General features: G+C 70.5%; 114 protein-coding genes and 2 pseudogenes (2 of these 116 running past the window's edge). 83 read left to right on the top strand and 33 right to left on the bottom strand.

All coding sequences use genetic code 11. The features are described from left to right. Nucleotides 1–699, bottom strand: the 5' portion of a protein-coding gene (locus tag ACIBEI_RS03645) for a phosphocholine cytidylyltransferase family protein (protein WP_269649843.1). The gene continues 54 nt to the left of window position 1, outside the view; 699 of the gene's 753 nt are visible here — the first part of the coding sequence; it begins with the start codon at nt 697–699; its stop codon lies off the left edge, out of view. Next, nucleotides 696–2,492: a DUF5941 domain-containing protein gene (locus ACIBEI_RS03650; RefSeq protein ID WP_398885109.1), complete on the bottom strand. Its 1,797-nt coding sequence runs from the start codon at nt 2,490–2,492 to the stop codon at nt 696–698. The genes ACIBEI_RS03645 and ACIBEI_RS03650 overlap by 4 nt, the downstream gene beginning before the upstream one ends. A gap of 334 nt (nt 2,493–2,826) precedes the next feature. On the opposite strand from ACIBEI_RS03650, the gene galE reads away from it, so the two are divergent. The 3 genes from galE to idi all read left to right on the top strand — a co-directional run bounded on the left by galE (nt 2,827) and on the right by idi (nt 5,882). Further along, the gene (gene galE, locus ACIBEI_RS03655; protein WP_398884623.1) at nt 2,827–3,834 is read left to right on the top strand and encodes a UDP-glucose 4-epimerase GalE; all 1,008 of its coding nucleotides are present in this window, start codon (nt 2,827–2,829) and stop codon (nt 3,832–3,834) included. 170 nt (nt 3,835–4,004) lie between these two features. Continuing rightward, nucleotides 4,005–4,955, top strand: a complete 951-nt coding sequence (locus ACIBEI_RS03660) for a cation diffusion facilitator family transporter (RefSeq protein WP_398884624.1) — start codon at nt 4,005–4,007, stop codon at nt 4,953–4,955. A 333-nt stretch (nt 4,956–5,288) separates the two neighbouring features. Further along, entirely contained in the window at nt 5,289–5,882 is a 594-nt protein-coding gene (gene idi / locus ACIBEI_RS03665) for an isopentenyl-diphosphate Delta-isomerase (RefSeq protein ID WP_189839548.1), read from the top strand. Nucleotides 5,883–5,977: 95 nt separating this feature from the next. Here the strand turns inward: idi and ACIBEI_RS03670 are convergent, their stop codons facing one another. Further along, complete coding sequence (locus tag ACIBEI_RS03670; RefSeq protein WP_398885111.1) at nt 5,978–6,487, bottom strand: ATP-binding protein; 510 nt, start codon at nt 6,485–6,487, stop codon at nt 5,978–5,980. Nucleotides 6,488–6,732: 245 nt separating this feature from the next. Here ACIBEI_RS03670 and ACIBEI_RS03675 point away from each other — a divergent pair, with 245 nt between their 5' ends. Beyond that, a complete protein-coding gene (locus ACIBEI_RS03675) occupies nt 6,733–7,506 on the top strand; it encodes an enoyl-CoA hydratase/isomerase family protein (RefSeq protein WP_398884626.1) in 774 nt (257 codons plus the stop codon). On the opposite strand, the gene ACIBEI_RS03680 is transcribed toward ACIBEI_RS03675, so the two are convergent. Both ACIBEI_RS03680 and ACIBEI_RS03685 read right to left on the bottom strand, forming a co-directional pair. Beyond that, entirely contained in the window at nt 7,493–8,128 is a 636-nt protein-coding gene (locus tag ACIBEI_RS03680) for a DJ-1/PfpI family protein (RefSeq protein ID WP_398884628.1), read from the bottom strand. The genes ACIBEI_RS03675 and ACIBEI_RS03680 overlap by 14 nt on opposite strands. 118 nt (nt 8,129–8,246) lie before the next feature. After that, nucleotides 8,247–9,215 (bottom strand): GlxA family transcriptional regulator, encoded by a 969-nt coding sequence (locus ACIBEI_RS03685; protein WP_398884630.1) that lies wholly within the window; start codon nt 9,213–9,215, stop codon nt 8,247–8,249. 148 nt (nt 9,216–9,363) lie between these two features. On the opposite strand from ACIBEI_RS03685, the gene ACIBEI_RS03690 reads away from it, so the two are divergent. The 3 genes from ACIBEI_RS03690 to ACIBEI_RS03700 all read left to right on the top strand — a co-directional run bounded on the left by ACIBEI_RS03690 (nt 9,364) and on the right by ACIBEI_RS03700 (nt 13,101). Next, nucleotides 9,364–10,230 (top strand): hypothetical protein, encoded by an 867-nt coding sequence (locus ACIBEI_RS03690; protein WP_398884632.1) that lies wholly within the window; start codon nt 9,364–9,366, stop codon nt 10,228–10,230. A gap of 183 nt (nt 10,231–10,413) precedes the next feature. Next, the gene (locus ACIBEI_RS03695; RefSeq protein ID WP_186001070.1) at nt 10,414–10,557 is read left to right on the top strand and encodes an LPFR motif small protein; all 144 of its coding nucleotides are present in this window, start codon (nt 10,414–10,416) and stop codon (nt 10,555–10,557) included. A 159-nt stretch (nt 10,558–10,716) separates the two neighbouring features. Beyond that, nucleotides 10,717–13,101, top strand: a complete 2,385-nt coding sequence (locus ACIBEI_RS03700) for a Tex family protein (protein ID WP_398884634.1) — start codon at nt 10,717–10,719, stop codon at nt 13,099–13,101. A 91-nt stretch (nt 13,102–13,192) separates the two neighbouring features. Here ACIBEI_RS03700 and ACIBEI_RS03705 read toward each other — a convergent pair whose 3' ends face one another. Continuing rightward, entirely contained in the window at nt 13,193–14,833 is a 1,641-nt protein-coding gene (locus ACIBEI_RS03705; RefSeq protein ID WP_398884636.1) for an ABC-F family ATP-binding cassette domain-containing protein, read from the bottom strand. A 202-nt stretch (nt 14,834–15,035) separates the two neighbouring features. After that, on the bottom strand, nt 15,036–16,055 hold the full coding sequence (locus ACIBEI_RS03710; RefSeq protein WP_398884638.1) for an oxidoreductase: 1,020 nt from the start codon (nt 16,053–16,055) through the stop codon (nt 15,036–15,038). A 66-nt stretch (nt 16,056–16,121) separates the two neighbouring features. Here ACIBEI_RS03710 and ACIBEI_RS03715 point away from each other — a divergent pair, with 66 nt between their 5' ends. Further along, complete coding sequence (locus ACIBEI_RS03715; protein ID WP_398884640.1) at nt 16,122–17,081, top strand: FAD-dependent oxidoreductase; 960 nt, start codon at nt 16,122–16,124, stop codon at nt 17,079–17,081. 192 nt (nt 17,082–17,273) lie between these two features. Here ACIBEI_RS03715 and ACIBEI_RS03720 read toward each other — a convergent pair whose 3' ends face one another. The 3 genes from ACIBEI_RS03720 to ACIBEI_RS03730 all read right to left on the bottom strand — a co-directional run bounded on the left by ACIBEI_RS03720 (nt 17,274) and on the right by ACIBEI_RS03730 (nt 22,322). Further along, nucleotides 17,274–18,980: a BCCT family transporter gene (locus ACIBEI_RS03720; RefSeq protein ID WP_398884642.1), complete on the bottom strand. Its 1,707-nt coding sequence runs from the start codon at nt 18,978–18,980 to the stop codon at nt 17,274–17,276. 88 nt (nt 18,981–19,068) lie between these two features. After that, a complete protein-coding gene (locus tag ACIBEI_RS03725) occupies nt 19,069–20,346 on the bottom strand; it encodes a M14 family metallocarboxypeptidase (protein ID WP_398884644.1) in 1,278 nt (425 codons plus the stop codon). After that, a complete protein-coding gene (locus ACIBEI_RS03730; protein WP_398884646.1) occupies nt 20,346–22,322 on the bottom strand; it encodes a Xaa-Pro dipeptidyl-peptidase in 1,977 nt (658 codons plus the stop codon). Before ACIBEI_RS03730 ends, ACIBEI_RS03725 begins: the two co-directional genes overlap by 1 nt. Before the next feature lie 216 nt (nt 22,323–22,538). Here ACIBEI_RS03730 and ACIBEI_RS03735 point away from each other — a divergent pair. Continuing rightward, a pseudogene (locus tag ACIBEI_RS03735) lies at nt 22,539–23,378 on the top strand (M1 family peptidase); the annotation flags it as partial. 43 nt (nt 23,379–23,421) lie between these two features. Further along, nucleotides 23,422–24,906, top strand: a complete 1,485-nt coding sequence (locus tag ACIBEI_RS03740; protein ID WP_398884648.1) for a recombinase family protein — start codon at nt 23,422–23,424, stop codon at nt 24,904–24,906. A 20-nt stretch (nt 24,907–24,926) separates the two neighbouring features. Here ACIBEI_RS03740 and ACIBEI_RS03745 read toward each other — a convergent pair whose 3' ends face one another. Then, the gene (locus tag ACIBEI_RS03745; RefSeq protein ID WP_398884649.1) at nt 24,927–25,304 is read right to left on the bottom strand and encodes a hypothetical protein; all 378 of its coding nucleotides are present in this window, start codon (nt 25,302–25,304) and stop codon (nt 24,927–24,929) included. A 318-nt stretch (nt 25,305–25,622) separates the two neighbouring features. Continuing rightward, nucleotides 25,623–26,495 carry a helix-turn-helix transcriptional regulator gene (locus ACIBEI_RS03750; RefSeq protein WP_398884651.1) on the bottom strand — a complete coding sequence of 291 codons (873 nt, stop codon included), beginning with the start codon at nt 26,493–26,495 and terminating at the stop codon, nt 25,623–25,625. Nucleotides 26,496–26,623: 128 nt separating this feature from the next. Here ACIBEI_RS03750 and ACIBEI_RS03755 point away from each other — a divergent pair, with 128 nt between their 5' ends. The 21 genes from ACIBEI_RS03755 (at nt 26,624) to ACIBEI_RS03855 (ending at nt 37,807) form a co-directional block, all read left to right on the top strand. Beyond that, nucleotides 26,624–26,860, top strand: a complete 237-nt coding sequence (locus ACIBEI_RS03755; RefSeq protein ID WP_398884653.1) for a helix-turn-helix transcriptional regulator — start codon at nt 26,624–26,626, stop codon at nt 26,858–26,860. Next, complete coding sequence (locus ACIBEI_RS03760; protein ID WP_398884655.1) at nt 26,857–27,033, top strand: hypothetical protein; 177 nt, start codon at nt 26,857–26,859, stop codon at nt 27,031–27,033. Before ACIBEI_RS03755 ends, ACIBEI_RS03760 begins: the two co-directional genes overlap by 4 nt. 84 nt (nt 27,034–27,117) lie before the next feature. Further along, nucleotides 27,118–27,957 (top strand): hypothetical protein, encoded by an 840-nt coding sequence (locus tag ACIBEI_RS03765; RefSeq protein WP_398884657.1) that lies wholly within the window; start codon nt 27,118–27,120, stop codon nt 27,955–27,957. After that, a complete protein-coding gene (locus ACIBEI_RS03770; protein WP_398884659.1) occupies nt 27,954–28,382 on the top strand; it encodes a hypothetical protein in 429 nt (142 codons plus the stop codon). The genes ACIBEI_RS03765 and ACIBEI_RS03770 overlap by 4 nt, the downstream gene beginning before the upstream one ends. Before the next feature lie 17 nt (nt 28,383–28,399). After that, nucleotides 28,400–28,987: a LuxR C-terminal-related transcriptional regulator gene (locus ACIBEI_RS03775; protein ID WP_398884661.1), complete on the top strand. Its 588-nt coding sequence runs from the start codon at nt 28,400–28,402 to the stop codon at nt 28,985–28,987. Next, on the top strand, nt 28,984–29,328 hold the full coding sequence (locus tag ACIBEI_RS03780; protein WP_398884663.1) for a hypothetical protein: 345 nt from the start codon (nt 28,984–28,986) through the stop codon (nt 29,326–29,328). Before ACIBEI_RS03775 ends, ACIBEI_RS03780 begins: the two co-directional genes overlap by 4 nt. 83 nt (nt 29,329–29,411) lie before the next feature. Beyond that, nucleotides 29,412–30,665, top strand: coding sequence for a hypothetical protein (locus tag ACIBEI_RS03785; protein ID WP_398884665.1), 1,254 nt, complete (start codon nt 29,412–29,414; stop codon nt 30,663–30,665). Next, nucleotides 30,662–31,177, top strand: a complete 516-nt coding sequence (locus tag ACIBEI_RS03790) for an HTH domain-containing protein (protein WP_398884667.1) — start codon at nt 30,662–30,664, stop codon at nt 31,175–31,177. The genes ACIBEI_RS03785 and ACIBEI_RS03790 overlap by 4 nt, the downstream gene beginning before the upstream one ends. 226 nt (nt 31,178–31,403) lie before the next feature. After that, entirely contained in the window at nt 31,404–31,616 is a 213-nt protein-coding gene (locus ACIBEI_RS03795) for a hypothetical protein (RefSeq protein WP_398884669.1), read from the top strand. Nucleotides 31,617–31,655: 39 nt separating this feature from the next. Further along, nucleotides 31,656–32,042, top strand: coding sequence for a hypothetical protein (locus ACIBEI_RS03800; RefSeq protein WP_398884671.1), 387 nt, complete (start codon nt 31,656–31,658; stop codon nt 32,040–32,042). Continuing rightward, on the top strand, nt 32,039–32,278 hold the full coding sequence (locus ACIBEI_RS03805; RefSeq protein ID WP_398884672.1) for a hypothetical protein: 240 nt from the start codon (nt 32,039–32,041) through the stop codon (nt 32,276–32,278). The genes ACIBEI_RS03800 and ACIBEI_RS03805 overlap by 4 nt, the downstream gene beginning before the upstream one ends. A gap of 8 nt (nt 32,279–32,286) precedes the next feature. Continuing rightward, a complete protein-coding gene (locus tag ACIBEI_RS03810; protein WP_398884674.1) occupies nt 32,287–33,642 on the top strand; it encodes a hypothetical protein in 1,356 nt (451 codons plus the stop codon). Nucleotides 33,643–33,660: 18 nt separating this feature from the next. Continuing rightward, the gene (locus tag ACIBEI_RS03815; RefSeq protein WP_398884676.1) at nt 33,661–33,999 is read left to right on the top strand and encodes a hypothetical protein; all 339 of its coding nucleotides are present in this window, start codon (nt 33,661–33,663) and stop codon (nt 33,997–33,999) included. Continuing rightward, nucleotides 33,996–34,301: a helix-turn-helix domain-containing protein gene (locus ACIBEI_RS03820; protein ID WP_398884678.1), complete on the top strand. Its 306-nt coding sequence runs from the start codon at nt 33,996–33,998 to the stop codon at nt 34,299–34,301. Before ACIBEI_RS03815 ends, ACIBEI_RS03820 begins: the two co-directional genes overlap by 4 nt. Continuing rightward, a complete protein-coding gene (locus ACIBEI_RS03825; RefSeq protein WP_398884680.1) occupies nt 34,298–34,654 on the top strand; it encodes a hypothetical protein in 357 nt (118 codons plus the stop codon). Before ACIBEI_RS03820 ends, ACIBEI_RS03825 begins: the two co-directional genes overlap by 4 nt. Then, complete coding sequence (locus ACIBEI_RS03830) at nt 34,651–34,980, top strand: hypothetical protein (protein WP_398884682.1); 330 nt, start codon at nt 34,651–34,653, stop codon at nt 34,978–34,980. Before ACIBEI_RS03825 ends, ACIBEI_RS03830 begins: the two co-directional genes overlap by 4 nt. Before the next feature lie 3 nt (nt 34,981–34,983). Beyond that, entirely contained in the window at nt 34,984–35,451 is a 468-nt protein-coding gene (locus ACIBEI_RS03835) for a hypothetical protein (protein ID WP_398884684.1), read from the top strand. 110 nt (nt 35,452–35,561) lie between these two features. Next, entirely contained in the window at nt 35,562–36,251 is a 690-nt protein-coding gene (locus ACIBEI_RS03840; protein ID WP_398884686.1) for a hypothetical protein, read from the top strand. Next, the gene (locus ACIBEI_RS03845) at nt 36,248–36,601 is read left to right on the top strand and encodes a hypothetical protein (RefSeq protein WP_398884687.1); all 354 of its coding nucleotides are present in this window, start codon (nt 36,248–36,250) and stop codon (nt 36,599–36,601) included. The genes ACIBEI_RS03840 and ACIBEI_RS03845 overlap by 4 nt, the downstream gene beginning before the upstream one ends. After that, nucleotides 36,594–37,307, top strand: coding sequence for a hypothetical protein (locus tag ACIBEI_RS03850; RefSeq protein ID WP_398884689.1), 714 nt, complete (start codon nt 36,594–36,596; stop codon nt 37,305–37,307). Before ACIBEI_RS03845 ends, ACIBEI_RS03850 begins: the two co-directional genes overlap by 8 nt. Nucleotides 37,308–37,561: 254 nt before the next feature. After that, on the top strand, nt 37,562–37,807 hold the full coding sequence (locus tag ACIBEI_RS03855; protein ID WP_398884690.1) for a MerR family transcriptional regulator: 246 nt from the start codon (nt 37,562–37,564) through the stop codon (nt 37,805–37,807). 96 nt (nt 37,808–37,903) lie between these two features. Here the strand turns inward: ACIBEI_RS03855 and ACIBEI_RS03860 are convergent, their stop codons facing one another. Then, the gene (locus ACIBEI_RS03860) at nt 37,904–38,452 is read right to left on the bottom strand and encodes a PH domain-containing protein (RefSeq protein WP_398884692.1); all 549 of its coding nucleotides are present in this window, start codon (nt 38,450–38,452) and stop codon (nt 37,904–37,906) included. A gap of 195 nt (nt 38,453–38,647) precedes the next feature. On the opposite strand from ACIBEI_RS03860, the gene ACIBEI_RS03865 reads away from it, so the two are divergent. Next, nucleotides 38,648–38,938, top strand: a complete 291-nt coding sequence (locus tag ACIBEI_RS03865; RefSeq protein ID WP_398884694.1) for an HNH endonuclease — start codon at nt 38,648–38,650, stop codon at nt 38,936–38,938. 2 nt (nt 38,939–38,940) lie between these two features. On the opposite strand, the gene ACIBEI_RS03870 is transcribed toward ACIBEI_RS03865, so the two are convergent. Then, the gene (locus tag ACIBEI_RS03870) at nt 38,941–39,267 is read right to left on the bottom strand and encodes a hypothetical protein (RefSeq protein ID WP_398884696.1); all 327 of its coding nucleotides are present in this window, start codon (nt 39,265–39,267) and stop codon (nt 38,941–38,943) included. Between the two features lie 18 nt (nt 39,268–39,285). On the opposite strand from ACIBEI_RS03870, the gene ACIBEI_RS03875 reads away from it, so the two are divergent. The 34 genes from ACIBEI_RS03875 (at nt 39,286) to ACIBEI_RS04040 (ending at nt 65,461) form a co-directional block, all read left to right on the top strand. Continuing rightward, nucleotides 39,286–39,678: a hypothetical protein gene (locus ACIBEI_RS03875; protein ID WP_398884698.1), complete on the top strand. Its 393-nt coding sequence runs from the start codon at nt 39,286–39,288 to the stop codon at nt 39,676–39,678. Continuing rightward, nucleotides 39,675–40,004, top strand: coding sequence for a hypothetical protein (locus ACIBEI_RS03880; protein ID WP_398884699.1), 330 nt, complete (start codon nt 39,675–39,677; stop codon nt 40,002–40,004). The genes ACIBEI_RS03875 and ACIBEI_RS03880 overlap by 4 nt, the downstream gene beginning before the upstream one ends. Continuing rightward, nucleotides 39,997–40,401, top strand: a complete 405-nt coding sequence (locus tag ACIBEI_RS03885) for a hypothetical protein (RefSeq protein WP_398884701.1) — start codon at nt 39,997–39,999, stop codon at nt 40,399–40,401. The genes ACIBEI_RS03880 and ACIBEI_RS03885 overlap by 8 nt, the downstream gene beginning before the upstream one ends. Then, entirely contained in the window at nt 40,401–40,613 is a 213-nt protein-coding gene (locus ACIBEI_RS03890; protein ID WP_398884703.1) for a hypothetical protein, read from the top strand. Before ACIBEI_RS03885 ends, ACIBEI_RS03890 begins: the two co-directional genes overlap by 1 nt. 147 nt (nt 40,614–40,760) lie before the next feature. After that, nucleotides 40,761–41,306: a helix-turn-helix domain-containing protein gene (locus tag ACIBEI_RS03895; RefSeq protein ID WP_398884705.1), complete on the top strand. Its 546-nt coding sequence runs from the start codon at nt 40,761–40,763 to the stop codon at nt 41,304–41,306. Beyond that, a complete protein-coding gene (locus ACIBEI_RS03900) occupies nt 41,269–42,810 on the top strand; it encodes a terminase (protein ID WP_398884707.1) in 1,542 nt (513 codons plus the stop codon). The genes ACIBEI_RS03895 and ACIBEI_RS03900 overlap by 38 nt, the downstream gene beginning before the upstream one ends. A gap of 10 nt (nt 42,811–42,820) precedes the next feature. Beyond that, the gene (locus ACIBEI_RS03905) at nt 42,821–43,027 is read left to right on the top strand and encodes a hypothetical protein (RefSeq protein WP_398884709.1); all 207 of its coding nucleotides are present in this window, start codon (nt 42,821–42,823) and stop codon (nt 43,025–43,027) included. After that, nucleotides 43,024–44,232, top strand: coding sequence for a phage portal protein (locus tag ACIBEI_RS03910; RefSeq protein WP_398884711.1), 1,209 nt, complete (start codon nt 43,024–43,026; stop codon nt 44,230–44,232). Before ACIBEI_RS03905 ends, ACIBEI_RS03910 begins: the two co-directional genes overlap by 4 nt. 2 nt (nt 44,233–44,234) lie before the next feature. Next, complete coding sequence (locus ACIBEI_RS03915; protein ID WP_398884713.1) at nt 44,235–45,062, top strand: HK97 family phage prohead protease; 828 nt, start codon at nt 44,235–44,237, stop codon at nt 45,060–45,062. Nucleotides 45,063–45,067: 5 nt separating this feature from the next. Beyond that, nucleotides 45,068–46,528 (top strand): phage major capsid protein, encoded by a 1,461-nt coding sequence (locus ACIBEI_RS03920; protein WP_398884715.1) that lies wholly within the window; start codon nt 45,068–45,070, stop codon nt 46,526–46,528. 76 nt (nt 46,529–46,604) lie between these two features. Beyond that, complete coding sequence (locus ACIBEI_RS03925; protein ID WP_398884717.1) at nt 46,605–46,859, top strand: hypothetical protein; 255 nt, start codon at nt 46,605–46,607, stop codon at nt 46,857–46,859. After that, nucleotides 46,852–47,658, top strand: a complete 807-nt coding sequence (locus tag ACIBEI_RS03930; protein ID WP_398884719.1) for a hypothetical protein — start codon at nt 46,852–46,854, stop codon at nt 47,656–47,658. The genes ACIBEI_RS03925 and ACIBEI_RS03930 overlap by 8 nt, the downstream gene beginning before the upstream one ends. Further along, on the top strand, nt 47,651–48,415 hold the full coding sequence (locus ACIBEI_RS03935; protein WP_398884721.1) for a glycosyltransferase family 2 protein: 765 nt from the start codon (nt 47,651–47,653) through the stop codon (nt 48,413–48,415). The genes ACIBEI_RS03930 and ACIBEI_RS03935 overlap by 8 nt, the downstream gene beginning before the upstream one ends. Further along, a complete protein-coding gene (locus ACIBEI_RS03940) occupies nt 48,412–48,975 on the top strand; it encodes a hypothetical protein (RefSeq protein ID WP_398884723.1) in 564 nt (187 codons plus the stop codon). The genes ACIBEI_RS03935 and ACIBEI_RS03940 overlap by 4 nt, the downstream gene beginning before the upstream one ends. Next, the gene (locus ACIBEI_RS03945) at nt 48,968–49,603 is read left to right on the top strand and encodes a methyltransferase domain-containing protein (RefSeq protein WP_398884725.1); all 636 of its coding nucleotides are present in this window, start codon (nt 48,968–48,970) and stop codon (nt 49,601–49,603) included. Before ACIBEI_RS03940 ends, ACIBEI_RS03945 begins: the two co-directional genes overlap by 8 nt. After that, nucleotides 49,600–50,508, top strand: coding sequence for an NAD-dependent epimerase/dehydratase family protein (locus ACIBEI_RS03950; RefSeq protein WP_398884727.1), 909 nt, complete (start codon nt 49,600–49,602; stop codon nt 50,506–50,508). Before ACIBEI_RS03945 ends, ACIBEI_RS03950 begins: the two co-directional genes overlap by 4 nt. Next, nucleotides 50,505–51,368 (top strand): hypothetical protein, encoded by an 864-nt coding sequence (locus tag ACIBEI_RS03955; RefSeq protein WP_398884729.1) that lies wholly within the window; start codon nt 50,505–50,507, stop codon nt 51,366–51,368. Before ACIBEI_RS03950 ends, ACIBEI_RS03955 begins: the two co-directional genes overlap by 4 nt. Nucleotides 51,369–51,378: 10 nt before the next feature. Then, nucleotides 51,379–51,828, top strand: coding sequence for a hypothetical protein (locus ACIBEI_RS03960; RefSeq protein ID WP_398884731.1), 450 nt, complete (start codon nt 51,379–51,381; stop codon nt 51,826–51,828). Between the two features lies 1 nt (nt 51,829). Beyond that, on the top strand, nt 51,830–52,033 hold the full coding sequence (locus ACIBEI_RS03965) for a hypothetical protein (RefSeq protein WP_398884733.1): 204 nt from the start codon (nt 51,830–51,832) through the stop codon (nt 52,031–52,033). Between the two features lies 1 nt (nt 52,034). Beyond that, nucleotides 52,035–52,772: a hypothetical protein gene (locus ACIBEI_RS03970; RefSeq protein ID WP_398884735.1), complete on the top strand. Its 738-nt coding sequence runs from the start codon at nt 52,035–52,037 to the stop codon at nt 52,770–52,772. Between the two features lie 85 nt (nt 52,773–52,857). Further along, complete coding sequence (locus tag ACIBEI_RS03975) at nt 52,858–53,259, top strand: hypothetical protein (RefSeq protein WP_398885112.1); 402 nt, start codon at nt 52,858–52,860, stop codon at nt 53,257–53,259. Next, entirely contained in the window at nt 53,259–53,771 is a 513-nt protein-coding gene (locus ACIBEI_RS03980) for a hypothetical protein (protein ID WP_398884737.1), read from the top strand. The genes ACIBEI_RS03975 and ACIBEI_RS03980 overlap by 1 nt, the downstream gene beginning before the upstream one ends. 14 nt (nt 53,772–53,785) lie before the next feature. Next, entirely contained in the window at nt 53,786–54,196 is a 411-nt protein-coding gene (locus ACIBEI_RS03985; protein WP_398884738.1) for a hypothetical protein, read from the top strand. Beyond that, a complete protein-coding gene (locus ACIBEI_RS03990; protein ID WP_398884740.1) occupies nt 54,193–54,348 on the top strand; it encodes a hypothetical protein in 156 nt (51 codons plus the stop codon). The genes ACIBEI_RS03985 and ACIBEI_RS03990 overlap by 4 nt, the downstream gene beginning before the upstream one ends. Nucleotides 54,349–54,376: 28 nt before the next feature. Further along, nucleotides 54,377–56,572, top strand: a complete 2,196-nt coding sequence (locus ACIBEI_RS03995; RefSeq protein ID WP_398884742.1) for a phage tail tape measure protein — start codon at nt 54,377–54,379, stop codon at nt 56,570–56,572. Nucleotides 56,573–56,587: 15 nt separating this feature from the next. Further along, on the top strand, nt 56,588–60,436 hold the full coding sequence (locus ACIBEI_RS04000) for a hypothetical protein (RefSeq protein WP_398884744.1): 3,849 nt from the start codon (nt 56,588–56,590) through the stop codon (nt 60,434–60,436). Nucleotides 60,437–60,448: 12 nt separating this feature from the next. Then, complete coding sequence (locus ACIBEI_RS04005; protein ID WP_398884746.1) at nt 60,449–60,916, top strand: hypothetical protein; 468 nt, start codon at nt 60,449–60,451, stop codon at nt 60,914–60,916. Between the two features lie 76 nt (nt 60,917–60,992). Further along, entirely contained in the window at nt 60,993–61,901 is a 909-nt protein-coding gene (locus ACIBEI_RS04010) for an N-acetylmuramoyl-L-alanine amidase (protein ID WP_398884748.1), read from the top strand. After that, the gene (locus ACIBEI_RS04015) at nt 61,901–62,095 is read left to right on the top strand and encodes a hypothetical protein (protein ID WP_398884750.1); all 195 of its coding nucleotides are present in this window, start codon (nt 61,901–61,903) and stop codon (nt 62,093–62,095) included. The genes ACIBEI_RS04010 and ACIBEI_RS04015 overlap by 1 nt, the downstream gene beginning before the upstream one ends. A gap of 18 nt (nt 62,096–62,113) precedes the next feature. Next, nucleotides 62,114–62,401, top strand: coding sequence for a hypothetical protein (locus ACIBEI_RS04020; RefSeq protein ID WP_398884752.1), 288 nt, complete (start codon nt 62,114–62,116; stop codon nt 62,399–62,401). A gap of 83 nt (nt 62,402–62,484) precedes the next feature. Then, nucleotides 62,485–63,078 carry a collagen-like protein gene (locus tag ACIBEI_RS04025; protein WP_398884754.1) on the top strand — a complete coding sequence of 198 codons (594 nt, stop codon included), beginning with the start codon at nt 62,485–62,487 and terminating at the stop codon, nt 63,076–63,078. 154 nt (nt 63,079–63,232) lie between these two features. Next, on the top strand, nt 63,233–64,417 hold the full coding sequence (locus tag ACIBEI_RS04030; protein WP_398884756.1) for a helix-turn-helix domain-containing protein: 1,185 nt from the start codon (nt 63,233–63,235) through the stop codon (nt 64,415–64,417). 256 nt (nt 64,418–64,673) lie between these two features. Continuing rightward, nucleotides 64,674–65,243, top strand: coding sequence for a hypothetical protein (locus tag ACIBEI_RS04035; RefSeq protein ID WP_398884758.1), 570 nt, complete (start codon nt 64,674–64,676; stop codon nt 65,241–65,243). Further along, nucleotides 65,240–65,461: a hypothetical protein gene (locus ACIBEI_RS04040; RefSeq protein ID WP_398884760.1), complete on the top strand. Its 222-nt coding sequence runs from the start codon at nt 65,240–65,242 to the stop codon at nt 65,459–65,461. Before ACIBEI_RS04035 ends, ACIBEI_RS04040 begins: the two co-directional genes overlap by 4 nt. 138 nt (nt 65,462–65,599) lie before the next feature. Here ACIBEI_RS04040 and ACIBEI_RS04045 read toward each other — a convergent pair whose 3' ends face one another. Beyond that, entirely contained in the window at nt 65,600–65,785 is a 186-nt protein-coding gene (locus ACIBEI_RS04045) for a helix-turn-helix domain-containing protein (RefSeq protein WP_398884762.1), read from the bottom strand. A gap of 322 nt (nt 65,786–66,107) precedes the next feature. Between ACIBEI_RS04045 and ACIBEI_RS04050 the strand changes: the two are divergent. Continuing rightward, nucleotides 66,108–66,767, top strand: a pseudogene (locus tag ACIBEI_RS04050) (M1 family aminopeptidase); the annotation flags it as partial. A 355-nt stretch (nt 66,768–67,122) separates the two neighbouring features. Further along, nucleotides 67,123–67,833: a MerR family transcriptional regulator gene (locus tag ACIBEI_RS04055; RefSeq protein ID WP_398884764.1), complete on the top strand. Its 711-nt coding sequence runs from the start codon at nt 67,123–67,125 to the stop codon at nt 67,831–67,833. A gap of 39 nt (nt 67,834–67,872) precedes the next feature. On the opposite strand, the gene ACIBEI_RS04060 is transcribed toward ACIBEI_RS04055, so the two are convergent. Continuing rightward, a complete protein-coding gene (locus ACIBEI_RS04060; RefSeq protein ID WP_398884765.1) occupies nt 67,873–68,598 on the bottom strand; it encodes an SDR family NAD(P)-dependent oxidoreductase in 726 nt (241 codons plus the stop codon). A gap of 229 nt (nt 68,599–68,827) precedes the next feature. Between ACIBEI_RS04060 and ACIBEI_RS04065 the strand changes: the two genes are divergently transcribed. The 3 genes from ACIBEI_RS04065 to ACIBEI_RS04075 all read left to right on the top strand — a co-directional run bounded on the left by ACIBEI_RS04065 (nt 68,828) and on the right by ACIBEI_RS04075 (nt 72,534). Then, nucleotides 68,828–69,895: an ABC transporter permease gene (locus ACIBEI_RS04065; RefSeq protein ID WP_398884767.1), complete on the top strand. Its 1,068-nt coding sequence runs from the start codon at nt 68,828–68,830 to the stop codon at nt 69,893–69,895. A gap of 88 nt (nt 69,896–69,983) precedes the next feature. Next, nucleotides 69,984–71,054 (top strand): sugar ABC transporter substrate-binding protein, encoded by a 1,071-nt coding sequence (locus ACIBEI_RS04070; RefSeq protein WP_398884769.1) that lies wholly within the window; start codon nt 69,984–69,986, stop codon nt 71,052–71,054. Between the two features lies 1 nt (nt 71,055). After that, nucleotides 71,056–72,534, top strand: coding sequence for a sugar ABC transporter ATP-binding protein (locus ACIBEI_RS04075; protein WP_398884771.1), 1,479 nt, complete (start codon nt 71,056–71,058; stop codon nt 72,532–72,534). Between the two features lie 70 nt (nt 72,535–72,604). Here the strand turns inward: ACIBEI_RS04075 and ACIBEI_RS04080 are convergent, their stop codons facing one another. From ACIBEI_RS04080 to ACIBEI_RS04110, 7 genes are all read right to left on the bottom strand, one after another. After that, nucleotides 72,605–73,357, bottom strand: coding sequence for an IclR family transcriptional regulator (locus tag ACIBEI_RS04080; protein WP_398884773.1), 753 nt, complete (start codon nt 73,355–73,357; stop codon nt 72,605–72,607). A gap of 205 nt (nt 73,358–73,562) precedes the next feature. Then, on the bottom strand, nt 73,563–75,188 hold the full coding sequence (locus ACIBEI_RS04085) for a thiamine pyrophosphate-binding protein (RefSeq protein WP_398884775.1): 1,626 nt from the start codon (nt 75,186–75,188) through the stop codon (nt 73,563–73,565). Between the two features lie 353 nt (nt 75,189–75,541). Beyond that, nucleotides 75,542–77,737 carry a 3-hydroxyacyl-CoA dehydrogenase NAD-binding domain-containing protein gene (locus ACIBEI_RS04090; protein WP_398884777.1) on the bottom strand — a complete coding sequence of 732 codons (2,196 nt, stop codon included), beginning with the start codon at nt 77,735–77,737 and terminating at the stop codon, nt 75,542–75,544. A gap of 51 nt (nt 77,738–77,788) precedes the next feature. Continuing rightward, nucleotides 77,789–79,003 (bottom strand): acetyl-CoA C-acetyltransferase, encoded by a 1,215-nt coding sequence (locus ACIBEI_RS04095; protein WP_398884779.1) that lies wholly within the window; start codon nt 79,001–79,003, stop codon nt 77,789–77,791. 40 nt (nt 79,004–79,043) lie between these two features. Next, on the bottom strand, nt 79,044–80,186 hold the full coding sequence (locus ACIBEI_RS04100) for an acyl-CoA dehydrogenase family protein (protein ID WP_398884781.1): 1,143 nt from the start codon (nt 80,184–80,186) through the stop codon (nt 79,044–79,046). Next, entirely contained in the window at nt 80,183–81,448 is a 1,266-nt protein-coding gene (locus ACIBEI_RS04105; RefSeq protein WP_398884783.1) for a CaiB/BaiF CoA transferase family protein, read from the bottom strand. Before ACIBEI_RS04105 ends, ACIBEI_RS04100 begins: the two co-directional genes overlap by 4 nt. Nucleotides 81,449–81,566: 118 nt before the next feature. Further along, on the bottom strand, nt 81,567–81,947 hold the full coding sequence (locus ACIBEI_RS04110) for an MmcQ/YjbR family DNA-binding protein (RefSeq protein WP_398884785.1): 381 nt from the start codon (nt 81,945–81,947) through the stop codon (nt 81,567–81,569). Nucleotides 81,948–82,059: 112 nt separating this feature from the next. Between ACIBEI_RS04110 and ACIBEI_RS04115 the strand changes: the two genes are divergently transcribed. Both ACIBEI_RS04115 and ACIBEI_RS04120 read left to right on the top strand, forming a co-directional pair. Beyond that, a complete protein-coding gene (locus tag ACIBEI_RS04115) occupies nt 82,060–83,250 on the top strand; it encodes a saccharopine dehydrogenase family protein (protein WP_398884786.1) in 1,191 nt (396 codons plus the stop codon). A gap of 128 nt (nt 83,251–83,378) precedes the next feature. Beyond that, nucleotides 83,379–84,275, top strand: coding sequence for an adenosine kinase (locus ACIBEI_RS04120; RefSeq protein ID WP_398884790.1), 897 nt, complete (start codon nt 83,379–83,381; stop codon nt 84,273–84,275). Here ACIBEI_RS04120 and mmpA read toward each other — a convergent pair. The 3 genes from mmpA to ACIBEI_RS04135 all read right to left on the bottom strand — a co-directional run bounded on the left by mmpA (nt 84,256) and on the right by ACIBEI_RS04135 (nt 86,467). Then, complete coding sequence (gene mmpA, locus ACIBEI_RS04125; protein ID WP_169801948.1) at nt 84,256–84,402, bottom strand: morphogenic membrane protein MmpA; 147 nt, start codon at nt 84,400–84,402, stop codon at nt 84,256–84,258. The two genes, ACIBEI_RS04120 and mmpA, sit on opposite strands and share 20 nt — an antisense overlap. Before the next feature lie 180 nt (nt 84,403–84,582). Then, nucleotides 84,583–85,275, bottom strand: a complete 693-nt coding sequence (locus tag ACIBEI_RS04130) for an endonuclease V (protein WP_398884793.1) — start codon at nt 85,273–85,275, stop codon at nt 84,583–84,585. A 79-nt stretch (nt 85,276–85,354) separates the two neighbouring features. Further along, nucleotides 85,355–86,467, bottom strand: coding sequence for a WD40/YVTN/BNR-like repeat-containing protein (locus ACIBEI_RS04135; RefSeq protein WP_398884794.1), 1,113 nt, complete (start codon nt 86,465–86,467; stop codon nt 85,355–85,357). A 315-nt stretch (nt 86,468–86,782) separates the two neighbouring features. Here ACIBEI_RS04135 and ACIBEI_RS04140 point away from each other — a divergent pair, with 315 nt between their 5' ends. Then, complete coding sequence (locus tag ACIBEI_RS04140) at nt 86,783–87,199, top strand: SsgA family sporulation/cell division regulator (RefSeq protein WP_189839578.1); 417 nt, start codon at nt 86,783–86,785, stop codon at nt 87,197–87,199. Nucleotides 87,200–87,214: 15 nt separating this feature from the next. On the opposite strand, the gene ACIBEI_RS04145 is transcribed toward ACIBEI_RS04140, so the two are convergent. Both ACIBEI_RS04145 and ACIBEI_RS04150 read right to left on the bottom strand, forming a co-directional pair. Beyond that, a complete protein-coding gene (locus ACIBEI_RS04145; RefSeq protein ID WP_398884795.1) occupies nt 87,215–87,820 on the bottom strand; it encodes an isocitrate lyase/phosphoenolpyruvate mutase family protein in 606 nt (201 codons plus the stop codon). 201 nt (nt 87,821–88,021) lie between these two features. Then, nucleotides 88,022–88,690 (bottom strand): GPP34 family phosphoprotein, encoded by a 669-nt coding sequence (locus ACIBEI_RS04150; RefSeq protein WP_398884797.1) that lies wholly within the window; start codon nt 88,688–88,690, stop codon nt 88,022–88,024. Between the two features lie 321 nt (nt 88,691–89,011). On the opposite strand from ACIBEI_RS04150, the gene ACIBEI_RS04155 reads away from it, so the two are divergent. The 4 genes from ACIBEI_RS04155 to ACIBEI_RS04170 all read left to right on the top strand — a co-directional run bounded on the left by ACIBEI_RS04155 (nt 89,012) and on the right by ACIBEI_RS04170 (nt 95,190). Continuing rightward, nucleotides 89,012–90,643, top strand: coding sequence for an ABC-F family ATP-binding cassette domain-containing protein (locus tag ACIBEI_RS04155; protein WP_398884799.1), 1,632 nt, complete (start codon nt 89,012–89,014; stop codon nt 90,641–90,643). 10 nt (nt 90,644–90,653) lie between these two features. Beyond that, nucleotides 90,654–92,996: an ATP-binding cassette domain-containing protein gene (locus tag ACIBEI_RS04160; protein WP_398884801.1), complete on the top strand. Its 2,343-nt coding sequence runs from the start codon at nt 90,654–90,656 to the stop codon at nt 92,994–92,996. Nucleotides 92,997–93,217: 221 nt separating this feature from the next. After that, nucleotides 93,218–93,994 carry a dimethylargininase gene (ddaH, locus tag ACIBEI_RS04165; RefSeq protein WP_398884803.1) on the top strand — a complete coding sequence of 259 codons (777 nt, stop codon included), beginning with the start codon at nt 93,218–93,220 and terminating at the stop codon, nt 93,992–93,994. A gap of 215 nt (nt 93,995–94,209) precedes the next feature. Continuing rightward, on the top strand, nt 94,210–95,190 hold the full coding sequence (locus tag ACIBEI_RS04170) for an acyl-ACP desaturase (protein WP_398884805.1): 981 nt from the start codon (nt 94,210–94,212) through the stop codon (nt 95,188–95,190). Nucleotides 95,191–95,286: 96 nt separating this feature from the next. Here ACIBEI_RS04170 and ACIBEI_RS04175 read toward each other — a convergent pair whose 3' ends face one another. Further along, complete coding sequence (locus tag ACIBEI_RS04175; protein WP_398884806.1) at nt 95,287–98,691, bottom strand: hypothetical protein; 3,405 nt, start codon at nt 98,689–98,691, stop codon at nt 95,287–95,289. A 156-nt stretch (nt 98,692–98,847) separates the two neighbouring features. Between ACIBEI_RS04175 and ACIBEI_RS04180 the strand changes: the two genes are divergently transcribed. Then, nucleotides 98,848–101,319 (top strand): hypothetical protein, encoded by a 2,472-nt coding sequence (locus ACIBEI_RS04180; protein ID WP_398884808.1) that lies wholly within the window; start codon nt 98,848–98,850, stop codon nt 101,317–101,319. 12 nt (nt 101,320–101,331) lie between these two features. Here ACIBEI_RS04180 and ACIBEI_RS04185 read toward each other — a convergent pair whose 3' ends face one another. Then, nucleotides 101,332–101,619 (bottom strand): WhiB family transcriptional regulator, encoded by a 288-nt coding sequence (locus tag ACIBEI_RS04185; protein ID WP_398884810.1) that lies wholly within the window; start codon nt 101,617–101,619, stop codon nt 101,332–101,334. Nucleotides 101,620–101,968: 349 nt separating this feature from the next. Here ACIBEI_RS04185 and ACIBEI_RS04190 point away from each other — a divergent pair, with 349 nt between their 5' ends. Both ACIBEI_RS04190 and ACIBEI_RS04195 read left to right on the top strand, forming a co-directional pair. Beyond that, nucleotides 101,969–102,757 (top strand): VOC family protein, encoded by a 789-nt coding sequence (locus ACIBEI_RS04190; protein WP_398884812.1) that lies wholly within the window; start codon nt 101,969–101,971, stop codon nt 102,755–102,757. 327 nt (nt 102,758–103,084) lie between these two features. Then, nucleotides 103,085–104,311 carry a glycoside hydrolase family 64 protein gene (locus tag ACIBEI_RS04195; RefSeq protein ID WP_398884814.1) on the top strand — a complete coding sequence of 409 codons (1,227 nt, stop codon included), beginning with the start codon at nt 103,085–103,087 and terminating at the stop codon, nt 104,309–104,311. A gap of 182 nt (nt 104,312–104,493) precedes the next feature. Here the strand turns inward: ACIBEI_RS04195 and ACIBEI_RS04200 are convergent, their stop codons facing one another. After that, nucleotides 104,494–105,534 carry a LacI family DNA-binding transcriptional regulator gene (locus ACIBEI_RS04200; RefSeq protein ID WP_398884816.1) on the bottom strand — a complete coding sequence of 347 codons (1,041 nt, stop codon included), beginning with the start codon at nt 105,532–105,534 and terminating at the stop codon, nt 104,494–104,496. A 195-nt stretch (nt 105,535–105,729) separates the two neighbouring features. After that, the gene (locus ACIBEI_RS04205) at nt 105,730–106,698 is read right to left on the bottom strand and encodes a multicopper oxidase domain-containing protein (protein ID WP_398885114.1); all 969 of its coding nucleotides are present in this window, start codon (nt 106,696–106,698) and stop codon (nt 105,730–105,732) included. Nucleotides 106,699–107,023: 325 nt separating this feature from the next. On the opposite strand from ACIBEI_RS04205, the gene ACIBEI_RS04210 reads away from it, so the two are divergent. Both ACIBEI_RS04210 and ACIBEI_RS04215 read left to right on the top strand, forming a co-directional pair. Then, complete coding sequence (locus tag ACIBEI_RS04210; protein ID WP_398885116.1) at nt 107,024–109,453, top strand: ThuA domain-containing protein; 2,430 nt, start codon at nt 107,024–107,026, stop codon at nt 109,451–109,453. A 14-nt stretch (nt 109,454–109,467) separates the two neighbouring features. Next, nucleotides 109,468–111,684, top strand: a complete 2,217-nt coding sequence (locus ACIBEI_RS04215; RefSeq protein WP_398884818.1) for an OmpL47-type beta-barrel domain-containing protein — start codon at nt 109,468–109,470, stop codon at nt 111,682–111,684. Here ACIBEI_RS04215 and ligD read toward each other — a convergent pair. After that, nucleotides 111,671–112,688 carry the 3' portion of a non-homologous end-joining DNA ligase gene (gene ligD / locus ACIBEI_RS04220; RefSeq protein WP_398884820.1) on the bottom strand. Its footprint extends 11 nt past the window's final position, so the window shows 1,018 of its 1,029 coding nt (coding positions 12–1,029); the start codon falls outside the window, past its right edge — the gene reads right to left on this strand; the stop codon is at nt 111,671–111,673. The genes ACIBEI_RS04215 and ligD overlap by 14 nt on opposite strands.

Here is a 112,688-nt window from a genome sequence, read left to right on the forward strand (position 1 = left end):
CTCGACCCACTTGACGTCGCCGATGGGGGCCACGTCGATGCGGAAGCCGCGGTTCACGAGCTCCTGGTAGCCGTGCTCGTAGAACTGCTGCGGGTCGGTCTCGAAGACCGTCTTCAGCGCGTCGGCCAGCTCGTCGGCCGCGTCGCCCTCGATGAGGGTGACGCCGATGTACTCACCGGTCGCCTCGGCCGGGTCCATCAGCTTGGTGATCTTGGTCATGCCGCCCTCGGGGCCGACGACGACCTTCATCTCCTCGTCGGCGAGGGACTTCACCGTGTCGAGGGCGAGGATGATCTTCTTGCCGTCGCCGCGGGCGGCGAGCAGGGTCTTCTCGACGGAGACCGGGTGCACGGTGTCGCCGTTGGCGAGGATCACCGAGTGCTTGATGGCGTCACGGCCGCACCACAGGGAGTAGGCGTTGTTCCACTCCTCGGCCTTGTCGTTGTCGATCAGCGTGATCTTGACGCCGTACTTCTGCTCCAGCGCCTCGCGACGCTCGTAGACGGCTTCCTTGCGGTAACCGACGATGATCGCGACCTCGGTCAGGCCGATCTCGGCGAAGTTGCCGAGCGTGAGGTCGAGCACGGTGATGCTGTCCTCGTTGCCCTCGGGTCCCACCGGCACCAGTGCCTTGGGCAGGGTGTCGGTGTAGGGGCGCAGACGCCGTCCGGCGCCGGCAGCCAGCACGAGGCCGATCATGCGGGTTCTCCTTCATCGTGTACGGCGGGTGCGCCGAGTTTGTGGGCGGTCACCCAGAAGCGGATGCTCTCGACGAGCACCACGAGCGCCACGGCCACGGCGAGAGCCGTGAGCGCGACCTTGAAATCTGTGGCGGTGAGCAGCGCGGCCAGGACGGTGACCAGCAGCGTCCTGCCTTCGTGCCCGCCGATCGCCCGCACCAGCCAGTGCGGCGGCGCGCCGGCGTTGCCGCGGATGCGGTACACCGTGTCGTAGTGATGGTAGGCGACGGCCGCCACCAGCCCGAAAGCTGCCGGAAGGGCGCCGTTCACATCGGCTTTGGCCGCCAGTACCAGAACGGTCCCGTATTCGGCCGCCCGGTAGAACGGCGGAACCAGCCAGTCCAGGGCGCCCTTCAGTGGCCGCTGCAGGGCCACGGGCGACAGCAGGACGTACACGCCGGCGCCCAGGACGGGCCACCAACTGCCGTACGGGGAAAGCCAGGAGGCACCCACGAGGAGTGCACCGGCGACCAGGGCGACGGCGGCCGGGCCGCTGAGGCGCATGCCGCGCGTCAGGCGGGCCAGGAACTCGGCGAGCGGACCGGGGTCGGTGAGGTCGGCCAGGGCCTGGGCGGCCCGGTCCGTGCGCTGTGCCTTGCGGGTCAGGGACCTGAGCACCCGGCCCGCGGTCGTGTACGTCGCGGCGAAGGCGCAGCCGATCAGCAGCACGTAGAAGGTGATGCGGGGCGTCGTGACGGCCGTGAGGACGGCGATCATCGCCCAGCGCTCGCCGATGGGCAGCACGATCATGCGGCGCAGCCAGACCGTCCAGCCGACGCTGTCGAGCCGTCCCGAAAGGGCCGCGGTGGGGCTGGTGTTGGCGGTGGCGTCGTGGTTCGCCTCGTTGAAGGAGAAGTCGACGACGTGCCGGCAGGTCTGCAGGACCATCGCGCCGAGGGCGAGCGCCCATACGTCGTCACCGCCGCGGGCCGCACCGAGGGCGAGGCCCGCGTAGTAGGCGTACTCCTTGGCGCGGTCGAAGGTCGCGTCGAGCCAGGCGCCGAGCGTGGAGTACTGCAGGGAGTAGCGGGCGAGCTGGCCGTCCGTGCAGTCGAGGACGAAGGAGAAGAGGAGCAGCAGGCCGGCGGCGACGTAGCCGGCGCGGGTGCCGGTCGCCGCGCAGCCCGCCGCGATCAGCGCGGTGATCAGCGAGGCCGTGGTGACCTGGTTCGGCGTGAGGCCGCGGCGGGCGCACCAGCGGGCGATGTACCGGGAGTACGGGCTGATGCAGTACGTCGTGAAGAAGCCGTCGCGGGACTTCACGGCCGTACGCAGCCGGATCGCCTCGTCGTCCACGACGGTGACGGCCTGCCGGGCCTCGTTGCGGGCCTGCGGGTCCCTCGGAACCTCGGCGACGAGTTCGCCGAGTTCGGGGCGGTGCAGGTCGGTGTCGAGGACCTCCGCGATCCGCTCGGCGAGGATGCCGACCACCACCGAGCCGTTCGAGGCGTCGTCGGAGGCGGTGCGCAGCGCGCGGGTCAGCGCCGGACGGGCCGCGGGCCGGGCGGTGACGGCACCGGGGATCGCGGCGGCGTCGAAGCGCGGGTCTGTCAGGCCGAGCCGCAGCGCGTGGACGTGCCCCACGAAGCGGGCGTCGACGACGGCGACCCGCTGGTGCGCGGGGACGGCGGCGAGGAGTGTCTCGGCGTCGGCCGCGTCAGTGGCGACCCGCACGTCGAAGCCGAGCGACCGGAGATCGTTCTCGAGCGACGACCCGGGGACCGGCTGACCGGTGAGGATGGCGGTCGACAGACGAACTCACTCCTCTGGGTTCCGGCGTACGCCGACGCCGGGCATGTGCGTGGTGGGGGGCGCCCCAGGCCGGGGACGGCCGGGCAGCGTGTCGGCAGAGGCTATCGGATGATGGGAACGGACCGTTCACCGGCCGTTCACGGCCCGATCAACAGGGTCTGCTGTGCCGCGTCCGCCGCGATCATCATCGGGGATCCGGGCCCCGGCCCACAAACCACGGCTGATTCCACCGCAATTCACGGCATAGCCCCCGTCATGGTTCTTGTGGTCGCTTGCCCCTCCTCATGCCCGCGCACCGATCCGACCGCGCGGGACCGGCATAGGGTTGGCGTCCATGACATGGCTGATCACAGGCGGAGCTGGATACATCGGGGCACACGTGGTGCGTGCCATGACCGGGGCCGGGGAGCGCGTGATCGCGCTGGACGACCTCTCGGCCGGGGTCCCCGCGCGGCTGCCCGACGACATTCCTCTGGTCCAGGGATCGTCGCTGGACGGGGAACTGCTGAAGCGGGTGCTCGCCGAGCACGCGGTGACGGGTGTGGTGCACCTGGCCGCGCGCAAGCAGGTCGGCGAGTCCGTGACCCAGCCCACGCGCTACTACCAGGAGAACGTCGGAGGCCTCGCCACACTCCTGGAGGCGGTCGCGGGGGCGGGCATCGAGCGGTTCCTCTTCTCCTCCTCCGCCGCCGTCTACGGCAACCCGGATGTGGATCTCATCACGGAGGACACCCCCTGTGCCCCGGTGAACCCCTACGGCGAGACGAAGCTCGCCGGTGAGTGGCTGGTGCGGGCGGCGGGCCGCGCGCACGGCATCGCGACGGTCTGCCTGCGTTACTTCAACGTGGCGGGCGCGGCCACGCCCGAACTGGCGGACACCGGTGTCTTCAACGTGGTCCCGATGGTCTTCGACCGGCTCACCCGCGACGAGGCCCCGCGGATCTTCGGCGACGACTATCCGACGCCGGACGGCACCTGCGTACGCGACTACATCCACGTCGCCGACCTCGCCGAGGCACATCTCGCGGCGGCCCGGCGGCTGACCTCGGCGGGCGCCGGGAGCGAGACGGGTGGTCCGGGTGGTCCGGGTGGTCCGGGCGACCTGACGGTCAACATCGGCCGCGGCGAAGGGGTTTCGGTGCGCGAGCTCGTGACGCTCATCGGCGAGGTCACCGGTGACAGCCGCCCGGCGCTCGTCGAACCGCGTCGGCCTGGCGACGCCCCGCGCGCGGTGGCCTCGGCCGCGCTGGCCGCCGAGAGGCTGGAGTGGACCGCCCGCCGCGGGGTGCGCGAGATGGTCGAGTCGGCCTGGGAGGGCTGGCGGCTGCACCACCCCGGATGACCCGCCGGAGGCTCTACGGGACCGCCCGGCCCCCGCTCTGACCTGCGGGCCGTTTCCGCAGGTCAGAGCATATGACAACGGTGTTCAGTACCGCGTTGCGCATACCCCCCACCCGTAGTTCACTGGAGATCGCCGACAGGGCGTCGGGGCGATCTCGGAGGGTGGTTTTCATGGGGGCCGGTCACAGTCACGGGCATGCGCACGGCGCCGCCGACGGGGGTGGGAGCGGGGGCACGGCGGCAGCGGCGTATCGCGGAAGGCTGCGCGTCGCGCTGTGGATCACGCTCACCGTCATGGTGGTCGAGATAGTCGGCGGAATCGTCGCCAACTCGCTCGCGCTCGTCGCGGACGCGGCGCACATGGCGACGGACGCGCTCGGCCTCGCCATGGCGCTGCTCGCGATCCACTTCGCGGGCCGCCCGCCGAGTGGAAACCGCACCTTCGGCTACGCACGCGCCGAGATCCTCGCCGCGCTCGCGAACTGTCTGCTGCTGCTAGGGGTGGGCGGGTACGTCCTCTACGAGGCGATCCAGCGCTTCGTGACCCCGGCGGAGACCGAGGGCGGACTGACCGCCGTGTTCGGCCTGATCGGTCTCGTCGCGAACATGATCTCGCTCTCGCTGCTCATGCGCGGACAGAAGGAAAGCCTGAATGTGCGCGGTGCGTTCCTGGAGGTCGCCGCGGACGCGCTGGGCTCGCTGGCCGTGCTGGTCTCCGCCCTCCTGGTCCTGACCACGGGCTGGCAGGCCGCCGACCCGGCCGCCTCGATCGTCATCGGCCTGATGATCGTTCCTCGTACGTGGAAGCTGCTGCGGGAGACGCTGAACGTGCTCCTGGAGGCGGCGCCCGAGGACGTCGACATGGCGGCGGTGCGGTCGCACATACGTGCGCTGCCGGGTGTCGAGGGCGTCCACGATCTGCATGCCTGGACGATCACCTCGGGACTGCCGGTGCTCTCAGCGCACGTGGTCGTCGGAGCCGAGGCCCTCGACACCATCGGCCACGAGAAGATGCTCCATGAGCTGCGGACCTGCCTCGGCGACCACTTCGACGTCGAGCACTGCACCTTCCAGCTGGAGCCCGACGGGCACGCGGCGCACGAGCTGCGCGTCTGCCACTGAGCTGCGGGTACGGGCGGGATGTACGTCCGGTGACGGAGGCGACACGCGCGTGTGAGGGCGGTCGGGGAGCACGGCGTACCGACTTCGGGTTACGGCATCCGGCCCGGATTCCAGGTGCCGGCTGCAGCGGGGTCGGCACCCGGCCGGACGGTTCCGCCCCGGTGACGGCGGGCACGATCAGGTGTCCGGCCGCTATCGGCGTCCGACCGGCGCCGGCCGCGATGCCCGGTTCGGCCGAGGGGCGGAACCGGACATGCGGGACTCCGCGTGATGCCGGGAGTGCCGGTTTCGTACGGCAGACTTGAGGCTTGAAGACCGATGCGAAGGATGGGTATGCCGATCACACCTGCCACCGCGACGCACAGTTCGTCGAACGGCACCGCCGAAGCCATCTTGCTCGAACTGGTAGACGAGGACGGCACCACGATCGGCACGGCGGAGAAGCTCACGGCCCATCAGCCGCCCGGGCAGCTGCACCGGGCGTTCTCCGTGTTCCTCTTCGACGAGCGGGGGCGGCTGCTGCTCCAGCAGCGGGCTCTCGGCAAGTACCACTCCCCCGGTGTCTGGTCCAACACGTGCTGCGGTCACCCGTACCCCGGCGAGGCACCCTTCGCGGCTGCCGCGCGGCGGACGTACGAGGAGCTGGGGGTCTCGCCGTCGCTGCTCGCCGAGGCGGGGACGGTGCGGTACAACCACCCCGATCCGAAGTCGGGGTTGGTGGAGCAGGAGTTCAATCACCTGTTCGTGGGGATGGTGCAGTCCGTTGTGCGGCCGGATCCGGAGGAGGTGGGTTCCACGGCGTTCGTGACCGCGGGGGAGCTTGTGGAGCGGCATGCGGCGGATCCGTTCTCCGCGTGGTTCATGACCGTGCTGGATTCGGCTCGGCCGGCGATTCGGGAGTTGACCGGGGCTGCTGCGGGTTGGTGACCACCCGTATCTGACATGGCTGCGGCACCGTTGTGGCTGGTCGCGCAGTTCCCCGCGCCCCTGAAGGGGCGCGGCACGCCGTCCCCCGTGCCCTCTCACATGGCTCGTACAGGTGTGAGTGGGAGTGCCGACCAGATCACCTTGCCGCCTGTCGCCGTGTGTTCCACGTCGCAGACTCCGCCTGCCTCTCTTGTGACCTCGCGGACCAGGAGGAGGCCGCGGCCGCCGGTCTGGCCGTGGTCGGCCTCCAGGGCGGTCGGGCGGTAGGGGTGATTGTCCTCGACGGAGACCCGCACCCATTCGGCGCCGACGGCGATCTCCACGGCGAGCATCGGGGAGAGCAGTGCCGCGTGCCGGACCGCGTTGGTGACCAGCTCCGAGACGATCAGCAGAAGCCCCTGGACCAGGTCGTCCGAGACGGGTACGCCTTGACGGGCCAGCAGGTCACGGACGGCGTGCCGCGCCTGCGGTACCGAGGCGTCGACGGCGGGAGCGGTGAAGCGCCACACCCCCTCGTACGGCAGCGGGCCCGGCGGTCTGACGTCGAGGGGCCTCTCCCCGCCGCCATCAGGGCGTGGGCCGGACCCCCGCCCCTGGTCGTCCATCGTCCGGTCGCCGCCCTTGCGCTCGATTGTCACCACACGTCGAGTGTTGGTAACGCGCTGGTCCGTACCGGATAACTGAACAGAAGTCAGCGAGTATCGGCGATTTCTGATCGCCTGCGCATGACACCGTCAGCTGTGGGACTGGTCCTGTCCGTCTTGTGCCGAATCGGGAACTCTTCGGGTTGTACGGGTTAGCTCCGGGACCACATCACGACGCGCCGCCCACCGCGGATAGCATCCGGCGTATGGAGCCGCAGCTGCTGCACAGCGTCGCCGACGGGGTCGCCACCGTCGTCATCCACCATCCGGCGAAGCGCAACGCCATGACGGCGGACATGTGGCGGGCGCTGCCGCCCCTGCTCGACACTCTGGCCGCCGACCCCGCCGTACGCGTGCTCGTGCTGACCGGTGAGGGCGAGACGTTCTGTGCCGGGGCCGACATCTCCTCGCTGCGGGGTTCGTCCGGCGAGGCGCAGGGGCTGGCTGTACGGGCCGAAGAGGCGCTCGCCGCATTCCCCAAGCCGACGCTCGCCGTCGTACGCGGCTACTGCGTGGGCGGTGGGTGTCAGCTCGCGGCGGCGTGCGATCTGCGGTTCGCGGACGAAGAGGCGTCGTTCGGGATCACTCCGGCGAAGCTGGGGATCGTCTACGCGGCCTCCTCCACCCGGCGGTTGGTGTCCCTCGTGGGGCCCGCCACCGCCAAGTACCTGTTGTTCTCGGGCGAGTTGATCGACGCCGAGCGCGCGCTGCGCACCGGCCTGGTGGACGAGGTGCTCCCGGGCGGCGAACTCGACAAGCGGGTCGCGGAGTTCAGCCGGATCCTCGTCTCGCGTTCGCAGCTGACGCAGGCCGCGGCGAAGGAGTTCGCCGACGGGCGTACGGACCGGGACGACCACTGGGCACTGCAGGCGCGCGACGGCGGCGACACCGCGGAGGGGGTCGCCGCCTTCCTGGAGCGTCGGCGGCCCGACTTCACCTGGACCACGCCCGCGTCCGCGCCCCCGTCTACGCCACGTTGAAGCGGCTGTCCGAACGGAACCGCTCGACGAGGTGGGCCGGGGCCTTCTGCGGTGAGCCCGCGTCGTAGGGCGGCTGCGGGTCGTACTCCGTCAACAGCTGTACCACCTGGGCCTGTTCGTCGCCCGCGATCCTGCCGAGCAGCGTGAGCCCCATGTCGATGCCGGACGAGACACCGGCCGCCGTGACGTACTTGCCGTCGGTCACGACCCGCTCTCCGGTCGGCTCGACGCCGAAGTGCTTCAGGTGGTCGAGGGCCAGCCAGTGGGAGGTCGCGCGGCGGCCCTCCAGGAGACCGGCCGCGGCGAGCAGCAGTGAACCGGTGCACACGGATGTCGTCCACGTACTGGTCGCGTCCGCCGCGCGCAGCCAGTCGAGGAGCACCTCGTTGTCCATCTGCGGGGTCTGGCCCGGGCCTCCGGGGACCACGACGATGTCCGGCGTCGGGACCTCGGCGAGGGTCTTGTCGGCGGTGATGGCCAGGTTGCCGGTGTCCGTACGGATGGGTCCCGATTGCTCTGCGACGAAGACCGTCTCTGAGCCTGGGAGGCGGCCCAGGGTTTCGTAGGGGCCTACTGCGTCGAGGGCGGTGAAACGGTCGAAGAGGACGATGGCGATTTGCATGGCGAGCCTTTCGATCTCTTGGGGTGCGGAGGTCTGTTCGTTCCGTGCGGGTTGCGTGTGGCTGGTCGCGCAGTTCCCCGCGCCCCTTTCGGGGCGCGCCTGTGGACCGGCATCCACATCACTTAGCCGGTGTCGGTCGAAAACGGCGGCGGTACTCAGCCGGAGCCGAGCCGAGGGTTCTGATGAACGCCCGGCGCATGGCCTCCGGGGTGCCGTAGCCGCTTGACCTGGCGATCTGTTCGACTCCCTCCGTGGTGTCCTCCAGGAGGCGGCGGGCGTGTTCGAGGCGGACGGTGTCGACGTAGCGGCCGGGAGTCATGCCCGTCTCGGACTGGAAAGCGCGGGCGAAGTGGCGGGGCGACAGGCGGGCGCGGGCCGCGAGCGACTCGACGCACAGGTCCTCGCCGGGGTGCTCGGTGATCCAGTGCTGGACCTCGCGGAGCGGTTCGCGGCGGGCCGTCTGCGCGGAGAGCTGCGCGCTGAACTGGGCCTGGTTCCCGGGGCGCCGGAGGAAGACGACGAGGTACCGGGCGACGCTCAGCGCGGCGTCCCGGCCGAGGTCCTCCTCGACCAGCGCGAGGGCGAGGTCGATCCCGGCGGTGACACCGGCCGAGGTGGCCACATGGCCGTCGCGTACGTAGATGGGGTCCGGGTCGACCTCGATGGCCGGGTGGTCGCGGGCGAGCCGGTCGCAGTACGCCCAGTGGGTGGTCACGCGGCGGCCGTCCAGGAGGCCCGCCTCGGCCAGCAGGATCGCGCCGGTGCAGACGGAGACCAGGCGGTCGGCGCGCGGGCCGTGCTCGCGCAGCCAGTCGATCACACGCGGATCGGGATCGCGCGTGCCCCTGCCTCCCGGGACGAGCAGGCTGTGCGGCGCCGGGGCCTCGGCCAGGGCGTGGTCCGGGACGAGGGTAAGGCCGCTGGAGGTGCGTACGGGAGCGCCGTCCAGGGAGGCGGTCCGGATGCGGTACGTCTCTCCGGGTTCACCGGCCTGGATGTCGGCGCCGGTGAAGACCTCGACGGGGCCCGTGACGTCCAGGCTCTGGACGCCGTCGAAGAGGACCACGAGGACGGTTCGGTACGCCATGCCCTCGATTCTTCGCGGGCGGCGGGATGGCCGCAATGACGAACATCCCACCTTTCCTGCCATCGGCGCCCGGGTGGAGGGCTGGTCGACCGACCCGATCGTCGCCCCGCCATTCCGCACGTACCAACCAGTCGGTAACGTGCGTGGCATGACCACAGCCCTGCCGGAGCGTGCCGGACGCCGATGTCACAACGTCCTCAATCCCCTGCACTCGACCCATTACTTCTCGCCCGATCTCGCGGAGCAGCTGGCCGGGGTCGGTGTCACGGACCCCAGGGCCGCGTACTTCGCGGTACGGGCCGCGGCCATGGGTCCGGTGGGCGCGGGCACGGTGACGGCGACGTTCTACAACTTCCGCCACGACCTGGTCGCGCGGCATGTGCCCGAGGTGTGGCGGACCGCCTCTCCGGAGGTGGTGCTCGCGGCACGCGCGCGTGCCGCGGACGCGACGCTGCGGCGGCTGCTCGGGGACGAGATGCTCGCGTCCAAGGAGGTCGCCGAGGCGGCGGACCTCGCGCTGCGCGCTGCCGAGGCGTGCACCCGTACCGCACGCCCGCTGTACGCCGCGCACGCCGATCTGCCGGTCCCCGGTGAGCCGCACCTCGCGCTGTGGCACGCGGCCACGCTGCTCCGCGAGCACCGCGGCGACGGACATCTCGCGGCGCTGCTCGACGCGGAACTCGACCCCCTGGAGGCGCTGGTGAGCCACACCGCGACCGGCAAGGGGATGGCCCCGAGGTGGGTCCTCGCCACGCGCGGCTGGGCCCGCGAGGACTGGGACGCGGCGGTGGACCGGCTCAGGGGGCGCGGGCTCCTGAACGCCGAGGGCGAGTTGACGGAGGCGGGGGTCGCCCTGCGCAAGGAGGTCGAGGCGCGTACAGACCGGCTCGACGCGGCTCCGTACGAGCACCTGGGCGCCCCAGGCGTCGAGCGCCTCACCGAGCTGGCCACGGGGCTGCTCATGGCGGCGATGGCCGCGGGGGCGTTCCCGGAGGGCATGATCGGCAAGAAGTGAGGGCGGCGGGCCCCTGGCAGCCTCCGACGGAGGGGCCCGTCGTCGGGCACGCGCGCGTGGCTTCTCGTCGGGCACGCGCGCGTGGCTTCCGGGCGGCGCTCGCCCGGCGGGGATTCGGAACTCCGTAGCGAGGTACTCGGTCTTTCCCCGGCCGTGCCGGCCGGAAGAGGAAAGGGGAAACACGTGTTCCGTGCCATCGCAGACGTGCTGCGACAGATCGGTGGGGCCATCGCCACGGTTGTGACACTGCCGTTCCGAGCCCTGGCCCGGCTGTTCGGCGGCGCCTCCCAGTCGACGCGGCGCGGCGGGCGGGCCCGCAGGGCCTGACCGCGGACCGCCACCGGAGCCGGACACGCCACGGGTGTGTCCGGCTCCCCGCGTGTTCCGTTGCCGCGCCGGAGACCTGTTCGCCGCCCTGATCCCCCGTTGTCGGTGCCACCTGCCACAATTGCCGCGCAACCTCAGTCAAGAAGGCGGTACGGGATCGTGACGACACCCCTCGTAGGGTCCATCGAAGGCAGGATCGCCGAGGAACTCGGCGTACGGGAGCGGCAGGTCAAGGCCGCCGTCGACTTGCTCGACGGCGGGTCGACGGTGCCTTTCATCGCCCGCTACCGCAAGGAAGCGACCGAGATGCTCGACGACGCGCAGCTGCGCACACTCGAGGAGCGGCTGCGCTATCTGCGGGAGCTGGAGGAGCGGCGCACGGCGATCCTCGACTCGGTGCGCGAGCAGGGCAAGCTCACCGACGAGCTGGCGGCGCAGATCCGTGGCGCCGAGACCAAGGCGCGCCTGGAGGACATCTACCTGCCGTTCAAGCCGAAGCGGCGCACGAAGGCGCAGATCGCCCGTGAGGCCGGCCTGGAGCCGCTGGCCGAGGGGCTGCTCGGCGACCCGTCCGTCGACCCGCTCGCCGCGGCCACGGCCTTCGTGGACGCCGACAAGGGCGTCGCAGACCCGCAGGCCGCCCTGGACGGCGCCCGCGCGATCCTCACCGAGCGGTTCTCGGAGGACGCCGACCTGATCGGCGAGCTGCGCGAGCGCATGTGGGTGCGGGGCCGGCTGGCCGCCAAGGTGAAGGACGGCAAGGAGGAGGCGGGCGCCAAGTTCGCCGACTACTTCGACTTCGCCGAGCCGTTCACCGACCTGCCCTCGCACCGGATCCTCGCCATGCTGCGCGGTGAGAAGGAGGAGGTCCTGGACCTCGTCCTGGAGCCCGAGGAGCCCTCCGAACAGCCCGGCCCGTCCTCGTACGAGGGGATCGTCGCCCACCGTTTCGGGATCGCCGAGCGCGGCCGTCCCGCCGACAAGTGGCTGACGGACACGGTCCGTTGGGCCTGGCGCACCCGGCTGCTCGTGCACCTCGGCATCGACATGCGGATGCGGTTGCGGACGGCCGCCGAGGACGAGGCGGTCAACGTCTTCGCGGCGAACCTCCGCGACCTGCTGCTCGCCGCCCCGGCCGGCACGCGCGCGACACTGGGCCTCGACCCCGGTTTCCGTACGGGTGTGAAGGTCGCCGTGGTCGACGCGACCGGCAAGGTCGTCGCCACGGACGTCATCCACCCGCACGTCCCGGCGAACAAGTGGGACGAGGCCATCGCCAAGCTCGCCCGTCTCTCCAAGGAGCACGCGGTCGAGCTGATCTCCATCGGCAACGGCACGGCGTCCCGCGAGACGGACAAGCTCGCCGGTGAACTCATCGCCAAGCACCCGGAGTTGAACCTCACGAAGGTGATGGTGTCCGAGGCGGGCGCGTCCGTCTACTCGGCCTCGGCGTTCGCCTCGGCGGAGCTGCCCGGCATGGACGTGTCGCTGCGCGGCGCCGTCTCCATCGCCCGCCGCCTCCAGGACCCGCTCGCCGAGCTGGTGAAGATCGACCCGAAGTCGATCGGTGTCGGTCAGTACCAGCACGACCTGTCCGAGGTGAAGCTCTCCCGCTCCCTCGACGCGGTCGTGGAGGACTGTGTGAACGGCGTCGGCGTGGACGTGAACACGGCCTCGGCCCCGCTGCTCTCCCGGGTCTCCGGCATCACCTCCGGACTCGCCGAGAACATCGTGGCGCACCGCGACACGAACGGCCCCTTCACCTCGCGTACGGCGCTGAAGAACGTGGCCCGGCTCGGCCCCAAGGCGTACGAGCAGTGTGCGGGCTTCCTGCGGATCCGCGGCGGTGACGACCCGCTGGACGCGTCCAGCGTGCACCCCGAGGCGTATCCCGTGGTGCGGCGGATGGTGAAGACGGCGGGCAGCGAGGTCGCCTCGCTGGTCGGGAACACGAGTGTGCTGCGGTCGCTGAGGCCGGACGACTTCGTGGACGAGACGTTCGGTCTGCCGACCGTCACCGACATCCTGAAGGAGCTGGAGAAGCCGGGGCGCGACCCGCGGCCCGCCTTCAAGACGGCCACCTTCAAGGACGGCGTGGAGAAGATCTCCGACCTGGCCCCCGGGATGGTCCTCGAAGGGGTCGTGACGAACGTCGCCGCCTTCGGTGCGTTTGTGGACGTCGGCGTCCACCAGGACGGTCTGGTGCACGTCTCCGCGATGTCCAAGACGTTCGTCAAGGACCCGCGGGACGTGGTGAAGTCCGGTGACATCGTCAAGGTGAAGGTGCTGGAGGTCGACATCCCGCGCAAGCGGATCTCGCTGACGCTGCGGCTCGACGACGAGGCGGTGGCCTCCGGCGAGGGGCGGCAGGACCGGCCTCAGCGGGGTGGGCGGCCGCCTCAGCAGCGGGACCGGCAGCCGCGCCAGGGCGGCCGTGCCGGTGGTGACGGGGGTTCCCGTCAGGCACCTGCGCCCGCCAACAGTGCGATGGCTGACGCGCTGCGGCGCGCGGGGCTTGCCGACCCGAAGAAGGGCAAGCGCTGATCACTGGGGGCGTGTGGTGGAACTGCGGGTGGATCGTGGCTGGTCGCGCAGTTCCCCGCGCCCCTTTCGGGGCGCGCCTGCGCGGCGCCTGTTAGCGCTCTGTCACCTTGCCCGCCGCCACCTCCAGGCGGCGGGTCGTGTGGACCGCGTCCAGCATGCGGCGGTCGTGGGTGACCAGGAGGAGCGTGCCCTCGTACGAGTCGAGGGCGGACTCCAGCTGCTCGATGGCCGGCAGGTCGAGGTGGTTCGTCGGCTCGTCGAGGACGAGGAGGTTGACGCCTCGGCCCTGAAGGAGGGCGAGGGCTGAGCGGGTGCGTTCGCCCGGGGAGAGCGTGGCGGCCGGGCGCAGGACGTGCTCCGCCTTGAGGCCGAACTTGGCCAGCAGGGTGCGCAGTTCGGCGGGCTCGGTGTCGGGCACGGCCGCGGAGAACGCGTCGATCAGGGCCTCCGGGCCGTGGAACAGCTTGCGGGCCTGGTCGACCTCGCCGACGATCACGCCCGAGCCGAGGGTGGCGTGGCCGGAGTCCAGGGGCACCCGGCCGAGCAGCGCCCCGAGCAGGGTCGACTTGCCCGCGCCGTTCGCGCCGGTGACGGCGACCCGGTCCGCCCAGTCGATCTGGAGCGTGGCCGGGCCGAAGTTGAAGTCGCCCCGCCGGACCTCCGCGTCCCGCAGGGTGGCGACCACGGCACCGGACCGCGGGGCGGCCGCGATCTCCATCCTCAGTTCCCACTCCTTGCGCGGCTCCTCCACCACGTCCAGCCGCTCGATCATGCGCTGGGTCTGCCGGGCCTTCGCGGCCTGCTTCTCGCTGGCCTCGCTGCGGAACTTGCGGCCGATCTTGTCGTTGTCGTTGTTCGCCTTGCGCCGGGCGTTCTTGACGCCCTTGTCCATCCAGGAACGCTGCATCTGGGCCCGCCCTTCGAGCGCGGACCGCTTGTCGGCGTACTCCTCGAAGTCGTCGCGGGCGTGCCTGCGGGCGACGTCCCGCTCCTCCAGATAGGCCTCGTAGCCGCCGCCGTACAGCTTGATCTGCTGCTGGACGAGGTCGAGTTCGAGGACCTTGGTGACCGTGCGGGTGAGGAACTCGCGGTCGTGGCTGACGACGACCGTGCCCGCGCGCAGGCCGGAGACGAAGCGTTCGAGGCGCTCCAGGCCGTCCAGGTCGAGGTCGTTGGTCGGCTCGTCGAGCAGGAACACGTCGTAGCGGGAGAGGAGGAGCGAGGCGAGTCCGGCGCGGGCGGCCTGGCCGCCGGAGAGGGCGGTCATCGGGTGGTCCAGGCCGACGGCGAGGCCGAGCGAGTCGGCGACCTCCTCGGCCCGCTCGTCGAGGTCTGCACCGCCGAGGTCGAGCCAGCGCTCCAGGCTCGTCGAGTACGCGTCGTCCGCGCCCGGTGCCCCGTCGACGAGCGCCTGCGTGGCCTCGTCCATCAGTCGCTGGGCCTCGGTGACACCCGTACGGCGGGCCAGGAAGTCCCGTACGGTCTCGCCGGTCCTGCGCTCCGGCTCCTGCGGCAGATGGCCGACGGTCGCGGCCGGCGGGGAGAGCCGCAGCTCGCCCTCCTCGGGTGTGAGCAGCCCAGCGAGCATCCGCAGCAGGGTGGACTTGCCCGCGCCGTTGGCACCGACGAGACCGATCACGTCGCCGGGCGCGACGACGAGGTCGAGCCCGGAGAAGAGCGAGCGGTCGCCGTGGCCGGCGGCGAGGTTCTTGGCGACGAGGGTGGCAGTCATCAGAGGGCGATCCTAATCGCCCGGCCACCCGCGCCCGCCCTCGGTTTTCGCGCACGCCGACGCCCCGGCGCCGGTACGCCGTCGCCCCGGTCCCGGCGCGGCGACATCGCGGGCGCCCTCACGCCGTTGTCGGGGCTCCCGGCGCGCCGATGCCGGGCTCCCCGCGCACGGCCGTCGGCGGCTCCCGGCGCGCCCGGGCACCTCAGCGCACCATCGCCTCCACCAGCACGCCTCCCGATGTGCGCGCCACGATGAACGACTCCCCCTTCGTGGCCTTGGCGTCCAGGGCGAGCCGGTGGCGGCCCGCTTCCAGGACGCCGTCGAAGACCTCGTACATGTGCGTGCGGTAGAGGCGGTCGAGGCGGTACGCGGTCAGCTGGACCCGGCAGGTGGAGGTGACCTCGACGCCCGCCTCGCCGTCGGCGGCGACCAGCCGGGTCAGACGGCGCTGTTCCTGGGGGCTGCGGTCAAGGGCGTTCTCTATCTGGGCGACCAGGAGCGGGACGATCGGGGCCAGACCTTCGACGTACGCGACATCGACGCCCGCGTGCTCGAAGGACTGCCGTACGGCGGCACGTTCCTGCTCGGTGACCGCGCGGCCGAAGGCGACGGCCCCGTACGTGCGCAGTTCGTCGGCGGAGATGGCGGTGGCGTCCTGGGCGGTCTCGGCACCGATGCCGATGATGCGCAGGGCGGCGGCGAGTTTCGCCAGGACGGCGGCCCGGGCGCCGATGAGCAGGACCCTGCGGCGCTCGCCCGCGGTGCCGGTGAGCAGCGAGCCCAGGGCGGCGCGGTACTGCTCGCCGTGGAAGAGGAACGGGCCGATGCCGTGATAGCCGTTCCGCTCCAGATCGGCGTGCTCGTCGGTCTGCCAGGCGAAGTCGCGCCATACGTAGTCGTCGCCGTGCCGTTCGATCGCGGCGGTCACGGCGCCGCACCCGAGGTCCTCGCACTCGGGGCAGCCGTAGATGACGTACCGGCCGCCCTCCAGCGGGGCGTCGGCTTCCAGCAGGAGACTGCGTACCTGTGCGGTGAAGATCGCGGGCGGTACGTCGGAGGCGAGGGGGGACACGGCGTCGAGGTCGGAGAGCTGATACAGCAGCGGGCGTCCGTCGACGATGAAGTCGAGGAAATCCCGGTGCGCTTGGTAGTCACCGTTGGCAAGGACTCCACCGGCACGCATCGCCGGTGCCAGGCCGAAGGTCGCGTACTCGGCAGACATGCTGTGAGTATCCCCAGAGTGAGCGCTGTCTGAGCACGGCATGACACATTCCGCTACCGTCCCCGCGTGACGAGGGATCGAAGCGGTGACGTGATCGTGGTCGGCAGCGGGGTCATAGGGCTGACGACGGCCGTCGTTCTGGCCGAGAACGGCAGGCGGGTGCGGGTCTGGACGCGGGAGCCCGCCGAGGGAACCACCTCGGCGGTTGCGGGCGCGCTGTGGTGGCCGTACAGCGTCGAACCGCTGGAACTCGCCCGCGCGTGGGCCCTGGAGTCACTTTCCGTGTACGAGGAGTTGGCGACGCGGCCCGACGAGACGGGCGTACGCATGGTCGAGGGCGTACTGGGTGAGTCGAGGCTGGACGAACATGGGCCGTGGGCCGCCGCTCGGCTGCCGGGGCTTCGGGCGTCCACGCCCGAGGAGTACGCGGGAACCGGGTTGTGGGCCCGGCTGCCGTTGATCGACATGCCGGTGCAGCTGCGGTGGCTGCGCGAGCGGTTCCTGCGGGCGGGCGGGACCGTCGAGGCGCGTGCCGTGACGGATCTCGCCGAGGCGGAGGCGGCGGCGCCGGTGGTCGTCAACTGCACGGGGTTGGGTGCCCGGGAACTCGTTGCGGATCCTGCGGTTCGGCCCGTGCGGGGGCAGTTGGTGATCGTGGAGAACCCCGGCGTGCGTGGTTGGCTCGTCTCGACGGATGCCGCCGCCGGGACGACCACCTATCTGTTTCCGCAGCCCGACCGGTTGGTGCTGGGTGGGACGACCGAGGAGGACGAGTGGTCTCTTACGCCCGATCCGGCGGTGGCGGCGCGGATCGTGGAGCGGTGTGCGCGGTTTGCGCCCGCGGTGGCGCGGGCGCGGGTGTTGGGGCATCGGGTCGGGTTGCGGCCTGTGCGGGGTGTTGTGCGGCTTGAGCGGGAGGTTCGGGGTGGGGGTGGGGTGTTGGTGCACAACTATGGGCATGGTGGGGCGGGGGTGACGGTGGCTTGGGGGTGTGCGCGGGTGGCTGCGGGGCTTGCCTTCGGCTGAGCGCCCGGCTGAGCGCTCCTGTGGGGCGCCCTTCGCAGGGTGCCCCACAGGGAGAGTCGTATTTTGGCTGCGGGCCGGACGTGGCTGGTCGCGCAGTTCCCCGCGCCCCTGAAAGACGAAGGCCTCGGCCCTGCCTCCCGGCCGGCCTCGCTGAGCCCTCGGCCCGCAGCCGAGCCTGGCCCGAGCTGGGCCTCAGACGTGGTCGTGGCCCAGTGGGTCGCCCTCCGTTTCTGTGCCGGCGCCCGGGCCGACCCTGATCTCGAAGTCGCCGTCGTACTTCTTGTGGCCCTCGATCACGGCGAGCGAGACGGCCTCGGAGCCCATTTCGTGGCGCACGATGACGGGGTCCCTGCGCAGGTCGCGCATGAGGGAGATGCACATGCCGATCATCACGAGGACGAAGGGCGCGGCGGCCAGGATCGTGAGGTTCTGCAGGCCTCGGAGTGCGTTGCCCTCGGTGCCGACGAGCAGCATGATGGCGGCGACGGCTCCGGTGACCACGCCCCAGAACACCACGACGAAGCGGCCGGGTTCGAGGGCGCCCTTCTGGGAGAGCGTGCCCATCACGATGGACGCGGCGTCGGCGCCGGAGACGAAGAAGATGCCGACGAGGATCATCACGAGCAGGCTGGTCGCGGTCGCGATGGGGAACTCCTGCAGCACGCCGAAGAGCTGGCCCTCGGGGGTCGACTCGCCGCCGAGCGCGCCGCCCTCCTTCAGCTTCATCGCCGTACCGCCGAAGATCGCGAACCAGACGAGACTGACGGTGCTGGGGACGAGGATGACGCCTCCGACGAACTGCCGGATGGTGCGGCCGCGGCTGATGCGCGCGATGAACATGCCGACGAAGGGCGTCCAGGAGATCCACCACGCCCAGTAGAAGACGGTCCAGCTGCCGAGCCAGTCCGCGACGCCCTCGCCGGTGCTGGCCTCGGTGCGGCCGGCCAGCTGCGGCAGGTCACCGAGGTAGGAGAAGACCGAGGTGGGCAGCAGGTCGAGGACGATGACCGTCGGGCCCGCGATGAACACGAAGACGGCGAGCACCAGGGCGAGCACCATGTTGGTGTTGGACAGCCACTGGATGCCCTTCTCGATTCCGGAGATGGCCGAGGCGACGAACGCCACCGTGAGGACGGCGATGATCGCGACGAGCAGGCCGTCGCTCACCTTGTCCATCCAGTCCAACTCGGTGAACCCGGAACCGATCTGGAGGGCGCCGAGGCCCAGCGAGGCCGCGGAGCCGAAGACGGTGGCGATGATCGCGAGGACGTCGATGGCCCGGCCGACGCTGCCGTTCGCGTGCCTCTCCCCGATGAGCGGGGTGAAGACCGCGCTGATCGTCTGGCGGCGGCGCTTGCGGAAGGTGCTGTAGGCGATGGCCAGGCCGACGACCGCGTAGATCGCCCAGGGGTGCAGCGTCCAGTGGAAGAGGGTGGTGGCCATCGCCGTCTGCATGCGTTCCGCGGAGTCCGCGGGGTCGGTTCCCGGTGGCGGGGTCGTGTAGTGGGAGAGCGGCTCGCTCACGCCGTAGAACATGAGGCCGATGCCCATACCGGCGCTGAACATCATCGCGACCCAGGACACGGTCTTGAACTCGGGCTCCTCGCCCTCCGCGCCGAGGTGGATCCTGCCGTACCGGCTGATCGCGAGCCACAGTGCGAAGACCACGAAGCCCGAGGCGGCCAGCATGAAGGCCCAACCGCCGTTGTGGATCAGGCCGCTGAGCATCTTGTCGGAGGCGCTCTTCAGGGAATCGGTGCCGACCGATCCCCAGATCACGAAGGCCACGGTGATGGCGGCGGTGACACCGAACACCACCCAGTCGGTGTGCTGACCGGGGCCGCCGGGAATGTCCGATGGACCTTCCCGGCCTCCCCTCTTGTACAGGTCTTCAGTCATCTGCGGCACCTTCCCCTGTAAACCGTGGGTAAGCCATTTCCTCGCTATGCCCTACGACCTACCACAGGTGCTACAGATCTCACCCGCCTCAGCAGTCGGTGTCGGGCTCCCCGACCGTGAGGTGGTACGGAGCGCGCTCGTCGAGGAGCAGCGGTACGAGAGCGCGCAGGGACTGGCGCAGCGGGACGTGGGCGCCGTCCGCGTCCTGTCGCGCTCTGACCCCGTGCAGGGCGAGTTCGTCCTTTATGTCCGCGTACTGGTCGGCCGTCAGCCGGTAGGCGCAGGGCGGGTCCGCGATGGTCTCGGTCGGTTCGGCCGGGTCGTTGTCGGCGCCGCCGACATAGACCGGGCCGGTGTCCCGGTAGCCGGCCAGCCGTGCCGTCGTCGTGGCCGCCTCGATACGGGTGCGTCGTTCGCCCGTGAACTCGAACAACCCGTCCAGCGCGGCCAGTTGGGAGTGGACGCGGCGCCGGTTGTTGAGTGCCTCGTCGGCCTTCTCGGCGTCCGTGAGGGGGTCGACGCGGCTCTCGATGAGCAGCCCGACGCCGTGCTTGACGCCGGACATGTTCCGCAGGATCCGCTCCTGCCCGTCGCCCGCGACCTGTTGGATGGGGTCGCCGGTGACGGGGTCGGTCCAGATGCCGTACGTGCCGGTCGAGTACCCCTCCGCCTGGGCGGCGGGGCGTACGTACGCCTCCGACAGGGTCTGCCCCTCGTCGTGCACGGCCGCGTCGGTGTTGAGGTTGCGCGGCCAGAGGTCGAAGAGGTCCTTGTCGTAGTACGGGGGTGTGGCCCCGTACTCGTGCAGGTCGTAGATCACGTCGGGCTTGCGGTCACGGACGAGGGCGGCCATGGCGCGGCCCTCGGCCGTCCGGAGCGCGAGGTGGTCGCGGTTGATGTCGACGCCGTCGCTGTTGCCGCGGGTGTCGGCGGCCCGGCCGTCCGGGTTGGCGGTGGGCACGACGAGCAGCGCGGTGCGGTCCAGGAACTTCCGCGTGGCGGAGTCCTTCGCGTACGCGAGGTCGCGGACCGTCGTGAGACAGGCCTCGCGCCCGGACGGTTCGTCGCCGTGCTGGCTGCACACCAGCAGGACGGTGTTGGCCGCGTGGCTGTTGCCGATGCGTACGAGCCGGAGCGGGCGGTCCTGTTTGGTCGTGCCGATCCGGGTGATCGACACGCGGTCGCTCGCCCCGTCGACGGCGGCGAGGAAGTCCTGCTCCTCCGACTGTGTGGTCCAGCGTGCGCCGTCGGTCTGCTCGAATCCGGTACGGGGCGGGGTCTGGGCGGCGTGGGCGGGCACCGTCAGGAGGGGTGCGGTGAGCACCGCCACCGTCAGGGCGAGTATTCCTGTGCGGCGGGGTGTCATCAGTGGGTGCCTCCGGGGACGCGGTGCGTGGCGCGCGGCTCGCCTATGCCGTCGAGGGTGGCGTCGGGGGTGACGTACGAGGATCCCGAGGTGGCGCGGGCGAAGGCGGCGGCCCCGCCGACGAGCGGCACACTGGCCTTCGTGCGCGCGAGGTCGAGGGCGAGGGTCGGCGTGCTGGACGGCGGGTCGATGAGGCCCTCGTCGGTGCCGGCGACGATCAGCGCGAGGCGGTGTCCCGCCGGGACGACGTGGTCGCTCGCGTGCAGGTCGAGGGTGATGGTGTAGCGCTTGCCCGGGGTGAGCGGTTCGCCCTTGGCGTCGGAGCGGTGGTTGCCGAGGTCGGCCCAACCGCGGCTGAACACCGTGTAGTCGACGTCCGCGGTCTTGGCCCGCGTCTCCTTGAAGCAGGAGCTGTCGCCGGTGGTGCTCGGGCCCCAGCAGGTGCGGTCGGTGAGGGTGGTGATGCCCTCGCCCGTGGTGGCGTAGTCGCGGATCGTGTCCGGGCCGAGGTCGACCAGGACCGCGGAGAGATGGGCGCTCGACGTGGTCGGGGTGGCGGTGACGATCACCTTGGAGGAGCCGGACAGACGGACGTCGCGGGTGAGCGGCTTGGTGGTGAAGCCGGCCTTGGCGGAGGTGGACCGGTCGATCTGGGCGGCCCAGTCGGTCTCGTCCTGCTGGGGGTCGTCGGTGAAGGTCTCGGTGCCCGATCCGGTACGCAGTCCGAGGGTGCCGACGCCCGCCTGCGCGCCCTTGCCCGGGCGCAGGTTCACGGTGTCGGTGGCGCGCGGCGGCCAGACGTTCGAGGTGACCCACTGGTCGGGGGCGCGCTCGATGTCGGCCATCGGCTCGTCGTCGATGCCGTTGTCGTAGCCGAGGAGTTCGTGGTCGAACCAGCGGTGCAGCGTGTCGGCCCACTCGGCGCGGCGGAAGTCGAAGGGGTCGACGTGACCGGTCTGGGACAGCCAGATCTTGCGGTCGACGCCGTTCTCGGCGAGGCCGTCCCACCACTGGCCGAAGTGCTTGGGGCGGACGTTGAGGTCCTGCATGCCGTGGATGACGAAGACGCTGGCGTCGACCTTGCCGACGTCCTTCACGTAGTCGCGCTCGGTCCACAGCTTCGTCCAGTCGCCGGTGCGCGGGGCGCCGTCGACGAGTTTCTGCTGGACGGCGGCGCACCTGGCGCGGGCGTCGGGGCTCTCGACGTAGTTGGACAGCCACTCGGGGCCGGAGTCGTAGAGAGGAGCGCCCTTGGCGAAGTAGTAGTCGTACCAGGAGGAGATGGCGGCTATGGGGACGATCGTCTCCAGGCCCTCGACTCCGGTGGCGGCGACGCCGTTGGCGATCGTGCCGTCGTAGCTCTTGCCGATCATGCCGGTCCTGCCGTTGGTCCAGCCGGCCTTGGCCTTCGTGGTCCCCGTGCGGGAGGTGTAGCCCTTGGCCCGGCCGTTCAGCCAGTCGACGACGGCCTTCGCGGACTGGACGTCCGAACGTCCGCCGACGTCGACGCAGCCGTCGGAGCGGTTGGTCCCGGCCAGGTCGACGGCGACGAAGGCGTAGCCGCGCGGCACGAAGTAGTTGTCGTAGTAGAGCGGCATCTGCACGACGTTGCCATGGGCGTCGTACGTCTTCTTCTGGCTCTCGTTGCCGCGCCCACAGCAGGAGTAGTACGGGCTGGCATCCATGATCACGGGGATCTTGCGGCCCTGCTGGGCGGGTTCGCGCGGGCGGACGATGTCGACGGCGACGCGGTCGGTCTTCCCGTCGCTGTCGCCGTCCAGTTTGGTGTCCACCCAGACGGATTCGCGGATCGCGTTCTCGTACGAGTAGACGGGGGCGCTCGCCCGCGGGGCGCTGTCGGCGGTCGCGCTGTGAGCGGTGACCGGGGTGAGGAGCGTGGCCATCAGGGCGGCGGTGGCCGCCGTCGCGAGCGATCTCCAGTTGGTGAAGCGCTTGTAGCGCGCAGGTGTCCGCATGCGCGGAAGGTACTCCGGTCAACTCCTGTGCAAAAGAGGGCCGATTGGGGTGGGTGGGGGTTCGGCCGAGGTGTGGCTTGAAAGGTGCGTGGGGCGGGGTCGCTCATGTCGGCCGAATGGCGATCGTGTGACAGGAGCGGTCATGGACAGGGCTGTGCCCACAGGGACTCAATAGGCTCCGAACAGACTTCGTGCCCCTACGACTTGGAGCTTGACGTGCACCGCAGACTCATCGCCCCGGGCGCACTCGCGGCCTCCCTGCTGCTGGCGATCCCGGCATCGGCGGCCAGTTACTCGCCTGGAGCGCCGGGCATCGGCGACCCCTACTATCCGGCCTACGGCAACGGCGGATACGACGTCTCCCACTACGACCTCCGGCTCCAATACCAGCCGGAGACGGACAAGTTGGAGGGCACGGCGACACTCCTGGCGAGGACCACGCAGGATCTCTCGCGCTTCAACCTGGACTTACTTCTCGATGTGAGCGAGGTGCGGGTCAACGGCACGAAGGCCTCGTTCACCACCTCGGGCGAGCACGAGCTGGAGATCACGCCGAAGAACCCGCTGCCCAAGGGCACGGCCGTCACGGTCGTGGTGCGGTACAGCGGGGTGCCGTCCACGAAGAAGGCGTACGGGTTCACCAGTTGGCACCGCACCCCGGACGGCGGGGTCGGGGCGAACGAGCCCGAGGCCGCCTGGTGGTGGTTCCCCAGCAACGACCATCCGCTGGACAAGGCCACGTACGACGTGTCGGTCGCCGTGCCCGACGGGTCGCAGGCCATCTCCAACGGCACGCTCCAGTCGGTGAGTTCACGGGCCGGCTGGACGCGCTACAGCTGGCGGTCGAACAAGCCGCAGGCCACGTATCTCGCCACACTGGCGGTCGGGAAGTTCGACCTCACGACCGGCACGTCGGAGAGCGGCATCCCGATCGTCAACGCCTACAGCAAGGATCTGGGCGACAACTACGGGGCGGCGCGGGCGAGCGTGGAGCGGACCGGGGAGGTCGCGGACTGGTTGTCCGAGTATTTTGGGCCTTATCCGTTCAACGCCCTGAGACCTTGGAACAGGGGCCGATTCCACGGATACTGACGTTGTGATGCGACCAGTGAACCCCGAGCAGATACGGGCCCGCGAGTACCGACGGCTGTCGGACCCCAACGGCGGCACGAGTCTGCAGCGCCAGGGCTCGAACAATGAGGAGTCAGCAGCAGACAACGGATGGGAGCTTGGGGAGCCGTACATCGATGACGGCCTGAGCGCGAGCAAGTTCGCCCGCAAGAAGCGGGACGACTTCGAGAACCTTGTTGCCGACCTGGAGAGTGGCCCGTCCGGTCGCGAGAGTGACTTCGGCGCGGAAGTCCTCATACTCTGGGAGTCCTCCCGCGGTTCCCGGCAGGTCGGTGAATGGGTCAGATTCATCGAGTTGTGCGAGAAGAAGGCCGTCAAGATCTGGGTCACCACGCACGAACGGCTGTACGACCCGCGCAACGGGCGTGACCGTAAATCACTTCTCGAAGATGCGATCGACTCGGAATACGAGTCGTACAAGACGCACAAGCGAGTGAGCGGCACCGCGGCATTCCAGGCCACCCAGGGGCGCCCTCACGGGAGGGCACCAGACGGCCTCATGGCCGTTTACGACCCGAAGACGGGTGACCTCATCACGTGGACTGAGAACCCTGAGAGATCGGAAATCCCCAAGGAACTGTTCCGCCTCCTGGAGCTGGGATTCAACCTGAGCTCCATAGAGCAGCGGTTCGAAAAAGACGGTTACGTGAACGCCTCAGGGAGTCCCTACACCCGCGAACATCTCAGAGACATGGCCCTGCGGCACGCCTATGCAGGGCTGCGCGTCCACCACGGGAAAGTCTCTGAAGGAATCTGGGACGGCATCGTTTCCAAAGAGCGCTTCTGGACGGTGCAGCAGATCCTCAACGACCCCTCCCGGAAAACCAGCCCTCGCGGTGGCAAGGCGATTCATGAGCTGACGGCCGGCCTGCGGTGCGGTGTGTGCGGGAGCCTGCACGCCGTGAACGCGAAGCACGGGCACCCCACCTACCGTTGCCAGAACGGCTGTCTGCTGATCCGGAAGGCGCCCGTCGACGAACTCATCATCGGCACGGCCCAGGAGCCGGGCACGCTGCTCTCGTACCTGGCGCGCGACGATCTGCACCAGCTGCTCGCCACGCCGAGCAGCGACGACGAAACCGTGAGGGGGGTCCGGGCCAGGCTCACTCAGGCCCGCACCGAGCGCGACGAACTGAGGGAGGCCAAGGGCCGCACGCTCGCCGAGGTGCGCCTGCTGGCCAACTCTCTGTCAGCGCTTGAGGCAGAGGTCCAGGACCTGGAAGAGACAGAGCGTGAGCTGACCTTGCCCCCGGTCCTCCTGAAGCTGATCACGCCGGGGGCGAACGTCTGGGAGTCCTGGCAGGAGATGCCCGTAAGCGCCCGTCGTGACGTCGTACGGATCGTCCTGAGCCCGCGGCTCCTGGGACGCGTCTACATTCACCCCAGCCCCAGGACGGGCCGCAATCAGCCCATCCTGGAGCGCATCGAGTACCGCCACACCGACGACGCGTAGCCGTACGGCGGCGCGGCCGGCTACGCCGTGAGCAGCGGAGCGCGGGGCGACGCGAGCAGCGGGAGCGATCCGGGCGAGGCGGGTACGGGACGGCGGTGGAACCAGACCTGGATCCAGAGTCCGTCACCTGCGAGTCGCAGCAACTGGTCGTTCATCTCGTCGCGCAGCTGGCGCGTGCAGTAATCCTCGCTGACGAGCCAGATGCACGTGCCTCTCCAGGCGACGCCGAACACGACTTGGCCGTCGGGCAGGTCGTGGGCCGGGACGGTTTCCCAGCGTGAGACGGCCAGCATCAGCCCTTGGGCCGGCCGCTTCATCCGTCCGTCGTTCGTCCATCTCTGCCGCCACGATCCGTGGACGATCTGATGTCCGCTCAGGCTCGTGAACTGGTCACTCAAGAGCCTCCGCGTATGACGCGGGTCGAGCCGGATCTCGGTCTGCCCCCCAGGCCGATCCCGTATATCTACAAGCCGGCCGTCCGGGATCTCTCCCGGGGCCGCAACTCGATACCTCACCCTTATTCGTGGCGTGTCTAGCATTCCGCCCCCTGTAGACCGCGCTACAGCGGATGCCGTAGCGCGGAGCGAATGACTGTCCACCTGCCAGGCGGTGGTTCATTCATTCACAGGGCGGTCACTTTTGGCCATACCTTGACTACTGGCTGTTCGTGCCCGTCTCTCAACTGCGGTTATGCGCAGGCGAGTTGGGATCCGAGATTATTTCCGGCCATCCTTAGGTACCGGGCGGTAGGTGTTCATGAGTCTGAGGAGCTTCTTACGCGCCTCGTCACTCACCGGCCCGAGGGCAATCCCCTGGACCTCGCCGTCCTCCGACCACAGGGTGTCGACTCCCATGAACTGACGCCCAGCCGCCTCCTGGACCTCGGCGGGGTCCAGATGCAGCGCCTCGGTGAGTGCGTCCAGTTGCGGATACTGGGGAGTCTCTCCCTGGCCGAGCTCCGCGCGTTCCAGTCGGTCCAGCCAGTCGGCCTCGACCACGCGGTTGCCAGTGCCGGGGTCGACGGCCGCAGCCGCAACGTCCCGCAGGCTCATGCCTGATTCGAGGCGGCGCGCGCGCAGCATGTCGGACAGGTCGCGCCCATAGCCCTCTGGCGCCACCTCGTCAGCAGCCCGATCCAGGATTGACCGCTCCTGCGCATCGCGAGGCGCGGCCGGCGGGTGCGCGTCGTCCGGCCGCTCCCGTTCTAGGTCCTGCCGTGCGAGCCGCATGGCCTCATCCACGTCGTCCGGCGTCATGCCCAGTTCTCTTGCTGACGCCCGCACCATCCGTCGGAGTGCTTCGCGGGCCGGGAAGAGTGACTCGTCCGTCCCGTCGGAGGCTTCACCCAGCGCCTCGATCGGGGTCGGCTGACCGCCGGCCAAGACCGCGTAGACGCTGCCAGGTACCCACTGGAGGGCCGCGTCGATCGCTCGCGCGGTCAGTTCGGTGGGTTTGGAGTCGCCGCGCCGGATGGCTCTCAGCGCTTCGTACGTGACGCCGGCGCCCTCCGCGACATCAGACCACCTCAAGCGCAGCGCGAGGCGACGTGCGTTCATCGCCGCGTCCAGCTGCTCATGTGGCTCTGGCATCAGCACCCCTTCTGACCAGCGAAACACAGGATAGCGCAACCTACCGCAGCCGGTAACTTGCTAAGACTTGTGTCTACCTGTGCCGTGAGGCTTGTACACCTGTGCTTGCTTGCGTTAGCTTGTGGCGCATGCCCACTGAAACCACAAGTCGAGTGAAGCACCAGCGGCTGCGGCACGGCATGACTCAGCAGGATCTGGCCAACAAGTGCGCTGAATCGGGCGTTCCTGTGGACGCCACCCAGATCAGCCGGATTGAGCGCGGGATCTACACACCGCGCCCCAAGCTGCGCGCCCTCCTGGCGGAGCTCCTCGAACTCGACGTCAACGATTTCGCCCAGACCGAGATGTCCGGGAGCGCGGTGTGACGCGCGAGGAGCGGTTGGCGCACATCCGTGACGTCGTCGACTCCGCGCCGCTGCCGCCCCCGGAGGACATCGACCGGCTGCGAGCCCTCCTGCAGCTACACGCCAGGACCAGCACCGCGGCCGCGCCCGAGCGCAAGCGCAAGCGCCCGGTCCGCGCTGCGAAGGCTGCCTGACCAAACGAAAGCGGGGCCGCGCCCGGCTCGACCCCGGACAGCGACCCCTCCGGCACACCTCACCCACTGACGAATGAGGAGACCGTGACCGCATCATCCCAGACTCCGCACGAGGCCCAGACCCCACCGCCGCTCATCCACCTCCCCACGACGCAGGCCGTCGCCATGGTCCGCCAGTACGACGCACTGACCGTCGAGGCCATGGCGCAGGGCGCGGTCGACCAGGCGCAGGCCGAGGGCCGCGCCGAGCTGACGCAGGCACAGCAGGACCGCGAGGCCCTGTCCTGGTTCCACAGCCGCTGGAAGATCGCCGCCAAATTGTGCGAAGGCAGGCCCCTTGAGGACCTGCTGTGCGTGGGGGAGGTCCTGGCCGCCCTGGACGGCCAGATGCCCACCACGCTGCCCTTCACCATGACGTGGGACGGCACGGTCACCGACCCCGACGGCGATGGGCCCGGCGAGGCCACGTTCGTGCCTTGCACCACTTCGCGCGGCGGCCGCGCGGTCGTCGCGCTCGACAACGACGAGCGCCTGCAGCTCGGCGAGAAGCTCCTCGCCACCCTCCACACCACCGAGACCTGCCACACCCCCGGCTGCGGCACCCCTGCCGAGGACACCGACGCCTCCAACCCGTTCGTGTCGGGCTGGATCTGCGTCCAGGTCGCGGGCGTCGACGGCCCGGCCCGCTGGTGGTGCAACGCCTGGTGCGCGAACTCCGCGATCACCGCGGCCGGCGCAGAGCTCGCCGCCCTCGACCGGGCGGCCGCCGCCGATCCGAACGAGCCGGTCCCGGACACGCCCACGGCCGACACGATGGCGCTGCCCGCGATCGCCGAGGCGCTGTCCGGGGCCGCGCAGTGGTTCACCGAGACGGCCCAGGACGCCGAGCTCGCCGACGAGGACGGTACGGGCGGTGCCCTGTGAGTGACGAGACCGAAGGCAGCGTTCTGGCAGCGATCGAGGCCATGGAGGCGGCCGCGTTCCGTACGGGGCTGATGGCCCGCCGCCTGCTGGCCGAGCACCCGGACCTGTCCGTGAAGGAGATTCGTGCAGGGTTCGTAGCCGGTGGCCACGCCGAACTGCACATCAACACGGACGAGTGCGACGGTGTCCGCGTCTGGGCCGAGCGGTTCGGCCTGCGCGTCGAGTCGAACATCAGCAGCTACACGCTCGGCAACGGCCGCGAGAACGTCTACGAGGCCTGCACCGCCGAGGGCGAGATCGACGGAGTCGGTATCAAGCTCCTCGGCACCCGAGCCGTGGAGGGTGCCGAGGGCGAGGCGTGGATCGCCGAGCGCGACCAGGCCGCCGCCGGGCCCGCCGAGACTGCCCCGGTCGGTGCCTCGTGAGCGCCCGCGGCAGGAACGTGGACCAGGTTGTCGAGGCAGGGAAGGACACCCGCGGCAGCAGCCAGCTGCTCGCGGGCGGGTCCACCCAGCCCGCAGCCCTGCGTGCCCCGTCGATTGGGCTCCTGTCGGACGAGGTCCTCGCGCAGCTCCGTACGGCTGGGCTGGAGCGGCCGCGGCCGCCGCAGCGCGGGCGGGAGTGGACGCCGGCGACGGAGCCTGAGCAGCATCTGCTGCGTGAGGCCTGCCGCCTGGACCGGGTGCGGCGGATGCTGCTGGAGGACATCGGGCGGCGCGCGCAGGAGGCGGCACGGCTGCGCCGCATGTTCGCGGGGCGGTCCGTGCGGCAGGACCAGGATGGCGGGCCTGCGCCCGCCGGGGCGTGCCCGCTGCCTCCTCACGAGCTGGAGGTCATCGCGGCTGCGGCTGCGGGCGAGACGCTGGAGCAGACCTCCGGCCGCCTGATCCTCTCGTACGACACGATCCGCACGCGGCGCAAGCGGGCCGTGCACCGGCTCGGCGTGCGCAGCGTCACCCAGGCGGTCGCCCTCCTCGTCGCCGGCAGGTGGATCACCTCCGAGCAGATCTCCGGGGGTGGCGTCCGATGATCATCCTTCTGTTCTACGTCGCCCTGTTCGTCCTCATCTTCTTCGTTGCGAACGCCATCGCCGAGGAGCTGCGTGAGGCGCGTCCGCTCCCGCGCGTGAAGCAGCTGCCGCCCCGGCTGGTAGCCACCCCGTCGTGGGTCTACGGCGACGTCCTGCGGGAGCGCCACCGTGCCCGCCGCGCGCGCCAGGCCATGTCCTCGAACAGCGAGGGCGGGCGGCTAGTGCGGCTGTCCTGCGAAGGCCACTGCGCCGGCAGCACCACGCACGAGGACGACGGCGACGGCACGGCCACCTGCAGAAGGTGCGGCACCCCCCGCTCCTCCACCCCCGACGGGGCCTGACCCCGTCCGCACATACCGCCTGGCGGGCGGGACGTGACCTGACAACCGTCCCGCCCGCCGGGCCTGAACCCGAAGGAACCGTAATGCGCCGCTCTGTCGAGCTGCAGATCATCACCGAGGCCCTGGCCAAGATGGGCCCGCACGCCCCCGCCACCCGCATCTGGGGGCGTGCCCCGGGCTCCACGGCCGAGCAGGGCGCCGACGGGAACGTGTGGGCGGGTGACGTCCACGACGTGGCCCTGCACATCGTCACCCGCCTGTACGGGCGCCCGTCGGACACCCCCGACACCCGCTCCCCGCTGGCCCAGGCCGAGGACGCCAAGCGCGCCCGGGACCTGGGCGGCGAGCTCGGCGCGCTGATGGCTGGGGGCCGCGCCCTGCAGTCCGCGCCCTGGTACCCGACCCGCGCGGGCGACCTGGTCCACGTCCATTACGAACCGGCCGGGACGATGCCCGCGTTCGGCGAGACGTACGCGGTCGAGCCGCGCGACGGCTTCCCCAACTCCCTGCAGCTGTGCCTGATCGGCCACACGGCCCCCGACGACAGCATGACCGGGTTCTTCGCGCCCGGGCCCATCGAAGAGCCGCTGTACGAGGCGTGGTTCGAGGCCGGGCCGCAGCGGCTGACGATCGTCCGGGACGGACGGGTCGTGCACGACGGCGCCGCGCCGAAGCCGCGGCCGGCCGGCGTGATGCTCAAGACTCTCGGGGAGACGATCGCCGAGGCCGAGCGCTACCTCGAACTCGGGGACCCCGCCGCGGCGCTGGCCCGGCTGCGGTCGGCCACCTCGCTCCCCCCGTGCGGGGCGCCCGGGTTCGTGCCGGAGCAGGCGGACTGCGCCCGCTGGAAGAACCACAACGGCGCGCACAGTCCCGACGCCGCCTACGTCGACCCGCCGCACCAGTGCCCGGCCCTGCCCGAGCAGCTGCACGCCGTGGTCACCGTCGGCGCCAAGGTGGCCGACGTCCACTTCGCAGGCCTGTACGAGGAGCGGGACGCGGCCGTCGACCACGCGACCGGGTTCGCTTCCTTCAGCGAGGAGCTCATCGAGCGGTACGTGAAGCCCGCGCCCGGAGCACCGGGGGAGATGGTCCTCGACTTGCCCGCCGAGAACGCCCACGCGGCGTTCGGTGTGCAGGTGGCGGTCGTCGTGCCGCTGCAGGTGCTGCCGGACCCGCGCGAGGCGGACTGGCGGGACGAAGAGGGCCGGGACGCGTGCGCGGAGTACGACCCGGACTACGGCAGGGACCTCGACGACGAGGACGACCACGACCAGGCCGACGACGAGGACGGCGACGACTACGACGTCGACGGCGCGGACGGGGTGGCGCAGTGACGCGCACCGACCGGCTCACCCTGGTGCGCCAGTTGAGCGAGGAGGGCCTGAGCCAGCGCACCATCGCGAAGCGGCTCAATGTCTCCAAGGACACGGTGCGCAGGGACCTTGACCGGATCTCGGCCCAGGGTGAGCCGGACGATGCGCCACCCGCTGAGCCGGACGATCAGGGTGCGCCGCAGGTCAGCGGGGGTGACGCCGAGGGCGGCGCGCCGGTGGACGCGCCGCAGGGTGCGCCGGTTGCGCCACTGCCCCGGCGTATGACCGGGCCGCTGGCGCTGCCGGACGGATTCGACCTGCGCCAGTGGCCGGCGGTGCGCCGCGATCTTGCGACGCTGGCGCAGTCCGGCCTGCCGGTCGAGAAGCTCGTTCACGACGCGATCACGTCGGTGGCGCACCACTACCGCCAGGCCCTCGCCGTCGGGGACATCGAGGTTGGCCAGTCGTTCACGGTCAGCCACGTGGCCCTGCGGCCCCTGCCGGTGGCCCGACGTACCGGGCAGGCCGGCTGATGACCGGGCGGTCCGCTTCGGCCACCCCCCGCCGGAGCGGGCCGCCCTCCTTCCGCAGGCCTCGGCCGAGGCCTGCGTGCGATGTGCCGTGGCTGCCGCACGGCCTGACATACGCGCGCTTCTACCCGTGCGGCTGGCGCTGCGACCGGCATAGCCCCTGGGGGCTGGCCGGCTGGCCCGGCCCCGAACGGCGCACCCCGGAAACCACTACGAGCAGGAGCCCCTGATGGGCCAGCACAAGAACGCGCGCTCGCTGATACGCGCGGTCAAAGACCAGGGCTTCACCGTCGAGCCCGACGACGACCAGGCCTCCGGCCGCCGCAAGGTCACCGCCCCGGACGGCAAGTGGGTGATCATGCCCGGCCCGAAGCAGCGCACCGCGGGGCGTGCCCTGCTCAACGCCCGCGCCGCACTGCGCCGCATCGGCGCCGACGTCTAGACCTCTCCGTCTTCCCGAACCACCTGCAGGAGTGTTTCCATGACCGACTCCCTCACCAGAGTCACCCCGGCCCTCGTCGGCCAGTCCCTCGCCATGAGGCCGCTGTTCAGCCGCCACGCGTGGGAGCGCGCCGTTCTCGACTCCGGCCTGCACCCGCACGCCAAGCTGCTCGGCCTGGCCCTGGCCCACCACGCCCCCGACTCCGGCTACCTGCCGCCCGGTCACGTCCAGGACGCCCGCCGTCTGGCCCCCGAGCTGGGCCTGTCCGGCAAGTTCACGCGCATGTCCCTGAACGTCCTGCAAGCCGAGGGGTACATCAAGAGGCCGCCGATCGAGGAATGGCGCGAGCAGCTGCCGAGGCCGGTCACGCTCACCCTGCCCAGCCGTGACCGGCAGGAGCCTCCCCATACCGGCGAGCAGCCATGAGCGGCCGCCGCGAGCAGTTAGCGCTGCTGCCCGACGATCCGCCCGCGTACGGCGGCCCGTGCGCTGTGCCCGCGGTCCCCATCCGCACCTCCGGTCAGACCGAGTACTCGGTCGTCTGCACCGGCCCGGGCGGCTGCGGCGAGCACCACCGGCACGTCAGCACCGGCATCAAGACGGCGCCGTGCGGCGCCGAGTACACCGTGCCCTGTGACGAGGGCGACCACGACACTTCCTAGGACTCCCCTTGCCCCGCACGCCCGCATCACGCGAGCCCCGCCGCACCCGCGGCGGGGCTGGTGGTGCTGGCCGGGAAGAAACGCTCCTGCCGCTGCCGCCCTGGCACGGCCAGAAGATCCGCGTACCGCGTCGCGTGTGGGGCAGCGGGCATTACTCGCCCGGGGCGGTCGCCGTGCACGCCCAGCTGACCGCCCTGGACCAGCGCGGCCGCCGCTGCCGCGCCGGCGTCCTGACGATCGCCGGATACCTCGGCGTCGGCAAGCGCACCGCCGAGCGGTACCTCGCCGAGCTCGCCGAGCCGGGCCCCGACGGCCGCGCGGAGATGACGACGGTCCGGCACACCGCCCCGGGCGGCACCGGCATCACGGCCGAGCGGCGCATGCGCCGCGTCGAGCAGGGTGAGCACTTCGCGTACGTGCCCGTCTCGGCGGCCAAGTCGCTGCGGCCGCGGCTGTTCGTCGCGTACTGCGCGCTCGCCTACGCCGAGGCCACGAACACCCCTGTCACGGCCGCGGAGCTCGGCGTGCTCCTGGGCGTCACGGAGCGCTCCGCGCGGCGCCTGGTCGACGAGTTGGAGGCCCTCGGCTGGGTCACCGTCGACCGCCGTACGGGCCGCCAGGGACGCCACACGATCACCGTGCACGACCACCCCCTGCACCCCGTGCCGGACCCGGTGGACGCGGACACAAATGGCGGATCGGGTCCGGACACGGATGGCGGATCCCTCGCGATCAAGGAAGACCCTGGACTGACTGACGATGAGAACAATGCGCCCGCCGGTGCGGGTGTCCGCCGTAGGCGAGATGACCGTACGTGGGAGCGCACGCCTGCGGATTCAGGTGATGCCCCCGAGACGTTCCGCTCCGTCCCGAGGCCGCGCCCGTACACCGGGCCGTCGCTGACGCTGTCGCCGCGCGTCTGGGACGTCCTTGAGCCCGTGGCCGATCTCCTGCCCCGGATCAACACGTTCGTGATCCGCAAGGCCGCCCGCGAGATCGGCCGCCAGCTCGACGCCCAGGTGCCCGCGGCAGACCTCCACGACCAGATCCTCCACCGGCGCCAGCGCACCGGCGTCGACAACCTGCTCGACCCCGGCCGGTGGCTCCTCGGCGTCGCCCTGGCCAACTGGCCCTCGCCCTGCGGCCTGGCCAACTGCGTCGACGGACTCATGCGCCACACCGGCGCCCCCTGCAAGGCCTGCGCCGAGCTCCCCGACGGCCGCCGAGGACACCCCCCGCATCCGCCGCCAGCCGCACCGGCCCCCGCGCTGCAGGAGTGCCCCCACTGCGCCGCCCCCTACCGGCCGCCCCTCAGACACCCGTACTGCCGCCTGTGCCGCCTCGAACTGCCCACCGGCGCCTGACCGAGAGGAACCCGTGCAATGCCCAACCCCAGCCCGCGCCCCGCCCCCCGCAACGGACCCGGCCACTGCCCCAGATGCCTGGAAGCCGTCCTCTGGTGCCTCAACGCCAACGGCAACACCCAGGCCATCAACGCCCAACGCGTCGACTACGGCAACCAGGCCGTCCGCCAGGACCAGACCGGCCGCTTCCACGTCCGCCAGCTCACCAAGGAGCGCCCCTCGTTGGAGGGCAGCGAGGCCCTGCACTACCCCCACGCGGCCACCTGCAGCGCTCCCACGCCCGCCGCCCAGACCCCGCGCCGCATGTCCGCCGCCAAGGTCCGCACCGGCGTACGCCCCGTCAGGTGGCAGCGATGAGCCGCGGAACCAAACCCCGCCAGGACATCGCCGACATGCTCCGCGCCGGCGCCACCTACCGCCACATCCAGCAGCAGCTGCACGTCAGCCCCAACTGCATCGCCCTCACCCGCAAGACCCTCGACATACCGGTGCCCTCGCCCCGCCACCGCAACCGAATCCACCCCGACACCCGGAAGACCATCATCACCATGATCAAAAAGGGCCGAAGCGTCGCCCAGATCATCCGCCGCACCGGAGTCAGCAAGGCCACCATCGGCCGCATCCGCCGGGACCTCCGCATCCAGGGAGCCCGCCCATGACGACCCCGCCCCGCGGCCACCGCGACGTCATCGAGGCCGCGCTCACCGACTGGTGGATCACCACGGACCCGAGCGAGCCCTTCCACAGCCCCGCCGTCGCCGAACAGGTCGAGACGTACCTCCTCGACGGCGGCTACGTCATCGCCCCCGACACCCGGAAGACCACCATGCCCAAACGCCGCACCATCATCGCCACCCTGCTCGTAGCCCTGATCTGCTGCACCGGAACAGGATTCGCCGCAGCAGACGGACGCTGGACATGGGCCGCTTTCGGCGCCACCGTCACCGTCCTCCTGGTCGTCGACGCCGCACGCGACCACAGCGCCCGCCGCCACGCAAGAGACCGCCGATGAACGCCGCCCGCCTCCTCGGCGCACTGTGCCCGCTCGTCGCCCTGCTCGCCCTCGCCGTACCACTGCTGCTCACCCTCAGAGACCGGAAGCAGGCCCCGATGACCTTCCACTACACCGACCCCGACGGCGACCACCTCACCATCAGCCCCGGCCTCGCCGACGCCGCCACCGGCCAATCCATCCTCGACACCGACGCGATCACGATCACGACACGACGCCAGCGCGACGGCCAGACCGCCAGCGTCTACATCCCCGCCAGCCAGGTCGAGGAACTCGTCGCCGGCCTACGCGACACCGCCCGCCAAGCCGCCAGGATTGAGGGCTGAGCCATGGGCAACGAACTGCTGATCCTGCCGTGGCGCTGCCCGTTCTGCGTCGGAGGCCTCGTCCGCGACAACGACGGCAACAGCATCGAGCGGTGCCACCACTGCTCCGGCGTAGGCCTCACCGAACAACCGTGCGGCCCCGCCGAACGCGCACCACGGCCCCCGGCCGTCATGCGTGCCCCCTGCGCCGACTGCGCCTTCCGCCGAGGCTCGCCCGAACTGGAGAACGCCGGCGTGCAACTGCCCGACGAGGAGCCCTTCTACTGCCACCAGGGCCTGTTCGTTTCCGCCTCTGGCAGCTACGAGCCGACCGCCATGTTCCGCGGCCTCCCCCTCGGCGCCATGGTCTGCGCCGGCTGGTGGGCGCTCAAGAGCGGCGAGGACATGCCCGCCAAGCCGTACCGAGAGGTCCCCATCACCGAGGACGAGGTCGACAAGCGCTGGGGACGCCCGGCCTCCACGCCCGAGTAGCTCGCGCGCCCGCGATCGCGCGCGCGGTAACCGCAGGCGCGCGCCCGCGCGAGAGCCACCCCTACCCGCCAGTACACCTCGTCCCGTCCCACCGCCCGGAGAGAACGATCATGAAGCGTGTGCCGCCCAACCCCTACAGCCCCTACGCCACCGCCGACCCCACCGAACGCCACCTCTTCCCCACCCTCTTCGGCCCGCCCACACCCGGCACCCTCCACCCCGCCGGCTGCCACGGCCTCGCCGTCGTCCCCGACGAGCCGGTAGAGGTTGCCCCCGACGCCGAGAGCCTCCCCGACGGACTGTGCGCGGCGTGCACGGCCGCCCTCCGCGGCCTCGCCGTTCCCGACACCCGGCCCCTCAGCGCCTGCGAGAAATGCGTCCAGGGGACCCGCAACAACGGCCTGTGCGCCGTGTGCCGTACCGACGCCCACCAGCTGTGGACCCGCGTCCGCACCGCGACCGCGCCCCACACCGTCGAGAAGCCCGCCGGCGCCTTCGTCGTCCGCGGCGGCCCCCTCCGCGTCACCCCGGACGCCTTCTGCGAACACGGGGACCTCGCCTTCGCCACACGCATGCACGGCTACCACATCGGCGGCGACGACCACGAAGAAGCCATCGACCTGGTCCTGCCGCGCTGCTACCTCGCCCTGCTCATCGGCGGCGTCCTCGCCGCCGTCGACCACGACAACACCCCCGGCGCGCACGAACGCTTCACCGAGTCCGTCAACCGCACGCAGGCGAAGGTTCGCGCCGCCCTCGAACAGCAGACCGCCGACGACGAGGAAGACCCCCGCCGATGATCCAGCAACCGTCCCCCGAGGAACTGCAGAAGATCCGCGACGAGCTGCGCGAGGAGATCCGCGAGGCCCGCGGCACGCTCAAGGACCTCCGCCGAGAGATCAAGACCGCCCGCGAGCTCGTCCCGCTCCTCACCGACGAGCTGTTCGAGGCCGAGGTGAAGAAGCAGGTCGACGCGCTCGGCACCGCCACCGAAGCGGCCATGGACCAGGCCGTGAAGCGCGTGTTCGCCAAGTTCGATCAGCTCCAGGCCGTAGCCACGGGCGAGGACCGGCACAGCCGCCGCAGAGGCCAGCCCTCCATCCCCGACCTGCTCCGGGCCCGCGTCGGCATCGAGGCCGACCGTGACTAGCTGCACCGTGCCCGGCTGCCCCCGCACATCCGACGAGGACACCCGCCGCCGGATGTGCGTCCGCTGCGCACGCCAGCTGCAGGCGTACCTGCGCGAGCTCGTCGGACAGATGCCGCTCCTGCAGGCCTCCCTGCAGCTGGACCGCAGCCCCACCACGGGCAGCGTCCACGGCGGCCGAGCGCACTCACCCATGCCCGTACGCGGCGACGTCCTCACCCTCCTCGGCCCCGGCTCCAACACCACCGTCGACGACCCGTACGGCGACGCCCGCGGCGACCAGACCGGCCCCCTGCCCATCGACACCCACCTGCGCGGCTGGGCCGAGATGACCGCCCTCCACGTCCGCCTCGCCACCGCCCCCGGCATACGGCCCGGGCGCACCTGGGCGGCATGGCTCACCGCCTACGTACCGTGGATCATCACCGCCCCGTGGGCCGGAATCCTCCACCAGGAGCTCACCGAGCTCCTCGGCCGCGTACGGTCCATCACCCGCACCGAGCCCCGCCGCCGCCCCCTGGACGCCCCCTGCCCCTCCTGCGAGGCCTTCGGCCTCGTCGAGGAGGACTGGCAGCCCTACGTCGAGTGCGTGGCCTGCGAACTCCTCCTCACCCCCGACGAGTACACCGCCCACGCCCGCCGCGTCATGCCACGCCTCTACCGCACCGCCCTGCTCCTCGCCGCCCAACAGCACCAGGAGAGCGCCTAGTTGTCGTACCCCTGTGCCACACTGCACCCTGCTCCGGGCACGTGATCGGCCGCTTCACACGGAGCAACACCGACCCGCCGCGAACCCGAACGCGGCGGGTCGCGCCGTTCCTGCTGGACAAACCGCAGGTCGTAGCGTCAACATGGCGCCAACAGAACACGTGTGCCCTTTCACAGGACTCGCACAAGCCCACAGCCCCGGACGCACCCCCGGCCCGGGGCTGTGGCACGTCCCGGACCAGAAGGGGGCGCCCCGTGGCCGAGCAGCTCTACACCGGCACGGAAGCCGCCCAGCTCGCCACCCGATGGCGCCGCGCCCTCACCGCCAACGCCGCGGCGGTCACCCTCTCCGCGATCTGCAAATGGCGCGAGCGCGGCCACCTCCAGGTCGCAGGACTCGACGAACACGACCGCCCCCTCTACGCCCTCGACGCCATCGCACGCGCTGAGAAAGCCACCCGCAGCCGCGCCCTGCGCCTGGTCGGCATCGGCGCCCACTAGACCCCCGCTGCCCGGCGATCGGGCGAGGAGCCTGGCCGTGCCCCCGCTGCAGAGCGCGGGATGTCGTGCGGTTGGCCAGCGACCGGGCAGCGGGCCCTACAGACTGTCGAGGATTTGCCTTCTGCGCTCCTCGTACTCCTGGTCGGACACGAGGCCCTGCGTCCGCAGCCCGTCGAGCGTCGCAAGACGGGTTGCGATGTCCTGCCCGGCCGCCGGGGCAGCCACGCCCGCCGGAGCGGCCGGAGGAGTTCCGGGCGCAACGCCGCCGAGCCGTGCACGCAACGCGTCGGACAGCGCCTTCCCCACGTCCTTGGGCATCTGCTTGATCTCGGCCTTGTTGCCCGACGAGAACACCTGCAGCGTGCCCATCAGCATGCCGCCCGACCACTGCACCGAGCTGATCCGCGCGTACGGGAAGTCCTCGACCTGCTGCGACATGATCCCGTGCTTCAGGAAGATCAGCCGATGGCTCGTCATCGCCACCAGACCGTTCCCCTTGCCGTACACACCCGTGGCGAGCATCTCGACCGTCTCGCCCTCCCACAGCACCTCGGGAAGCCGCTCGATCTCACGCTTCGACCCCATCGTGCTCTTCAGCTTCGCGGCCGCCGCGTCGATATCCGGCCGCACGTCAAAGGTCGCCATCGGGACCCCTCTCCAGACCAAGCAGGGGCGCGCCTGGTGGGGCAGGCGCGCGGGACCGTGGGGGGAAAGCTCCGAGCCTAGCGGTGAACGCGCGGCCGCGACCGGCCAACCACAAGACCACCTGGGGCGGGTGGAGGGGAAGCGACCGCCCGGGCGACCTGAACGCCCGGGCGGTACGCCACGAGAGGACGAGCCGTGGCCGAACGCGCCGAACTCACCTCGTACGAGTACCGCAAGATCCGCGCCCGGATCCTCGCCGAGTCCACCGTCTGCATCATGTGCGGCCACACCGGCTCACAAGCCGTCGACCACGTCGTCCCCGTCGCCCGCGGCGGCGCCCGCCTCGACCCCGAGAACCTGGCCCCGATCCACGGCGTCGACGGCTGCCCCACCTGCGGCCGCAAGTGCAACAACGACAAGGGCGACAAGCTGCTGTCCGAAGTCAAGCGGCTCATCACATCCGTCGACTGGTACGCCGGACCGTAGGCTCAGCCCGCTGGCCACCACGGCGCGGGTCCCACGCCCTGCAACTCCAGCGTGACCGTCCCGTCCGTGCACTCGGCGCTGGACCACACCTCTCCAGTGCGGTCGTCGCCCAGGTTCAACCAGCAGCGGCCTACCAGCGGTGTCACGCCCTCATGGACGAACGTCCCGGTGCCACGCCACGAGCGCAGCGGGTCGCCAGTCGCAGACTCCTGCTCGACCTCGACCCGGAGCGCCACCAGCACGTGTGCCGCGCCCGCGCCATCCCGGTGGTCCTCGGCCCAACCAGCCAGGATGCCCCGGCCCTCATACGTCCAGCTGCCTGAGTCCATGCAGCCACCATGCCGCAGATGCTCAGGAGCGCCCACGTGTACAGCGGTTCCATTCCCCTGTTCGGCAGCCGGTGCTACCGGATCCTCGACGACGACGGCGTGTGTGAGCTGAACCGCGGGCACGACGGCGACTGCCTGCCCTACGAGCCCGGCTACTACCTGCCGCCGCCCCTGATCACCCCGCTGCACATCCTCACCCTGATGTGGTGGCACCCCCGCCTCGTCTGCCTGCTGTGCGGGACGAACGCGACCAGCGTCAGCTGCGACGGGCCGGTACTGGTCATCCGCGACTTCGATGGACCCGAGTCGGTCGAGTGCGACTGGCGGTTCAAGCCATGCGGCTGCGAGGGCCGAGAGATCGTCACCGCCGAGGAGCTGGACACCAGCCTCACCCCGAACGGAGCCACATGACCGAGCAGGACAACGAGCAGGCTCATGCCGAGTGGCTGGCCGAATCGCTGCGCACCGCGCAGACCGGCGCCATGGTCTGGGCGCAACGCGCCGATCAGGAGTACGAGCAGGCGCAGCACTTCGAGGATCGGGCACAGTCCTGGTCCGACACGGCCGCGTACGCCGAGACCATCGCCCATGAGCGCGAGCAGGCTCAAGCACACGCCGCACGCTCGACCGAGGCGCGGCAGCTCGCCGAGATGTGGGCGTGTGTCGCCGCTATCGTCGTACCCCCGCCTGAGCCGCTGGAGCTGATCACGGCCGAGCTGGGGCGTACGGATGGCTGAGGAACCCACACGCACCGCCCGCCTCAGCCTCGACGCCATCGGTGGCGGCCAGGTCGAGATCGACGGCCACGACATCACCGACACCGTCCGCGGACTCACCCTCAAGGCCGGCATGGGCCGCGTCCCCCAACTCGTCCTCGACCTCCGGATCCACACCGGCGAGGCCGAAGCCGAGGCAGTGGTTCACGTCCCTGCCGACACGGCGGCCGCGCTCGTCGAGCTGGGCTGGACCCCACCAGACGACGGACAGCCGGTCGACCTCACCGACCCCCAGCGCCACGACGCCATGATCAAGATCATCAAGGCGGAGGCGCGCCGCGACCCCGACTGGTTCCGCACCCTGCTGCGCCGCCAATCGCGAGCCGAGGGCACCGTGCCGCCGGACTGGCTGCGCTGATGATCACGCTGACCTACACGGTCGCAGCCGCGCCGGACCTGGTGCCCCTGCCGCGCTACGAGGACTACCCGACGACCGAGGCGTACGAGCTGGCGTTCCGCATCGCCCGAGCTCAGCGGCAGGACGGCCGGCTCAACCGCGAGGAGAGCGCGGCCCAGCTCGCCGTGATCGAGCAGCACCTCAGGGCGCTGCCAGACCTGAGATGGCTCTGACCTGCGCCGATCCGGCCGGGCGCTGCCTCCGTTCTTTGGAATCGGACATATCGCAACCCCGCGCCCAGCTGTTTTTTTTCTCTCCCCGGGCCGGCCAAGGGCCCGCCATGATCGCGGCCAGACCGTCGGCGTATAGGGGAGGCGATGATGGCGGCTCGGACCATCGAGATTGGCGAGGCTGGCGGATGCGTCGCCGCGGCCGTCGCGAAGCACCGCCAGCGCCTCGGCTGGGAGCAGCGGCAGCTCGCCGAGCGTGTGACCGCCGCGGGCCGTCCCATGAGCGCGTCGGTGCTCGGCAAGGTCGAGGCCGGCGCCCGCCGCGTCGACGTCGACGACCTGGTCGCGCTCGCCGCCGCGCTCGAGGTTCCTCCGTCCCGGCTGCTGCCCGCAGGCGATGACGACCAGGACCAGGCCGCCGACCCGTTCGAGGCCGCATCCCCGGGCACCGTGAAGGCCCGGGCCCTTGAGGACATCGAGGCCCTGGGCGACCTGGAGCAACTGGACCCCACCGCGCCCACGCTCGCCGCGCTGGCCGTCCGCCTCGCTCAGGAGATCGACGCCCCCGCCTCCCTCGGCAACTCCCTGCAGGGGATGTCCAAGGAGTTGCGCCAGGTCCTTGCCGAGCTGCGCTCCCTCGCACCTGAGGAGCGGGACGATGACGACGACCTCGACGACCTGGCGACCCCCGAGTGAGTTCGCCGAGGACCTCCGCGAGCGGTACGGGCTGACGTGCCCTCCGCTGTGGGGGACCCCGCGCCGACCCGAGCTCAAGACGCTCGGCCCCAAGGTCGCCAAGGTCATGGAGCGGCTCGGCTACAAGCCGATGCCGTGGCAGCGGTACGTGTGGGACGTCGCCATGGAGATCGACCCGGCGACCGGCGTGTTCTGGCACCGCCACGTGGGACTGTCCGTACCGCGGCAGCAGGGCAAGACGCAGGGCCTGCTCGCCGTCAAGGTGCACCGTGCGCAGGCCTACAAGCGGCAGCGGATCATCTACGCCGCGCAGAACCGCAGCATGGCGCGCGAGCGGTGGGAGGACGAGTTCTGGGTCACCATCGAGGCGTCGCGCCTGGCGCGGCGGTTCGTGATCCGCAAGGCCAACGGGCACGAGGCGATCATCGCCAGGTCGACCCGTTCGCGGATCGGCATCACCTCCAACACGGAGAAAGCCGGCCACGGTCCGCCGCTGGACCTCGGCCTGATGGACGAGCTCTTCGCCGCCGAAGACGACCGCCTGGAGCAGGCGTTCTCTCCGGCGATGCTGACCCGGCCCATGGCCCAGCTGTGGTGGGCCTCGGCCGGCGGTACCGAGAAGTCCGTGCCCCTCAACAAGAAGCGCGTGGCCGGCCGCGCGCTGATCGAGGAGCTGTGGCGTACGGGCGTGCACTCGCGTACCGCGTACTTCGAGTGGTTCGCCCCGGAGGAGTTGGACCGGGCCGACCCGGCCACCTGGTACACGACGCTGCCCGCACTCGGCTACACGGTGACCGAGGCCGTGATCCAGCATGAGCTGGACACCCTGGACCCCGGCGAGTTCGACCGCGCGTACCTCAACCGCACGCGGAAGGCGACGCCGCCGCCGGACCCCAACGTCCCCCGGGCCAAGTGGACGGAGATCGTCGACCGGCTGTCCAAGCCCACCCGTCAGGTGGCGTTCACGGTGGACGTCTCCAAGGACCGGGCGTGGACGTCGATCGGGATGGCCTGCGTCCGGGAGGACGGGCGCGTGCACCTGGAGCTCGTCGACCGCCGTGCCGGGACGGACTGGGCGGTACCCGCGTTGGCCCGCCTGTCGAAGCTGTGGAACCCGCTGGTCGTGGCGGTCGCCTCGTCGGGCGCCCCGGCCGGATCGCTCATCGACGACCTGGTGAGCGCCGGCATCACCACGCCGGAGGACAAGGACGAACCGCACCGCGGACACCTCGCGGTCGTCCGGACCAACGACTTCGTCGAGGCCTGCGGGCAGATGGCCGACGCGATGAACCAGGGCACCGCCGTGCACACGGACCAGGCTGACCTGACGGCCGCGGTCAACGGCGCCCGTACGCGCCGCGTCGGGGACGCCTGGGCGCTGGACCGTACGAGCTCCCTCGTCGACGTCTCACCGCTCGTCACGGTGACGCTGGCCCGCTGGGCGCTGCTGGCCAAAGGCCCGCTGGTGCACGACGACTACGACCCCGTGGCGAACATCTGGTGAGAGGAGCGACGTGGACAAGCCGAAGCGGACCCCGCTGCGGGACCGGCTGAGGGCCGCGGCCGGGACGGCAGCGGAGGCGGCCGGGTTCAGCCTGCGCCACCTGCCCGGCGTGGGCGGTCCGCTGTTCGTCTCGTACGGGCTGTGGCTCGCCTGGGCGCCGCTCGGGTTCATCGCCCTGGGCGCCTTCCTGCTGGTGGCCGATCGGAGGATCCCGTGAGCGTGTGGTGGACCCGTCGGCCGGAACAGCCGAAGCACGAGGAGCGCGGCGCCTGGGCCACGTCGACACTCGACCAGGTCCTCGCGCGGCTGAAGACCGGCAACTATGCCGACATCGACCTGTCCTCCTCGGAGTCAGCGCTGCAGTCGGTCGCGGTCTACAGCTCCATGGACCTGATCGCCTCCGTCGTCTCCGAGCTCCCGCTCGACGTGTACCGGGAGGCGAGCGACACACCGGTGAAGCTGAAGACGCCCGGGTACATGGAGGACCCGGACGGCGACGGTCACGGCAAGGAGGACTGGGCCTACCGGGTTGTCTACTCCTGGCTGATGCGGGGCAACGTCTACGGCGACATCCTGCAGCGCTCGAACTCCGGCGGATTCCTGCAGCAGGTCGACCTCTTCCACCCCGACCAGGTGACCGGCTCCCTCAACGACGACGGCACGGTGAACTGGCTGCACAACGGGAGCAGCGTTCCCCGGTCGTCGATGTTCCACCGCAGGGTCAACCCGGTCCCCGGCTATGTCGAGGGCCTGTCCCCGATCCAGCTGCACGCGTCGACGATCGGGCTGTCCCTGACCGCGAGCAAGTTCGGGCTGCAGTGGTTCCAGGACGGCGCGCACCCCACCGCGCTGCTGACCAACTCCGAGTCCACGATCGACGAGGGGCAGGCCCAGCTCGCCAAGTCCCGGTTCCTGGCCGCGCTGCGCGGCCGCCGTGAACCGCTGGTCATGGGCAAGGGATGGGACTACAAGCCGATCCAGCTCACCGCCGAGGAGTCCCAGTTCCTCGCCACCCAGGGCTACTCCGCCGCCGAGTGCGCGCGCATCTTCGGCCCCGGCATCGCCGAGATTCTCGGCTACGAAACCGGCGGCACGATGACCTACGCGAACATCCAGGACCGTGAGCTGACGCTGCTGAAGTATGCGATCGGCCGGTGGATCCGGCGCATGGAACGGATCTGGTTCCAGTTCCTGCCGCGCCCGCAGTTCGCGAAGTACAACCGCGACGCGCTGCTGGAGACGAACACGATGCAGCGCTACCTCGCCCACGCCTCCGCACTCACCGCGCAGTGGAAGACCGTCAACGAGGTCCGCGGCAAGGAAGAGCTCACCCCTGTCACGTGGGGCGATAAGCCGACGCACCCGCCCGCCGCGGTGCCCGTTTCCGATCCGGCCGCCAACGGCCCCCAGCCAGAGGAGTGACCATGCCCGCTATCCGCGGTCTGCAGCTGATCCGCGGCGGCGCCATGGCGCCCGCCCTGGCCCGTCCCCGTCCCGCCCGCGCGGAGGGCGACGACACCGCCGCCGCCGGCGAGATGCCCGTGATGACGGTGGAGTTCTCCACCTTCGACACCTGGTACGAGATCGACTCCTGGTGGGAGGGCCGCTTCCTGGAGCGCACCAAGCGCGGCAGTTTCAAGCGGACCATCAAGGCGCAGGGCGCGGCCGGCGTGAAGGTGCTGTTCAACCACGGCCGTGACATGCAGATCCACCAGAAGGTACTGGGCGTCGCCCAGCTCCTGGAGGAGCGCGAGACCTCGCCGTACATGGAGGTCCCGCTGCTCGACACCTCCTACAACCGCGACCTCGTCCCCGGCCTGGAGGCCGGCGCGTACGGCAGCTCGTTCGCGTTCGAGGTGATCGGCGAGTCGTGGAACCGCGAGCCCGGGCAGTCCGACGAGAACCCCGAGGGCCTGCCCGAACGCACCATCACCGAGGTCAAACTGTTTGAGGCCGGGCCGGTCACGTGGCCGGCCAACCCGGACGCGACCGCAGGCCTGCGCTCCGGGGCCGACTGGCTGATGGCCGAGCTCGCCGAGCGAGAGTCGGACCAGTACCAGGACCTCGTACGATCGTTCGCAGCATTCCGGGCGCTGCACGGACTCGGCACCCCGTCCAAGGACGGGCCCGCCTCTCCGGCAGTACCCGACCCGATGACCCCGGCACCCGGCCCCGAGCCGGCCCGCCACGTCAGCGGACTCACAGCGGCGGCACGCAGCCGTCGCCTGTCCCTACTTGGCGTGAAGAGGTGACGGGGATGCCCCCCAAGCAGAAGGAAAACGAGCCGAAGGACTACGAGCGGTCGGAGAACCTGGAGGCCGCCGAGTCCCGCATCGGACAGATCCAGGAGGAGATGCTCGTCCTGGACCAGGAGGCCCGGGGCGAGGCCCTCGACGAGGACGCCCAGGAGACCTGGGACGAACTCGAAGCGGAGCTGAAGTTCCGCGAGGGTGAGCACAAGGCGCTGGAGCGCTCCGAGCGCCTGCGGGAATCCCGCGAGCGGTGGAGCTCCACCCGGTTCTCGCCGAAGCAGGACCCGTTCGGCGAGGACCCGCGGACCCTGAGCGGCCGCGCGGTCTACGACCGGTCGATGGCGGTGGTCGACTCCAGCGAGGGCGGCCGCCACCTGGAGCCGGCGCAGAAAGAGCGGGTGCAGAAGCTGCTGCGCACGCAGACCGGCGACACCGACGGCGAGCTGGTCGGGCAGCTGCTGCTGGCCACGGAGAACCCGCACTACCGCTCCGCGTTCCAGAAGATCGCCGCGTCGACCGCTCCGGTGTTCTCGCCGGAGGAGTCCCGCGCCATCGAGCGGGTCGGCCTGATCAAGCGCGCCATGAGCGTCGGCAGCCCGGGCGGCGGCGGTTTCGCCGTGCCGGTCCTGATCGACCCGACGATCATCCTCACCCAGCAGGGCAGCGAGAACGACATCCTGCGCCTGGCCCGGGTGGAGACGATCACGAACGACACGTGGAAGGGCCTGTCCACGGCCGGCGTCTCCTGGCAGTTCAGCGCCGAGGCCGCCGCGACGACGGACAACTCCCCGACCATGACGCAGCCGGAGGTACCCACCCACCGGGCCGACGGCTTCATCCCGTTCTCCATCGAGATCGGTATGGACTGGCCCGGGTTCGCCGAGCAGATGTCCATGCTCCTGGCCTCCGGCTACGACGAGCTCCTCGCCGAGAAGCTCACGACCGGATCCGGCAACGGCCAGCCGACCGGCCTGGTGACCGCGCTCGACGCGGTGACCAACCCGGCGAACATCGAGATCGCCTCGACGTCGGTCCTGCAGGCCTCCGACATCTACGGCCTGTGGGACGCGCTGCCGCAGAAGTACCGGCGGCGGATGACGACGGCCTGGCTGTCGTCGACGAACATCCAGAACACCATCCGTCAGCTCGGCACGACCGATCCGAACTTCACGATCAACCTCACCGAAGAGGCGATCCCGCGGATGTTCGGCCGCGAGTACCCGATGAACGACTACATGTCGGACTTCGTGGCAGGCACCAGCACTGCGCCGCTCCTGGTCGTGGGCGACTTCAAGAACTACCTGGTCGCCCAGCGTGCAGGCATGCAGGTCGAGTTCCTGCCGATGCTGTTCGACGTCACGAACAACCGGCCCACCGGCCAGCGCGGCTGGTTCGCCTGGGCCCGTATCGGAGCCGACGTGATCAACGATCACGGCTTCAGGCTCCTCGTCGACCGCAGCGTCTAAGGCGCTGCCCTATCCCCGGGGCGCGGCGCACTCACGCTGCGCCGCGCCCCGGACTCCAGCGTGAGAGGAGACCCCCGTGAAGTACTCCAAGGTGACCGGTATCTGCCGCTGGTCCGGCGGCAACACCCAGCTCACCCGCGGCATGTCTGCCGCAGACGATCATCCCCTGGTCATCGAGCGTCCCGACCTGTTCGACGACGAAGCGCCCGATGCCGAGCTCTCCGGCCCTCAGCCCGTCGTCGAGCGGGCGATCGCCGAGCCCGGCAAGAAGCGCACCACCCCCGGCACCGGCCCGCGCAAGGCTGCGGAGAAGGGCGGCACCGGTGAGTGACGTAACCGCCCCCGCAGAGGCCGAGGCAGAGCACGCCCGGGCCGGGCGCCAGAACGGTGACGGCCTGGTGCAGATGGCCTACCTCCACCCGCACACCGTGTCCCACAGCTTCCACGAGTCCGTGATGCGGCTGACGGTGTGGGACCAGATCCACGACGGCCGCCTGATCGGCACGGGCGGCCCGTTCATGATGGCCTGCTCGACCGGGGGCATCGTCGAGGGCCGCAACAACATCACACAGCGGTGGCTGGACGAGACCCCGCACGAGTGGCTGTGGTTCATCGACACGGACATGGGCTTCGCCCCGGACACCGTCGACCAGCTGCTCGCCGCAGCCGACCCCGTCGAACGGCCCGTCGTAGGTGCTCTGTGCTTCGGCGCACAGGAGATCTCCTACGACGGCATGGGCGGCCGCCGTATCCGGCCCGCTCCGACCATCTACAGCCCCGCCCACGACGCCGAGGGCCGCGTCGGATTCGCGACCCGCTGGCACTACCCGGACAACGCCGTCATCCAGGTCGCCGGGACCGGAGCGGCCTGCCTGCTCATCCACCGCACCGCCGCCGAGAAGGTCCGCGCCGAGCACGGCGACGTCTGGTTCGACCGGGTCAAGTACCCCGACGGCAGGTGGGTCAGCGAAGATCTGTCGTTCTGCTGGCGCCTGTCCACCCAGCAGATCCCCGTCTTCGTTCACACCGGTGTGAAGACCACCCACCACAAGCAGATCTGGCTGGGCGAGGACGACTACAGCCCGCCCGCCGACGCCCCGGCGCCCGAGCAGGAGGCACCCCGTGCCTGAGCTCGTCATCATCGTCCCGTCCCGCGGCCGTCCACACGCCGTGGCCGAGATGGCCGAAGCCTTCCGCGAGACGTGCCGCGCGGACACCCAGGTCCTGTTCGCCATCGATGAGGACGACCCGACCGCCGGGGAGTACCGGCAGGCCGTGCAGGCCACGTACGACGAGGACCACGCCGACGTCACGACGTTCGGCCGCGCGGCTCGGGAACGGGTGCAGCGGTCGCCGTCCTTCCTGCTCGGCGAGCAGGCGGCCCCGGGCACGATGGTCAGTGCGCTCAACCACGGTGCCTCGCTCGCCCTGCAGAGGGAGCCTGGCGTGCGGGCCCTGGGTTTCATGGGCGACGACCACCGGCCCCGCACGACGGGCTGGGACCGGGCATACCTCGACGCCCTCACGTCGCTGCCCGGCATCGTCTACGGCAACGACAAGATCCAGGGCGCCAACCTGCCCACCCAGTGCGCGATCAGCGCCAGTGTGGTCCGCGCCCTGGGCCACATGGCGCCGCCCGTCCTCACGCACCTGTACGTCGACAACTACTGGCTCACCCTCGGCCGCGCGGCCGGCCGCATCAGCTACCTGCCGCGCGTGACCGTCGAGCACCTGCACCCGATGGGCGGCACGGCCGAGTGGGACGACGGGTACCGCCGCGTCAACGCCCAGGCGATGTACGCCAAGGACCGTGCAGCGTACGAGCAGTACGCCGCGCAGCACCTGGCCGACGAGGTCGCCAAGCTGAACACAGTGGTGACCGGGTGACGGCCATCGTCGGACTCGTCCACCAAGGGACGGTCCATCTCGGCGGTGACTCCGCGGGCATCTCCGGCTGGAGCCTCACCGTCCGCGCTGACGCCAAGGTGTTCACGGTCGGCCCGTACGTCCTCGGGTTCACGTCGTCATTCCGTATGGGCCAGCTGCTCCGCTACTCCTTCACCCCGCCCAAGCCGCTGGGGCAGGGAGTCGAGGAGACCAAGGACGTGCCCCGGTTCATGGCCACCCACTTCGTCGATGCCGTACGCGAGACTCTCAAGGCGGGCGGCTGGCTCAAGAAGGACTCCGAGCGCGAGGACGGCGGCACCTTCCTGGTCGGCGCGGCCGGACGGCTCTTCGAGGTCCACGACGACTTCCAGGTAGCCGAGTCAGCCGACGGCTACGCAGCGGTGGGCTGTGGGTACGAGATCGCGCTCGGCGCTCTGCACGCCACGGCCCGCTCGCGCATGGCCCCCCAGAAGCGGGTGCGGCTGGCCCTGGAAGCGGCCGAGCGGCTGAGCGCCGGCGTGCGCGGTCCCTTCACCATCCTGGAGGCGCCGCATGGCTGAGTGGAAGCTGTTCGACGGGGACGTACCGCACGTCTCCACCCCCGAGTTCCACCAGCACCGGGAGCGCGCCCCGCACGTGGACCAGCCGCACCACCGGCCGCGTCTGGAAGGCGCCAGGGATCTCGTCGTCCAGGCGGCCGACGAGCTCGCCGTGCAGGCCTCGCTGTCCGAGCAGTCCGCCTCGGCGGTGGCCGACGTGTCGGACCTCGGCTGCGGGGACGGCGGTCTGCTGCAGCTGCTCGCCGAACATCCGCACATCGACGCCTGGGGCTACGACTTCCAGCCCTCGAACGCCGCGGGCTGGGCCGAACGAGGCGTGACCGCGGCGGCCTACGACGTGTTCGGCGCCGACCGGGACAAGGTCCGCATCGGTGAGATCGCCGTGGTGACCGAAGTGCTGGAGCACCTGGCCGATCCGCACGGCGCGGTCCGCTGGATCGGCGCACACGCGCTGTGGATCGTCGCGTCCTCGCCGTGGCAGGAGCGCCCGGGCCGACACGACGAGTGCCACGCCTGGGCCTGGGACCTCGCCGGCTACCAGGCCCTGATCCGGCAGGGCGGATTCGACGTCGAGGCCCACGGCCGCGTGGGCCCGTTCCAACTGATCCTCGGACGGAGGTCCTCGTGAAGACCGCACTCGTCACCGGATCCTGGGGATTCGTCGGCCGGCACATGACGGCCGAGCTGCGCGGCCGCGGCTGGGACGTCATCGGCTGCGATATCGCCAACCCGGACCGGCCCGTCGACTGCCTCGACGTCTTCCGCCGGGCGGACCGCGTCTTCGATCTCGTCGTGCACGCCGCCGCCCGGGCCCCGCACCGGGCGGCGATCGACGGCCGCCCGGCGACGATGGCGTACAACCTGCAGCTCGACGCCGCGATGTTCGACTGGGCGCTGCGCACCGGGCAGCGCAGGGTGCTCTACCTGTCCAGCTCGGCCGTCTACCCGGTCCAGTTCCAGGACGGCAGCGAGGAGTGGCGGCTTCACGAGACGAACACCGACTCGGCGCACGGGATCATGCCGGACGCCGGGTACGGGTGGACCAAGCTCACCGGCGAGAAGACGGCGGCCGCGGCCGCCGCCGAGGGCCTGGCCGTGCACGTCGTACGGCCGTTCTCCGGATACGGCGAGGACCAGGGCGACGACTGGCCGTTCGGTGCGTTCGTCGCCCGCGCGCACCGGCGGGAGGACCCGTTCACGGTCTGGGGCAACGGCCTTCAGGTCCGCGACTGGATCCACATCGACGACGTCGTCGCCGGCGCGCTGGCCGTCGTCGACGCCGACGTGCGCGAGCCGGTCAACGTCTGCACCGGACGCGGCGTATCCATGAAGGAACTGGCAGGCATGATCTGCCAGGAGACGGGCCACCAGCCGTGGATCGCGTATGACAGGACGGCACCCCCCGGTGTCGCGTACCGCGTCGGTGACCCCGACCGGTTTCACGACCTGTACCAGCCGAAGGTCTCCCTCGAAGAGGGCGTCACGCGCGCGGTACGGCGGGCCCGGCAGCAGGGGGCGGTGGCGAGCCTGTGATCACTGTTGCTGCGGGGCAGAGCGCCGCCCTGGTGTGGCAGGCGGGGGCCGTCCTCACGAGCGCCGAGGTGACCATCTCTCCGGCGGCCGGAGGCTCTGCCGTGTTCGGCCCGACCTCGGCTGGACTGGGCGTCTCCGGCACCACCTACAGCCTCGTCTGGCAGGTACCGGCGGGCACCGCGCAGGGCTCATACACCGCGGTGCTCGAAGGCCTGGACGGGGCGACACCGGTCGCGGTTGAGGTCGACGTGTTCGTGAGCTCGCTGCCGCTGTACGCGTCGCTCGACGCCCTCAAAGAGTCCATGAAGATCACGGACAACGACCGGGACAGTTCGCTCGCCCGGAACCTGGCGGCTGCGTCGAGGAGCATCGACAAGACGTGCGGCCGCCGCTTCTGGCTGGACCCCACGCCAGTCGCCCGGATCATCAATCCCAAGGGCCGCGTCACCCTCGACGAGGACGGCTGGCACCTGCTCACCCCGGACATCGGCGACGTCGACGACCTGGTCGTCGAGGTCGGCCGCCGCGGCGGGCCGTGGACCGACATCACCGCGCAGATCGAGGTGGAACCCACCGACGCGCTCGACGACCTGAAGCCGGTCACCTCGCTGCTGCGCATCGGCGGCCGGTGGCCGTCCGGCGGCGGCGAGCGGGCACGGGTCTACGTGCGATGGGGATGGCCGGTCATCTGGTCCGACGTCGAGCAGGCAACGCTCATCCAGGCCTCGCGCCTGGCCAAGCGGAAGGACAGCCCCGAGGGCGTCCTCGGCTCGTCGGAATGGGGCGTCGTACGGCTCACTCGCCGGGACCCCGACGTATACGGGCTGATCGAGAACCTCATCCTGCCCGGCCTCGCGTAAGGAGAGCAGCGTGCAGATCGCACCCATCCGCGAGGCGATCGCCGAGGCGGCCAGCGCCGTGGTCCTGCCGGCCGGTGTGCCCAAGCTGACGTGCACCGGCTACGTACCCGACTCGATCACCGAGCCGCACTTCTTCACCGGCGAGGTCGAGGTCGAGTTCGACAAGGCCATGGGCCGCAAGCTGGACCAGATCGAGATCACCTGTCGCGTCCTGGTCGGGCGCGCCGATGACCGGTCATCTCAGAAGGTCCTCGACGCGTTGCTGTCCGGCTCAGGCCCGGCCTCTCTGAAAGTCGCGATCGAGGCGGCCCGGGGCGCGCCCGGCGAGGCCGCGCTCGGCGGCCTGGCGCACGACCTGCACGTCATGCGGATCCAGGGCTACCGCTGGTACGAGCACGCGGGATCCACGTACGTCGGTGCCGAGGTGGTCATCAAGGTCATCGGAGACGGGAGCGCCTGAGATGAGAATCCGCCTGCTGGTGCAGATGCCCGAGGACTCCAGCCGCAACGGCCAGCCGTGGCCGGCCAAGGGCGAGAGCGTCGAACTGCCCACCGCCGATGCCGCGCACCTGGTCGCCTCCGGGATCGCCGAGGAAGACACCGAACCGGACCCCCCGGTGAAGCCGCGCGGCCGCCGAAAGGCCGCTGCCGCAGAGGAGGAGTGACGTGGCGAAAACGATCCTCACCGACGTCCGGCTGTTCGCCGTCGGCGCCGACCTGACTGGCCACAGCAACAAGGTCGAACTCTCCGCGGAGGTCGAGGACAAGGACTCGACGAACTACCGCTCGGCCGGATGGAAGGAGGTCCTCGGCGGCCTCGGCTCGGCAGAGATCTCCGCCGAGGGGCAGTGGGAGGCGGGCGACCCCTCACTCGTCGACGACGCCTCCTGGTCCCAGCTCGGCGGCGTCGGGCCCTGGTCGATCGGTCCCGTCGACTCGGCGGTCGGCGATCTGGCGTACTTCACCAACGCCCTGCGATCGGACTACAGCCTGTTCGACGCGGTCGGGGAGATCGCCCCCTGGACCGGCACGGCCAAGAGCGCCTGGCCCCTCGTCCGCGGCCAGTTCGCCCACCCGCCTGGCACCGCCCGCACCGCGTCGGGCACCGGCACCAGCATGAACCTGGGCGCCGTCCCTGCGGGCAAGCGGCTGTACGCCGCGGTGCACGTGCTGTCGGTGGCAGGAGCGGACACGCCTACCATCACGGCCCGCGTGCAGTCGGACAACGACCCCGGTTTCGGATCACCCACCACCCGCCTCACGTTCGCCGCGGCGACCGCGGCCGGCGGGCTGATCCTGCGGACCGACGGCTCGGCCATTACGGATGACTGGTGGCAGGTCGCCTGGACCATCTCCGGCACCGGTCCCAGCTTCATGTTCGTCTCCGCGCTCGGCATCCAGTAGCGCGTCCCACCACCTCGTCAGATCAGCCCGGCCCATCGGTGCCCGGGCCCTCGTCATGCCCAGAAAGGGGCTCGCTGTGCCCAAGATGGTTTTGCTCGCGCAGTTCCTGTCGATCAACGGGAACACCTTGACCGAGTACACCCGCAAGGCCGAGGTGGCGGTCGAGGTCGAGGACAAGGACGTCACTACCTACGCGTCGCTGGGCTGGAAGGAAGTCCTCGGCGGACTCAAGAGCGGCGAGCTCGGCTGCGAGTTCCTGCAGGACTTCGCAGCGACCGAGCTCGACTCGATCATGTGGCCGCTCCTGGGCTCGGTCGTGCCGTTCGTGGTGCGCGCCGACCAGGCCGCGGTCAGCACCTCGAACCCCAACTACACCGGCAACATCCTGATCAAGGGCTGGAACCCCCTGGAGGGTTCGGTCGGTGACGAGGCCTCCGTGTCGGTGAGCTTCCCGACCTCGGGGGCAGTCACGAGGACGACCGCCTGATGGCCGGCGGTGGCCCGCCGTTCGCGCTGGGCGTGGAAACGCACGAGGGCCTGGCCGCTCTCGTGCGCGCTCTGCGCGAGGAGGCGGACGGCAAGCAGCTGCGCAAGGAGCTCGCGAAGAACATGCGCGACGCCCTGCGCCCCGGGGCTGCCGACGCCAAGAGCGGCATCATGTCGATGTCCTCGGCCGGCCTGCAGACCGCGCCCGCGCTGCGCTCGGCCATCGCCAAGAAGATCCGGCCCGAGGTCAAGCTCGGTGGCCGCTGGTCCGGCGCCCGGGTCAAGGCCTTCAAGACGAAGAACATCCGCAACTTCCCCAACGCGCCCAAGCGGACCAACAGGGCGAGCGGCTGGCGCCACCCGGTCTGGGGCGACCGCGAGAACTGGGTCCAGCAGCACGGCAAAGTCCAGTGGTTCGACCGTGCGTTCGAAGGTCGCGCGAACACGTACAAGCAGGCCGTTGAGCAGGCCATGGAGGACATGGCCCGCCGGATCGCGGCCCGGGCCCAATAGGAGAGCGAGCACCCGTGTACCTGATCTACAGGCCCGAAGGCAGCGACGAGCCGACGCGCTGGAAGTACAACCCGAAGAAGCTCATGTCCGTTGAGCGGGAAATGCTGGAACGGCAGACCGGCAAGAACTTCTCCGATTTCACCACCGACGTGGTCAAGGGCAACTCGCTGTGCCGCCGCGCGCTGCTGTTCATGTACCTCAAGCGTGACCATCCCGGCACCCGCTTCGATGACGTCGACTTCGCCTGGGACGAGCTCACCCTTGAGTACTCCAAGGGCGAGCTGCAGCAGCTGCGTGAGCAGGTTGCCGAGAACGCGCCCGCCGACCAGAAAGCCGTGGCCCTGGCCAAGCTCGACGAGCAGATCGAGGCCGCGTTCGAGGACCCGGAGGAGGAGGGAAAAGCGAATCTGCCCGTCGTCGAATGAGGCGACTGGGCGACGCGGCCCACCTGCTCCACATCGTCGGGCGGGACTGGGACACCCTCACGGTCGAGGAGACGGATCACTACCTCGCCTGGCTCGACGCCTACGAGGAAGCACAGCGCAAGGCCAACGAACAACTGAAGAAGGGGCGCTGACCGCCCCCTGTGAAGGGGGCGGTGAGCTATGAGCGACACCTCGCTGGTCTTCGACCTGGTCGCGCGGGAGAGGGTGGGCCCTGGGCTCGACGCGGCCCAGGAGAAGTTCGACACCGCGGCGGCCGGGATCGGTGCCGGCGTCGGCCTGGCCCTGGGCGCAGGCATCATGGAGAGCCTCAACGTCGAGGCCGCCAACGACAAGCTCGCCGCCCAGCTCAGCCTGGGCCCGGCCGAGGCGGCCGACGTCGCCAAGGTCTCCGCGTCCGTGTACCAGAACGCGTGGGGCGACAGCACCGAGACGGTAAACCTCGCCATCAAAGGGGTGTACCAGAACATAGGTGACACGTCGCAGGCCGAGGGCGGCCTCGAAGGCGTGACCACCAAGGCGCTCGCCCTGGCCGAGACCTTCGACCAGGACCTGACGATGACCACCGCGGCGGTCGGTCAGCTGATGCGCACCGGCCTGGCCGACTCGGCCGACGAGGCGTTCGACATCATCACCGTCGGCATGGGCACCTCGGCCGACAAAGCCGGCGACTTTCTCGAAACTCTCAACGAGTACTCGGTCCAGTTCAAGCGCGTAGGCCTGGACGGACAGACCGCAACCGGCCTGATCGCCCAGGGCCTTGAGGGGGGAGCGCGGGACGCCGACCAGGTGGCCGACGCCATCGGCCAGTTCGGCGAGCGCGCGCTCGCCGGCGGCACCGCGGTCGACGACGCATACAAGAGCATCGGGTTGAGCGCCAGCGACATGGCCCGCATGATCGGCGCCGGTGGGGACTCCGCCGAGAAGGCCCTCGGCATGACGCTCGATGCGCTGCGCGGCACCGGTGACGAGCAGGTCCGGCTGAACGCCGCGGCTGCACTGTTCGGCGACCCGGCGAACGTCATGGGTGACGCCTTGTATGCGTTGGATCCGGCGACCGCCGCGGCGGCCGCGGGCATGGACGATGCCGCAGGCGCCACCGACCGGCTCGTCGAGAAGGCCGGCAGCAACGCGACCTCTCAGCTTGAGTCCTTCAAGCGCAAGGCTCTGGGGCAGCTGGCCGAAGTCGCCGGCGGATTCGTCAAGTTCGCCATGGACAACCAGGCGGTTTTCCAGCCGCTGGCCTACGTGCTGCTCGGCCTCGCCGGAACGGTCCTCGCGGTCAAGGCCGCGATGATCACCTACGCGGCGGTGTCCTCGATCGTGGCCGGAGCTCACGCCATCATGTCGGCGTCGACGTGGGGCGTGATCGGCAACTGGATGCGGATGATGGCCATCGGCCTCGGGGTCTACATCCGCATCGCGGCCGGCGCCGTCGCCTCCGCGCTGACCACCGCGGCGGCATGGACCGGATCCGCGCTCGTCTCCATCGGCACGTGGATCCTGGCCGTCATCAGGGCGGCCGTCGTATCCGGCGCACAGTTCCTGCTCATGGCCGCCCGCGCGGTCGCGTGGGCGACGGTCATGGCCGCGCAGTGGCTGATCGCGATGGGCCCGGTCGGCTGGGTCATCGCGGTCATCATCGGCCTGGTCGCGGTCGTCGTGGCCAACTGGTCGACCGTCAAGCGGTGGACCGCGCAGGCCTGGGGCTACGTCGTCGGGTTCGTCCGCGGCGCTACGACTGGCGTGCTCACCGCGGTCAGCTGGCTGTCCCGGATCCCCGGGCAGGTGGGCCGCTTCTTCGGCGACATGAAGAACGCCGCCGTCCGCAAGGCCCTCGACCTCGTCACCTGGATGCAGGGTCTGCCCGGGCGCCTCGGCCGGGCAGTGGGCGGCATGGGCCGCCTGCTGGTGACCAAGGGCGCGGACGTCATCCGCGGCCTGTGGAACGGCATCTCCGGCATGGGCAGCTGGCTGTGGAACAAGGTCAAGTCGTTCGTGTCGACCAACGTCGTCGACGCGGCGAAGAGCTTCCTGCAGATCGGCTCGCCGTCGAAGCGGGCGTCCAACGAGATCGGCCACTGGCTGCCGCCCGGTATCGCCGAGGGAGCCGAGAACAACCGCGGCGTGCTCGACAAGACGATGGCCGGCCTCGTCGACCCGCAGCTCGCTATGCCCTCGACCCCGCTCACCTCTGGCATGGCTCCGCTCATGGGCGGCCGGGGCGGGGGCGGCGTGCTGGTCGTCTACCTCGACATCGCAGGGCAGGCCTTCGGCCAGTTGTGGATCGACACCGGTCGGCGCGTGGTGAGCGCACTCGGCGGCGACGTACAGGCCTCCATCGGCCAGCGACGGTAGCGGGAGGTATCGAACGTGGTATTTCCCCAGACCCCTCTTGAGGTCCTCGTCGAGCTGTTCTACGACGGGGCCTGGCACGACATCACCGATGACGTGTACGTCCGCGACGGCATCAACATCACCCGCGGCCGCGCCGACTACGGCCAGCGCGTCGACCCGTCGAAGTGCACCCTCACCTTCAACAACGGTGAGTCCAAGGTCGCGCCCGGCGTCATCGGCCGGTACTCGCCGCGCAACCCGCGCTCCGACCTGTTCGGGAAGATCGGACGCAACACCCCCATCAGGGTGTCGGTGCTGGCCGGCGGGGCGTTCCTCGGCATGCCCGGGGCGATCGGCGACCGTGCGGCCACGCCGGACGCCGCGGCCCTGGACATCACCGGCGATTTCGAGGTCCGGGCCGATGCCCAGCTGACGAACTGGCTGAACGCCTCCGGCGCGCTGGCCACCACCGAGATCGTCGGCAAACTGGCCGTGACCACCGACAAGAGCTGGTTCCTGGGGGTCCGGCAAAACCGGATCTACTTCGAGTGGTCAGCGGACGGGACCAACGCGCTGGGCGCCTCGTCGACCGTGCAGCCCGTCATCCCACCGTCCGGCCGGCTGTCCGTGCGCGCGACTCTCGACGTCAACAACGGCGCCGGGGGCAGGACCATCACGTTCTACACCTCGCCGTCCGGCACCTCCGGGCCGTGGTCCCAGCTGGGCGATCCGGTCGTGCAGTCGGGCACCACGTCGATCTTCAACAGCGCGGTGTCCCTGCGCGTGGGCGACGCCACCAACGCCAGCGGCATGACCCCGGCCGCGGGCCGCTGCTACGCCGTCGAGGTCCGCAACGGCATCGACGGCACCATCGTGGCCAACCCTGATTTCAGTGCGCAGGCGCCCGGCACCACTTCGTTCACCGACGACGCCGGGCGACTGTGGACGATGGCCGGGAACGCATCGATCACCAACCGGCGCACCCGGTTCGTGGGCGAGGTGAGCAGCTGGCCGGCCCGCTGGGACGTGTCGGGCAAAGACGTCTACGTGACGGTCGAGGCCTCCGGTCTGCTGCGACGCCTCGGCCAGGGCGCCGCACCCCTGCAGTCCACGCTGCGCCGCCGCATCCCCAGCATCCCCAGACTGCTCGCGTACTGGCCGATGGAGGACCAGGCGGCCGCCAAGCGAGCAGCCTCCCCGCTGGTCGGCGTCCTCCCGCTCAAGGCGGCGCCGATGAACTGGGCGGCCGTCGACTCTCTCGCCAGTTCCTCACCCCTGCCGACGATCAAGACCGTCAGTGGCGCGCTCACCCATCTGTCCGGCCGGATCCCCGTCAGCTCGACACCGTCGACGAGCTGGCTCATTCAGTACGTGTACCGGCTCGACACGGTCAACACCACGCTCCGCACGATCCTGCGGGTGTTGACCAGCGGCACCGTCGCCGAGTGGCTGATCCAGATGAACAGCACCACCTCGCGCATCCTCGGCAAGGACTCGGACGGCAACACCCTCTTCACGTCCGACTACGCCATCGGCAGCGACCTCTACAACCAGTGGATCGCCGTCGACTTCTTCGCCATCCAGGATGGCCCGAACGTGGACTTCGGCATCGTGTGGCAGGACATCGGCGGCGACGCCGGTTCCGGCCCCGGAACCGTTGCCGGAACCGTGGGCCGTCTGCTCGGTGTGGCGTCCCCGGACGACGGCTACAGCCCGGACATCGACGGCCTGGCGCTCGGCCACATCTCCGCCTGGAACACCTGGGACACCACCACCGCCGGAGCCTACGACAGGGCGATCGACGCCTGGGCAGGGGAAACCGCCGGGGCGCGCATGATCCGCCTGGCGGAAGAGGAGGACCTGCCACTCACCGTGCTCGGCGATACCTCTGTCCAGGAGCGTGTCGGCGTGCAGCGTCCGGCCACGCTGCTGTCGTTGCTGGAGGACGCGGCCGAAGCGGACGGCGGGATTCTCTACGAACAACGGGAGGGAGTCGGCCTCGTCTACCGAGACCGAGTCTCGCTGTACAACCAGACGCCGGCGCTGGAGCTCAACTACACCGAGCCTGGCCACATCGCGCCGCCGCTGGAGCCCGTCGACGACGACCAGAAGGTTGCCAACGACGTCACGGTGGAGAGGGCCGGAGGATCTTCCGGCCGTGCCGTCCTGGAGGAAGGACCTCTGTCGATTCAGGCCGCGCCTAACGGCGTGGGCGTCTACCAGGACTCCGTGACGCTGAACCTGCACCTGGACGCCCAGACGCAACAGCACGCCGGCTGGCGTATGCATCTCGGCACGGTGGACGAGGCGCGCTACCCGGTCGTGCACATCGACCTCGCAGCCGCTCCGAGCCTGATCGACGCCGTCACAGACGTCGACAGCGGCGACCGGCTCACCATCAGCGACCCGCCTGAGTGGCTGGCGCCCGGCCTGATCGACCTGCTCGCGCAGGGGTACACAGAGCGGATCGGCCACCCCATCGACTGGGACCTGTACTTCAACTGCACTCCCGGCGGTCCGTGGGCGGTGGCCGTCTACGACGCCGACCGCCGCGACACCGCAGGCAGCCAGCTGGCGGCCGCCATCGATGACGACGACACCACGGTCCCCGTCCTGACCACCCTCGGTCCGCTGTGGACCACGGCCTACCCGTCCCTCACCGTCAACCCTGATTTCGAGGAGGACCTGACCGGCTGGTCGGCCTCCGGCGGCGTCATCGACCGCGTGACCGCGCCGCTGCCCAAGCCCTTCGAGGCCGACTGGGCGCTGTTCTTCGTCCCTGACGGCGTCTCCCAGTTCCCCAACGCAGGCACCGACCAGGTAGGGGTGGTCGTCGGTCGGCAGTACGTGGCGTCCGGCTGGCTGCGCTGCTCCACCACCAGAAGCGTTGCGTTGAATGTGAACTGGTTCAACGTGAGCGGGACTTACCTGGACACCGCCGCCAACGACGTGGCCGTGGAAGCCGGAGTCTGGACCTGGTTCGAGAAGATCGTCACCCCCGTGGCCAACTCGGTCACTGCGAACTTGGCGGCGACCGTGGCGGATTTCCCGCCGAGCACCGATGTTCTGTGGGTCCACCAGGCCACCCTCCGGCCGGCCAGTAGCACGCCGGAGAACTTCCCCATTTACATCCGGACGGGAGGCGAGGTGATGACCGTCACCGCCGCCACGCCAGCCCTGGTCGACACGTTCACCCGCACTACCACACCCGGCTGGGGAACCCCCGACATCGGCGCTGCGTGGGTCAGTACCGGCGGCGCCGCGGCCGATCACTACACCCAGGGCAGCGAGGCAGCCCACCAGTTGACCGCCGTCGACGTCGCCCGTCTCGATCTCACCCCGGTCGCCGGAACGGACCACGACGTCTGGGCGGATGTCGCCACCGCGGCGCTCGCCACCGGCGGCCCCCAGCTCGTCTCCGTCGTCGCCCGGGCCACGGACGACGCGAACTGCTACCTCGCGCAACTGTCCATCTCGACCTCGCAGGTCATCACGCTGACCCTCCGCAAGAGGGTCGCGGGCGTCGAGACGCAGCTGGACACGTTCACCACGTCCCTGGTCCACAGTGCCTTCACGTTCTACCGGCTGCGGCTCAAGGTCAGCGGGTCGAAGCTGCAGGCCCGGGTGCGGCAGGCCAGCGCCGCGGCCACAGGGAACTGGCAGGTGAGCGCGATCGACACCAGCCTCACTACCGGCAGCAACGTGGGCCTGCGCAGCGTGCGGCAGACCGCCAACTCGAACGCCAACCTGATCGTTTCCTACGACAATATGCAGCTGCTCAACCCGCAGCGCTTCACCGTCGAACGGTCCCACAACGGGATCATCAAGGCCCACGCTGCCGGATCCGGTGTGGCCCTGGCCAAGCCCGCTATCCGCGCCCTGTAGGAAGGAGAGATCGTGCCCGATCTGCTGGCCGGATCCAAGATCAAGGCGTTGGACACCCCGCCCACGGTCTATGCCCTGGACGGCACCGTGATCGCCAATATCACCGAGGTCACCTATACCGCCGGGACGCCGGAGGTCGGCGTGACCTTCACCGCGCCGACCACCGGCCGCGTCACCATCAGCGTTGGCGGGGGCCTGCGCAACAACGCTGCCAACAGCGACAGGGTGGCGCTCGCCCCGCAGGTGTTCGTGGATGACTCCTCCGGCCTTGAGGTCCTCGCGCCCACGGTGCTGCGCGGCGTCTCCTCCGAGGGCATCGCCACCGCCGGAGACTTCGCGTACCGCGGCCGCACATCCCTGCTCGACGGACTCACGCCCGGCCAGGAGTACTACGCCCGCGTGATGTACATCAAGTTCGGCACGGCCGGCAGCACCCCCGACATCACGGCCCGCGACATCCTCGTCGAACCTGCCTCCTGACCCCGCGCCCACCCGCCTCATCGCCCCGGAACCGCCCCGGTCCCGGGGCCTCTTGCTGTCCAAGGAGGGCTCGCCGATGGCCAAGCCACTGACCGCACAATCCCTCCTCGGCGCACTGCGCGCCGAGGGCCTGGTCGTCGTCGAGGTCGGCGACTGGGAGGACCACAACCGCAATTCCAAGGGCCCGTGGGGGCCGGTGCATGGCGTGATGATTCACCACACCGTGACCTCCGGCAGCAAACGGACCGTGGAGATCTGCCGCGACGGATACAGCGGCCTGCCCGGGCCGTTGTGCCACGGCGTCATCACCAAGGACGGCAAGGTGCACCTCGTTGGCCACGGCCGCGCCAACCATGCCGGCCTCGGTGACGGAGACGTGCTCCAGGCGGTCATCGCCGAGCGGACGCTGCCGGTCGACAACGAGGCGGGCACCGACGGGAACCGCTACTTCTACGGGTTCGAGTGCGAGAACCTCGGCGACGGCGTGGACCCCTGGCCGCCCGCGCAGCTGCTCGCCATCGAGCGGGTCGCCGCGGCGATCTGCAGGGCGCACGGCTGGACGGCCGCCTCCGTCCTGCGCCACCTCGACTGGCAGCCCGGAAAGAGCGACCCCCGCGGCGTCGACTGGACGTCGATGCGGTCGAGGATCGCGGGGCGCCTCGGCTCGCCCAAACCGCCAGCCACACCTGCGCCGGTGACGCCGACGGTGAGTCTGTCCCGGCTCCGTACGGCAGCACGCACCGACCCGCCCAAGAAGGGCACGCCGCGGTCGTACGGCGGCGTCGAGACAGTGGAGGTCGCCCTCGTCGACGAGGGCCTCCTCAAGCGCTCGTACGGCGACGGCCACTGGGGCACGACGACCACGCCCGCCTACGCGGCGTGGCAGCGGCGCTGCGGCTACACCGGCGCGGCCGCCGACGGATACCCCGGGCTCGCCAGCCTGCGAAGCCTGGGTCTCAAGCACGGATTCAAGGTGGTGGACTGATGAAGCTCTCGAAGTACTGGAAGGCCATCGTGGCCGGCCTCGTCGCCGGAAGCGGCGCCCTATCCACGGCTGCAGCCGACAGCACGGTCACGAGCGGCGAACTCTGGATCATCGCCGGGGCAGTCGCCGGCGGACTCGGCCTGACATGGGCCGTGCCCAACCGGCAGACGAGCGACAGGCACCGTCTCCCTTAACCCCCGAGGGGAGGCATCTTGGACGTCACCACCCTCGGCGGGCTACTCGTCGGGCTCGGCGCGATCGGCGCGGCGGTGGCGTCCTACCTCGGCAAGAGGGGCGAGAACGCGAACGGCCGTCTCAACGCGGAGTTCGACCAGATCCAGGAAGAGCGGGACGGCCTGCGCGGCGAGCGCGACGGCCTGCGCCTGGTCCTCGCCGAGCGGGACGCACGCATCACCGAGCTCCTCGAGGAGAGGCTCGCCGACCAGGTGGAGCTCGCGCGTCTCCGCGTCCGAATCGTCGAGATGGGAGGCGATCCGTGACCCGTACAGAGCGGGCACACGCCGGCCGGTGGCGGTGGATCGCCCTTGGCTGCTGGCTAGTCGCGTTGACCGGCGCAGTCGTAATGGTCTGGGCACGTATCGACGGCGAGACAAGCCGCGCCGACCAGCTCGCCGCCGAGGCCGACCGTCGCGGCCAGGCCGTCACCACACTCGCCACGGACGTACGAGAGCTCCGCTCGCAGGTGCGGGCCGAGGGCGAGACACCGGTGGCCCCGGACCCGTCCGACGCGGTCGACGACCTGCCCGCGCGGGCCGAGGTCCCGGTGCCGATCCCCGGCCCGAGGGGCGCACCCGGGCGCCCCGGGGCCGACGGTGAGCCGGGTGCCGATGGGGAGGACGGCTCCCCGGGCACACCGGGCCAGAACGGCGAGGCGGGTACGGATGGCGCGCCCGGTACGGATGGCGTCCAAGGGCCGCAGGGCGAGCCGGGAGTGCAGGGACCTCAGGGCGAGACGGGCCCGCGGGGGGAGCAGGGACCCCGCGGCGAGCAGGGGCCGGCGGGACCGCAGTGCCCCGACGGCTACAGCCTCCAACCGCCGCCCGGCGACCCTGACGCACTGGTCTGCAGGCGCGACGGCGCCCCCGACCCGGACGATGACCCGTCGTCCTCCCTGCTTGGCATGGCCCTGGTTCCCACCCGACGTGACTACACATGACGATGCCCCCTGCACGGTCCTCACGGGCCGCGCAGGGGGCCTATCGCCATGCCTGAGAAGCAACGATGGCCCCCGCGTTGGCGGGGGCCGATCGCCGTACGTCCTGGAGCCGACCAGGGGTACCGTTCTGTTGTCGAGCAGAACGGAGTTCAGCATGCCACAGCCCATCGAAGAGCACACCGGCGCACGGATCGCGACGGCGCGGAAACGCCGTCGGCTGACACAGCGTGAGCTGGCCAACAAGAGCAACGTCTCGTACAGCACGCTCACCAAAGTGGAGCAGGGCTATCTGCCCGCCAGCCCCTCCGTCATCGGTGCTCTGGCCCGGGCCCTGTCCGTTCCGACGACGGAGCTCACAGGTCAGCCGTACCTTGAGGAGCTCCAGCAGGACCAACTCGACGGGCTGATCAACCCAGTTCGCGAGGCGCTCAACGTCTACGACCTCGGCCCGGATCCGGACGTCGCCCCGCGCGCGCTCGATGACTTGGCCGAAAAGGCCGATGAGCTGTGCGCGCTGGTCCGTGAGACGAACATCAAGCAGGCCGCGGCCGAGCTGCCGCCCCTCATCTGCGAGGCAACCACCGTCGCGCACATCGACGGCACGACGAGGGCGTGGCAGACCCTCGCCAGCATCTATCGCACGGCGTACGACGTCAGTACCAAGCTCGGGTTCATCGATCTGTCCGCCATCGCGCTGGACCGCCTGGAGTGGGCGGCACAGCGCGCCTCGGATCCGGTCCTCGGCGGCATGCGCCAGTATCTGCGGGCCCTGGCCTATCTCCGGGCAAGCGACTACCGCACCGGGAAGCGGCTCGTCCGGCTCGGCATGTCGACCCTGGAGCAGGCCGAGCCGGGACGGGAACGGGACGTCCTCACCGGCCAGCTGCACCTGGGGGCGGCAGTGCTGGCGGGCCGGGACAAGGACGGCGACACGGCGAATGAGCACCTTGCCGAGGCCGGTCGGATCGCGGACCGGACGGGACCGGCCGAGCGGGTGCACTGGCTGTCGTTCGGACCGACGAACGTCGGAGTACACAGGGTCAGCGTGCTGGCCGAGCTGGACGAGTACGGCGAGGCCGTCGAGACGGCGAAGGACATGACGATGCCCGACGGCTGGCCGCCGTCCCGGCTGGCGCACCACTATGCCGAGGTGGCCCGGGCGCAGATGTGGACCGGCCGTACGGACGCCGCGTTCAAGAACCTGTTGGAGGCGCGCAAGCTCGCGCCGCAGCAGACCCGGTACCACCCGACGGTGCGTGAGACGTACGCAGGCCTTGAGTCTGCGAGGCGCCGAATGCCAGAGGATTTCCTCAACTACGGCTCCTGGCTCAGCGCCTAACGGAGCGTCAAGCTTTGGCCGGGACTATCAGTAAGGACTGATAGTTCCGGCCTTGCCATGTCGGCACGATGTGACGGTAAACACACCGTCTGTGCATGGAGCCGACCATGACACCCCCTCGAACCCCGCAGAGCCGAGCCCGCCGCGCCACACTCGCTGACGCAGCCGCCGGCATCTACCCCAACCGGCTCGCGTACCCGAGCCCTCTGCCCAGGACCGAGCCCCCCGCCGCTCGGCCGCACCCGGACGTCGTCCGGTGAGCGCCGCACAGAGGCCGGTACGGCCAGGGCCCGCAGTACTCGTCCACACCAGCTCCGACCGTGCACTCGCGACGCAGCAGTGGCTGCTGTCGACTCTCGACGAGGAGGGCCGGAGCCGATCCCTGACGGAGTGGGCAGAGCACCGGATGGCGCTGTTGCCGCTCGGGACCCTGTTCTCTGCTGTCCGTATCCCTGGGCGCCTGGTGCACGTCCTGGCTGACCCGACGGAGCCGGCGGATGCAGACGCGTTCCTAAGGGACGCCCTCGACGGGGGCCCTGTCATCTGTGATCCGAACGCGATCAGGTACTACGCGCTGGTGCCTGCCAGCATGCCGGAGAAATGGCGTGAGGCCGCGGTCGATTGGCGGTCGCTGGGCGTGGAGGCCCTGGGCCGCGGCACCGTTGTGGGCGTGCCGCGGTTGGACGTCGTCGAGTTCGACCCGCGCACCTACGGCTCGTACTGGTCGGTGTCGATGTCCTCGGCCGCCATGCTCTGCGAACCACGAGACGTTGCCCGGCTGATCGCCGAAGCGGGCCGCCAGCTCGCCGTGGAGGCGGACGCGTGAGCAGCACCCGATGGGACTGGGCGGACAACAGCGGCTCTGCCCCGCATCTGCAGCGCGTGGTCAACGCCACTGCTAGCCGGTCCGCGGAGGCGTACCGCGCCTACATCGCCCACGGGGCCAACTGCAGCGACGGCTGCCCTGGGAAGCGGTGCGCGATGGGCGACGAGCTGTGGCAGGCCTACGAGGACGCGAAGGGGAGGCCAACCGGTGGCGCGTAGACGAATGATCTCGCACATCCTCAGCATCCTGATGTGCGGCTGCGGCGGGGCAATCCTGCCGATGAATGACGGCTCGGGACGGATGAAGTGCAACGGCCCGTGCGGACAGATTTACGGATGAGACAGGGCTGGCGCGGATCACCCTACGAGCTCGGCAAGCGGGACGCCGAGAACGTGAGCGATCCGCAGGAGCGTGATGATGGTGGGGTTTCCTCGCCCTGCCTCAATGTTCTGCAGCGTCGCCCGGTTGATACCGGCGGCGAGGAACACGGATTCCTGGGTGAGGTCCTGCCGCATTCGTTCGGCCTGGAGCTGTCGCCCCATTCGCTCTAGGCGTTCGGGAATCCAAGAATCGTCGTCAGGAAGATCTCGCACCCGCCAACGCTTGACCGATAGCGATCATCTGTCGGCCTAATATATTAGGCATTCCGTGATCTTGATCGGGGCATAAGCCCCTCCAGGACGGCCCTCCCTAACCTCCCCTGCCAGGCGGTGGGGTAGGGCCGCGGCGCCCCTGGTCCCGTGACCGGGGGCGCTGCCATGTCCGCTCGCGCTCGGCCTGCATAGCTGTCCGGTCCCTTGTTCAAGGTCTCAGGAGCCTGAGACCTTGAGATAGGGACCTGGGACCCTGTTCCAAGGTCTCAGGGCTTTGGGTGGTTATGTCCCCAATACCAACACCGGGTACGCGTTGGAGACTCAGACCCGGCCGTTCTACAGCCCGCGGCAGTTCGCGAGCGGGACGAACGTGTCCGTGGTCGTGCACGAACTGGCCCACCAGTGGTACGGCGACCATGTGTCCGTGACCGGGTGGAAGGACATCTGGATCAACGAGGGCTTCGCCCGGTACGCGCAGTGGCTGTGGTCGGAGCACGAGGATGAGGGAACGGCACAGGAGATCGCGGACTACGTGTACGCGTCGCGGGCCGCCGACGATCCCTTCTGGACCGTCAAGCCCGGGGATCCCGGGCCGGAGAACCAGTTCCACATCGCCGTGTACGACCGTGGGGCACTCGCCTTGCAGGCACTGCGCAACGAGATCGGGGACGAGGCGTTCTTCGCCATTCTGAAGGGGTGGCCGCAGAAGTACTCGTACGGGAACGCGACGGTCGGTGACTTCGTGAAGTACGCGGAGGAGGTGTCGGGGCAGCCGCTCGCCTCGCTGTTCGACACGTGGCTGTACCAGGCCTCGAAGCCGGGGGCGCCGGCGGCACAGGCCGTTTCCATCGTGCCTCGGGCTCAGGGGGAGCTGGTGCGGCCGAAGTCTTGGAAGAAGATCGCGGCGACGAACTCCGTTCACGAGCGGTAGCGCTCTGCGGGGGGGCGGGGAGGGGTGCGGGTGCGCTGATGCGGGTGGCCTTGTGCGGGTTGCGTTGGGCTGGTCGCGCAGTTCCCCGCGCCCCTTTCGGGGCCCGTCTCCCCTGAGCGGACCCACCCGCCCGCCAACGTGGGCGACCAGCTTGATGCCCTTCCCCAGCGGGGTCGTGGCGTCGCCCCGGGCGTATGTGATCTCCGACATGACGCCAACCGTACGGACCGCCACTGACAATCGGTCTCGGCGTTGAGGGCCGTCGGCCGGCCGTGGAAGCTTTCACAACTCAGGTGAGACAGCAATACTGTTGCACCGCACCCGTGAGGCAGATGTGGCACCCGAAGGAGCGGTCATGGCGACGGACATCGAGGAGCCGACGCTCACGGTCGACGAGCTGGCCGCGCGGGCGGGGGTCACGGTGCGGACCGTGCGCTTCTACGGCACGCGGGGGCTGCTGCCGCCGCCCGTGATCGGGCCTCGCCGAGTGGGGCACTACAACCAGGAGCATCTGTCCCGGCTCGCGCTCATCGAGGAGTTGCAGCACCAGGGGATGACGCTGGCCGCGATCGAGCGCTATCTGCAGCAGCTGCCGGAGGGGCTCAGCGCCCACGACCTGGCCATCCACAGGGCCGTGGTGGCCTCCTGGGCGCCGGACTCGGCGGAGGAGGTGAGCCGCGCGGAGCTGGAGCGCCGGGCGGGGCGGCCGCTGAGCACGGAGGACCTGGACCGGCTCGTCGCGATGAGCGTCGTCAGGGAGGCCGCCTCCGCGCCGGGCACGTACCTCGTGGACCTCGGACTGTTGCGGCTCGGCGTCCAGCTGCTCGACGTACCGATCGCGCACGAGACGATCCTCGCCGCGCGCACGGTCCTGCTGAAGCACACGCGCGCCGCGGCCCACGAGCTGTCCCTGCTGTTCCGGGACGAGGTGTCCGAGCGTGAGTCCGTCGAGGCGGTGAAGGACCTGTCCGCACACATGCAACCGCTCGTGGTGCAGGCGTTGTTGACGACCTTTCAGCGGTCCTTGAAGGAGGAGCTGCGGGAGTGGCTCACCGAGGAGTCCTGAGCCGCCGTCCCCGGTCCCTCACACCTGCGCCTCCAGCCCTCACAAGTACGCCGATCCGCCTGCCACGTTGAGCGTCTGGCCCGTCAGGAATCCGCTGCCCTCGTCGACGACGTACAGCAGCGTGGAGACCAGGTCGGACGGCTCCTGGGTTCTGGGGACGGCCTGTTGGGCGCGGACGTGCTCGAAGCCGCCGCCCGCGCCGACCGTGCGCTCGGCGGTCGCGGTGCGGACCATGCTCGGCGCGATCGCGTTGACCGTGATGTCGTACGGGCCCAGCGCCGAGGCGAGTGCCCGGGTGAAGCCGATCAGGCCTGCCTTCGAGGCGGTGTACGCCACCATCGTGGGCGGTGCGGTGAGGACGGCGGCGGAGGCGATGTTCACGATGCGCCCCCAGCCCGCCGCCTTCAGGTATGGCAGGACGGCCTGGGTCATCAGGAACGGCGCCTCCAGGTTGACGCGCATCACGCGCCGCCACTCCTCCGGCGTGATGTCCTCGAAGGGCGACTCCGGGTACACGCCCGCATTGTTGACCAGGACGTGCAGAGTGCCGAACTGTTCCAGCACTCGCTCAAGTGCCGCGTGGACCTGTGCCTCGTCGGTGACGTCGGCGATCAACTCCACGTAGTCCAGGATGCGTTCGGCCGTCCGGGGCTGCGGGACGAGGTCGAGTCCGGCGACTCGGTAGCCTCGTCCGGCGAGTGCGACGGCGAACTCCTGCCCGAGGCCCTGTGCCGCTCCGGTCACCAGCGCGGTCCGCGTCTCCATGCGGTGAGTGTGATGACCCGTCAGGCGGCGGGCAAGGGGGCGTTTCCGGTCTTCGGAACGCGCGGTGGCCGGGTCCGGCGGCGGCTCCCTTCGGCCCACGCCTCCTCGCCTCGCTGCGGTCCCCGTCGGACGCTGTTCCATTCGCTGGAACGGCCGTGTTGCCGCGCGCGCCGGGCGGCCCGACGCTGCGGGGCGACCCCCAACCGCCGGCGTTCGGGAGCCGTGTCCGATGACCGAGACCGACCGTGCCGTGGACGACGCCGAGCGCGCCCGCGAACAGGGCGGCGGCGGACGGTGGTTCAGGCTGTCGCCCGGTCGTGGCCGGCTGCCGGCGGGCCGCCTCGGGAACTGGCGACGACGGCTGCCCGACGAACTCGGCGTCCTGGTCGTCCTCGCACTGCTCGTCGCCGGCATCGGCATCCCCTACCCGGACTTCCTCGACAGTGACAACCTGCTCTCCACGGCGCACAACTCCGTCTACATCTCGCTGATGGCGTGCGGCATGGTCTTCGCGCTCGCCATGCGCGAAGTCGACCTGTCGGTGGGCGGCAGCTACGCGATGTGCCTGGTCGTCGGCGCCCTGCTCATCCGGGACGGCGTCGCGCCCTGGCTGGCAGTGCCTGCGGTGCTGGTCACCGGGATCGTGCTCGGGGTCTTCAACGCACTGGTCACGACGCTGCTCGCGCTGCCGTCGTTCATCGTGACGCTCGGCACGCTGATGCTGTTCCGTGGTGTCGGGCTGGCGCTCGCCGACGGGAAGCAGATCACCGATCTGCCGCTGGACGACTCGTTCTTCACGCTCGCGGGCGGTGACGCGGCCGGAGTGCCCTTCGCGCTCTGGGTGTTGCTCGCGGTCGTGGTCGTTCTCGCGGTGCTGCTCGCCCGCACCCGGTTCGGGGCTCGGGTGCGGGCGATCGGATCCAATCCCGACGCCGCCGCGTTCAGCGGTATCCCGGTCGTCCGTACCCGTGTTCAGGCCCTCGCGCTGTCCGGTCTCACCACGGCGTGCGCGGCGGTCCTCGCGCTCGCGTACTACGGGGCCGGCGATCCCACGCTCGGCCAGGGCTACGAGTTGCAGGCCATCGCCGCGTGCATCATCGGCGGCACTCCGCTCGCGGGCGGCCGTGGCTCGGTGGTCGGGGCGGTGGCCGGCGCGATGATCCTGTCCGTCGTCGCCTCCGGGCTCGTGTTCTTCGAAGTCCCCATCAACTGGACGTCGTTCGCGACCGGCGGGGTGATCCTCGTCGCGGTCGCGGCGGACAGCGCGCTGCGCCGCGGCGGGCGTCGCCGGCATTGAAGTGTTCAGAGTTCGACGTGTTCAGAGTTCCAAGTGTTCAGCGTTCCGAGTGTTCAGCGTTCTGTTCAGAGCCGCTTTGGAGGCCGTCATGCACTCCCGATTGCGTACGCTGTCCGCCGCGCTCGGCGCGCTGGTCCTCCTCTCCGCCACCGGCTGCGGCAACGACGACGGCCCCGGCGGCTCGGGCGGCGGCAGGCTCGACATGGGCATCGCGGTGGCCAACATCAGCCTGAACTTCGCCCACGAGATGGTGCTGGGCGCCGAGAGCGCCGCGGACCACGCGGGGGACGTGAACTTCAAGGCCGTCGGCCCGCCCAACACCGACGGCCCCGCCGAGGTGCAGCTCTTCCAGAACCTCACGGCCCGCGCCAAGGACGGCATCGTCCTGGAGAACCTCGACCCGCCGATCTTCACCCGGCCCGCCGCGCGCGCCGTCGACCAGGGCATCCCGATCGTGGCCCTGGACACCTCCCCCACCGATGGCAGCAAGGTGACCTTCTACGTGGGCAACGACAACTACGCGCTGGGCGAGTTGATGGCCAAGGAGGCCTTGAAACGGCTCGGCGACGACCCGAAGGGGGAGATCGTCGTCGGGGTGCCCAACCCCGGGACGCCGGTGCTCGACAACCGGGCCAAGGGCATCGCCGACACGTTCAGGAAGGAGGCCCCGGGCGTGAAGGTGCTCGGCCCCTTCCAGACGTACAGCGATCCCGGGCAGAACCACAGCTCCTGGTCGTCGCAGGTGGGCGCGCACCCGAAGGCCCTCGCCTTCCTCGGGGTAGGTGACGCCGACAGCTACAACCTCGCGAAGATCAAGAAGGAGAAGAACGGCAAGTGGCTGACGGCGGGCTTCGACGTCGACCCGAAGACCCTCGACGCGGTCGAGGACGGCTCGAACTTCGTCACCATCGACCCGCAGCACTTCCTCAAGGGCTACCTCTCGACGGCGATGCTGATCGAGTCGGTGCGCGACAACGACGGCAAGCTGCCCGACGGCTGGTTCCTCTCCCCCGGCGGGGTCGTCGACTCCTCCAACATCGACGAGATCATCACGCGGCAGAAGTCCGCGAAGGCGGCATACGACTGGTACAAGCCCGTGATCGACAAGCTGCTCGGTGACCAGAAGGCGCAGCTCAAGCCGTTGAAGGACGCGCGCTGAGATGACGTACGGCGACATGCTGGCCGCGCAGGGCCTGGTCAAGTCGTACGGCGGGGTCAGGGCCCTGGACGGAGCGGACATCCGGCTGCGGGGTGGGGAGGTGCATGCGCTGGTCGGTGAGAACGGGGCGGGCAAGTCGACGCTCGTGCGGATCCTGTCGGGCACGCTGCGGCCGGACGACGGGACGGTGCGGCTCGCGCAGGAGGCACGGTCGGGTGGAATCGCCGTCGTCTCCCAGGAGTTGAGCCTCTTCCCCGATCTTTCGGTACGGGAGAACCTCTTCCCCCACCGTCCACCGCGGCGCTTCGGGCTGCTCGACCGGAGTGCGATGGACCGCGCCGCGCGCCCCGTACTGGCCGAGTTGGGACTCGCCGTCAAGCCCAGCACGCTGCTGGGTGAACTGCCGCTCGCCGACCAGCAGTTGACGGAGATCGCACGGGCGCTGCTGCGCCGGCCGCGCGTCCTGGTGCTCGACGAGCCGACGTCCGCACTGCCTGCCGCCGCCGTGGACCGCCTCGAACAGGTCCTGCGGACGCTCACCGGGCGCGGCATCGCGATCCTTTACGTCACCCACTTCCTGGAGGAGGTGATGCGCCTCGCGCAGCGCGTGACGGTGCTGCGCGACGGACGGGTCACGCTGGCCGGTGTACGCGGGGAGGACGTCGGCGTGCCGGATCTCGTGACGGCGATGCTGGGCGGGGCACCACAGCAGCCGGTGCGGCGGACGCGTGCCGTGGCCGACGGGCCGCCGCCGGTCGTGCTCTCCGGGGTGTGTGTCCCAGGGCGCCTCGCGGACGTGACCTTCACCGTGCGCGCGGGAGAGGTCGTGGGTGTGGCGGGGCTCCAAGGGGCGGGCCATCTAGACGCGTTGGGGGTGGTGTGCGGGCGTACGACCGTCTCCGTCGGCCGGGTCGACATCGGTGGCCGGGGACTGCCAAGGTCCCTGCGGGACGCGGTCCGGGCGGGCGTGGCCTTCGTACCGAGCGACCGCAAACGGTACGGGCTGATGACCGACCGCACGGTGTGGGAGAACACCACGGCGGTGAGCTGGCTGGCGCTGGGGCGGGGCGGTTTCATGCCCTCGCGCGCCGAACTGGTCCGGCGCACCGGTGACTTGACGGAGCGTCTGCGCCTGCGCGGCGACCCGCACGACGTCGTGGCCCGCCTCTCAGGCGGCAACCAGCAAAAGGTCGTCTTCGCCAAGTGGCTGGCCACCGAGCCCCGCATCGTCGTCCTGGACGACCCCACGCGTGGCGTCGACGTCGGCGTACGGTCCGAAATGCACCGCATCGTAGGCGAGTTGGCGGCCGGCGGTGCCGCCGTGCTCATCGCCTCGACCGACCTGGCCGAGCTGACGGAGGTCTGCGACCGGGTGCTGATCTTCGTACGAGGCCGGACCGTGGAGGAGTTGAGCGGCGCCCGACTGACCGAGCACGAGCTGGCGGTGTCGATGCAGGCGGGCGGGAGGACCGAGCAGTGACCGGTCCGCGGCGGGAGTCGCCATCAATCGGCGTCGGGTGTTGGTCGTCAGAGCCCCGCCCGTGCACCGCTCACGCCGACAGCGCCCGCGTCAACGCTCTCGCCGCCGCGCACACCCGCGCGCCGATGCGTTCCATGTCGAGGCGCCGGGTCCCGCCCGTCACGGAGATGGCGGCGACCGGGCGGCGTTCGCGGGCGTAGACCGGAGCCGCGACGGCGGAGATGCCGATCTCGGCCTCCTCCAGGTTGACGCCGAAGCCGCGGGCGCGGGTCCGTGCCAGGTCACGGGCGAGCTGGCCGGGCAGCACGAGCGTGCGCGGGGTGAGCCTGGGCAGGGAGACGTACGGCGGCCGGGGGTCGTGGGCCAGGAAGACCTTCCCCGTGGCGGTGCAGTGGGCCGGCAGGCGGCCGCCCGTGCGCGAGACGATCGGCGTGGCACGGCGGCCGGTGAGCTTCGCCAGGAAGAGGGTGTCGGGGCCGTCGGGCACGGCCAGGTGCACGTTCTCGCCGGTCGCCGCGTACAGGTCACCGAGGAACGGCAGGGCGATGTCCCGCAGTTCGCGTGCGGACGGTGCCGACTGACCGAGTACGAAGAGGGCGAGCCCGATGCCGTAGCGGCCGTCGGCTCCGCGCTCCACGAGCCCCAGCCGGACCAGCTCGCCAAGCAGCCGGTGCGCGGTCGGTTTGGGCAGCCCCGTGCGCAGCGCGAGTTCGGCCAGGCTCTGCGCGCCCTCGGACTCACCGCAGGCGCGCAGCAGCGCCGCCCCGCGGGCGAGCACCGACTTCGGCACCTGAGGTACTCGAGGCACCTGACTGTCCGTCATGGACCGATGGTCCGGCCCCGGCAGGCGGGTGACAAGGTGCGGGGCCCTGTGAGTCACCGGCCGCCGGTGAACTCGTACGACGAAGTCCGGTGAAGTCGTACGTCGCCCCTGGGCCGCCGCGTCGACCCGCCCTCGCTCTGCCGAAGCGCCACGCCGAGCCGCCTCGCCGACCCGCCGCACCTCCCTCTCACCCTCACTCTCACTCTCACCGAAGCGGCACATCGACCAGCATCGGCCGCGCCAACTCACCCGCACCGCCCACCAGTTCACGTAAGTGATCCGCGCTCTCCGCGCGCACAGCGTCGATGCCGAAGAAGCGGGCGGCCTGTGTGAAGTCGAGTTGCCCCAACTCGGTGCCGGGGCAGGGGCCGTTGCCGCCCATCGCCTCGTAGGTGTTCTGGAGAGTGCGGTACGCGCCGTTGCTCATCACCACGAACAGCACGGGAGCCGCGTACCGCGCCGCGCTCCACAGGCCCTGGAGGCCGAAGAGCGCGCAACCGTCGCCCAGGACCGCGACCACCGGGCGTCCCGGCTCGGCGAGGGCCCGGCCGACCGCGGCGCCGATGCCCCAGCCGAGCCCGCCGCCGACGGTGTGCGTGTAGCTGCCGGGCCGGTCGAGGTGCACGAGCCGACGCAGTAACAGGCCCACGGTGATGGCCTCTTCGACGACGGCGGCACCCGGTGGCAGCCCGCGGGCGACGGCGTGGGCGGCGGCCCACGGGGCGAGGGGCGCGGGCGAGTAGGCGGCCCGGGCGGCGGCCTCCGCACGTTCCCGCTCGACCGTGTGCCGGTCACAGGCACGCAGCACCCGGATCTTCGCCGTGCGCTCGGCAACCCGCTCGTGCAGCAGCTCGGCGAGCCGGTCCAGGGAGGGACGGAGCGCGCCCACAACCCCGTGGTCGGCCGGGAAGTTGCGGCCGATCTCGTCCGGGTCGGAGTCGAGCTGTACGACGGTGATGCCGGGCGGCAGTGCGGGACCGGGGCTGTAGTGGTGCGGTGTGAACGCGTGCGCCCCGGCGATCAGCACGGTGTCGTACGGGGCGAGCGCGGCGCGGATGGCGTCGTGGCGCGGCGGCAGCATCCCGGCGTACAGGGGGTGGGTGGTCGGGAAGTCGAGGTGGTCCGCCATCGGCTGGTGGTACACGGGTGCGCCGCAGGTCTCGGCGGTCCGGACGAGCGCGGCCAGCGCGTCCTCGCGGCCCACTCCGTCCCCGGCGACGATCACAGGCCGGGCGGCGGCGCCGAGCAGGACGGCGGCCCGGTCGAGGCCACCGGCAGGGGTGGGCCTGAGCGGCGGCGTACGGGCCGGGACGTCGACCTCCGTGTCCTCGGCCAGCAGATCCATGGGCACGGACAGGAACACGGGCCCGGCGGGCGGCCGTACGGCGAGTGCGAAGGCGCGGCGCAGCGCGAGCGGGAGGTCGTGGGCGTGCTGGATGTCGTAGGTCGCCTTCACGGCGGGCGCGGCGAGGGCGACGAGGTCCCCGGAGAGCATGGGGTCCTGCTGGAGGTGGCGGCGGTCCTGCTGGCCGGCCATGACCACAAGCGGGGTCCGCGAGCGGCGGGCGTTGAGCAGGCCGATGAGTCCGTTGGCGAGGCCCGCCGCGATGTGGAGGCTGACGAAGGCGGGGCGGCCGGTGGCGCGGGCGTATCCGTCGGCCATGGAGACGACCGCGCCCTCGTGGACGCCGAGGATGTATTCGGGTGCGTCTTCGATGTCCGCGAGGGCTGCCAGGAACGGCAGTTCGGTGGTGCCGGGGTTGCCGAAGACTCGGTCCACGCCCTCGCCTCGCAGGATGTCGAGCAGGGCGTGGGCGGGGCGGCGGCCCATCGTTGGCTCCTCGTGGGGAGGGGGACCTGGGTTCGCCGGTCAGCGTCGGGGGCGCGGGGGTTGGGGGCAAGGGGGGCGTGTCGCTCAGCGGTACGGCGGGCTAATGGGCGGGATTTTTTCGCCCCCGCCGCCCCTACCCATTCCCGTCACTACTCAGGGGCTTCGCCCCCGAACCCCCAAAAGATTGCGCAGTTCCCCGCGCCCCTAAGGTCTTTAGGGGCGCGGGGAACTGCGCGACAAGCCCCCACCGGCCCGCACCCAAAAAACGCACCCCACGGGGTCTGGGGCGGAGCCCCAGAGGGACGGGAATGGGTAGGGGCGGCGGGGGCGGAAAAAGCCCCGGCGCCAACCCCTCACACGTCCCCGAACCGCTCCCCCTTCTCCGCCTTCTCCACCAGCAGCGCCGGAGGCGCGAACCTCTCCCCGTACCGCTCGGCGAGCTCACGCGCGCGTGCCACGAAGCCCGGCAGCCCGCCCTCGTACCCGTTGATGTACTGCAGAACGCCACCCGTCCAGCCAGGAAACCCGATCCCGAAGATGGAACCGATGTTGGCGTCCGCGACGGATGTCAGGACTCCCTCCTCCAGGAGCCGGACGGTGTCCAGCGCCTCGGAGAACAGCATGCGCTCCTGCATGTCCCGGAAGGGAATCTCGGCCTCGGCGGCGCCCGCGCGCGTGAAGTGCTCGCGCAGCCCGGGCCACAGCCCGGCCCGCCTGCCGTCCTCCCCGTACTCGTAGAAGCCCGCGCCACCGCTGCGCCCGGGGCGGCCGAACTCGTCGACCATGCGGTCGATGACCGAGTCGGCGGGGTGCGCCGTCCACGTGCCGCCCGCCTCCTCGACGGCCCGCTTCGACTCGGCGCGGATCTTGCGCGGGAGAGTGAGGGTCAGCTCGTCCATCAAGGAGAGGACCTTGGCGGGGTAGCCGGCCTGGGCGGCGGCCTGCTCGACGGAGGCGGGCTCGATGCCCTCGCCGACCATCGCCACGCCCTCGTTGATGAAGTGCCCGATGACGCGGGAGGTGAAGAAGCCCCGCGAGTCGTTGACGACGATCGGGGTCTTCCTGATCTGCCGTACGAGGTCGAAGGCGCGGGCGAGTGCCTCGTCGCCGGTGCGTTCGCCCTTGATGATCTCGACGAGCGGCATCTTGTCGACGGGCGAGAAGAAGTGCAGTCCGACGAAGTCGACCTGTCGCTCGACGCCTTCGGCGAGCGCGGTGATCGGCAGGGTCGAGGTGTTGGAGCAGAGCAGCGCGTCCGGTTCGACGATGTGCTGGATCTCCTGGAACACCTTGTGCTTGAGCGCGGAGTCCTCGAAGACGGCCTCGATGACGGCGTCGCAGCCTGCCAGGTCCTGAGGGTCGGCGGTCGGCGTGATGCGGGCCAGGAGCGCGTCCGCTTTCTCCTGGGTCGTACGGCCCCGGGAGACGGCCTTGGCGCAGAGCTTCTCGGAGTAGCCCTTGCCCTTCGCCGCCGCCTCGGCCGACACGTCCTTCAGGACGACGTCGATGCCCGCGCGGGCGCAGGAGTACGCGATGCCCGCGCCCATCATCCCGGCGCCCAGGACGGCGACCTTGCGGACCGGGCGCGGTTCGATGCCCCCCGGCCGGTTGGCTCCGGAGTTGACGGCCTGGAGGTCGAAGAAGAAGGCCTGGATCATGTTCTTGGAGGTCTGGCCCGCGGCCAGCTCCACGAAGTAGCGCGCCTCGATGACCTGCGCGGTCTCGAAGTCGACCTGCGAGCCCTCGACGGCGGCCGCGAGGATGTTGCGCGGGGCCGGGTAGGGCGCGCCGTTCGTCTGCTTGCGCAGGTTGGCCGGGAAGGCGGGCAGGTTGGCCGCGAACTTCGGGTTGGACGGGGTGCCGCCCGGGATGCGGTAGCCGGGCTTGTCCCAGGGCTGGCTCGACTCGGGGTTGGCGTCGATGAAGGCGCGGGCCTTGGCGAGCATCTCCTCGCGGGTGGCCGCCACTTCATGGACGAGGCCGTTCTCCAGGGCGCGCTGCGGGCTGTACTGGGTGCCCTGGAGGAGCACTTTCAGGAGCGCGTCGGCGATGCCCAGGAGGCGTACGGTCCTGACGACGCCGCCGCCACCGGGCAGCAGGCCGAGCGTGACCTCGGGGCAGCCGATCTTGGACCCGGGCGCGTCGAGGGCGACGCGGTGGTGGCAGGCCAGCGCGATCTCGAAGCCGCCGCCCAGGGCCGCGCCGTTCATGGCGGCCACGACGGGCTTGCCGAGCGTCTCGATGCGGCGCAGGTCGCGCTTGATGGCGAGGCCTCCGTCGAGGAGCTGCTGGGCGGTCTCGGGGGTGACGCGGATGAGGTCGCGCAGGTCACCGCCCGCGAAGAAGGTCTTCTTGGCGGAGGTGAAGACGATGCCGCGGATGGAGTCGGGGTCGGCCTGGACCGCCGCCTCCAGACGGTCGGCGATCACGGTGAGCGAGTCGCGGAACGCCTGGTTCATGGTGTTCGCGGACTGGGCGGGATCGTCGAGGACCAGGGTGACGACGCCGGTCTCGTCCTGTTCCCAGCGGATGGTGGTGCTCTCGGTCATGAGGGGGTTCTCCGTAGAAGTCCGTTGGAAGTCCGTTGGTCCACTGGGGAGTCAGATGCGCTCGACGATGGTGGCGATGCCCATGCCGCCGCCGACGCAGAGCGTGGCGAGGCCGAACCGCTTGTCCTGGCGCTCCAGTTCGTCGACGAGCGTGCCCAGGATCATCGCGCCGGTGGCGCCGAGCGGGTGGCCGAGGGCGATCGCGCCGCCGTTGACGTTGACCTTGTCCAGGGACAGGCCCATGTCCTTCACGAAGCGCAGGACGACCGCGGCGAAGGCCTCGTTGATCTCGACGAGGTCGATGTCGTCGATGGTCAGCCCGGCCTTGGCGAGTGCCTTGCGGGTGGCGGGCGCGGGCCCGGTGAGCATGATGGTCGGCTCGGAGCCGGAGACGGCCGCGGAGACGATCCGCGCGCGCGGGGTGATGCCGTACCGCTCGCCGACCTCCTTCGAGCCGACGGCGACCAGCGAGGCGCCGTCCACGATGCCGGAGGAGTTGCCGGCGTGGTGGACGTGGTCGATCTTCTCCACCCAGTGGTACTTCTGCAGCGCGACGGCGTCGAAGCCGCCCAGGTCGCCGATATCCGCGAACGACGCCTTGAGCTTGGCGAGCGAGTCGGCGGTCGTTCCCGGGCGCATGTGCTCGTCGTGGTCGAGGACGACGAGTCCGTTGCGGTCCTTCACGGGGACGACGGACTTCTCGAAACGGCCGTCCTTCCAGGCCGCGGCGGCGCGCTCCTGGGACAGGGCCGCGTACTCGTCGACGTCGCGGCGCGAGAAGCCCTCGATGGTGGCGATGAGGTCGGCGCCGATGCCCTGCGGTACGAAGTTGGTGGCGATGTTGGTCATCGGGTCGGCGAACCAGGCGCCGCCGTCGGAGGCCATCGGCACCCGGGACATCGACTCGACGCCGCCCGCGAGGACCAGGTCCTCCCAGCCCGAACGGACCTTCATCGCGGCGAGGTTGACGGCTTCCAGGCCCGACGCACAGAAGCGGTTCTCCTGGACGCCGGCCACCGTGTCGGGCAGTCCGGCGGCGATGGCGGAGATCCGGGCGATGTCGGAGCCCTGGTCGCCGACGGGTCCGACGACGCCGAGCACGATGTCGTCGATGGCGGCCGGGTCGAGCCCCGGGAAGCGGGCCCTGATCTCGTGGATGAGCCCGACGACCAGGTCGACGGGCTTGGTGCCGTGCAGGGCGCCGTTCGCCTTGCCGCGGCCGCGCGGGGTGCGGATCGCGTCGTACACGTACGCTTCGGTGGTCACGCGTGAGCCTTTCGAGGAGAGCCCGCGAGGGCCGGGAGGGTCAGCCGAGCAGGGAGCGGCCGATGATCTCCTTCATGATCTCGGTCGTCCCGCCGTAGATGGTCTGGATGCGGTCGTCGGTGAAGGCCCTGGCGACGCGGTACTCCGTCATGTAGCCGTAGCCTCCGTGCAGTTGGAGACAGCGGTCCGCGACGCGTTTCTGCAGTTCGGTGGCCCACCACTTGGCCATCGAGGCGTGCACCGCGTCGAGTTCGCCGTCCGTGTGGTCGGCTGTGCAACGGTCGACGAACGTCCTGGTGACGGCGCACTCGGTGGCCATCTCGGCTATCTCGAAGCGGATGTGCTGGAGGCGGGACAGCGGCCGCCCGAAGGCCTCGCGCTCCTTGACGTACTCCGTGGTGATCTCCAGCAGGTACTCGGCGGCGGCGATCCCGGCGACGGCGATGTTCAGCCGCTCCTGCGCGAGGTTCGTCATCAAGTGCACGAAGGCGCCGTTGAGCTCGCCCAGCAGGTTCTCCTTGGGGACGCGTACGTCGTGGAAGAACAACTCGGCGGTGTCCTGGGCCTTCTGCCCGATCTTGTCGAGGTTGCGGCCGCGCTCGAAACCGTCCATGCCGCGCTCGACGACGAGCAGGGAGAGGCCCTTGGCGCCTCCCTCGGGGGTCGTCCTCGCCACGACGATCACCAGGTCGGCCAGGATCCCGTTCGAGATGAAGGTCTTGGAGCCGTTGAGCAGCCAGTGGTCGCCCCGGTCCTCGGCGCGCGTCTTGATGCCCTGGAGGTCCGATCCCGCGCCGGGCTCGGTCATGGCGATGGCGGTGATCAGTGAGCCGTCGCAGAAACCGGGCAGCCAGCGCCTCTTCTGCTCCTCGGTGGCGAGGCCCGTCAGATACGGCCCGATGATGTCGTTGTGCAGCCCTAGCGCGAGCCCGGCGGCCCCCGCGCGGGTGAACTCCTCGGCGAGCACGGCGCTGTAGCGGAAGTCGGCGTTGCCCCCGCCTCCGTACTCCTCCGGGACGGCGAGTCCGAGCAAGCCCTGCTTTCCGGCGGCCAGCCAGGCGTCCCGCGAGACGATGCCGTCCTTCTCCCACTGCTCGTAGTGCGGCAGCACCTCTTTGGCGAGGAAGGTCCGGACGGTCTCGCGGAAGGCGTCGTGCTCGGGCGCGAAGATCTGCCGCTTCATTGGGTGCTGCCCTTCGGTTCGCGGTTGCTCTTCGGTTCGCGGTTGCTCTTCGGTTCGCTGTCGCCCACCAACTCACCGCTGCCCACCGGCTCACCGCTGCCATCCAACTCGGCGCTGCCCTCCGGCCCGGCGCTGCCCTTCAGGAGGTCCGGTACGTCCCAGTCGCGGGCCACGTCCGCGGTGTCGGTGCCCGGCATCGCGGGCCCGCTGCGGACGGCCGTGGGGGTGGTGGAGAAGCGTGGTGCGGGCACGGGCTGGGTGATGCCGCTGTGGTCGGTGAAGGTGCCCCGGGCGGCGAGATGCGGATGGTGCGGGGCCTCGCGCAGCGACAGCACCGGCGCCACACAGGCGTCGGAGCCCTCGAAGACCGCGGTCCACTCGTCCCTCGTACGCGTCTTGAAGCGGGCCGCGACCGCCTCGCGGAGGTCGCCCCAGCGGGACACGTCCTTGCGCGCCGAGGCGTACTCCCCCAGGCCGAGCAGCCGCACGAACTCCTCGTAGAACTGGCCCTCCAGCGCGCCCACCGCCATGTACTGGCCGTCGGCCGTCTCGTACGTCCCGTAGTACGGGCAGCCGCCGTCGAGGAGGTTGGCGCCCCGCCGGTCCTGCCAGCCGCCGGCGGCCATCATGCCGTGGATCATCGAGGCGAGGTGGGCCGTGCCGTCCACGATCGCCGCGTCCACGACCTGGCCCGCACCGGTCGCGCGGGCGTGGTGGAGGGCGGCGAGGACGCCGACGACGAGGTAGAGCGAGCCGCCCGCGTAGTCCCCGACGAGGTTCGCGGGGACGGCCGGGGGCTCGCCCGGCGCGCCGATCATGCCGAGGGCGCCGGTCACCGCGATGTACGCGATGTCGTGGCCCGCGCGCGGGGCGAGCGGGCCCTCCTGGCCCCAGCCGGTCATGCGTCCGTAGACGAGCTTCGGGTTGCGGGCGTGGCAGGCCTCGGGGCCGACCCCAAGGCGCTCGGCGACGCCCGGGCGGTAGCCCTCGATGAGGATGTCGGCGCGGTCGGCCAGGTCGAGGACCCGGTCCGCGCCGTCGGGTGCCTTCAGGTCGACGACCACCGAGCGCTTGTTGCGGTTGGTGATGTCGTAGGCGGGCTTGATCGCGAGTCCCCCGCCGTTCGGCCGGTCCACGCGGACGACGTCCGCGCCCAGGTCGGCCAGGAGCATGGCGGCGAACGGGCCGGGCCCGATGCCCGCCAGCTCAACCACGCGCACCCCGGCGAGCGGGCCGTGCCCCGCCGCTCCTGCCGCTGCCATCAAGCCCCCAGCACTGTGACACACCTGATGTAACATCAGTGATGTTAAGAACGTGTTCCACTCCGCACAAGCCCTGGCGAGCAAGCGCTTAGTAGATTCTGGAAGCCAACCAGGAGCTTCAGCGCGCGTCCAGCTCAGCTATGAACCTCTTCGGGGCGATGGTGCGGTAGCTCTCCTCGACCCAGTCGCACAGCAGCTCCGCGGCCGGGGCGCCCTTCTCCTCCAGCGGGACCCTCACCCAGCCCGCCTTGCCCAGGCCGTATCCCGCGGGCTCCGCGCCCGGTGAGGACAGCGCATGGGCGTGCGCCACCTCGTCCCTGAGCTTCACGGTGACGCCCAGCGGATAGCTGCCGTCGGCCACACCCAGGAAGACGAACACCTTCTTGTTGACCTTCGCGACGCTCTCGCTCCAGGGGAACTCCTCGACCGCGCCCGGCAGTCCGAGGGCGAACTCGCGTACTTTCTCCCACTTCTTCAGGGCTGTCTTCGTCGGGGCCACGGCCGCCTCCGGTCCTTTTCGGCCCCTCGCACGGGGTCCTGGTTCGGCTCCTCGTACCTCACGCTAGCCTCAGCCACCGACAACGGCGCGGGCTGGACGGCTGAGAGGTGCCATGAGCAGGCAGGACAGGACGGAGCGCGCGTACGACATCGTGCTCTTCGGAGCCACGGGGTTCGTCGGAGTTCTCACGGCGGAGTACCTCGCCGCGCACGCTCCGAAAGGGCTGCGGTGGGCGATCGCGGCGCGCGACACCGCGAAGCTGGAACGGCTGCGGGAGCGCCTGGCAGCGATCGATCCGGCCTGCGCGAAGCTGCCGCTGCTGCGGGCCGATGTCGCCGATCCGGCGTCCGTGCGGGAACTCGCGGAGCACGCGCGCGTGGTGGCCACGACCGTCGGGCCCTACCTCACGTACGGCGAGGACCTGGTCGCCGCCTGCGCGGAGGCCGGCACCGACTACCTGGACCTCTGCGGAGAGGCCGAGTTCGTCGACCTCATGTACGTGCGGCACGATGCACGCGCGCGTGAGACCGGCGCACGGCTGGTGCACGCCGCCGGCTTCGACTCGATCCCGCACGACCTGGGCGCCTACTTCACCGTGCGTCAGCTGCCCGAAGGGGTGCCGCTGACCGTGGACGGGTTCGTACGCGCCGGGGGCATGTTCTCGGGCGGCACCTTCGCCTCCGCCCTCAACCAGATGTCGCGCGGGCGGCACATGCTCGCCGCGGCGCGGGACCGCAAGCGGCACGAGCCCCGGCTGGTGGGACGGCGGGCGTACGCGCCGCCGAGCGCTCCGCGGTACGCCAAGGAGGTCGGGGCGTGGGCGTTGCCCCTGCCCACTATCGACGCGCAGATCGTGCAGCGGTCCGCGCGGGCGCTGGAGCGGTACGGGCCCGACTTCCGTTACCGGCACTACGCGGCCGTCGAGACGCTGCCGTTCGCGTTGGGCGGGGCGGCGGGGGCCGGGGCGGTCATCGCGGCGGCTCAGGTGCCGCCGGTGCGGCGGTGGCTGTCGGACCGGCTCAAGCCCGGCGACGGGCCCAGCGAGGAGAAGCGGGCGGAGAGTTGGTTCTCCGTGCGGTTCGTCGGTGAGGGGGGTGGGCGGCGGGTGTTCACCGAGGTCTCCGGTGGGGATCCCGGGTACGGGGACACCGCGAAGATGTTGGCCGAGTCCGCGTTGTGTCTTGCGTTCGACGAGCTTCCCTCGGTGTCTGGGCAGGTGACGACCGCTGTTGCCATGGGGGAATCGCTGATTGAGCGGTTGCGGGGGGCTGGGATCAGTTTTCGGGTTGCTGCCACGCGGTAACGCTCCGCGAGGCGCCCCGCGGGCAGCGCCGGATGACTGCTGCGGGCGCGTCGTGGCTTGTCGCGCAGTTCCCCGCGCCCCTAAAAGACGGGGCGTTGCACTGGACCCCGACCATCACAGGAGGGCACTTGAGCCGCTCGATCGATGTACTCGTCCTTGGCGGTGCCGGGGTCGACACCATCGTGTACGTGTCCTCGTTGCCGTTGCCCCTCGCCGACAGCCACATGGTGCCCGCGATCGAGACGCGGGCCGGGCAGACCGGGGACTTCGTGGCGCTCGGGGTGCATGCGCTCGGGTTGCGGACGCACCATCTCGACATGGTCGGTGAGGATCACGCGGGGGATCTGGTGCGGGAATGGCACCGCGACCGGGGTGTCGCGCTGACCGAGGTTCCGCAGCCGGCCGGTACCAAGCGCGCGGTGAACCTCGTCGGGCCGGACGGGCGGCGGCTGTCGCTGTACGACAGCACGCGCGCGCGGGAGGAGGACCGGCTGCCCCCGGAGACCGTACGGGCCCTCGCCGAGACGAGCCGGCACGCGCATGTCTCCATCACGCACCCCTGCGCGTACGCCCTCCCGCTGCTGCGCGAGGCGGGGGTGAGCATCTCGACCGATCTGCACAACTGGGACGGCGCGCAGGCGTATCACGAGGCGTTCGCGTACGAGGCCGACGTCGTGTTCCTGTCGGCGGCCGAGTTGGCGGACCCGGAGCGGACCATGCGGCGGATCGCCGAGCGGGGCCGGGCCGAGGTGGTCGTCGCCACCGCCGGGGCCGAGGGCGCGTACCAGTTGCTGGACGGTGAGCTGACCCGTATCCCGGCCGTCACGCCGAGCGCGCCGGTCGTGGACTCGAACGGGGCCGGGGACGCCTTCGCGGCGGGCTATCTGTTCGGTCGGCTGAGCGGCGAACCGCCCGAGCGCTGCGGGCTCTTCGGCGCGATCGCCGGGGCCTACGCCTGCACGGTGCCGGCCACGCGGGCCGACGTCATCGGCCGCGAGGAACTGCTCAGAGCGGCCACCCCATGACCGTGTAGATCATCCCGGCTATCCAGGCGACTCCGGCGAGGACGGCGAGGAGCAGTCCGGCCATCACGGCCCGCTCGACGGGCTGGGTGGGGCTGGTGGCGGGCTTCGGGGCACGGTGTGTCGTCATGCGTCACAGCCTGCCGATCATGGCGGGGGCCCGGCATCCGTACAGATACTCAGAACCGGTACTCAGAACGGGTACTCAGAACCGGTACTCGGAGGCCGGTGCCGAGTACTCGTGCTCAGGGAACCGTCTCAGGGGGCCGTCTCAGGGGGCCGTCTCAGGGGGCCGTCTCAGGGGGCCGTCTCAGGGGGCCGTCGCCTTCAACTCCCGTCGGCACAGGGCGTCCGCGAGCCTGGTCGTCTCCGGCTGGCGGAAGCGCTGCGCGAGGTGGAGGATGTGGGCGCAGGCGGTGTCCAGGGTCACCCGGTGGCCGACGGAGACGAACACCGGCTTGACGCCCGTCTGGGTGCGCAGTGCCCGGCCGACCTCCTCCTCGCCCGCGAGCAGCGGGGAGGCCGAACCGCGCGGGGCGCCCGGCTCCTCGTACGTGAAGGTGAACGGGTTCTTGGCGACGCCGACCGTCGGAAGGCCGGTGAGGACGCCGAGGTGGCTGGCCAGGCCGAAGCGGCGGGGGTGGGCGAGACCGTAGCCGTCGCAGACGACCAGGCCCGGTGCGCACGGCAGGGCTTCGAGGGCGGCCAGGACGGCCGGGATCTCCCGGAAGGCCAGCAGCCCGGGGACGTACGGGAACGGCACCTGTCCCACGGCCGTGGACTCGGCGACCACGTCGAGGGTCGACGCGTCGAGCACGACGGCCGCGGCCACGACGACATCGCGCTCGTCGTCGTACGCCACGTCGACCCCGGTCACCCGGCCGGTCCCCGGCGGCGGCCCCGGCTCGTCGAGGACCACCCGCCCCCGCAACTCGTCCTGTACGGCCCGGGCCTGGTCCTCGGTGGCGGGCCAGCCCGCGGGGATGCGTACGGTCGTCGTCATGATGTGACGAGCGTACGACCCCGCGGCCGACGGTCACTTGCCGAAGCCGTTCCGGTCCCGTTCTCCCGGGGGATCCCGGTCAGCGTTCCAGGCGTGCCACCCGGCCCTTCTCGCCGGAGGCCCAGCAGGCCCGGTCGGGGGTGCAGTCCACCGTGTCGTACGAGCCGGTGTCCAGGGTGCGCCAGGTGCGGCCGCCGTCCGTGGTGAGGTCGGTGCCGGTGGGGCCGACCGCGAGGGCGGAGGTCCGGCTGTGCGGGAGCCAGGTGACGCCCGAGCGGTAGGCGGGCGGCGGTGTGCCGGCCGTCGTCCAGGTGCGGCCACCGTCGCGGCTGGTCGCGGCCGCCTGTGGGGACGCCTGGTCGGCTCGATAGTCGCCGCCGACCACGATGCCGTGCGTCCGGTCGCGGAAGGCGACGGCGAAGACGCCGCGCGCCGGGTCGCCCGCCGGGATCGGGGTGTCGGTGGCCGTCCAGGTCAGGCCCCGGTCGGAGGAGTGCAGCACGCGCGCGCGTGCCGACCCGCCGGTGGCCAGCCACACGTCCCGCGACCCCGAACTCACCAGGCACTGTCCACTCGCCGCGAAGCCCGCCTCGCCCGTCTGGGCCGCGGGCATGCCGGCACTCGGCAGCACCTTCCAGGAGCGGCCTCCGTCGCGGGTCGACAGGATGCGGAACTTCCCGTCCACCGGGTCGCTCATGGCCAGGCCGTGGCGGCTGTCGAAGAAGGTGATGCAGTCGTAGAAGGCCTTGGCGTCGGTGTTGCGGAACGACTCGGTCCAGGTCGCCCCGCCGTCCTCGGTCCGGAAGACCCGGGACGCCTCGCCCTCGCCGATGGCCAGCACCACGGCACGCCTGCCGTCGAAGGCCTCGATGTCGCGGAACTCCAACTCGGCGGCTCCCGGCGGCGATACGTTCCGCCAGTTCTTGCCGCCGTCGGCGGTACGCAGCACGGTTCCCTTGGACCCGGCCAGCCAGGCGGTGTTGCGGCTGACGGCGGAGAGCCCGCGGAAGCGGACGTCCGTGCCACTGTCCTTCAACTCCCAGCGCGGCGCCTTCCCGCCACCGAAGCCGCCGCCCGAACCGCCACCCACCCTGTTGCCTGCCGCCTGGCCCGATCCCTGGTCCGGTCCGAGTGCCTGCGCGGGTGCCGTGAGCGTGGCGGCGAGCACGAGTCCGCACACCCCCGCGGTCACCAGCCGCCTCGTGGATCCCGTACGCCCTGTGAATCCCGTGCGCCCTGTGGATCTCGTATGTCTCGTGCGTCGCGTCTTCCCCAAGCCCCTCATGGCGGGCGAAGCTAGCCCACTCCCCCAGTGGAGTCCAGATGCCCCGGAAGGCATCGGCGGTCACTTCAGGAATCTTGGATCACTTCCGTGATTGAAGGCGGTGACGGAGGTCACTCGAATTTCATGCCCTTTGGTGAGCACGGATCGGCCGCTTCGAGCGTCTCTACAAGTGCCCGGCTCATCCGTCCGCCGTTCGTCCAGCCGTCACAAGGGAGCAAGGCGTTGTCCACCGTCATCGAGCAGCCCGTAGAGGCCCGTCTCGTCGCCGCGGCTCCGCGGATGCCGAGCATTCCCGCAACCCTCCGCTACGACCCCCACGACCCCTTCGCCGTCCGCATGTCCTTCCCGGCCCCGGCCACGCTCGAAGGTGTGGACGTGATCTGGACCTTCGCCCGCGAGCTGCTCGCCTCGGGCCTGGAGGAGCCGGTGGGACACGGCGACGTCCGCGTGCGGCCGTACGGGTACGACCGCATCGTCCTGGAGTTCCACGCCCCGGAGGGCACCGCCGTGGTCCACGTCCGCACGGGCGAACTGCGGCGCTTCCTGGAGAGTACGACCCAGGTCGTGCCCTTCGGTCTGGAGCATCTGCACCAGGACCTGGACCAGCAGCTGGCCGAACTCCTGCGGGACGCCTGCTGACCCCTTCCGGAGAAGTCAGCGCCCCTTCCCCAGCAGGGTGTTGAGCTCGTCGTGGTCGAGTCCGCCGGCCGGCGACTCGTACGTTCCCGTGTCCAGCAGCTCCCGCGCGGCACGGCGGACCAGTGCGTGTGCGGCCTGCGCGATGCCCGAGCCGACGCTGATCCGGGCGACGCCGAGTGAGGACAGCTCGGCGACGGACGGGGCGCCGGGGCCGGCCATCACGTCGAGCGGACCGTCCACGCCCTCGGCCAGGCCCTTGACGGTGGCCGGGTCGACGGTACCGAGCACGAAGATTCCGTCGGCCCCGGCGGCGAGGAAGGCGGCGGCGCGCTCCAGGGTGGCGGCCAGGTGTCCGGTTCCCCGGAGATACGTGTCGATGCGGGCGTTGACGAACAGCGGCACCCCGGCCGAGTCGACGGCCTCCCGGGCGGCCGCGATCCGCTCGGCTTGCTCGACGACCGATCGAAGGGGCTCGCCACCCCTGCGCGCCCGATCCGGCCCGCACAGGGCGTCCTTGATGTTCACGCCCACGGCCCCGGCCGCCAGTACCGCGCGGACCGTGTCGCCGACACGCTTGGCGTCCTCTGCGTAGCCGGTCTCGATGTCGGCGCTGACCGGCACCCGGACGGCGGCCGCGATGCTCCCCCAGACTCCGTCCGGGGGACCCCCATCTCGCTTCGCTCGCGGCTTCGAGCGCGCTGTCCCGGTCGAGACGGTCACCGTCCGCCGCGCCCAGTTCCCAGGCCAGGCCCGCACCGGTGGTCGCGACGGCGAGGGCGCCCGTCTCCTCAACTCCCGGGCGGCACAGGCCTCTCCTGCCCCTCAGCTCCCGGGCACCCCTGTCGTCGTCATCACCAGGACCACCGCCGAACGCACCTCCTGGACCGCCTGCTTCACGGCGGGAGTCGTCGCCCCGCTGCGTTCGACCAGGTCCTCGATCCGCTGCTTGTACTGCCGCTGTTCCTTGCCCGACAGCAGGGTGCGCAGCTCTGCCCCGGCGGCGAGGGCGACGAGAGCCGCGTCCCGCTCGGGCACCTCCTCGACGGGCACCGGCCCCTCGAGTACCTCCCGGGCCTCCGCGCGCAGCCCGTCCACGACGGCGACGCGGTCGATCTCGTACTCCACCGACGGGAACACCCCCAGCACCCTCGTCTTCTCAGCGCGCAGATACCCGTCGGCGGCGAGCTGCGCCCGTACGGCGTCCAGGGTGACGCGGGCCCGCAGGCCGACCCAGGTCTTCCACCTGTGCGGGCGGGACTCCTCGACGAGTTCCAGGAGCCCGTCGAGGACGGGGTCCCCGGTCTGGGCGTCGGGGTCGGTGGGCGTGGCGATGCCGTCCACGTCGGCGAGCAGCCCGCGCTGCGCAAGCTCGGTGAGGGCACCGGCCCGGACGAGATGGGGGAGGTGTGCGGCGTCGGTGACCTTCAGCTTCGTGGTGTCCCAGGCCAGCAGGTAGAGCCGGGCGGGCAACGAGAGGGAACCGGTGGGCACGGGGTCTCCTTGGTGCGGTCGAGGTGGGGGCTCACGTTAATTCGTTGACAGCCGTGAGAGCCTCTCCTACGGTGTATGACGGTTCTGTTGTCGCCGATTGGAGAAGGACGTTGCTCGTCTGAGGTCCTGAGACACCTCGTCACACACGTGTCCGTGTGTGCGCAGCGTGCGACCTCGGCATTCGAGCCGTCCTCCGGAACAGGGCCTTCCCCTTTCCTCCCAGGATGCCCTGAGGACTTCCGACCGTCCTCCCGGCCGTCATCGCCGCCCCGGTGTCTCGATACGCGTTGCCCTGACCGCATCAAGTACCGCGAGGCGCGTATGTCAACCTTCCCCACCTCCATCACCTGCACCTCCCTTTCCTTCGCCTGGCCGGACGGCACCTCCGTCTTCGACGATCTGCAGGTGGCCTTCGGACCCGGCAGGACCGGGCTCGTCGGCGTCAACGGATCAGGAAAATCAACCCTGTTGAAGCTGATCGCCGGGCAACTGACCCCGGCCGACGGCACCGTGCGCGTCGCGGGCGAGGTCGGCTACCTGCCGCAGAACGTCACCCTGGACACCGGTCTGCGGGTCGACGAGGCGCTGGACATCGCCGGCAAGCGGGCCGCGCTGCACGCCATCGAGGCGGGCGACGTGTCCGAGGCGCACTTCGACATCGTGGGCGACGACTGGGACGTGGAGGAGCGAGCCGTCGCCACCCTCGGCGAACTCGGCCTCGGCCACATCGAGTTGGACCGCACCATCGGCGAGGTCTCGGGCGGCGAGTCGGTCCTGCTGCGGCTGGCCGCGCTGCTGCTGCGCCGGCCCGACGTCCTCCTCCTCGACGAGCCCACCAACAACCTCGACCTGTACGCGCGCCGACGGCTGTACGCGGCCGTCGAGGCCTGGTCCGGAGTCATGATCGTGGTCAGCCACGACCGTGAACTTCTGGACCTGGTCGACCAGATCGCCGATCTGCGTTCCGGAGAGGTGACGTGGTACGGCGGCAACTACTCGGCGTACGAGGAGGCGCTCGCCACCGAGCAGGAGGCGGCCGAGCGCATGGTGCGCGTCGCCGAGTCCGATCTGAAGAAGCAGAAGCGTGAACTGGCCGAGGCGCAGGTCAAGTTGGCCCGACGCAAGAAGTACGGGCAGAAGATGTTCGAGCAGAAGCGTGAGCCGAAGATCGTCATGGGTGCCCGTAAACGGGCTGCCCAGGAGTCCGCGGGCAAGCACCGGATCATGCACGAGGAGAAACTCGCCGAGGCGAAGGAGCGCCTCGACGACGCCGTGGACGCGGTGCGGGACGACGACGAGATCCGCGTCGACCTGCCGTACACGGCCGTGCCGCCGGGCCGGAACGTACTCACGCTCCTGGACCTGGAGTTGGCGTACGGCGCGAGTGTGGGCAGCTTCGATCTGCGCGGGCCGGAGCGGGTCGCGCTGATCGGGCGCAACGGGTCGGGCAAGACGACTCTGCTGCGGACGATCGCCGGGGAGCTGGAGCCGGTCTCCGGAGAGGCACGGGCACATGTGCCCCTGCGTTTCCTGCCGCAGCGGCTCGACGTACTCGACGACGAGCTGACGGTCGCCGAGAACGTGGCCCGGTTCTCGCCCGGCGCCACCAACAACCGGGTCCGGGCACGCCTGGCCCGCTTCCTGTTCCGGGGTGCGCGGGCCGACCAGCGGGCGGCGACGCTCTCCGGCGGCGAACGCTTCCGGGCGGCGCTGGCCGCGCTCATGCTCGCCGAGCCCGCGCCGCAGGTGCTGATGCTGGACGAGCCGACCAACAACCTCGACATGGCGAGCGTGCGGCAGCTCACCACGGCCCTGGAGTCGTACGAGGGAGCGCTGATCGTGGCCAGCCACGACGTGCCGTTCCTTGAGTCGATCGGGATCACCCGCTGGCTGCTGATGGAAGGAGGAGAACTCAAGGAAATCACGCCAGAAGCTGTCGGGTATCCGGGCTAGCTTCGGCGGTATGAGCCAGTTGACCACCGGTACACATCAGCCCATCACCGGCCCTGACCAGCCCGTTTCCGGTACGCACTCGTTCATCGGGGTGTTCGGGGCTCGTGAGAACAACCTCCAGGACGTGACCCTGCGCATCCCGAAGGGCCGGCTCACGGTCTTCACCGGGGTGTCGGGGTCGGGGAAGTCGTCGGTCGTCTTCGACACGATCGCGGTCGAGTCGCAGCGCCAGCTGAACGAGACCTTCACCTGGTTCGTCCGCAACCGGCTGCCGAAGTACGAGCGGCCGCACGCGGAGGCCATCGAGGACCTCTCGCCCGCGATCGTCGTCGACCAGAAGCCGGTCGGCGGCCACTCCCGGTCGACGGTGGGCACGATGACGGACGTGTACTCGGTGATCCGGGTGCTGTTCTCGCGGCACGGCAGTCCGAGCGCGGGCCCGGCCACCGCGTACTCGTTCAACGATCCGTCGGGCATGTGCCCCGAGTGCGACGGCCTCGGGCGCACGGTCCGGCCCGACTGGGACCGCATCCTGGACCCGGACCGGTCCCTGGCGGACGGCGCGATCCTCTTCCCGCCGTTCGCCGCGGGGACCTGGCAGGGGCAGGGGTACACGAACACCACCGAGCTGGATCCGCACAAGCCTGTACGTGAATTCACCACGGCCGAGCGGGAGTTCCTGCTGCGCGGGCGGCCCGGCAGCAAGGTCACCATCAGCGGTTCGGGCGGCACCTGGAACACCGACTACGAAGGGCTCGCCGACCGTTTCGAGCGGCTGTATCTCAAGCGGGACCTGTCCGCGCTCAGCCAGAAGACGCGGGACCAGGTGCAGGGCTATATGACGGAGGGGCTCTGCCCCGGCTGCCGGGGCGCGCGGCTGAACGAGGCGGCACTCGCCACCCGGATCGGCACGGGGCCGACCGGGCGGTCCGGCCTGTCCATCGCCGACTGCACCCGGATGCAGATCAGCGACCTGATCCCCGTACTGAAGGACATCGACGACCCGGTCGCCACACCGGTCGCGGCCGCCGCCGTCGCCTCCCTGGAGCGTATCGAGGCGATCGGGCTCGGATATCTCAGCCTGGACCGGGAGACCTCGACACTGTCCGGCGGGGAAGGGCAGCGGCTGAAGATGGTGCGGCACCTCGGGTCGAGCCTGACCGGGATGACGTACATCTTCGACGAGCCGAGCGTGGGGCTGCACCCGCGTGACGTCGGACGGCTCGGGGATCTGCTGCTGCGGCTGCGGGACAAGGGAAACACCGTGCTGGTCGTCGAGCACGACCCGGACGTCATCGCTCTCGCCGACCACATCGTCGACATGGGACCGGGGGCGGGGGCGGGCGGGGGACGGGTCGTCTTCGAGGGGACGCCCGGTGAGCTGGCCTCGGCCGACACCCCGACGGGCCGCTGTCTGCGCCGCCGCACCGAGGTGAAGCGGCGCACGCGGAAGGCCACCGGCGGGCTCTGGGTGAAGGGCGCCGATCTGCACAACCTGCGGGACGTGACGGTCGAGTTCCCCACGGGAGTGCTGACGGCCGTGACCGGTGTCGCCGGCTCGGGGAAGAGCACGCTCGTCTCGAAGGAGTTCACGGCCGCGCACCCGGACGCCGTGGTCGTCGATCAGTCGTCCATCGGCATCTCGGCGCGGTCCACTCCGGCGACGTACCTCGGCGTCATGGACACCGTACGGAAGATCTTCGCGCGGGAGACGGGCGTGGAGCCCGGCCTGTTCAGTTTCAACTCCGAGGGCGCGTGCGGGACTTGCCAGGGTCGCGGGGTCAGTTACACCGACCTCGCGTTCATGGACCCGGTGACCACGACCTGCCCCGGCTGCGAGGGGCGGCGCTTCAAGGACGAGGTGCTGCGGCTGACCGTGGGCGGCAACTCCATCGTCGACGTACTGGAGATGACGGCCGATCAGGCTCTGGACTTCTTCGAGGACTCGGGCGTACGCCGCCGTCTGCGGGCTCTACGGGACGTGGGGCTCACGTATCTGACGCTCGGTCAGCCACTGTCCACGCTCTCCGGCGGGGAACGGCAGCGCATCAAACTCGCGACTCGGCTCCACCGGACGGGGGCGGTGTACGTCCTCGACGAGCCGACGACCGGCCTGCACATGTCGGACGTCGACGGTCTGCTCGCCCTCCTCGACCGGCTGGTCGACGCGGGCAACACGGTGCTGGTCGTCGAGCACAACCTCGACGTGGTCGCCCACGCCGACTGGGTCATCGATCTGGGGCCCGACGGCGGCAAGGAGGGTGGTCGGGTCGTCTTCGAGGGGACGCCCGGGCAGCTGCTCGATGCGGAGGGGTCGTTCACGGCGGAGCACCTTCGGCGGTTCGTGGGGTAGGGCTCCGCAGGGGCAAGGGGGCACCAGGTTGTGACGGAGGGTGCGGGACGGTGGGGGCTGGTCGCGCAGTTCCCCGCGCCCCTTCGGCGCGGAGCGCCTCGCGGATACGGACACACCCGCCACAATCCCCTCGCCAGCCCCGCACCCCCGGGGGCTGTTGTGACTCCGGCATGGGCTGCATGATGTGCGGGGACACACCCGGCCGAGACGGAGAAACGCACGTGCCCAGCCAGAAAGCCCTCATCCGCCGCCCGAGCCCCCGCCTGGCCGAGGGTCTGGTCACGCACATCGAGCGCACGAAGGTCGACGTCGAGCTGGCGGCCGAACAGTGGGAGGCGTACGCGGAGGCGCTGCGTGCGCACGGCTGGGAGACCGTCGAGGTGGAGCCCGCCGACGACTGCCCGGACTCCGTGTTCGTGGAGGACGCGGTGGTCGTCTACCGCAACGTGGCGCTGATCGGCCGCTCGGGCGCGCAGTCGCGGCGCGGCGAGACCGCCGGGGTCGAGGAGACCGTGGCGCGGCTCGGCTGCTCGGTGAACTGGGTGTGGGAGCCGGGCACGCTCGACGGCGGCGACGTCCTGAAGGTCGGCGACACGATCTACGTCGGCCGGGGCGGACGGACCAACGGGGCCGGCATCCAGCAACTGCGGGCCGCGTTCGAACCGCTGGGCGCACGAGTCGTCGCCGTACCGGTGAGCAAGGTGCTGCACCTGAAATCGGCCGTCACCGCGCTCCCGGACGGGACGGTCGTCGGGCACGAACCGCTGGTGGACACCCCGTCGATCTTCCCGCGCTTCCTCGGGGTGCCGGAGGAGTCCGGCGCCCATGTGGTGCTCCTCGGCGGCGGCAAGCTGCTGATGGCGGCCAGCGCGCCCAAGACCGCCGAGCTGTACGCCGATCTCGGCCACGAGCCCGTCCTCGTCGACATCAGCGAGTTCGAGAAGCTCGAAGGCTGTGTGACATGCCTCTCGGTCCGGCTCAGGGGGCTGTACGCCTGAACGACCGCCGGGGACACCCGTTCGCCTCCTTGGACCTGCGGTGTCCGCCAGGTGGGCGACTCAAGGAAGCGGCTCCTGGCGATCTCCGGAGAGATCGTCGCTGATCAGGACCCTTTACGTAGCGCTTAACCTACGGCATCGTAACCTACGGATACGTAGCCTACGATGCCGTAGGTTGTGTGAACGCTCAGCATTTACGTCCCCCTGGAGCCCCCGTGACGATCACTTCTCCCCATCTCGGCAGCCCGTCCTCCGACTGGACCGACGCACGGCTGCTGTACGCGCTGGAAGAAGTGGTGGAGACCGAACTCAACCGTCATCTGAAGGTCGCCAAGGACTGGATGCCGCACGAGTACGTGCCCTGGTCCGACGCCCGTAACTTCCCCGGCATCTTCGAGGACGGCGAGGCCTGGGACAAGGAACAGTCCAAGGTCACCGAGCTCGGCCGCATCGCGCTGGTCGTGAACCTCCTCACCGAGGACAACCTGCCCAGCTACCACCACGAGATCGCTTCCCTCTTCGGCCGCGACGGCGCCTGGGGCACCTGGGTGCACCGCTGGACCGCGGAGGAGGGCCGGCACGGCATCGTGATGCGCGACTACCTGCTCGCGTCGCGCGCCGTGGACCCGGACAAGCTGGAAGCCTTCCGTATGCAGCACATGAGCGAGGGCTTCGAGTCGGACAACCGCCACTCGATGCTGCACTCCGTCGCGTACGTCGCCTTCCAGGAGCTCGCGACCCGCGTGTCGCACCGCAACACCGGCCACCAGTCGGGCGACCCCGTCTGCGACCGCATGCTGGCGCGCATCGCGACCGACGAGAACCTGCACATGGTCTTCTACCGCAACCTCCTCAAGGCCGCGTTCGAGCTGGCCCCCGACCTGACCATGCAGGCCGTGCGGGACGTCATCGTCCAGTTCCGGATGCCCGGACACGGCATGCCCGGCTTCGAGCGGGCCGCCGCGCAGATGGCGATCGGCGAGGTCTACAACATGCGGATCCACCACGACGACGTGCTGATGCCGGTGCTGCGTCACCTCAAGGTCCTGCAGATCGACGGTCTGGGCCCCGAGGGCCTCAAGGCCCAGGAAGAGCTGGGTCTCTACATGGGCGGGCTCGACGCCGAGGCCGCCAAGTTCGACGAGAAGCTCGCGGCTCGCAAGGCGCGGATGGCGGCGAGGGCTGCCGCCGTATAGCCGGTTGGCTCTGGGCGGGTGCGGTTGTTCGTCGGCTGCTGGCCAGTTGTGGCTGAGCGCGCAGTTCCCCGCGCCCCTTACGGGGCCTCCTCGGGCTCATTCGTACGCCGTCATCTGCGCCAGTGCCGCGTCCCGGACGTCGGGGTGTGGGTGGCGGCGCAGGGCTCGTAGCTGGGCCCTCCACGGAGGCGCCCAGCCCGTGCGGGTGCCGAGCGTGGCCGTGATCGCCGTGGCCAGCAGTCCCTCGCTGTGGCCACCGTGGACAGTCAGCCGTTGGGCGGCGCCGAGCAGGATCTCGGCGTCGCCCTCCTGCGTCCGGCGGAGCCTCGCGGCGAGTTCCGTGGCGGTGCGGGCGGCGAGTGCCGGCCGGCCTTCCGTCAGCGCGGCCAGCCGGTCCAGGGACGCGTCGACCCGCTCCGCCTCCGCGTCCAGGTCGAGATGGAACGCCGCGACGGTGGCGGCCTGCGGTACGAATCCGTCGTAGCGCGCGAGCAGCTTGCCTGCCCCGAGGGCCGCTTCCCTGATGGGTCCCGCGGCCGTTCTGGCCTGCTGGGCGAGCCGGGCGACGAGGTGGTCGATCCGTTGGCGGGCGGGGCGGTCGCGGCGGGGTTCGGCGTCGGCGGCGAAAGCGCCTGCGCCGGTCTCCGTTTCGGACTCGGGCTCGGACTCCCCCTCCGCCTGCGCCTCCGCCTCCGCCAGTACGCGCAGAGCTTCCCGCAGGCCCCTCGCTCCCCCGGCCGATCCCGCCGCCGCGATCACGAGGCCCTGCGCCGCCGCCCGCCAGCTCGTGCGGTTCGACAGGTCAGCCGTGGCGGAGGCCAGGACGGTGGGAGCGTCCGGGGACCAGGGCGCCCAGTGGGACAGGGCGGCGAAGGCGAGGGTCGCCGTCGCCGGGTCGTTGGTCGCGCACACGTCACGGACGAGACGGGCGTACCGCTCGCGGTGCCGTTCCGGCAGGTCGAGGGGTGAGAAGCGCAGGACGGCAGCGCGGAGCACCGGTTCGGCGCCCGACGCGTCGCGCAGAAGTGTCCAGACGTTCTCCTCGGTGAGCAGCGCGCCCGCGAAGGCGACGCACGCGGCCCGGACGTCGAGGTGGGCACCGGGACGCTCGTACGCCTCGGCGAGGAGCCCCGCCGCCATCGGTATCGGGAGCCGGGCGGCGGCGAGACGGGCGGCCTCCTTGCGGCTGGTCACCTTGACGCCCGGGCCGAGCAGCACCTCGCGCAGCTGTCCCACCAGCCGCGACGGCGCCACGTGCCGGGATGCCCGGGTCGCCGCGTACACGGCGACGCGGGCGCGGTCGTTCCCGGCGTGCGCGAGGAGTTCGGGCAGCATGTCGCCCGGCCGGTCGGTGTGGGCGAGCGCGCCGAGCGCGGCCTCCGCGAGCACGACGTCCGACGAGCCGGTCCAGTCGCGTACGAGTCCGACGCCCGCGCCGGGTATCCGCGCGCCCTGCGCGATGGCGGCGGCCCGTGCGTACGACGGCAGCCCGGCGTCGGCGGCCTGCTCGGCCAACTGTCTGGCCACGGCCTCCTGTTGGCGTGGCAGCCAGCGCCGTACGTCGTGGCCCACCGGCACGGTCCACGAGCTGCCCTTGGTGAGGAAACGCCCGTACGGCGGGGTGTCCGCGAGGAGCACGTCGAGGAGGTCGGTGCGGCGTCGGGTGATCACGTGCTGGACCGGCCACAGTGTTCCCGCCGAGGGTTCGAGCGAGAGGATGCGCGCGACCCGTTCGTCGCGGGTGGCGGGCGGTTCCAGCCACAGCTCGACCGCGTCGCGTACGGTGCGGTCGTTTCCGAACCGGACGGCCTGCCACAGGAGTTCCTGCAGTTCGGGCATGCCGGCGGCGCGACGTCCCACGGCCCGGGCGAGCGAGAAGGCGAGGCTGTAGTCGGCTTTCTCCGCGCCCGCCTCGATCCACGGCCTCAACGCCTCGTACACCTGGTGTTCCTGGCCGCGCCGCAGCTTCTCGTCGAGTCGGCCCAGGTCGGCGCCTCCGGTGTTGCCGGAGATCCGGACGAGTGTGCGCAGGGCCCAGTTCACCAACTCCCGTGATCCGCCCGCCGCGTGCTCGCGCAGCACGGACAGGGCGAGCTCGCTGAGGTTGCCCCGGGTCTGGTGCGAGGAGTCCCGGGCCTCGACGGCGTCGGCGGCGATCCGGTCGAGGTGCGGCTCGGCGTCCTCGGTGAACAGGGCGGGCGGGGTGCGGGACATCGCGTTCAGGGCGGGCAGCCGCACCGGATCCTGCTCGTTGCGCAGCCTGGCCGACTCCTCCAGTACGGCGGTGACGGCCGCGGAGTCGCCGGAGCGGGCGGCGTTGCGGATCAGCAACGGCCAGGCCAGCGCCCGGTCTTCGGCTGCGGGACGGCGCGTCGCCTCGATGAGCCGCTCCCGTACCTCGGCGACGGGCAAGAAGGATTCGGCGAGCAGCACGGTGTCCCATGTCTCTCCGCGTTCGCGTGCCGCGGCGGCCATCCGCCGGGCCTCCTCTGCGACACAACTGCGGGGCAGCGCCTCAAGGATGACCGCGTCCACGGTGGCACCGTCCGCACCCCGGTCCGTGGTCGACGCCGTGTAGAAGGCGTGGCGGCGAGCGGGCGGCAACGCCTGGAGGAGCGGCGCGAGGCCACCCGACGCGGCCAGCATCCGCCCGTAGACGGCGAGTTCCTCCGCCCCGGATCGCGCCAGTCTGCGTTGCAGCGAGCGACTGCGTGCGCCGATGTAGGAGGGGAAGCGGTCCGAGATCAGCAGCCGGAGCACCCGTTCGGGCGCGACGGCGGCGAACGCGCCCGCCTGGTCGAGGAGTTGAGCCGGGATCCGGGAGGGCCCGAGACGCTCGACCAGCTCCAGCACACGCAGTGGCTCCACGTCCGCGGTGACGACGACGACCTCCGTGTACCGCTGCCACCAGGCGTCGCGCAGCGATTCCGGCAGGGCGGCCAACTCCCGTTCCGCCACGTCCAGCAGGGCTCCGGGGTGCCGTCGGCCGAGGGGCTTCGATCCCTTCACGGCGTGCAGCAGCGAGGGCAGCAGTCGGGCGACCGTCTCCGGGGAGCACCCGGGCAGCAGCCGTGCCGCCTCCTCGTCGCCCCATTCCGCCCGTACCTCGTCGACGAGCCGGTCCGCCAGCGCGGTGCGCCGGCCCGCGACGACAGCACGCAGCAGCTGTCGGCGTATCACCTCGGGCGCGTCGGTGAGCGCCGACTCGTAGGCGGAGTCCGGCACTTGGAGGCTGTCGGCGGTGCGCAACGCGTGCCCGCGCACGAAGGAGTCCGGATCGGCGATACGCGCCGCGATCCACTCGGTGTCCCCGGCGACGGCCGCCGCGACGACAGCGAGCCCACGCTCGTAGGCGCCGCGCGTTTCGAGCTCGTCCAGCAGCGGACACGTCTCCTCCAATTCCCGTGTGCGAGCGGCGAGTTCGCGCATGCGCAAGGGGTACGGGAGTGGATCGAGGGCGTTCAGCAGGCTCTCGGCCTGGTGCTGCGGGGCGTGGACCATGGGGTGGATTGTGCCTGTCGGGGACCGTGGTGCGCGCCGGATTACCGATGCGGCCTGCCCCGAAGCCGAAAGCCGCCCATCGTGCCGCGACCGTCCGTCGTACGCATTTACGGTTCGCGCCCGCGGTGCAACGGTGCCCGGAGGGGGTGAGACACCATGGCACAGACCCATGAGTGGATGTTCTACGAGGTCATGTGGCGCGGCTGGGCGGGCAAGGGACAGGTTCCGTATCCCGTGCCCTGGTGGGCGCAGCAGGCCTTCCGGCACTGGAGCGACGACTTCGACGCCGGGACGTACGAGTCGAAGGAGGGGGCCTTCGCTTCCAACGCCCTGTACCGCTACTGGCACATGGTCGGGGTCAAGGACCACCGGCAGGAGTCCCTGATCGGGCAGGCCGGTGAGATCGAGCCGGTCTACGACAAGTACTGTCTCTCGTTCTTCCTGCACGATCCGGCGACGGGCACGCTGCGGCTGCCCCAGCTCCCGGACGGCGGAAGCGTCGAACAGCGCATGGAGGCACCGCACTTACCGGTCGTCCTCACGACGTTCCGTACGCCGGAGGGCGTCGAGTTCGTGCAGCGCACCTTCGCCACGCCCGTCGGCGCGCGGCAGCGGGACCTGGTCGTGTCGCGGGTGACGGTGAGCAGCCCGACCGGGCAGCCGCACGAGGGGCTGCTGTGCGCGGCGGTCATGCCCGCGGGGCCGAGCGGGTTCCAGCGGCACGACCGCAACGGCCGTCAGATCGCCGACCGGCGGCTGACCTACCTGCGTCACTTGCCGGACGAACAGCGCGTGGAGACCAACTCGGGGTGGGGGCCGGTCTTCGACACCCCGCCCGAGCAGTACGGCGTGTACGGCAACCCGGACTCCTCCTTCGATCCGGACACGTATCTGGCGCACAGCCCGTTCCACGACCTGGTGACGGGCGGGAAGCTGAACGGCGCCCTGGACGCGCAGGACCAGGTGGCCGGGCTGTGCAGTGCCGTGTTCGCCTGGCCGTTCCGGGTCGCCGCGGACGAGGTCTTCGAACTCGACGTACGGCTGCCGGTCGATCTGTACGCCGGAGCCGACGATCTGGCGGAGCTGAAGGGAACTCCGGCGACTGAACTGGAGTCCGCCAACCGTGACTTCTGGGCGGCGAAGCTGCTGGGACAGGGGCTCCAGCCCCAACTACCCTCCCCGGTCGGTCATCTGACGGATCTCTTCCGGCAGTCGCGGTCGCAGCTGCTGATCCTCTCGGACCACGGGGAGATCCATCCGGGCCCGACGGTCTACGACTCGTTCTGGATCCGCGACTCGTCGGTGGAGGCCACTGCCTGCTCACTGGTCGGCGATTCGGCTCTGGCCGAGCACCAGTTGGGCACGCACTACCCGCTGCGGTTCAACAGGGGCACCGGCCGGATCGGCCCCTGCGCCGAGTACGGCTTCTACGGCGGCCCGCACGAGAAGGACGACCGCGAGTGGGACAGCAACGGCCAGGCGCTGTGGGCGATCGGCCGGTTCGACCGTACTGCCGGCCGACAGGCGGCGTTCGGGGCGAAGTTGTACGTCCCGTACGTGCGCGACGCGGCCCGCTGGCTCCGCGACAACCGTGACGGGTACGGGCTGTTGCACAGCGGCTGGAGCGCCGAGCACCTCGGCGAACGCGACAAGCCCCACTACTGGGACGACCTCTGGGGCCTCGCCGGACTGTACGAGGCGGCGCGCCTCGCGGAACGGATCGACGCACCCGAAGTCCCCGAACTCTGGGCCGCCTTCGACGACTTGAAGCGGGCAACCGGAGACTCCATCCGCTGGGTGCTGGCCGAGCAGCGTGCCCGCGGCGCCTGGGAGACGTACATCCCGACCGGGCCCGCCGACGTCGGACGGCTCGACTCCACGATGATCGGCACGGCCGCCTACTTCCACCCGCTGCGCCTGCACATGGGCAGCAAGCTGGGCGAAGAGGTCGACCGGGCCGCCCGCCTCACCCTGGACACGATGTACGCGCACTTCGTCACCGGCGGCTATCGTCACGAGGCGGCCTGGAACGCGTACGGACCCTATCTGACCCTGCAGTTGGCACACGCGTACCTGCTGGCGGGCGATCCCGCCCGGATGGACGCGCTGCTCGGCTGGACGGTCGGCGCGGGCTTCCCCCGAACGGCGGGCCGGGTGGCGGCACTTGGCGCATGGAACGAGCAGCATGCGTTCCCGGTCGCCTCGGACTTCGCCGAAGTCCCGTACCGGCCTTGGTACATGGGCGACATCCCGCACGGCTGGGCGGCGGCCGAGTATCTGCTGCTGATCCGCGACATCCTCTTCTTCGAGGCGGACGAGGACCGCGATCCGCATCTCTACATCGCGCCGGGCGTACGTCCGCACTGGGTACCGGAAGGCGAACGGGTCGCGGTGGAAGCGGCGCCCACGCTCTTCGGGGAACCGTTCGGGTACCGGCTCGCGCACGATCCGGCCGGGCGAACGGTGACCGTCGACATCACGGAGGCTCCGGACGGCGTGCGGTTCGTCTATCCGTGCCGGTTCGGCCGGGTGCGCGCGGCGTCCGCCGACGGGCGGGAGCTGGAGGTGACGGGCCAGGACGTGCGGGTACCGGCCGGGACGGAGCGGTTCATGGTGACGTACGAATGACGGGCGCCGCCGTCAGTACTGCTGCTGGTGCTGTCGCTGGTCCTGCTGGTCCTGCTGGTCCTGCGTGCGGCGGAGACTGAGCCGCTCCTTCTCGGACAGGCCACCCCAGACGCCGAAGCGTTCATCGTGGTCGAGCGCGTATTCGAGGCAGGCGGAGCGTATCTCGCACAGTCCGCAGATGCGCTTCGCCTCACGCACCGAGCTGCCCGGCTCGGGAAAGAAGAACTCGGATCCGGTCTGGGCGCACAGTGCCTGTTCCTGCCAGGAGAGGTCGGGCGCGGCGATGGTGTCGTTGTGCATGCCCAGGATCGTGCCGCGCACCGAAAAACGTTCGATCAACGCCGGATCAATGCCAGGCCCCGGCACGCCACGGCCGGCTCCAGTGTTGAGCGCGCGGACCCCATGATGTGGGCCGGAGTGGGCGGGCCGCACGGCGGCGCGCCCCAAAGGGCGCGGGGAATTGCGCGCCAAGCCCCCCACCACCCCGCACACCCACAACCGCAAGCACCCAGCCACACACAGAGAGCACCCAAGCACCAAGGGTAACCAAACGCCCCGCCAAGCCCAGCGGCAGCGCCAGGGCGCGTTTGTCAGTGCACGGTGCCAGACTCGGCAGTGCAGGCAACGGGACCCCTCAAAGGAGGGCAACATGCTCACCACCCGTTTCGTCACCGGCGCCCCGAACTGGGTCGATCTCGGCACGAGCGACATCGACGGCGCCACATCCTTCTACAACGGCCTCTTCGGCTGGGACTTCCGGTCGGCTGGACCGGAGTCCGGCGGCTACGGCTTCTTCCAACTGGCGGGGAAGACCGCCGCCGGCGGCATGCAGACCTCTCCCGAACAGGGCCCACCGTCCTGGAACGTGTTCTTCCAGACCCCTGACGCCGACGCCACCGCCAAGGCCGTCGAGCAGACCGGTGGCCGCGTGCTCATGGCGCCGGACGACGTCATGGAGGAGGGCCGGCTGGCCGTCTTCAGCGACAAGGCCGGCGTCTCCTTCGGCGTCTGGCAGCCGGGCCGGCTGCGCGGCATCGACGTCGCGAGCGACCCGGGCTCCCTGTGCTGGGTCGAGCTCTACACACCGGACATCGCCGCGGCGGCCGCGTTCTACAACTCCGTACTGGGCCTGGAGACCTCGGCCATGCCGTTCCCCGGCGGCACGTACACGTGCGTGAATCCAGCGGAGGGCGGCGAGGACTCCATGTTCGGCGGTGTCGTCCCACTGGCCGACGACCCGCTGGAGCGCGAGACGGGTGCTTACTGGCTGCCGTACTTCGAGGTCACGGACACCGATGCCGTGGTCGCCAAGGCCGAGGAGTTGGGCGGCACGGTCCGGATGCCCGCCACGTCACTGGAAGGCGTCGGCCGTATCGCCAAGCTCGCCGACCCGTACGGCGCGCGCTTCGCGGTGATCAAGAGCGAACCACAGAGCTGACCACACAACGGCGACAGGACTGCTCACAGAACTGCTCACAGCCCTGCCGACAGGACTGCCGACAGGACTGGTGACCAGAGGCCTGGCAACAGTGGCCAACAGGCCAGACAGCAGGGCGGACGGTGGCCGGGCCCCCTCGACAGGGACTCGGCCACCGCGCCGTCGACTTCGCCGTCAACTTCTGAACGCAAGCAGATTTCGAGAGCGCTCTCAGTCATAACCCTTGACGCCTCAACTCCCCCTGGGAACAGTGGTGCACCGCAGGGCGCCGATCCCCCCACGGGTCGGCCCATCCCCCTGCCTCCCCCCACATCCCAGGAGACTTCCGTGATCTCACGCAGAGCGTTCCTGTCCGGAGCCGCAGCCGTCGGAGCCACCGCGAGCTACCCCGTCTGGGGAAGCGCCCTCAGCCCCACTGCCGAGGCGGCTCCCGCCACATGTGAACTCGCCCTCAAGAACGCCTCGTTGCCGGGCACGGTCCGCGCGTACGTCACCGGGCACGAGCAGTCGACGGGCGACTGGGTGCTGCTGCGGGCCGACGGCAGCGTCTACCGGCCCACCTCCCCCTCGGCGCCGCAGACCCCGCTGCCCGTCGACTGCGCCATCCCGCTCGGCGCCGCCGGCTCGGCACCGAAGATCCTGACGCTGCCTCAGATGTTCGGCGCCCGCGTCTACTTCGTACGGGACAGCACGCTCAACTTCTTCCTCAACCCGGGCCCCGCGCTGGTGGAGCCCGCGTTCGCCACGCCCGGCGACTCGAACTACGGCAAGACCTGGTCGTTCTGCGAGTTCACGTTCAACACCCAGCAGCTGTACGCCAACATCAGCTACGTCGACCTGGTCACCGCCCTCCCGATCGGCCTGACCCTGGAGGGCGACACCACGCACACGGTCGCGCCCCTGCCCGACGGCGCGGTCGACCGGATCGCCTCGGACCTCACGGCACAGGCGGCCAGGGACGGCCAGCCCTGGGACAAGCTGGTGATCCGCGGCGACGGCGGCTCCGTACTGCGCGTGATCTCCCCGCAGAACCTGATGGCCCCGTACTTCGACCGGCCCGCCGAGATGCCGTTCCGCGACCTCTGGAACAGCTACATCGACGAGGTCTGGGCGAAGTACCGCTCGACCGACCTGAAGATCGACCTCCAGGGCGGCCGGGGCACGCTCACCGGCCGGGTCAGCGGTGACACGCTCACCTTCGCGGGCGGCCACACCTTCGCCAAGCCCACGTCGAAGGACATCTTCACCTGCAACCACGGGCCGTTCGCCAACAACCCGGGCGACTCCGACGACAAGAAGGCCCTCCTCGCCCGCCTCGCCGCCGGCTTCAACCGCTCGATCATGCTCACCCACCCCACCCAGCCCAACGGCACGACCACCGCCGACTACTACAAGGGCTCGGCCGTCAACCACTGGTCGCGTGTCGTACACGCCAACTCGCCCATCGGCTACGCCTTCCCGTACGACGACGTACGCCCGGACGGCCAGCCCGACGTATCGGGCGCGGCCCACGACGGCAACCCGCGCCGCTTCACGGTGACGGTCGGGTCGTAAGCGCGTAGGCGCTCCGCTGGGCCTGCGGTTTCGTCTGCGGGTGAGTCGTGGCTGGTCGCGCAGTTCCCCGCGCCCCTGAAAGACGGGGCTGCGCCCCTGTCTTTCATCTTTTGGGGGCGCGGGGAACTGCGCGAGCAACCCCCACCGGCCCGCACCCAAAACAGAACCCCTCCGCGGAGCGGCTACGCCGAGGCCCGCCTCACCAATGTCGTGGGCAGAACCACACTGGACGGCGCCCCCGCCAATCCGCCGGAGGCCACCGCGGTCCGGTCGAGCCCCCGCAACAGCAGCCGCGCCATCAGCCGACCCATCTCCTCGATGTCCTGCCGGACCGTCGTGAGCGGTGGGTCGGCCTGCTCGGTGAACGGCAGCATGTCGTCGAAGCCGACGACCGCGACGTCCTCGGGCACCCGCCGCCCCCGCTCACGCAGGACGCGCATGGCGCCGACCGCCGTGAGGTCGTTGGCGGCGAACACCGCGTCCAGGTCGGGGCAGCGGTCGAGGAGTTCCCGCATGGCGCGCTCACCGCCCGCCGGGGTGAAGTCGCCCTCCGCGATCAGCTTCGGGTCGGCGTCCACCATCACGTCCCGGAACCCGTCGAGCCGGTCGACCGCCGAGGTCTGGTCGAGGGCGCCGGTGATGTGGGCGATGCGTCGGCGGCCCAGCCCGACGAGATGGCGTACGGCCTCGCGGGCGCCACCCCGGTTGTCGCAGTCGACGTACACCGCGCCGCGCGAACCGTCGCTCCAGCCGGGCCGCCCGCCGTACACCGTCGGCACACCGTGGATGAGGCCGGGCAGCGGGTCGTCGAGGTGCAGCGAGAAGACGAGCGCGCCATCGACATGGCCGCCGGCGAGATAGCGGCCCACGCGCGCGTGGTCGGCGCGCCCCTCCGTGAGCAGCAGTACGAGCTGGGAGTCGTGAGCCGTCAGTTCCTTGCTGATGCCCCGGAGCTGGAGCGCGAAGAAGGGGTCGGCGAAGACCTTGGTCTCCGGTTCGGCGATCACCACGGCGACGGCGTCGTGCCGCCGGGTGACGAGGCTGCGCGCGGCCTGGTTGGGCACATAGCCGAGTTCCTCGACGGCCTGCCTGACCCGCTCGACCAGGGGCTCCCGCACACCGTCACCGCCGTTGACGACACGCGACACGGTGGCCCGGGACACTCCGGCCCTGGCGGCCACGGCCTCCAGCGTCGGGCGGGGCTCTGTCGACTGCTCGGACACCTCGGGGCTCCTCAGGGCGGCGTTTGCGGATCAGGATAGCCGCCGTACGACGCACCATTGAGAGCGCTCCCTGTTCGAATGGTCGAGTGTGCACCCCCGAAGAACCGCCTAACCCACGCCGCAAAGGGGCGCGGGGAACTGCGCGACCAGCCACATCGAACCCGCAGACACCAACCAGCCCCTCAAGCGGAGCTGTCAGTGCTCGTGCGGCTCGTGTGGCTCGTATCCCGGGATCGTCCCGTCCGTCTTCTTCACCAGGAACAGGCCCGCCATTCCCATGTCCGAGTGGCTCTGGACGTGGCAGTGGTACATCCATGCCCCGGCGCCGACGCCCTCCCCGGCGATCACCTGGAAGCCGAACGAGTCGGCGGGTCCCACGATCTTGTTGTCGATGACCTGGCTCGGGTCGTCGGGGCCGGCCAGCAGGCCGGTGCGGTTGTCCGCCCAGCGGTGACCGTGCACATGGAACGTGTGGTAGTACTCGCCGTGCGTGATCATCACGAACTCGACGCGATCGCCCACCGTGGCCTCGAAGTTGGGGCTCTGATGGCCGGGCTTGTTGTTGATCGTCATGTCGTTGAAGACGATCGTGTGCGTCTTGTCGGGGAGGATGTCGCCCTTGCGGCGGACGATCACAGGACCGTAGAGGCCCTTGCGGAGGCCACCCGTGCCGTGTTCGGTGCCGACGACATGGTCGTGGTAGTGCCAGTAGCCCGCGCTGCCCGCCCGCCAGGTGCCGTCCTTGCGGCGGCCGGGGGCGTGGGTGCGCCAGGTGTACGTACGGGTGTCGCCCGGTTCCACCTGGGACCTGCTCAGCTTCGTGCCGTCGCTGGAGATCTCGTAGTCCAGGCCGTGGACGTGCAGACTCGCCGCCACGTCCATCGTGTTCTCGACCTCGATGTGGGCGGTGTCGCCCTCGTTGAGTTCGATCAGCGGGCCGGGGATCGAGGCCTTGCCCTTCTCGAAGCCGTAGCCCATCGATCCGTCGGCGAGCTTCTCGATGTAGAGCTTGAGGTGCTTCACCTCGCCGCCCGCGGGCGCGGTCCGGACCGGACTGTCCGCGGAGGTGGCGTCCTGCGCCGCCACGAGCGACAACGATGTCGCGACCGTGGCCACCGCGGCCCCGCCCAGCACCATCCGCCGGCTGAGGCCGCGTCTGTCCATGTCGTCCGTGGTGCCCATGCCGAACTCCCCCAACTGGGTGCGGAATCAACGGAATTGACGGAATTGAAGGACCGAGTGACAGAGACGAACCCGGGAGACGGTAGTGGCATCGCGCCCGTTTATCCACACCCAGGACAAAGTTCGTGCGATCCCGGTCATACCTATTGGCGAGTTCCACGAAAAGGTCTAGCTTCCATGGCGCTGTTGCTGTGACCGACGAGGGATGGGTGACCACATGCGGCGCACTCCGCATCAAAAGCCCTTGACCGTACGAGGGTTGAGCATCACCAGACGCAGAGCCAGACACAGGGGCTGGGCGGCCGCGCTGGCCGCCGGAGTCGTCACCGCGGGTGTCCTCTCGGGGCCGGCCGCGAGCGCGCGCCAGGCGCCCGACCCGGCGCTGACAACGATGTCGATCAAGTCGCCGCCCGGCGGCGCCAACGTACGTGTGCTGATCTTCCACGGATCCGCGGCGAACGGCGAGGAGTCGCCCGTCGTCAACGCCGGGATCGAGGCGATCGAGGACATCGGCCTGACGGGGCCGGCGGCACAACGGTTCAGCGTGACGGCCACGGACGACGCCTCGGTCTTCACCAACGACACGAAGCTCAGCCGCTTCAACGCCGTCGTCTTCCTGACCGGCGGCGGTGACATCCTCGAACCGGAGCAGGAGTCCGGCCTGGAGGCGTACATGGAGGCGGGCGGCGGTTTCCTCGGCATCCATGACGCGGCCCGCGCCGAGCCCTACTCGGACTGGTTCTCGGGACTCGTCGGCGCCCGTCCGGCGGCCGGCAGCCCAACCGCCGTACAGCGCGCAACCGTTGAGGTCGGTGACCGTCAGCACCCGGCCACCAAGGACCTCCCGCTCCAGTGGAAGCGCCCCGACCAGTGGCTGAACTGGGTCAAGAACCCGTCCGGCGACGTGCACACCGTGGCCCGCGTCCGCGAGTCGACGTACCAGCCGGGCGACAGCAAGAACGGCGCGGACCACCCGGTGTCCTGGTGCCGCGACTACGACGGCGGCCGCTCCTTCTACACCGGCATGGGCGGCACGGTCTCCTCGTACGACGAGACGGACTTCCGCGCCCATCTGCGCGGCGCCCTGAACTGGACGACCCGTATCGCGCAGGCCGACTGCAAGGCCACGATCAACGCCAACTACAAGGCGGAGCGCCTGACCCAGCCCAACCAGCCGGGGCAGAACGACCAGATCGGCGAGCCGCACGGCCTGGTCACCGCGCCCGACGGCCGTGTGTTCTACATCGGCCGGGGCGGCGCCGACTCCTCGCAGCCCGTCGTCACGGACTGGAACAACCCGGACATCGGCAAGGGCAAGGGCGAGATCCACGTCTACGACCCGAAGACCAAGAAGGTCTCGCTGGCGGGCGCGCTCACCGTCTTCGGCAACAAGGGCGGCGGCGACGAGCTCATCAAGGTCGAAGAGGGCCTGCTGGGCATCGAGTTGGACCCGCGGTTCGAGGAGAACGGCTGGGTGTATCTGCACTACACGCCCCACTCCCGGATCAACCGCGACACCCGGATGGCCGAGCGCTACGTCTCCCGCTTCACGCTCAACTCGACCACAAGCAAGCTGGACATGAGCAGCGAGAAGGTCCTGCTGAAGTGGCCCGTCCAGATCCACAGCTGCTGCCACTCGGGCGGCGGCATGGCGTGGGACTCGAAGGGCAACCTCTACATCGCGACCGGCGACAACAACTCCAGTGGCTTCAGCGGCGGTTACTCGGGCAACAACCCGCAGCCGAACTACAAGGGCGTCTCCTTCGCGGACGCGCGCCGCACCGCGGGCAACACCAACAACCTCAACGGCAAGATCCTGCGCATCCACCCGGAGCAGGACGGCACGTACACGCTGCCCGAGGGGAACCTCTTCACGGGCAAGGAGACCGCCGAGGGCGGCGGGAAGACGCGCGGCGAGATCTATGTGATGGGTGTCAGGAACCCCGCGCGCATCTCCATCGACAAGAAGACGGACACCCTGTACGCGGGCTGGGTCGGCCCGGACGCCGGGGCGCCGTCGACGACCTGGGGGCCGGCGAAGTACGACACGTTCGCCGCGATCACCAAGCCGGGCAACCACGGCTGGCCGTACTGCATGGGCAACAAGCAGCCCTACCGGGACCGCAACCTGCCCGATCCCAACCAGCCGCTCGGCTGGTACAACTGCGACGCGCCGAAGAACGAGTCGCCCAACAACGACGGCCTCGTCAACCTGCCGCCGGTCACCTCCAACACCATCTGGTACTCGCCCCAGGGCGGCGGACCGGACTTCCCGCGTGACGCCAACGGCATCCCGTCGTACAAGGCGGAGGACCAGAAGTTCCTGCTGCCGTGGCTGAAGGGCGGCGGCCAGGCGGCCATGGACGGGCCGGTCTACCGGTACGACGCCACGACCGCGAGCGACGCCAAGTGGCCCTCGTACTGGGACGGCAAGTGGTTCGTCGGCGACTTCTACGACGCCGACCAGCCGCGGCACGCCGTGCTCCTCGACCCCAAGACGGCCGGGCAGGGCGGCATTCCGGTGCACGCCGAGTCGCTGAAGAAGATCATTCCCATCGGCAACGACGGCATCAAGAACCTCATGGACTGGAAGTTCGGCCCCGACGGCACGCTGTACGTCCTCGACTACGGGCGCGGCTTCTTCACGTCGGACTCCAAGTCCGCGCTGTGGCAGGTGACGTACAAGGGCGGTGGCCCCACGCCTGCCGCCGATCAGCTGGCCAGGGAGGCGCAGTGACAAGCGTGACGGACATGCGAAGGCGAAGAACTGGACGGCTGTGGACGGCACTTGTGGCGTCGCTGCTGATGGTGCTCGGGCTAGCGTCCACCTCGGCGTCCGGCCAGACCGACGGCGCCCCGGCCGGCGCGGCAGCCGCCGCGCAGACACTCACATGGACGGCCGGCGACGACATCACCAAGTACACGTCCGCGCCCACCACGGCGGTCGCGGGCCCCACGACGATCGTCTTCGAGAACAGCAAGGCGACCGGCAACACCACCGGAATGCCGCACACGTTGACGTTCGACGTGTCCGACCCGGAGTACCAGAACGACGTACCGCTGAACATCCTGGCCAGCCCGAACGACGACCAGGGCGGCAAGTACACGGCCGAGGTGACACTCACTCCCGGCCGGTACCGCTACTTCTGCACCATCCCCGGCCACGGCCAGATGCAGGGCATCCTCGTGGTCACCGAGGGCACCGGCGAGGACACCACGGCACCGGAGACCGCGGCGGACGTGAGCGGTACGCAGAACGCGGACGGCGCGTACGTCGGTTCGGCGACCGTGACGCTCAGCGCGACGGACGCCGGTTCGGGCGTGGAACGGATCGAGTACGCGATCGGTGACGCGGGTGCCTGGCAGCCGTACACCACACCGGTCGTGGTCGATCAGGTCGGCGCCCACAAGGTCCGCTACCGGGCGCTCGACAAGGCCGGGAACATGGCCGCCGAGAAGGCGGAGTCGTTCACGGTGGTGGCCAAGCCGACGGACGACACCACTCCCCCGGAGACATCGGCCTCCGTGACCGGTGAGCAGAACCCGCAAGGGGAGTACCTCTCCATGGCGACCGTCACGGTGACGGCCTCCGACACGGGTTCCGGCGTCAACACCATCGAGTACGCGATCGGTGACGCGGGTGCCTGGCAGCCGTACACCGCCCCGGTCATGGTCCACGAGGTGGGCACCCACAAGGTGCGCTTCCGGGCCACGGACAAGGCGGGCAACGCGGCGGCCGAGAAGTCGGTCTCGTTCACCGTCGTGGCGCCGCCCGAGGAGGACAAGACTCCCCCGGTGACCGGCGTGAGCGTCGACGGCACGAAGAACTCGTCCGGTGCGTACATCAACAACGCCAAGGTGACGGTGACCGCGACGGACGCGCACGGCTCGGGTGTCGAGGCGATCGAGTACTCGCTCGACGGCGGTCCGTATCTCGCCTACACCGCGCCCGTGGTGGTCGACCGCGTGGGCGCGCACACGGTGGCGTACCGCGCTCGTGACAAGGCGGGCAACACGTCCGACGCCCGGTCCGTGAGCTTCACGGTCGCCCCGGGCGGCGGTGTGCCGGCGCCCAACTGTGCCGAGTACGACGAGCGGTTGACGGTCATCGTCGGCACGATCGACTCGGGCGTGCCGAACCGGATCACCAACAGCCGGTGCCGCATCAACGAGTTGATCGAGGACGAGAAGGAGTGGACCTCCCACGCGCTGTTCCTCAAGCACGTGACGACCGTCCTCGACGCCCTCCTCAAGGAAGGTGTCGTCGTCCAGCGCGAGTACAACCTGATCAACAAGGCGGCCAAGCAGTCGGGCATCGGTAAGCCCGGCCAGACCGAGGGCTACCGGACAATCCTCGACGGAACTCCGGCGTCGTTCGCCAAGTGGCAGCACGTGGGCGGCGGTTCGTTCGGCCTGAACGCCGACGGGACCATCACCTCCGGCACGACGAAGGCCGGGCTCGGCATGCTGTGGTTCCCCGAGCGCAAGTACGGGGACTTCTCGCTGAAGCTCCAGTGGCGTGACGACGCGCCGGGCACGGGCAACGCCAACTCCGGTGTGTTCGTGCGGTTCCCGGGGGTCCACGGTCATCCGGAGGAGTCACGGCCGGAGTGGGTCGCCATCAAGTACGGGCACGAGGTCCAGGTGTTCGACAGCCCAACTGGCGACATGTACAAGACCGGTTCGGTCTACGGCTTCGACCGCGTGGGTCTGGCCGGAGCCGGTGTCACCCAGAAGGGCACCTGGAACGACTACGAGATCCGTGTGGTGGACCAGCACTACTCGATCTACCGCAACGGTGCGCTGATCAACGAGTTCGACAACACCGGTGGCCAGGACTTCACCCCGCCGCGCTCGGACGACCCGGGCACGGACGGGCGACGGTTCGCCTCCGGCTATCTCGGACTGCAGGTGCACGGCACGACGGATGTCGTCTCGTACCGCGACATCAGGATCAAGGAGCTGTAGGGCCGTTCTCCTTCCTGGCCCTGCTCGGCTGTACCCGCTTGGGCTCACCCGGCATCTTCGGGTACTCGGGCGGGTACGGCAGATCGCCCAGGCCGTGGTCGTGTTCGTCACGGCTGGCGAGTTCGAGCAGGGCTTCGAGGGAGTAGGCGTGCTCGTCCATGTCCGCGTGCACATCGCCGAGTTCGGCGAAGCGCGCGGGCATGGTCGCGAGGTCGAAGTCACGGGGTACGGCGTCGGGGACCTCGTCCCAGGTGAGGGGTGCCGACACCGGGGCGTGCGGGCGGGGGCGTACGGAGTAGGCGGAGGCGATGGTGCGGTCACGCGCCGTCTGGTTGTAGTCGACGAAGATCTTCTCGCCCCGCTCCTCCTTCCACCAGGCCGTGGTCACCTGCTCCGGCATCCGGCGTTCCAGCTCACGTCCGACGGCGATCGCAGCCCGGCGGACTTGGGTGAAGGTCCAGCGCGGCTCGATCGGCACGAAGACGTGCAGACCACGCCCTCCGGATGTCTTGGGAAAGCCGCGCAGATCCCCGTACTCGTGGAGCACCTCGCGCAGTTCGTGGGCGGCGCGGACCGCGTCACCGTAGTCAGTGCCCGGTTGCGGGTCGAGGTCGATGCGCAGTTCGTCCGGCCGGTCGACATCGTCGCGGCGTACCGGCCACGGATGGAAGGTGAGCGTGCCGAACTGGGCGGCCCACACGACGGCGGCGACCTCGGTGGGGCACATCTCGTCGGCGCTGCGGCCACTGGGGAAGGTGATGTGCGCGGTGGGGATCCAGTCGGGCATGTTCTTCGGCGCCCGCTTCTGGAAGAACGACTCACCGGTCACGCCGTCCGGGTACCGCTCCAGGGTCGTGGGCCGGTTCCGCAGCGCGCGCAGGATGCCGGGGCCGACGGCGATGTAGTACTCGGCGAGGTCCCGCTTGGTGAACCCACGCTCCGGAAAGAAGACCTTGTCCGGACTGGACAGCCGCACCTTCCGCCCCGCCGCCTCCAGCTCCACC

Origin of the sequence: Streptomyces sp. NPDC050988, assembly GCF_044456225.1 — a bacterium.
GTDB lineage: Bacteria > Actinomycetota > Actinomycetes > Streptomycetales > Streptomycetaceae > Streptomyces.

Excerpts from the sequence above, each read along its gene's own strand:
- galE (WP_398884623.1), top strand. The coding sequence starts at position 2,827 with ATGACATGGCTGATCACAGGCGGAGCTGGATACATCGGGGCACACGTG.
- ACIBEI_RS03660 (WP_398884624.1), top strand. The coding sequence starts at position 4,005 with ATGGGGGCCGGTCACAGTCACGGGCATGCGCACGGCGCCGCCGACGGG.
- idi (WP_189839548.1), top strand. The coding sequence starts at position 5,289 with ATGCCGATCACACCTGCCACCGCGACGCACAGTTCGTCGAACGGCACC.
- ACIBEI_RS03670 (WP_398885111.1), bottom strand. The coding sequence starts at position 6,487 with ATGGACGACCAGGGGCGGGGGTCCGGCCCACGCCCTGATGGCGGCGGG.
- ACIBEI_RS03675 (WP_398884626.1), top strand. The coding sequence starts at position 6,733 with ATGGAGCCGCAGCTGCTGCACAGCGTCGCCGACGGGGTCGCCACCGTC.
- ACIBEI_RS03680 (WP_398884628.1), bottom strand. The coding sequence starts at position 8,128 with ATGCAAATCGCCATCGTCCTCTTCGACCGTTTCACCGCCCTCGACGCA.
- ACIBEI_RS03685 (WP_398884630.1), bottom strand. The coding sequence starts at position 9,215 with ATGGCGTACCGAACCGTCCTCGTGGTCCTCTTCGACGGCGTCCAGAGC.
- ACIBEI_RS03690 (WP_398884632.1), top strand. The coding sequence starts at position 9,364 with ATGACCACAGCCCTGCCGGAGCGTGCCGGACGCCGATGTCACAACGTC.
- ACIBEI_RS03705 (WP_398884636.1), bottom strand. The coding sequence starts at position 14,833 with ATGACTGCCACCCTCGTCGCCAAGAACCTCGCCGCCGGCCACGGCGAC.
- ACIBEI_RS03710 (WP_398884638.1), bottom strand. The coding sequence starts at position 16,055 with ATGTCTGCCGAGTACGCGACCTTCGGCCTGGCACCGGCGATGCGTGCC.
- ACIBEI_RS03720 (WP_398884642.1), bottom strand. The coding sequence starts at position 18,980 with ATGACTGAAGACCTGTACAAGAGGGGAGGCCGGGAAGGTCCATCGGAC.
- ACIBEI_RS03725 (WP_398884644.1), bottom strand. The coding sequence starts at position 20,346 with ATGACACCCCGCCGCACAGGAATACTCGCCCTGACGGTGGCGGTGCTC.
- ACIBEI_RS03730 (WP_398884646.1), bottom strand. The coding sequence starts at position 22,322 with ATGCGGACACCTGCGCGCTACAAGCGCTTCACCAACTGGAGATCGCTC.
- ACIBEI_RS03740 (WP_398884648.1), top strand. The coding sequence starts at position 23,422 with ATGCGACCAGTGAACCCCGAGCAGATACGGGCCCGCGAGTACCGACGG.
- ACIBEI_RS03750 (WP_398884651.1), bottom strand. The coding sequence starts at position 26,495 with ATGCCAGAGCCACATGAGCAGCTGGACGCGGCGATGAACGCACGTCGC.
- ACIBEI_RS03755 (WP_398884653.1), top strand. The coding sequence starts at position 26,624 with ATGCCCACTGAAACCACAAGTCGAGTGAAGCACCAGCGGCTGCGGCAC.
- ACIBEI_RS03780 (WP_398884663.1), top strand. The coding sequence starts at position 28,984 with ATGATCATCCTTCTGTTCTACGTCGCCCTGTTCGTCCTCATCTTCTTC.
- ACIBEI_RS03785 (WP_398884665.1), top strand. The coding sequence starts at position 29,412 with ATGCGCCGCTCTGTCGAGCTGCAGATCATCACCGAGGCCCTGGCCAAG.
- ACIBEI_RS03795 (WP_398884669.1), top strand. The coding sequence starts at position 31,404 with ATGGGCCAGCACAAGAACGCGCGCTCGCTGATACGCGCGGTCAAAGAC.
- ACIBEI_RS03800 (WP_398884671.1), top strand. The coding sequence starts at position 31,656 with ATGACCGACTCCCTCACCAGAGTCACCCCGGCCCTCGTCGGCCAGTCC.
- ACIBEI_RS03805 (WP_398884672.1), top strand. The coding sequence starts at position 32,039 with ATGAGCGGCCGCCGCGAGCAGTTAGCGCTGCTGCCCGACGATCCGCCC.
- ACIBEI_RS03815 (WP_398884676.1), top strand. The coding sequence starts at position 33,661 with ATGCCCAACCCCAGCCCGCGCCCCGCCCCCCGCAACGGACCCGGCCAC.
- ACIBEI_RS03820 (WP_398884678.1), top strand. The coding sequence starts at position 33,996 with ATGAGCCGCGGAACCAAACCCCGCCAGGACATCGCCGACATGCTCCGC.
- ACIBEI_RS03825 (WP_398884680.1), top strand. The coding sequence starts at position 34,298 with ATGACGACCCCGCCCCGCGGCCACCGCGACGTCATCGAGGCCGCGCTC.
- ACIBEI_RS03830 (WP_398884682.1), top strand. The coding sequence starts at position 34,651 with ATGAACGCCGCCCGCCTCCTCGGCGCACTGTGCCCGCTCGTCGCCCTG.
- ACIBEI_RS03835 (WP_398884684.1), top strand. The coding sequence starts at position 34,984 with ATGGGCAACGAACTGCTGATCCTGCCGTGGCGCTGCCCGTTCTGCGTC.
- ACIBEI_RS03840 (WP_398884686.1), top strand. The coding sequence starts at position 35,562 with ATGAAGCGTGTGCCGCCCAACCCCTACAGCCCCTACGCCACCGCCGAC.
- ACIBEI_RS03845 (WP_398884687.1), top strand. The coding sequence starts at position 36,248 with ATGATCCAGCAACCGTCCCCCGAGGAACTGCAGAAGATCCGCGACGAG.
- ACIBEI_RS03860 (WP_398884692.1), bottom strand. The coding sequence starts at position 38,452 with ATGGCGACCTTTGACGTGCGGCCGGATATCGACGCGGCGGCCGCGAAG.
- ACIBEI_RS03870 (WP_398884696.1), bottom strand. The coding sequence starts at position 39,267 with ATGGACTCAGGCAGCTGGACGTATGAGGGCCGGGGCATCCTGGCTGGT.
- ACIBEI_RS03875 (WP_398884698.1), top strand. The coding sequence starts at position 39,286 with ATGCTCAGGAGCGCCCACGTGTACAGCGGTTCCATTCCCCTGTTCGGC.
- ACIBEI_RS03880 (WP_398884699.1), top strand. The coding sequence starts at position 39,675 with ATGACCGAGCAGGACAACGAGCAGGCTCATGCCGAGTGGCTGGCCGAA.
- ACIBEI_RS03885 (WP_398884701.1), top strand. The coding sequence starts at position 39,997 with ATGGCTGAGGAACCCACACGCACCGCCCGCCTCAGCCTCGACGCCATC.
- ACIBEI_RS03890 (WP_398884703.1), top strand. The coding sequence starts at position 40,401 with ATGATCACGCTGACCTACACGGTCGCAGCCGCGCCGGACCTGGTGCCC.
- ACIBEI_RS03895 (WP_398884705.1), top strand. The coding sequence starts at position 40,761 with ATGGCGGCTCGGACCATCGAGATTGGCGAGGCTGGCGGATGCGTCGCC.
- ACIBEI_RS03900 (WP_398884707.1), top strand. The coding sequence starts at position 41,269 with ATGACGACGACCTCGACGACCTGGCGACCCCCGAGTGAGTTCGCCGAG.
- ACIBEI_RS03915 (WP_398884713.1), top strand. The coding sequence starts at position 44,235 with ATGCCCGCTATCCGCGGTCTGCAGCTGATCCGCGGCGGCGCCATGGCG.
- ACIBEI_RS03920 (WP_398884715.1), top strand. The coding sequence starts at position 45,068 with ATGCCCCCCAAGCAGAAGGAAAACGAGCCGAAGGACTACGAGCGGTCG.
- ACIBEI_RS03945 (WP_398884725.1), top strand. The coding sequence starts at position 48,968 with ATGGCTGAGTGGAAGCTGTTCGACGGGGACGTACCGCACGTCTCCACC.
- ACIBEI_RS03965 (WP_398884733.1), top strand. The coding sequence starts at position 51,830 with ATGAGAATCCGCCTGCTGGTGCAGATGCCCGAGGACTCCAGCCGCAAC.
- ACIBEI_RS03975 (WP_398885112.1), top strand. The coding sequence starts at position 52,858 with ATGGTTTTGCTCGCGCAGTTCCTGTCGATCAACGGGAACACCTTGACC.
- ACIBEI_RS03980 (WP_398884737.1), top strand. The coding sequence starts at position 53,259 with ATGGCCGGCGGTGGCCCGCCGTTCGCGCTGGGCGTGGAAACGCACGAG.
- ACIBEI_RS03990 (WP_398884740.1), top strand. The coding sequence starts at position 54,193 with ATGAGGCGACTGGGCGACGCGGCCCACCTGCTCCACATCGTCGGGCGG.
- ACIBEI_RS03995 (WP_398884742.1), top strand. The coding sequence starts at position 54,377 with ATGAGCGACACCTCGCTGGTCTTCGACCTGGTCGCGCGGGAGAGGGTG.
- ACIBEI_RS04010 (WP_398884748.1), top strand. The coding sequence starts at position 60,993 with ATGGCCAAGCCACTGACCGCACAATCCCTCCTCGGCGCACTGCGCGCC.
- ACIBEI_RS04015 (WP_398884750.1), top strand. The coding sequence starts at position 61,901 with ATGAAGCTCTCGAAGTACTGGAAGGCCATCGTGGCCGGCCTCGTCGCC.
- ACIBEI_RS04025 (WP_398884754.1), top strand. The coding sequence starts at position 62,485 with ATGGTCTGGGCACGTATCGACGGCGAGACAAGCCGCGCCGACCAGCTC.
- ACIBEI_RS04030 (WP_398884756.1), top strand. The coding sequence starts at position 63,233 with ATGCCACAGCCCATCGAAGAGCACACCGGCGCACGGATCGCGACGGCG.
- ACIBEI_RS04045 (WP_398884762.1), bottom strand. The coding sequence starts at position 65,785 with ATGGGGCGACAGCTCCAGGCCGAACGAATGCGGCAGGACCTCACCCAG.
- ACIBEI_RS04055 (WP_398884764.1), top strand. The coding sequence starts at position 67,123 with ATGGCGACGGACATCGAGGAGCCGACGCTCACGGTCGACGAGCTGGCC.
- ACIBEI_RS04060 (WP_398884765.1), bottom strand. The coding sequence starts at position 68,598 with ATGGAGACGCGGACCGCGCTGGTGACCGGAGCGGCACAGGGCCTCGGG.
- ACIBEI_RS04065 (WP_398884767.1), top strand. The coding sequence starts at position 68,828 with ATGACCGAGACCGACCGTGCCGTGGACGACGCCGAGCGCGCCCGCGAA.
- ACIBEI_RS04070 (WP_398884769.1), top strand. The coding sequence starts at position 69,984 with ATGCACTCCCGATTGCGTACGCTGTCCGCCGCGCTCGGCGCGCTGGTC.
- ACIBEI_RS04075 (WP_398884771.1), top strand. The coding sequence starts at position 71,056 with ATGACGTACGGCGACATGCTGGCCGCGCAGGGCCTGGTCAAGTCGTAC.
- ACIBEI_RS04080 (WP_398884773.1), bottom strand. The coding sequence starts at position 73,357 with ATGACGGACAGTCAGGTGCCTCGAGTACCTCAGGTGCCGAAGTCGGTG.
- ACIBEI_RS04085 (WP_398884775.1), bottom strand. The coding sequence starts at position 75,188 with ATGGGCCGCCGCCCCGCCCACGCCCTGCTCGACATCCTGCGAGGCGAG.
- ACIBEI_RS04090 (WP_398884777.1), bottom strand. The coding sequence starts at position 77,737 with ATGACCGAGAGCACCACCATCCGCTGGGAACAGGACGAGACCGGCGTC.
- ACIBEI_RS04100 (WP_398884781.1), bottom strand. The coding sequence starts at position 80,186 with ATGAAGCGGCAGATCTTCGCGCCCGAGCACGACGCCTTCCGCGAGACC.
- ACIBEI_RS04105 (WP_398884783.1), bottom strand. The coding sequence starts at position 81,448 with ATGGCAGCGGCAGGAGCGGCGGGGCACGGCCCGCTCGCCGGGGTGCGC.
- ACIBEI_RS04115 (WP_398884786.1), top strand. The coding sequence starts at position 82,060 with ATGAGCAGGCAGGACAGGACGGAGCGCGCGTACGACATCGTGCTCTTC.
- mmpA (WP_169801948.1), bottom strand. The coding sequence starts at position 84,402 with ATGACGACACACCGTGCCCCGAAGCCCGCCACCAGCCCCACCCAGCCC.
- ACIBEI_RS04130 (WP_398884793.1), bottom strand. The coding sequence starts at position 85,275 with ATGACGACGACCGTACGCATCCCCGCGGGCTGGCCCGCCACCGAGGAC.
- ACIBEI_RS04155 (WP_398884799.1), top strand. The coding sequence starts at position 89,012 with ATGTCAACCTTCCCCACCTCCATCACCTGCACCTCCCTTTCCTTCGCC.
- ACIBEI_RS04160 (WP_398884801.1), top strand. The coding sequence starts at position 90,654 with ATGAGCCAGTTGACCACCGGTACACATCAGCCCATCACCGGCCCTGAC.
- ACIBEI_RS04175 (WP_398884806.1), bottom strand. The coding sequence starts at position 98,691 with ATGGTCCACGCCCCGCAGCACCAGGCCGAGAGCCTGCTGAACGCCCTC.
- ACIBEI_RS04180 (WP_398884808.1), top strand. The coding sequence starts at position 98,848 with ATGGCACAGACCCATGAGTGGATGTTCTACGAGGTCATGTGGCGCGGC.
- ACIBEI_RS04185 (WP_398884810.1), bottom strand. The coding sequence starts at position 101,619 with ATGCACAACGACACCATCGCCGCGCCCGACCTCTCCTGGCAGGAACAG.
- ACIBEI_RS04190 (WP_398884812.1), top strand. The coding sequence starts at position 101,969 with ATGCTCACCACCCGTTTCGTCACCGGCGCCCCGAACTGGGTCGATCTC.
- ACIBEI_RS04205 (WP_398885114.1), bottom strand. The coding sequence starts at position 106,698 with ATGGACAGACGCGGCCTCAGCCGGCGGATGGTGCTGGGCGGGGCCGCG.
- ACIBEI_RS04215 (WP_398884818.1), top strand. The coding sequence starts at position 109,468 with ATGCGAAGGCGAAGAACTGGACGGCTGTGGACGGCACTTGTGGCGTCG.